The 84,777-nt window shown below is 55.3% G+C and carries 96 protein-coding genes and 4 pseudogenes; 58 read left to right on the top strand and 42 right to left on the bottom strand.

Annotated features, from left to right (window positions below):
• Positions 1–106 (top strand): annotated as a pseudogene (locus A7Q00_RS13190) (IS1595 family transposase); the annotation flags it as partial.
• A gap of 12 nt (positions 107–118) precedes the next feature.
• On the opposite strand, the gene A7Q00_RS01060 reads toward A7Q00_RS13190, so the two are convergent.
• The 3 genes from A7Q00_RS01060 to leuE form a co-directional block, all read right to left on the bottom strand.
• On the bottom strand, positions 119–781 hold the full coding sequence (locus A7Q00_RS01060) for a hypothetical protein (protein WP_064088802.1): 663 nt from the start codon (positions 779–781) through the stop codon (positions 119–121).
• A 230-nt stretch (positions 782–1,011) separates the two neighbouring features.
• Positions 1,012–1,353 (bottom strand): hypothetical protein, encoded by a 342-nt coding sequence (locus tag A7Q00_RS01055; RefSeq protein ID WP_064088801.1) that lies wholly within the window; start codon positions 1,351–1,353, stop codon positions 1,012–1,014.
• Positions 1,354–1,585: 232 nt separating this feature from the next.
• Positions 1,586–2,239 carry a leucine efflux protein LeuE gene (gene leuE, locus A7Q00_RS01050; protein ID WP_064088800.1) on the bottom strand — a complete coding sequence of 218 codons (654 nt, stop codon included), beginning with the start codon at positions 2,237–2,239 and terminating at the stop codon, positions 1,586–1,588.
• Positions 2,240–2,398: 159 nt separating this feature from the next.
• On the opposite strand from leuE, the gene yaaA reads away from it, so the two are divergent.
• From yaaA to A7Q00_RS01030, 4 genes are all read left to right on the top strand, one after another.
• Complete coding sequence (gene yaaA, locus A7Q00_RS01045; protein WP_064088799.1) at positions 2,399–3,172, top strand: peroxide stress protein YaaA; 774 nt, start codon at positions 2,399–2,401, stop codon at positions 3,170–3,172.
• A 799-nt stretch (positions 3,173–3,971) separates the two neighbouring features.
• Positions 3,972–5,507: an amino acid permease gene (locus tag A7Q00_RS01040; protein WP_082887685.1), complete on the top strand. Its 1,536-nt coding sequence runs from the start codon at positions 3,972–3,974 to the stop codon at positions 5,505–5,507.
• 209 nt (positions 5,508–5,716) lie between these two features.
• The gene (mnmE, locus tag A7Q00_RS01035; RefSeq protein WP_064088797.1) at positions 5,717–7,084 is read left to right on the top strand and encodes a tRNA uridine-5-carboxymethylaminomethyl(34) synthesis GTPase MnmE; all 1,368 of its coding nucleotides are present in this window, start codon (positions 5,717–5,719) and stop codon (positions 7,082–7,084) included.
• 436 nt (positions 7,085–7,520) lie between these two features.
• Positions 7,521–8,840: an MFS transporter gene (locus A7Q00_RS01030; protein ID WP_064088796.1), complete on the top strand. Its 1,320-nt coding sequence runs from the start codon at positions 7,521–7,523 to the stop codon at positions 8,838–8,840.
• Here the strand turns inward: A7Q00_RS01030 and A7Q00_RS13180 are convergent.
• Complete coding sequence (locus tag A7Q00_RS13180) at positions 8,827–8,964, bottom strand: hypothetical protein (RefSeq protein ID WP_156503673.1); 138 nt, start codon at positions 8,962–8,964, stop codon at positions 8,827–8,829. The genes A7Q00_RS01030 and A7Q00_RS13180 overlap by 14 nt on opposite strands.
• A gap of 26 nt (positions 8,965–8,990) precedes the next feature.
• A pseudogene (locus A7Q00_RS13960) lies at positions 8,991–9,103 on the bottom strand (IS5/IS1182 family transposase); the annotation flags it as partial.
• A 28-nt stretch (positions 9,104–9,131) separates the two neighbouring features.
• Between A7Q00_RS13960 and A7Q00_RS01025 the strand changes: the two are divergent.
• The gene (locus tag A7Q00_RS01025) at positions 9,132–9,611 is read left to right on the top strand and encodes a hypothetical protein (RefSeq protein WP_064088795.1); all 480 of its coding nucleotides are present in this window, start codon (positions 9,132–9,134) and stop codon (positions 9,609–9,611) included.
• 242 nt (positions 9,612–9,853) lie between these two features.
• Entirely contained in the window at positions 9,854–10,942 is a 1,089-nt protein-coding gene (gene bioB, locus A7Q00_RS01020) for a biotin synthase BioB (protein WP_064088794.1), read from the top strand.
• A 240-nt stretch (positions 10,943–11,182) separates the two neighbouring features.
• Here bioB and A7Q00_RS01015 read toward each other — a convergent pair whose 3' ends face one another.
• On the bottom strand, positions 11,183–11,650 hold the full coding sequence (locus A7Q00_RS01015; protein ID WP_082887684.1) for a DciA family protein: 468 nt from the start codon (positions 11,648–11,650) through the stop codon (positions 11,183–11,185).
• A gap of 312 nt (positions 11,651–11,962) precedes the next feature.
• On the opposite strand from A7Q00_RS01015, the gene secA reads away from it, so the two are divergent.
• Positions 11,963–14,707 carry a preprotein translocase subunit SecA gene (gene secA / locus A7Q00_RS01010; protein ID WP_064088793.1) on the top strand — a complete coding sequence of 915 codons (2,745 nt, stop codon included), beginning with the start codon at positions 11,963–11,965 and terminating at the stop codon, positions 14,705–14,707.
• 663 nt (positions 14,708–15,370) lie between these two features.
• On the opposite strand, the gene lysS is transcribed toward secA, so the two are convergent.
• On the bottom strand, positions 15,371–16,891 hold the full coding sequence (gene lysS / locus A7Q00_RS01005; RefSeq protein ID WP_064088792.1) for a lysine--tRNA ligase: 1,521 nt from the start codon (positions 16,889–16,891) through the stop codon (positions 15,371–15,373).
• 313 nt (positions 16,892–17,204) lie between these two features.
• Positions 17,205–18,047 carry a class II glutamine amidotransferase gene (locus tag A7Q00_RS01000; RefSeq protein ID WP_064088791.1) on the bottom strand — a complete coding sequence of 281 codons (843 nt, stop codon included), beginning with the start codon at positions 18,045–18,047 and terminating at the stop codon, positions 17,205–17,207.
• 309 nt (positions 18,048–18,356) lie between these two features.
• Between A7Q00_RS01000 and rplC the strand changes: the two genes are divergently transcribed.
• From rplC to A7Q00_RS00845, 34 genes are all read left to right on the top strand, one after another.
• Positions 18,357–19,001, top strand: coding sequence for a 50S ribosomal protein L3 (rplC, locus tag A7Q00_RS00995; RefSeq protein ID WP_064088790.1), 645 nt, complete (start codon positions 18,357–18,359; stop codon positions 18,999–19,001).
• Positions 19,001–19,621 (top strand): 50S ribosomal protein L4, encoded by a 621-nt coding sequence (gene rplD, locus A7Q00_RS00990; RefSeq protein WP_064088789.1) that lies wholly within the window; start codon positions 19,001–19,003, stop codon positions 19,619–19,621. The genes rplC and rplD overlap by 1 nt, the downstream gene beginning before the upstream one ends.
• Positions 19,618–19,932, top strand: a complete 315-nt coding sequence (rplW, locus tag A7Q00_RS00985) for a 50S ribosomal protein L23 (protein ID WP_023887662.1) — start codon at positions 19,618–19,620, stop codon at positions 19,930–19,932. The genes rplD and rplW overlap by 4 nt, the downstream gene beginning before the upstream one ends.
• A 5-nt stretch (positions 19,933–19,937) precedes the next feature.
• Positions 19,938–20,771, top strand: coding sequence for a 50S ribosomal protein L2 (rplB, locus tag A7Q00_RS00980; RefSeq protein ID WP_003823800.1), 834 nt, complete (start codon positions 19,938–19,940; stop codon positions 20,769–20,771).
• Positions 20,772–20,776: 5 nt separating this feature from the next.
• Complete coding sequence (rpsS, locus tag A7Q00_RS00975) at positions 20,777–21,052, top strand: 30S ribosomal protein S19 (protein ID WP_003823801.1); 276 nt, start codon at positions 20,777–20,779, stop codon at positions 21,050–21,052.
• 8 nt (positions 21,053–21,060) lie between these two features.
• Positions 21,061–21,390: a 50S ribosomal protein L22 gene (gene rplV / locus A7Q00_RS00970; RefSeq protein WP_064083613.1), complete on the top strand. Its 330-nt coding sequence runs from the start codon at positions 21,061–21,063 to the stop codon at positions 21,388–21,390.
• Positions 21,391–21,399: 9 nt separating this feature from the next.
• On the top strand, positions 21,400–22,095 hold the full coding sequence (rpsC, locus tag A7Q00_RS00965; RefSeq protein WP_064088788.1) for a 30S ribosomal protein S3: 696 nt from the start codon (positions 21,400–21,402) through the stop codon (positions 22,093–22,095).
• Positions 22,079–22,495, top strand: coding sequence for a 50S ribosomal protein L16 (rplP, locus tag A7Q00_RS00960; RefSeq protein WP_003823806.1), 417 nt, complete (start codon positions 22,079–22,081; stop codon positions 22,493–22,495). The genes rpsC and rplP overlap by 17 nt, the downstream gene beginning before the upstream one ends.
• On the top strand, positions 22,495–22,692 hold the full coding sequence (gene rpmC / locus A7Q00_RS00955) for a 50S ribosomal protein L29 (protein ID WP_064088804.1): 198 nt from the start codon (positions 22,495–22,497) through the stop codon (positions 22,690–22,692). Before rplP ends, rpmC begins: the two co-directional genes overlap by 1 nt.
• Positions 22,685–22,948 (top strand): 30S ribosomal protein S17, encoded by a 264-nt coding sequence (gene rpsQ / locus A7Q00_RS00950; RefSeq protein ID WP_064088787.1) that lies wholly within the window; start codon positions 22,685–22,687, stop codon positions 22,946–22,948. The genes rpmC and rpsQ overlap by 8 nt, the downstream gene beginning before the upstream one ends.
• 191 nt (positions 22,949–23,139) lie before the next feature.
• Entirely contained in the window at positions 23,140–23,508 is a 369-nt protein-coding gene (gene rplN / locus A7Q00_RS00945) for a 50S ribosomal protein L14 (RefSeq protein WP_064088786.1), read from the top strand.
• 11 nt (positions 23,509–23,519) lie between these two features.
• Positions 23,520–23,840 (top strand): 50S ribosomal protein L24, encoded by a 321-nt coding sequence (gene rplX, locus A7Q00_RS00940; protein ID WP_064088785.1) that lies wholly within the window; start codon positions 23,520–23,522, stop codon positions 23,838–23,840.
• Between the two features lie 22 nt (positions 23,841–23,862).
• A complete protein-coding gene (gene rplE, locus A7Q00_RS00935) occupies positions 23,863–24,402 on the top strand; it encodes a 50S ribosomal protein L5 (protein WP_064088784.1) in 540 nt (179 codons plus the stop codon).
• A gap of 2 nt (positions 24,403–24,404) precedes the next feature.
• Complete coding sequence (rpsN, locus tag A7Q00_RS12600; RefSeq protein WP_082887683.1) at positions 24,405–24,710, top strand: 30S ribosomal protein S14; 306 nt, start codon at positions 24,405–24,407, stop codon at positions 24,708–24,710.
• Between the two features lie 17 nt (positions 24,711–24,727).
• Positions 24,728–25,120: a 30S ribosomal protein S8 gene (rpsH, locus tag A7Q00_RS00930; protein ID WP_064088783.1), complete on the top strand. Its 393-nt coding sequence runs from the start codon at positions 24,728–24,730 to the stop codon at positions 25,118–25,120.
• 33 nt (positions 25,121–25,153) lie between these two features.
• Positions 25,154–25,687 carry a 50S ribosomal protein L6 gene (rplF, locus tag A7Q00_RS00925; protein ID WP_064088782.1) on the top strand — a complete coding sequence of 178 codons (534 nt, stop codon included), beginning with the start codon at positions 25,154–25,156 and terminating at the stop codon, positions 25,685–25,687.
• Between the two features lie 16 nt (positions 25,688–25,703).
• Complete coding sequence (rplR, locus tag A7Q00_RS00920) at positions 25,704–26,057, top strand: 50S ribosomal protein L18 (RefSeq protein WP_064088781.1); 354 nt, start codon at positions 25,704–25,706, stop codon at positions 26,055–26,057.
• A gap of 30 nt (positions 26,058–26,087) precedes the next feature.
• On the top strand, positions 26,088–26,594 hold the full coding sequence (rpsE, locus tag A7Q00_RS00915; RefSeq protein WP_064088780.1) for a 30S ribosomal protein S5: 507 nt from the start codon (positions 26,088–26,090) through the stop codon (positions 26,592–26,594).
• A gap of 2 nt (positions 26,595–26,596) precedes the next feature.
• A complete protein-coding gene (gene rpmD, locus A7Q00_RS12595) occupies positions 26,597–26,782 on the top strand; it encodes a 50S ribosomal protein L30 (protein ID WP_082887686.1) in 186 nt (61 codons plus the stop codon).
• Positions 26,783–26,784: 2 nt separating this feature from the next.
• Positions 26,785–27,225 carry a 50S ribosomal protein L15 gene (rplO, locus tag A7Q00_RS00910; protein ID WP_064088779.1) on the top strand — a complete coding sequence of 147 codons (441 nt, stop codon included), beginning with the start codon at positions 26,785–26,787 and terminating at the stop codon, positions 27,223–27,225.
• Between the two features lie 49 nt (positions 27,226–27,274).
• Positions 27,275–28,549 (top strand): preprotein translocase subunit SecY, encoded by a 1,275-nt coding sequence (gene secY, locus A7Q00_RS00905; protein ID WP_064088778.1) that lies wholly within the window; start codon positions 27,275–27,277, stop codon positions 28,547–28,549.
• A 25-nt stretch (positions 28,550–28,574) separates the two neighbouring features.
• Entirely contained in the window at positions 28,575–28,793 is a 219-nt protein-coding gene (gene infA, locus A7Q00_RS00900; protein ID WP_064088777.1) for a translation initiation factor IF-1, read from the top strand.
• A gap of 20 nt (positions 28,794–28,813) precedes the next feature.
• Positions 28,814–28,927: a 50S ribosomal protein L36 gene (gene rpmJ / locus A7Q00_RS12590; RefSeq protein ID WP_049259016.1), complete on the top strand. Its 114-nt coding sequence runs from the start codon at positions 28,814–28,816 to the stop codon at positions 28,925–28,927.
• 60 nt (positions 28,928–28,987) lie between these two features.
• Positions 28,988–29,353, top strand: coding sequence for a 30S ribosomal protein S13 (gene rpsM / locus A7Q00_RS00895; protein ID WP_064088776.1), 366 nt, complete (start codon positions 28,988–28,990; stop codon positions 29,351–29,353).
• Positions 29,354–29,366: 13 nt separating this feature from the next.
• Positions 29,367–29,762 carry a 30S ribosomal protein S11 gene (gene rpsK / locus A7Q00_RS00890; protein WP_003823823.1) on the top strand — a complete coding sequence of 132 codons (396 nt, stop codon included), beginning with the start codon at positions 29,367–29,369 and terminating at the stop codon, positions 29,760–29,762.
• Positions 29,763–29,779: 17 nt separating this feature from the next.
• Positions 29,780–30,400, top strand: coding sequence for a 30S ribosomal protein S4 (gene rpsD, locus A7Q00_RS00885; protein ID WP_064088775.1), 621 nt, complete (start codon positions 29,780–29,782; stop codon positions 30,398–30,400).
• Positions 30,401–30,429: 29 nt separating this feature from the next.
• Positions 30,430–31,407, top strand: a complete 978-nt coding sequence (locus A7Q00_RS00880) for a DNA-directed RNA polymerase subunit alpha (protein WP_064088774.1) — start codon at positions 30,430–30,432, stop codon at positions 31,405–31,407.
• A gap of 27 nt (positions 31,408–31,434) precedes the next feature.
• Positions 31,435–31,821, top strand: a complete 387-nt coding sequence (rplQ, locus tag A7Q00_RS00875; protein WP_023887670.1) for a 50S ribosomal protein L17 — start codon at positions 31,435–31,437, stop codon at positions 31,819–31,821.
• 470 nt (positions 31,822–32,291) lie between these two features.
• Complete coding sequence (locus A7Q00_RS00870; protein WP_064088773.1) at positions 32,292–33,008, top strand: AzlC family ABC transporter permease; 717 nt, start codon at positions 32,292–32,294, stop codon at positions 33,006–33,008.
• Positions 33,001–33,303 (top strand): AzlD family protein, encoded by a 303-nt coding sequence (locus A7Q00_RS00865; protein ID WP_064088772.1) that lies wholly within the window; start codon positions 33,001–33,003, stop codon positions 33,301–33,303. The genes A7Q00_RS00870 and A7Q00_RS00865 overlap by 8 nt, the downstream gene beginning before the upstream one ends.
• A 218-nt stretch (positions 33,304–33,521) precedes the next feature.
• A complete protein-coding gene (locus A7Q00_RS00860; protein ID WP_064088771.1) occupies positions 33,522–33,713 on the top strand; it encodes a zinc-finger domain-containing protein in 192 nt (63 codons plus the stop codon).
• Positions 33,714–34,043: 330 nt separating this feature from the next.
• The gene (waaF, locus tag A7Q00_RS00855; protein ID WP_064088770.1) at positions 34,044–35,099 is read left to right on the top strand and encodes a lipopolysaccharide heptosyltransferase II; all 1,056 of its coding nucleotides are present in this window, start codon (positions 34,044–34,046) and stop codon (positions 35,097–35,099) included.
• Positions 35,096–36,415 carry an FAD-binding domain-containing protein gene (locus A7Q00_RS00850; RefSeq protein ID WP_064088769.1) on the top strand — a complete coding sequence of 440 codons (1,320 nt, stop codon included), beginning with the start codon at positions 35,096–35,098 and terminating at the stop codon, positions 36,413–36,415. Before waaF ends, A7Q00_RS00850 begins: the two co-directional genes overlap by 4 nt.
• Before the next feature lie 180 nt (positions 36,416–36,595).
• Positions 36,596–37,174: a hypothetical protein gene (locus tag A7Q00_RS00845; protein WP_156503671.1), complete on the top strand. Its 579-nt coding sequence runs from the start codon at positions 36,596–36,598 to the stop codon at positions 37,172–37,174.
• A 70-nt stretch (positions 37,175–37,244) separates the two neighbouring features.
• Here the strand turns inward: A7Q00_RS00845 and A7Q00_RS00840 are convergent, their stop codons facing one another.
• The 7 genes from A7Q00_RS00840 to A7Q00_RS00810 all read right to left on the bottom strand — a co-directional run bounded on the left by A7Q00_RS00840 (position 37,245) and on the right by A7Q00_RS00810 (position 43,924).
• Positions 37,245–37,748 (bottom strand): hypothetical protein, encoded by a 504-nt coding sequence (locus A7Q00_RS00840; RefSeq protein WP_064088767.1) that lies wholly within the window; start codon positions 37,746–37,748, stop codon positions 37,245–37,247.
• 92 nt (positions 37,749–37,840) lie between these two features.
• A complete protein-coding gene (gene metG / locus A7Q00_RS00835; protein ID WP_064088803.1) occupies positions 37,841–39,937 on the bottom strand; it encodes a methionine--tRNA ligase in 2,097 nt (698 codons plus the stop codon).
• Positions 39,938–40,123: 186 nt separating this feature from the next.
• Positions 40,124–40,597, bottom strand: coding sequence for a nicotinamide-nucleotide amidase (gene pncC, locus A7Q00_RS00830; protein WP_064088766.1), 474 nt, complete (start codon positions 40,595–40,597; stop codon positions 40,124–40,126).
• 37 nt (positions 40,598–40,634) lie between these two features.
• Positions 40,635–41,120 carry a dihydroneopterin triphosphate diphosphatase gene (gene nudB / locus A7Q00_RS00825; protein WP_064088765.1) on the bottom strand — a complete coding sequence of 162 codons (486 nt, stop codon included), beginning with the start codon at positions 41,118–41,120 and terminating at the stop codon, positions 40,635–40,637.
• Positions 41,121–41,368: 248 nt separating this feature from the next.
• Positions 41,369–42,247 carry a DUF817 domain-containing protein gene (locus A7Q00_RS00820; RefSeq protein ID WP_064088764.1) on the bottom strand — a complete coding sequence of 293 codons (879 nt, stop codon included), beginning with the start codon at positions 42,245–42,247 and terminating at the stop codon, positions 41,369–41,371.
• A 58-nt stretch (positions 42,248–42,305) separates the two neighbouring features.
• A complete protein-coding gene (locus A7Q00_RS00815) occupies positions 42,306–42,995 on the bottom strand; it encodes a pseudouridine synthase (RefSeq protein WP_064088763.1) in 690 nt (229 codons plus the stop codon).
• Between the two features lie 269 nt (positions 42,996–43,264).
• Complete coding sequence (locus A7Q00_RS00810) at positions 43,265–43,924, bottom strand: YiaD family glycine zipper/OmpA-like lipoprotein (protein ID WP_064088762.1); 660 nt, start codon at positions 43,922–43,924, stop codon at positions 43,265–43,267.
• Positions 43,925–44,146: 222 nt separating this feature from the next.
• Here A7Q00_RS00810 and A7Q00_RS00805 point away from each other — a divergent pair, with 222 nt between their 5' ends.
• The 4 genes from A7Q00_RS00805 (at position 44,147) to A7Q00_RS00795 (ending at position 47,451) form a co-directional block, all read left to right on the top strand.
• A complete protein-coding gene (locus tag A7Q00_RS00805; protein ID WP_064088761.1) occupies positions 44,147–44,650 on the top strand; it encodes a hypothetical protein in 504 nt (167 codons plus the stop codon).
• Between the two features lie 92 nt (positions 44,651–44,742).
• Positions 44,743–46,164, top strand: coding sequence for a cysteine--tRNA ligase (gene cysS / locus A7Q00_RS00800; RefSeq protein WP_064088760.1), 1,422 nt, complete (start codon positions 44,743–44,745; stop codon positions 46,162–46,164).
• A gap of 131 nt (positions 46,165–46,295) precedes the next feature.
• Complete coding sequence (locus A7Q00_RS14125; RefSeq protein WP_281178997.1) at positions 46,296–46,427, top strand: hypothetical protein; 132 nt, start codon at positions 46,296–46,298, stop codon at positions 46,425–46,427.
• Positions 46,428–46,647: 220 nt separating this feature from the next.
• Positions 46,648–47,451, top strand: a complete 804-nt coding sequence (locus A7Q00_RS00795; RefSeq protein ID WP_064088759.1) for an outer membrane beta-barrel protein — start codon at positions 46,648–46,650, stop codon at positions 47,449–47,451.
• A 136-nt stretch (positions 47,452–47,587) separates the two neighbouring features.
• Here A7Q00_RS00795 and A7Q00_RS00790 read toward each other — a convergent pair whose 3' ends face one another.
• The 4 genes from A7Q00_RS00790 to A7Q00_RS00775 all read right to left on the bottom strand — a co-directional run bounded on the left by A7Q00_RS00790 (position 47,588) and on the right by A7Q00_RS00775 (position 50,847).
• Complete coding sequence (locus A7Q00_RS00790) at positions 47,588–48,283, bottom strand: LrgB family protein (protein WP_064088758.1); 696 nt, start codon at positions 48,281–48,283, stop codon at positions 47,588–47,590.
• Entirely contained in the window at positions 48,280–48,618 is a 339-nt protein-coding gene (locus A7Q00_RS00785; RefSeq protein WP_064088757.1) for a CidA/LrgA family protein, read from the bottom strand. Before A7Q00_RS00785 ends, A7Q00_RS00790 begins: the two co-directional genes overlap by 4 nt.
• 227 nt (positions 48,619–48,845) lie before the next feature.
• Positions 48,846–50,039: an NnrS family protein gene (locus A7Q00_RS00780; RefSeq protein ID WP_064088756.1), complete on the bottom strand. Its 1,194-nt coding sequence runs from the start codon at positions 50,037–50,039 to the stop codon at positions 48,846–48,848.
• A gap of 193 nt (positions 50,040–50,232) precedes the next feature.
• Positions 50,233–50,847, bottom strand: coding sequence for a Maf family protein (locus tag A7Q00_RS00775; RefSeq protein ID WP_064088755.1), 615 nt, complete (start codon positions 50,845–50,847; stop codon positions 50,233–50,235).
• Between the two features lie 222 nt (positions 50,848–51,069).
• Between A7Q00_RS00775 and dnaJ the strand changes: the two genes are divergently transcribed.
• On the top strand, positions 51,070–52,194 hold the full coding sequence (dnaJ, locus tag A7Q00_RS00770) for a molecular chaperone DnaJ (protein ID WP_064088754.1): 1,125 nt from the start codon (positions 51,070–51,072) through the stop codon (positions 52,192–52,194).
• A 278-nt stretch (positions 52,195–52,472) separates the two neighbouring features.
• On the opposite strand, the gene sstT is transcribed toward dnaJ, so the two are convergent.
• Positions 52,473–53,714, bottom strand: a complete 1,242-nt coding sequence (gene sstT, locus A7Q00_RS00765; protein WP_064088753.1) for a serine/threonine transporter SstT — start codon at positions 53,712–53,714, stop codon at positions 52,473–52,475.
• Positions 53,715–53,861: 147 nt separating this feature from the next.
• Positions 53,862–54,104 carry a hypothetical protein gene (locus A7Q00_RS00760; RefSeq protein ID WP_064088752.1) on the bottom strand — a complete coding sequence of 81 codons (243 nt, stop codon included), beginning with the start codon at positions 54,102–54,104 and terminating at the stop codon, positions 53,862–53,864.
• Between A7Q00_RS00760 and A7Q00_RS00755 the strand changes: the two genes are divergently transcribed.
• The 7 genes from A7Q00_RS00755 (at position 54,103) to A7Q00_RS00725 (ending at position 65,027) form a co-directional block, all read left to right on the top strand.
• Complete coding sequence (locus tag A7Q00_RS00755; RefSeq protein WP_064088751.1) at positions 54,103–55,944, top strand: autotransporter assembly complex protein TamA; 1,842 nt, start codon at positions 54,103–54,105, stop codon at positions 55,942–55,944. The two genes, A7Q00_RS00760 and A7Q00_RS00755, sit on opposite strands and share 2 nt — an antisense overlap.
• Positions 55,945–59,841: a translocation/assembly module TamB domain-containing protein gene (locus A7Q00_RS00750; protein ID WP_064088750.1), complete on the top strand. Its 3,897-nt coding sequence runs from the start codon at positions 55,945–55,947 to the stop codon at positions 59,839–59,841.
• Positions 59,842–59,995: 154 nt separating this feature from the next.
• Positions 59,996–61,192 (top strand): tetratricopeptide repeat protein, encoded by a 1,197-nt coding sequence (locus A7Q00_RS00745; RefSeq protein ID WP_082887681.1) that lies wholly within the window; start codon positions 59,996–59,998, stop codon positions 61,190–61,192.
• Positions 61,193–61,283: 91 nt separating this feature from the next.
• The gene (locus tag A7Q00_RS00740; RefSeq protein WP_064088749.1) at positions 61,284–62,156 is read left to right on the top strand and encodes an SEL1-like repeat protein; all 873 of its coding nucleotides are present in this window, start codon (positions 61,284–61,286) and stop codon (positions 62,154–62,156) included.
• A gap of 404 nt (positions 62,157–62,560) precedes the next feature.
• Entirely contained in the window at positions 62,561–63,850 is a 1,290-nt protein-coding gene (gene waaA, locus A7Q00_RS00735) for a lipid IV(A) 3-deoxy-D-manno-octulosonic acid transferase (protein WP_064088748.1), read from the top strand.
• Positions 63,851–63,999: 149 nt separating this feature from the next.
• On the top strand, positions 64,000–64,461 hold the full coding sequence (locus A7Q00_RS00730) for a hypothetical protein (protein WP_064088747.1): 462 nt from the start codon (positions 64,000–64,002) through the stop codon (positions 64,459–64,461).
• 104 nt (positions 64,462–64,565) lie between these two features.
• A complete protein-coding gene (locus A7Q00_RS00725; protein WP_064088746.1) occupies positions 64,566–65,027 on the top strand; it encodes a hypothetical protein in 462 nt (153 codons plus the stop codon).
• A 440-nt stretch (positions 65,028–65,467) separates the two neighbouring features.
• Here A7Q00_RS00725 and A7Q00_RS00720 read toward each other — a convergent pair whose 3' ends face one another.
• From A7Q00_RS00720 to A7Q00_RS00710, 4 genes and pseudogenes are all read right to left on the bottom strand, one after another.
• Positions 65,468–66,073, bottom strand: a complete 606-nt coding sequence (locus A7Q00_RS00720) for a nitroreductase family protein (RefSeq protein WP_064088745.1) — start codon at positions 66,071–66,073, stop codon at positions 65,468–65,470.
• 14 nt (positions 66,074–66,087) lie between these two features.
• A pseudogene (locus A7Q00_RS13175) lies at positions 66,088–66,209 on the bottom strand (IS5/IS1182 family transposase); the annotation flags it as partial.
• Positions 66,210–66,370: 161 nt separating this feature from the next.
• On the bottom strand, positions 66,371–66,898 hold the full coding sequence (locus tag A7Q00_RS00715) for a hypothetical protein (RefSeq protein ID WP_064088744.1): 528 nt from the start codon (positions 66,896–66,898) through the stop codon (positions 66,371–66,373).
• A gap of 76 nt (positions 66,899–66,974) precedes the next feature.
• On the bottom strand, positions 66,975–68,405 hold the full coding sequence (locus A7Q00_RS00710) for a sodium:proton antiporter (protein WP_064088743.1): 1,431 nt from the start codon (positions 68,403–68,405) through the stop codon (positions 66,975–66,977).
• A gap of 353 nt (positions 68,406–68,758) precedes the next feature.
• On the opposite strand from A7Q00_RS00710, the gene A7Q00_RS00705 reads away from it, so the two are divergent.
• Positions 68,759–68,986 carry an exodeoxyribonuclease VII small subunit gene (locus A7Q00_RS00705; RefSeq protein ID WP_003823446.1) on the top strand — a complete coding sequence of 76 codons (228 nt, stop codon included), beginning with the start codon at positions 68,759–68,761 and terminating at the stop codon, positions 68,984–68,986.
• Positions 68,979–69,866: a polyprenyl synthetase family protein gene (locus tag A7Q00_RS00700; protein ID WP_064088742.1), complete on the top strand. Its 888-nt coding sequence runs from the start codon at positions 68,979–68,981 to the stop codon at positions 69,864–69,866. The genes A7Q00_RS00705 and A7Q00_RS00700 overlap by 8 nt, the downstream gene beginning before the upstream one ends.
• Before the next feature lie 373 nt (positions 69,867–70,239).
• Here A7Q00_RS00700 and A7Q00_RS00695 read toward each other — a convergent pair whose 3' ends face one another.
• Complete coding sequence (locus tag A7Q00_RS00695; RefSeq protein ID WP_064088741.1) at positions 70,240–71,742, bottom strand: DASS family sodium-coupled anion symporter; 1,503 nt, start codon at positions 71,740–71,742, stop codon at positions 70,240–70,242.
• 229 nt (positions 71,743–71,971) lie between these two features.
• Positions 71,972–72,955, bottom strand: a complete 984-nt coding sequence (locus A7Q00_RS00690) for a hypothetical protein (protein WP_064088740.1) — start codon at positions 72,953–72,955, stop codon at positions 71,972–71,974.
• A 208-nt stretch (positions 72,956–73,163) separates the two neighbouring features.
• On the opposite strand from A7Q00_RS00690, the gene A7Q00_RS00685 reads away from it, so the two are divergent.
• Positions 73,164–73,415, top strand: a complete 252-nt coding sequence (locus A7Q00_RS00685) for an NGO1151 family protein (RefSeq protein ID WP_064088739.1) — start codon at positions 73,164–73,166, stop codon at positions 73,413–73,415.
• Positions 73,416–73,533: 118 nt separating this feature from the next.
• Positions 73,534–74,391, top strand: a complete 858-nt coding sequence (ygfZ, locus tag A7Q00_RS00680; RefSeq protein WP_082887679.1) for a CAF17-like 4Fe-4S cluster assembly/insertion protein YgfZ — start codon at positions 73,534–73,536, stop codon at positions 74,389–74,391.
• 118 nt (positions 74,392–74,509) lie between these two features.
• Here the strand turns inward: ygfZ and A7Q00_RS00675 are convergent, their stop codons facing one another.
• The 15 genes and pseudogenes from A7Q00_RS00675 to rplU form a co-directional block, all read right to left on the bottom strand.
• On the bottom strand, positions 74,510–75,298 hold the full coding sequence (locus tag A7Q00_RS00675) for a Slam-dependent surface lipoprotein (protein ID WP_064088737.1): 789 nt from the start codon (positions 75,296–75,298) through the stop codon (positions 74,510–74,512).
• Between the two features lie 134 nt (positions 75,299–75,432).
• Entirely contained in the window at positions 75,433–76,335 is a 903-nt protein-coding gene (truB, locus tag A7Q00_RS00670) for a tRNA pseudouridine(55) synthase TruB (protein WP_064088736.1), read from the bottom strand.
• An 86-nt stretch (positions 76,336–76,421) separates the two neighbouring features.
• Entirely contained in the window at positions 76,422–76,919 is a 498-nt protein-coding gene (locus A7Q00_RS00665; protein ID WP_064088735.1) for a peroxiredoxin family protein, read from the bottom strand.
• Positions 76,916–77,344 (bottom strand): acyl-CoA thioesterase, encoded by a 429-nt coding sequence (locus A7Q00_RS00660; RefSeq protein ID WP_064088734.1) that lies wholly within the window; start codon positions 77,342–77,344, stop codon positions 76,916–76,918. Before A7Q00_RS00660 ends, A7Q00_RS00665 begins: the two co-directional genes overlap by 4 nt.
• A gap of 45 nt (positions 77,345–77,389) precedes the next feature.
• Entirely contained in the window at positions 77,390–77,743 is a 354-nt protein-coding gene (locus tag A7Q00_RS00655; protein ID WP_064088733.1) for a hypothetical protein, read from the bottom strand.
• Positions 77,744–77,989: 246 nt separating this feature from the next.
• A pseudogene (locus tag A7Q00_RS00650) lies at positions 77,990–78,772 on the bottom strand (MlaA family lipoprotein); the annotation flags it as partial.
• Positions 78,769–79,059 carry an STAS domain-containing protein gene (locus tag A7Q00_RS00645; RefSeq protein WP_064088731.1) on the bottom strand — a complete coding sequence of 97 codons (291 nt, stop codon included), beginning with the start codon at positions 79,057–79,059 and terminating at the stop codon, positions 78,769–78,771. The gene A7Q00_RS00645 and the pseudogene A7Q00_RS00650, both read right to left, overlap by 4 nt.
• Positions 79,060–79,063: 4 nt before the next feature.
• Positions 79,064–79,654, bottom strand: a complete 591-nt coding sequence (locus A7Q00_RS00640; protein ID WP_064088730.1) for an MlaC/ttg2D family ABC transporter substrate-binding protein — start codon at positions 79,652–79,654, stop codon at positions 79,064–79,066.
• 44 nt (positions 79,655–79,698) lie between these two features.
• Positions 79,699–80,169 (bottom strand): outer membrane lipid asymmetry maintenance protein MlaD, encoded by a 471-nt coding sequence (gene mlaD, locus A7Q00_RS00635; protein WP_064088729.1) that lies wholly within the window; start codon positions 80,167–80,169, stop codon positions 79,699–79,701.
• A gap of 7 nt (positions 80,170–80,176) precedes the next feature.
• Entirely contained in the window at positions 80,177–80,953 is a 777-nt protein-coding gene (gene mlaE / locus A7Q00_RS00630; RefSeq protein WP_023887833.1) for a lipid asymmetry maintenance ABC transporter permease subunit MlaE, read from the bottom strand.
• A gap of 36 nt (positions 80,954–80,989) precedes the next feature.
• Positions 80,990–81,526 carry a DUF4303 domain-containing protein gene (locus tag A7Q00_RS00625; protein WP_064088728.1) on the bottom strand — a complete coding sequence of 179 codons (537 nt, stop codon included), beginning with the start codon at positions 81,524–81,526 and terminating at the stop codon, positions 80,990–80,992.
• Positions 81,527–81,535: 9 nt separating this feature from the next.
• Positions 81,536–82,342, bottom strand: coding sequence for an ABC transporter ATP-binding protein (locus A7Q00_RS00620; RefSeq protein WP_064088727.1), 807 nt, complete (start codon positions 82,340–82,342; stop codon positions 81,536–81,538).
• Positions 82,343–82,593: 251 nt separating this feature from the next.
• On the bottom strand, positions 82,594–83,592 hold the full coding sequence (pdxA, locus tag A7Q00_RS00615) for a 4-hydroxythreonine-4-phosphate dehydrogenase PdxA (RefSeq protein WP_064088726.1): 999 nt from the start codon (positions 83,590–83,592) through the stop codon (positions 82,594–82,596).
• Positions 83,593–83,765: 173 nt separating this feature from the next.
• On the bottom strand, positions 83,766–84,038 hold the full coding sequence (gene rpmA / locus A7Q00_RS00610; RefSeq protein WP_064088725.1) for a 50S ribosomal protein L27: 273 nt from the start codon (positions 84,036–84,038) through the stop codon (positions 83,766–83,768).
• Between the two features lie 29 nt (positions 84,039–84,067).
• Complete coding sequence (rplU, locus tag A7Q00_RS00605) at positions 84,068–84,376, bottom strand: 50S ribosomal protein L21 (protein WP_156503675.1); 309 nt, start codon at positions 84,374–84,376, stop codon at positions 84,068–84,070.
• Positions 84,377–84,777: the final 401 nt, after the last annotated feature.

Raw genomic sequence — 84,777 nt, 5'->3', positions numbered from 1 at the left:
CGACCGCAAATCTTTCCCACTGTTCTTGAAAGAATGTGAGTTTCGATTTAACTTCGGCACACCGTCTCAACAGCTTAAAATCCTGCGGGATTGGTGTGGAATTTAGGGCTAATCTACGTCAGCCCCATTTTTTTAGTGTATCGGTAATTAGAAGTTTTAAATTATTCTGATCATACATTGCTTCTATACCAGAAACTGTCGCTACATTTTCTTCAATATATTTAATTCCGGTTCTACCTGTATTTTCGTAGACAGCTTTTTCTTTTTCTGTTAGTTCTCTTTCAATTTTTATTTGATAAGTCCTATCTCTAGACATTTTTGAAATTTTTTTGCGGATAGTTTCTGGAATTCCTTTACCATCTCTTAATTGACTAATATATCGATTAATATTTTTTGCAATTTTAAGCCGTGCCTCACACCATTCATTTAAGTTATTTAAATTGAAGGTATGTAATTCTTCTCTATTGATGTAGTCTTTGATATCTTGAGTTAATTTTGATGACATGGTTTTAAAATCAACCCCAAAATATTTTTCTCCACAATCTTTTCCAATATTTGTAATATGTCCATCAGTAGATACTACAATGTAACCATTTTGATGTTGAGTGTGGCAATTTTTCAATCCACATATAACTTTTCCATGTTCTCCACTGTACTGACCTATAATTTCTTTTAATTTGGTTTCTTCTGGATTTATCTCTCTTTTAAAACCAGCCATTTCTTCTAAATCAGACCAGTTTTTTATGTAAACTAAGTTTCTATCTTTTTTTAAAGTAATCATGATAAATCCTTAAGCAAGCCTTAGCCCGCATGTAGTGTGTGTGCGGTACGCACGCACGCGTTCTCCATTTTCCCTGCAACCTCAACCCACCGCGTGCGTGCCTTGCGGCACACACTCTACCGCTTGGCTTCAAAGGTCGTTTGAATTATCTTCTTTGCCGCTTAAAGGCTACCTGAAAATCTGCGAAGCTAAAAAAGGCGCAATATTTTTCAGGTAGCCTTTCTTCGCGTTTAGCGGGAAATCAGGCGTACGGTGAAGTCGGTTTCGCCTCGTTCGTCTTCGAAGAGGCCGATGTGGTAGTGGTGGGCTTGGCCGCAGGCGCGGACGGTCCAGATTTCGCGCACCTGCATGCGGCCGTGCACTTTTTGTGCGTTGTTGATTTTGCTGTGTACGGATTCGATGTTGCGGCAGTTGAACGAGGCGGCTTCGGCGGTGTGCACGACTTTGAGCACGTCGTCGCGCAGGATGTTGTCGCTGCCGAAAGTGGCGCTTTCGCCGCTGAAGGCTTGGTTGCCGAGGCTGGAGCAGGCGGAAAGGGCGAGGGCGGCGAGGAAGGGGAGGAGTTTGCGCATGAGATTCCTTAAATTCGGCAAAGATGGGGCGCGAGGCCAAATGCCGCCAATTATACGGCAATCTGTTTTGCTTTTCAGGTAGCCTGAGCAGTTATAGTGAATTAAATTTAAACCAGTACAGCGTTGTCTCGCCTTGCCGTACTATCTGTACTGTCTGCGGCTCGCCGCCTTGTCCTGATTTTTGTTAGTCCACTATATTTCTTTCTGAAGCAGGGCTACCTGAAGCCGTAAATTAAAACTCGATTCCGGCCAGCCACAGGCTCACGGCGAAGCCGATAAAGAGCAGGCCGGTGGCGGCAGTGCAGACGGTGGTAACGCGTCGGTGGCGACGGAACAGGTTGGCGAGGCGGTGGCCGGCGAAAACGAGCAGGGTGAGGTAGCTGAAGCTGACGGTTTGCATCACCAGTGCCAGCAGCAGGAAGGAGAGGGCGGGGTGCGGATAGGCGGGATCGACGAACTGAACGAAAAACGACAGCAAAAACAGGATGGCTTTGGGGTTGGTGAGGCTGAGCAGCAGGGCGCGTTTGAAGATGTGCCCGGTGGGCGGGGTGGGCGGCAAACCGGCTGCCAAAACGGGCGGCGGGGCAAACCATTTGCGCAATGCGCCGCGCAAGAGGCCGAAGCCGATGTAGGCCAGATACAGGCCGCCGGCAAGCTTCATGGCATGAAATAGGGCGGGATAGAGCTTGAGTGCGGTGCCTGCGCCAAGCACGGTGAGCAGGATCAGCACTGAATCGCCCAGCAGCACGCCGAATACGGCGCGGTAGGCTTTGCGCGCACCTTGTTGTGCGGCTACGGAGAGGCAAAACATGCTGTTCGGGCCGGGCATGATGATGAGGATGATGGTGCCGATTAGGTAGGAGAGGGGATTGATGATGCCGAACATGGTTTTCAGGTAGCCTTTTGTAGAGGCGGCTATTTTAATGAGGCAGGCGGGGTGTAGGCTACCTGAAAACTATCGTGCCGATTTATTTCGCCGTTTGCCTGTTGCCCCGCAGGCAGCTAAACTGCCCGCCAATTTGCCCCCTTCATTAAAGAGAACGCCATGTTTTTCATCCTCTCGCCCGCTAAAAACCTAAACGAAACCGCCGCCGCGCCCACCAAGGAACACAGCCAGCCCGCGCTGCTTGAGCAGTCTGCCATCCTGATGGCGCAACTGCACGAGCTGGCACCGCAGGATTTGTCGGCGCTGATGGGCGTTTCGGACAAGATCGCCCGCCTCAACGCCGAGCGCAATGCGGCCTGGCAGCCGCCTTTCAGCCTGCAAAACGCCAAGCAGGCGGTGTATTTGTTTAACGGCGATGTGTATGAAGGCCTCGATGCCGAGAGCCTCACCCCGCCGCAAATTGATTGGCTGCAAGGTCATGCCGGCCTGCTCTCCGGTCTCTACGGCCTGTTGCGCCCCTTGGATTTAATCCAGCCCTACCGTTTGGAAATGGGCACCAAGCTGGTCAACCCGCGCGGTAAGGATTTATACGCCTTCTGGGGCGGCCTGATTACCGAATTGCTGGCCGAACGCATGGCCGAAGCGCAAACCGATGTGTTGGTGAACCTGGCGTCGCAGGAGTATTTCAAAGCCGTGCAACCTGCCAAACTCGGCGGCCGCCTGATTACCCCTGTGTTCCAAGACGAAAAAAACGGCCGCTACAAAATCATCAGTTTCTACGCCAAACGCGCCCGCGGCCTGATGCTGCGCTATGCCGCCGAACGCGCCATCACCGAGCCGGAGCAGCTGCTGGATTTTAATAGCGAGGGCTACGCCTTCTGCGCGGCGGCTTCTTCGGAAAACGAATGGGTGTTCCGGCGCGGCGAGCAGTGATGCGCGGCAGGCCGTAATGGGGAAGTGAAGGCTACCTGAAATTTGAGAATGCAGCCGGGGCGGTATAGTGAATTAACAAAAATCAGGACAAGGCGACGAGCCGCAGACAGTACAGATAGTACGGCAAGGCGAGACAACGCTGTACTGGTTTTTGTTAATTCACTATATTTTCATTTTGAGCCGGTGTTTTCAGGTAGCCTTTTGTCGAGCCCACACTAATCGGCTTTGCTGTTTTCTTCTCCTTTGCCAACCGGCAGCGGCGCATTGTTTTGCACCGCGTGCCGCCACATCAAGCAGGCTACCTGAAACCCAACCGGGCGTTTTCAGGTAGCCTGCAAGTATAGTGAATTAACAAAAACCAGTACAGCGTTGTCTCGCCTTGCCGTACTATCTGTACTGTCTGCGGCTCGTCGCCTTGTCCTGATTTTTGTTAATTCACTATATTTTGGGGAGAGCCCCTCGGGCGAATGTGGTTTTTATGTTACGTTTTTTCGCGGCGGCAACTCGGGGCTTGCTCGACGCGTGAGGCCAGGTATTAAGCGGCTTTCGGGGCAACGGGTTGGGTGCCGGTTGAGTAATGTGCCAATTAAAAAAGGCGGCTAATTTGGCTGATTTGGCCGCCAGGGGAAATTATGGGTTTTGCAGCGGGCGATCAGAGTTTATAATCCGCCCAAAATTGAGTTGCGGTGCTGGTGCGCCGCTGTGCGTAATAACGTATAGCTAAAATCATTTTTCGTTGCTGTTCAATAAATTATGGCAGAAAAGGTTTTGGCTATATGCTTTTTTGAAAGGAGCCGAAATGAGTTCTTTTGATGATAATTCCGCTGCGGCGGCGGCCGTGGCGTCCGCACCGGCTTCTTCTGGCAGCACCAAAGTGCAACGTCATCTGAAAACCCGCCATCTTTCCATGATCGCCATCGGCGGCAGCATCGGCACCGGCCTGTTTATGGCCAGCGGCAGCGCCATCCATATGGCGGGTCCGGGCGGCGCGTTGGTGGCTTATGCCGCCATCGGCCTGATGGTGTATTTCCTGATGACTTCCTTGGGCGAAATGGCTACTTATCTGCCAGTGTCCGGCTCGTTTTCCATTTATGCCGCCAAGTTTGTCGATCCCTCGCTGGGCTATGCCTTGGGCTGGAATTATTGGTTTAACTGGGTGATTACGGTGGCGGCGGATATTTCCATTGCCTCTTTGGTCATCACGTATTGGGAACCGATGCGCTTTATGCCACCCTGGGGCTGGAGCTTGCTGTTTTTCGGGCTGATTGTGCTGCTGAATTTATTGTCGGTTAAGGCATTTGGCGAATCGGAATATTGGTTTGCGCTGATTAAAGTGATTACGGTCATCGTATTCCTCGGCGTGGGCGTGCTCACTATTTTCGGCCTGCTGGGCGGTAAATACGTTGGCCTGGCCAACTTCACCGTGGGCGAAGCGCCGTTTTTGGGCGGCGGTTTTTCAGGTAGCTTCTTAACCATGTTGGGCGTGTTCCTGATCGCCGGCTTCTCTTTCCAAGGCACAGAACTCATCGGTATCACCGCCGGTGAATCGGAAAACCCGAAAGAGAGCATTCCGAAAGCGGTAAAACAGGTGTTTTGGCGCATTCTGATTTTCTACATCTTGGCCATTTTGGTAATCGGCTTGCTCGTGCCTTATACCAGCCCGGAGCTGTTGGGCGCGGAAAGTGTGGAGGAAATCGCCAAATCGCCGTTTACGCTGGTGTTTGAACGCGCCGGTTTGGCCATGGCGGCGGCGGTGATGAACGCGGTCATTCTCACTTCCATCCTCTCCGCCGGCAATTCCGGCATGTATGCTTCGGCACGCATGCTGTATGCCATGGGCAAAAGCGGCATGGCGTTTAAAGGTTTGCGCAAGGTAAACCGCTTCGGTGTGCCGATGCGGGCGGTGCTGGCTACGGCAGTGGTGGTATTGGCGTTGTTCCTCATCGAGATTTTCAACGACGGCGCGTATCAATATATCGTGGCGGCCTCCGGCCTCACCGGCTTCATCGCCTGGCTGGGCATCGCCATCAGCCACTACCGCTTCCGCCGCGCCTATATCGCCCAAGGCTTTGAGTTGAAAGATTTGGACTACCGCGCCAAATGGTTCCCCTTCGGCCCGCTGATTGCGCTGGTATTGTGCGTGTTGGTGATTTTGGGGCAGGACACGCAGCTGGTGATGCATGGCGACGTGGATTGGCAGCGGATTATGGTGACCTATATGGGCCTGCCCGTGTTCTTCGGTTTCTACCTCTACCACAAACTGCGCTACCGCACCCGGGTGATCCCGCTTGAGGAAGTGGATTTGGGCGACGAGGAAGAGGACGAAGACGAATAAGCCCCCCCTTATATAAAAGGCTACCTGAAAACCGTGTTTCAAGTTTTCAGGTAGCCTTTTGTAGTTGTGTTATAGTGGATTAACAAAAATCAGGACAAGGCGGCGAGCCGCAGACAGTACAGATAGTACGGCAAGGCGAGGCAACGCTGTACTGGTTTTTGTTAATTCACTATATATTGCTTTTTATTTTTACGGTTTCAGGTAGCCCTATGTCATCGCCATCCACTCCCACCATCGCCGCCATCGCCACTGCCGCCGGGCAGGGCGGGGTGGGCGTTATCCGGCTATCCGGCAAGCAGCTGCTGCCGCTGGCACAGCAAATCAGCGGCGACAAAACCCCGCAGCCGCGCCGTGCGCTCCACACCGATTTCGTCGATGCCGCAGGCGAAGCCATCGATAACGGCCTCCTGCTCTATTTCCCCGCCCCCGCCAGCTTCACCGGCGAAGACGTGATCGAACTGCACGGCCACGGCGGACGCGTGGTGTTGCAGATGCTGCTGCAACGCTGCTTCGAGCTGGGTGCACAACCGGCCGAGCCGGGCGAATTCACCAAACGCGCCTTCTTAAACGGCAAGCTCGATTTGGCGCAGGCCGAAAGCGTGGCCGACCTTATCGACGCCGCCAGCCAATCTGCCGCCCGCCTGGCCGTTCGCTCGCTCAAAGGCGCGTTTTCCCGGCAGATTCACGAGCTGGTGGACGAACTCATCACCCTGCGCATGTTGGTGGAGGCTACCCTGGATTTCCCTGAAGAAGACATCGATTTTCTGGCCGAAGCCAAGGTGGACGAGCGCCTCGCCGCCTTGCAGGAGCGTCTTGCCCGAGTGCTTGCCCAAGCCGGGCAGGGCGCGATTTTGCGCGAAGGCATGAACGTGGTGCTGGTGGGTGCGCCCAATGTGGGCAAATCCAGCCTGCTCAACGCCCTGGCCGGTGAGGATGTGGCGATTGTTACCGACATCGCCGGAACCACCCGCGACACCGTGCGCGAGCAGATTACGCTCGAAGGCATTCCCGTGCACATCATCGACACCGCCGGCCTGCGCGATACCGCCGACCCGGTGGAGCAAATCGGCATCGAGCGCAGCCGCCAGGCCGTGCGGCAAGCAGACGTGGCCTTGATTCTCATCGACCCGAACGAAGGGCTGAACGAGGCTACCTGTAAAATCCTCGCCCAGCTGCCGCCTAGGCTCAAACGCATTGAAATCCGCAATAAAATCGACCTCAGCGGCGAAGCAGCGGAAAGCTGCGAGCAAAGCGGCCAACCCAGCGGTGCCGACACCCTGATCAAACTTTCCGCCAAAAACGGCGCCGGGCTCGATTTGCTCAAACAGGCTCTGCTGCGGCAAATCGGCTGGCAGGGCGAAAGCGAAAGCCTGTTTCTCGCCCGCAGCCGCCACCTGCGCGCGCTGGAAGCCGCCCAAGCCGAGCTCGAACTCGCCGCCCTGTGCGGCCGCCACCAGCTCGAACTCTTCGCCGAACACCTGCGACTGGCACAAAACGCCTGCAACACCATCACCGGCGAATTCAACGCCGACGACCTCCTGGGCGTGATTTTCAGCCGCTTCTGTATCGGCAAATAGAGCGTTTGGAAGGCGGATATACTGCACATTGCGGGTTGGTTTCCCGCTTGCGGTAAGGGAAAAGGCTACCTGAATTTTCAGGTAGTCTTTCTGCGTGGCAGAACTGTTTGGGATTAGGTGTTTCACCAAAGAATGTGTTGATATTATGCTGAATTTATGTGGCATGGTGGTGAGGGGATTTCGGGAACGGGAAACTTTCCCGGTTGCCGCCGCTTTGAGGCAAATGGCTGGCATGTGCCGTTACGGCTCGTTATAATGCGAGCCATTATTATTTTTATGCAGTTAAACCGCTTAATTCATATTCTGTTTTATGCCAAGCATATAGCGATACGGCTTATTGGAAATTGAAATAAATTCAGCTATATCGTTTCGATATTTTCAAACCGTGCCGCTGTGTTTTCAGGTAGCCTTCCCACATTTCACGAGGAGAAACCCAATGGATATTTTGTCGCGCCTGCATGCGCTGCCTTTAAGCCGTTTCCACTACCGCCTGCTGGCCCTAATTGGGCTGGGTTGGCTGTTTGATGCGATGGACACGGGCATGGTGTCGTTTGTGTTGGTGACTTTGGCCAAAGAGTGGGGCTTGAGTGCGCAGCAGTCGGGCTGGGTGGTGAGCATCGGCTTTGTGGGCATGGCGCTGGGCGCGGTGTTGAGCGGCTGGGCGGCCGACCGTTTCGGGCGGCGCAATGTGTTTGCGGGCACCATGGTGCTCTACGGCGCGGCCACGGGTTTGTGCGCGTTGTCGCCGAACTTGGCCGCGCTGCTGTTTTTCCGCTTCTGGGTGGGCTTCGGCTTGGGCGGGCAGCTGCCGGTGGCGGTGTCGCTGGTGAGCGAGTATGCGCCGCCGAAGGTGCGCGGGCGCTTTATCGTGCTGCTGGAGAGTTTTTGGGGCTTGGGCTGGCTGGCGGCGGCGCTGGCTTCGTATTTTCTGATTCCGAAATTCGGTTGGCATAGCGCGTTTGCGGCGGGCTCGGTGCCGCTTTTGTATGCGTTTGCGGTGTGGAAGCGGCTGCCGGAATCGGTGCCTTATCTGATTGCGGCAGGCAGGGCGGAGGAGGCGCACGAGTTGGTGTGCCGTTTAGAGGCGGAATCGGGCGTGGCGCAGGCGGCGGAAATGATTGTGCCGACTGTGCAGAAGAAGGAGAAAATCCGCCTCGCGCAGCTGTGGCGGCCGCCGTTTGCCCGCCGCACGCTGATGCTGTGGCTGATTTGGTTCGGCATCGTGTTTTCTTATTACGGGATCTTCACTTGGCTGCCCAAGCTGTTGGCGGGGCAGGGCTATTCGGTGGTGAAAACGTTTGAATATGTGCTGGTGATGATTCTGGCGCAGTTGCCGGGCTATTTTGCGGCGGCGGTGCTGGTGGAAAAAATCGGGCGCAAGGCCACGCTGGCGGGCTTTTTGGGCGCGTGTGCGGTGTGCGCCTACTGTTTCGGCCAAAGCGGCTCTACGCTGGAAATCATGCTGTGGGGCAGTTTGATGTCGTTTTTCAACCTGGGCGCGTGGGGCGTGCTCTACACTTACACGCCGGAGCTGTATCCGGTGCGCTTCCGCGCGTTTGGCTCAGGCTGGGCGGGCGCGGTGGGGCGCATCGGCGGGATTGTGGCGCCGATGGTGGTGGCCGGTATGAGCGGCAGCGGCGGTTTCGCGCAGATTTTCGTGATGTTTGCAGCGGTGCTGGCGGCGGTGGTGCTGGTGATTGTGCTGCTGGGTGAGGAAACGAAGGGGCGTACGCTGGAGGAAATTAGCGCGGATTAGCGGCATAAAGCGCGGAAAGGGCTACCTGAAAAATTTCAGGTAGCCTTTTTAAAGATGGCTGGAGGCTACCTGAAGATTTGAAAGCGGCAGATGCAGCTTGCCAGTTTAAATAGGTAGATGCCATGCCGGATTGGGAAGGGAACTGATATGATATAGTGAATTAAATTTAAACCAGTACAGCGTTGGCTCGCCTTGCCGTAACGTGTGTACTGTCTGCGGCTCGCCGCCTTGTCCTGATTTAAATTTAATCCACTATAAAACGTGAGATGGTTTATCTGATGGCAAAGCAACATGAATAAGATGGATAAATATAATTATAAATATGATATTAGCAACAGCAACAAAGAGCGGGATTTAAAGCTGGCCAATGCTATGCAGAGAAAGCTGATGATCCCTAAGCTTGGTTTTTACGGGTTTGCCGCTATAGGAATCCTTGCTTTAATACAAAAAATATATACCGGTGAGGTTCTGACAGAGAAAGATTCTATTGGTTTATTTTTTATGTACTATATGCCTATAGTCATACCTATAACCATTATTACAACCATTATTTTTGGAATCTGCCCGCATTGCCATAAAACTCAGGGGCTAAACGGAAAGGTGGTTTCATTTACCGGTCTGTCATTTTCTGTTTCCAGAGGAGTGTCGCCATTTATTAAGTATTGCGCACGATGCGGCGCACCTCTTTCAAAGAAGGCGGTAGAAGAAGCATATAGAAAATACGAAGAAGCACAGCGGGCTGCAGAGGAAGATAGGGCAAAGCAAATATAGCGGGCTTGTTGCCTGCGCAGCATAGGTTGCAGAAATTTTCAGGTAGCCCATGTTTGTTAAGCCCAAGGCTACCTGAAACGGGATTTGGGGATTTCAGGTAGCCTGCCGTTTGGTTTTTGGCTACACTTGCCGCCTTCGGAATCAAGCTTCCGACCAGTCAGGGCAGGCCGCGGACATTGCGACCTGGCTTTGCCCGTCGGCGACATTGCGCCGCCGCAAACTTTTATTGAAGGAACACACCTATGACCACCCTCTCCCCGGTGGCTTTGCGCCGTCAAATCGAGCCTAAGCCGCATCCCACCGCGCAGTATTGGAAAAAATGCGATGTCGAAGCCCTGTTTTCGCTGCCCTTTCTCGACCTCGTATTCCGTGCCGCCGAAATTCACCGCCAGAATTTCAACCCGCGCGAAATCCAGCTTTCCACCCTGCTTTCCATCAAAACCGGCGGCTGCCCGGAAGATTGCGCCTACTGCCCGCAATCGGCGCACCACAACACCAATCTGGGCAAAGAGCAGATGATGGATGTGGGCGAAATCGTGGAAAAAGCCAAAATCGCCAAATCGCGCGGCGCCAGCCGTTTCTGCATGGGCGCGGCATGGCGCGGGCCGAAGCCGAAAGATGTGGCTGTGGTGTCCGAAATCATCAAAGCCGTGAAGGGTTTGGGCATGGAAACCTGCGGCACGTTCGGCATGCTGGAAGATGGCATGGCGGAAGACTTCAAAAAAGCCGGCCTAGACTACTACAACCACAACCTTGACACCGACCCCGAGCGTTACAACGACATTATCCACACCCGCAAACACGAAGACCGCATGGACACCCTAGGCAAGGTGCGCAACGCCGGCCTGAAAATCTGCTGCGGCGGCATTGTGGGCATGAACGAAACCCGCGCCGAGCGCGCCGGGTTGATTGCCAGCCTCGCCAACCTCGACCCGCAGCCGGAAAGTGTGCCGATTAACCAGCTGGTGAAAGTGGAAGGCACGCCGCTGGCCGATGCCGAAGATTTGGATTGGACGGAGTTCGTCCGCACCATCGCCGTGGCGCGGATTACCATGCCGAAGAGTTTCGTGCGCCTTTCCGCCGGGCGCAGCAATATGCCCGAATCCATGCAGGCGATGTGTTTTATGGCGGGCGCGAACTCGATTTTCTACGGCGACAAGCTCTTAACCACGGAAAACCCCGACGAAGACGGCGACCGCCTGCTGATGGCCAAGCTGGATTTGGTGCCGCTGGATTATCATGCCGAATCGGATGAGACGGCAGACGGGCTACCTGAAAACCGCCACGCAGCCGGCGGTTGCGGCGGCGGGCATTGCGGCTGTGCGCATTGAGTTTCAGATTTCAGGTAGCCTTTTCAGGTAGCCTGAAAACTATAGTGGATTAACAAAAATCAGGACAAGGCGGCGAGCCGCAGACAGTACACACGTTACAGCAAGGCGAGCCAACGCCGTACTGGTTTTTGTTAATCCACTATAAAAAAACAGCATGATGTTGCGTCATGCTGTTTTTATATATGTAGAGAGGCTACCTGAAAGATATTGGTTGCCGTTGTCTGCCAACTGATGGCAGCCTTATTCGCTTTCCTCTGCATGCCTTGCCAAATGCCGCAGTGCCGCTGCCAGCTCCGGGTGGTGTGCCAAATCATCCGCAGCGGCCAAGCACTGTTCGGCGGCGGTGCGGCTCAGTTTGGCTTGTTTTTCTTTCGGCCGCTCCTGTTCCGGCGTGCTGATTTTCACCTGTACTTCGCGCACCTCCGGGCACACCGTCCGCCAGGCTGGCAGCAGCCCCGCCGCGAGCATCCGCAGCCGTGCCGCCGCCATATTGTTGCTTGCATACCAAACCAAAACCCCTTCGCGCACCCGCACCGCCCGACAATGTTGTTGCAACTTGGCCGGCAGCCGTGCTTCCAGTGTTTGGGCAGTGTGCCGCCAGCTTTCGGCCTGCATAATCAGGTCGTGCAGCTGCGATTCGCCACGGCTGAGGTTGTCGCGGCTGTGCAGGCTGTGGCGGCCGGGGTTGAGGCGGTTGAGGTCGGACATGAAAGGCTACCTGAAAAGTGGGGTTGGGCAATGGCAAAGCAGGCGGGATACACCTGACAACCTCGTCAAGAGGCTACCTGAAAACAGGCAAACTGCCGCTGGCAGCAAAAAAGCCTGCCCGATGCGCTTGAAATCCTGCCCGGTCGGGCCATATTCCCAAGCGCGAACGGGTTTGATTATGCTAAAATTACCCGTTATTTTACTATCGCAGTGGATGAGATTTGAACCGAAATCAGCTGGCGGGCAGTGCCGCCGCAGTTTGAATCGAGCACACGGGGCAACAGCAATACCGCATAAGGGATTAAATATTTTATGATTACTTCACTGACCAAGAAAGTGTTCGGCAGCCGCAACGACAGGCTTCTGAAACAATACCGCAAATCCGTGGTACGCATCAACGGCATGGAAAAAGACATCCAGCAGCTTGACGATGCGGCGCTGCAAGCCAAAACCGCAGAATTCAAACAACGGCTCGCCAAGGGCGAAACCTTGGACGACATTTTGGAAGAAGCGTTTGCCGTGTGCCGCGAAGCCTCCCGTCGCACGCTGGGCATGCGCCATTTTGATGTGCAGCTCATCGGCGGCATGGTGTTGCACCAGGGCAAAATCGCCGAAATGCGCACCGGCGAGGGCAAAACCCTGGTGGCCACGCTGGCCGTGTATCTGAATGCGCTCGCCGGTAAAGGCGTGCACGTGGTAACGGTGAACGACTACCTCGCCGCCCGCGATGCCGAAATCATGCGCCCGCTCTACAACTTCCTCGGCATGAAAGTGGGCGTGATTGTGGCCAATATGGATCAGGCCGCCAAGCACGAAGCCTACAACGCCGACATCACCTACGGCACGAATAACGAATTCGGCTTCGACTACCTGCGCGACAATATGGTGCTCCAGCTGAGCGACAAAGTGCAGCGCGAGCTGAACTTCGCCGTGGTGGACGAAGTGGACTCCATCCTCATCGATGAAGCCCGTACCCCGCTCATCATTTCCGGCCAGGCTGATGACAACACCGATTTGTATTTGGTGATGAATAAAGTGCCCGCCCAGCTGGTGCGCCAGAAAGAAGAAGAGGGCGAAGGCGATTATTGGGTGGATGAGAAAAACCGTACCGTATTGCTCAGCGAAGCCGGCCATGAACATGCCGAGCAAATTCTCACCAAAATGGGCTTGCTGCAGGAAGGCGATTCGCTCTACTCCACCGCCAACATCGCCCTGATGCACCACCTGATGGCCGCTTTGCGCGCCCACAGCCTGTTTAATTTGGACGAACACTATGTGGTGCAAGACGGCGAAATCGTGATTGTGGACGAATTCACCGGCCGCCTGATGACCGGCCGCCGTTGGTCGGAGGGCCTGCATCAGGCCGTGGAAGCCAAAGAAGGCGTGGAAATCCGTCAAGAAAACCAAACCTTGGCCTCCATTACCTTCCAAAACTACTTCCGCCTCTACAGCAAACTCTCCGGCATGACCGGCACCGCCGATACCGAAGCCTACGAGTTCCAAAGCATCTACGGCTTGGAAACTGTGATCATCCCCACCAACCGGCCGATGATCCGCAAAGACTTCAACGACCAGGTATTCCGCACCGCCGAAGAAAAATTCGAAGCTGTGGTGGCCGATATTAAAGAGCGCCATGCCAAAGGACAGCCCATCCTGGTAGGCACCACCAGCATCGAAAACTCTGAGCTAGTGTCTAATATGCTCTCCCGCGCCGGTTTGGCACACAACGTGTTGAACGCCAAAGAGCACGCCCGCGAAGCCGACATCGTGGCGCAGGCCGGCAAAACCGGCATGATTACCGTGGCCACCAATATGGCCGGCCGCGGTACCGACATCGTGCTCGGCGGCAACGTGAAACACCTCAGCCACATCATCCGCAACGATCCCGATTTGAGCGAAGAAGAAAAAGCCGCCCGCATCAAAGAGCTGGAAGACGGCTGGCAGGAAGAGCACGATCGCGTAATCGCAGCCGGCGGCCTGCACATCGTCGGCACCGAGCGCCACGAAAGCCGCCGTATCGACAACCAGCTGCGCGGCCGTTCCGGCCGTCAGGGCGACGTGGGCTCCAGCCGCTTCTACCTCTCGTTTGAAGACCCGCTGCTGCGCCTCTTCGCGCTCGACCGCCACGCTGCCTTGCTCGAAAAGCTGGCACCGGAACGCGGCGTGCCGATTGAACACGGCCTGCTCACCCGTCAGATTGAAAGCGCCCAGCGCAAAGTGGAAGGCCGCAACTTCGACATGCGTAAACAAGTGCTGGAATACGACGACGTGGCCAACGACCAGCGTAAGGTTATCTACAGCCGCCGCAACGAAGTGCTGGAAACCGAAGACAACTCCGCCATGATGACCGAGATGCGGCAAGAGGCAATCGAGAATTTGGTTGATCTGTATATGCCCGCCGACAGCATCGAAGAGCAGTGGGATTTGGTGGCGTTGGAGAAACAGCTGTTTGCCGACTTCCATATTCATGCCCCGGTTACCGAGTGGTTCAAGCAAGACCCCACCCTCGATAACCAAGACGTGAAAGAGCGGGTTTGGAAGCTGGCGCAAGACGACTATGCCGCCAAAACCGAAATGGTTGGTGCCGAATTGATGCGCCAGTTCGAGCGCAACATCTTCCTGCAGGTGATGGACAGCCAGTGGCGCGAACATCTTTCCGCCATGGACTACCTGCGCCAAGGCATCCACCTGCGCGGCTACGCCCAGAAGAATCCGAAGCAGGAATACAAAATGGAATCTTTCGAGATGTTCCAAAACCTGTGGCAGAACATCCGCAATGAAACCGCCAAGCTCCTGTCGCAAGTGCGCTTCGAGCTGAACGAGCCGGTGGCCGAGGAAAGCGCGCCCATGCAGGTCGCATATCAAGAAAACCATGCCGCTGCGCCGGACATTACCTACCTGGCGGCCAATGGCAATGCCGCCGATGCCGCCGACTTTGCCGAAGACGACTTCAGCCCCGAAGCCCTTACTGCCCGCGGCCAAATGGTGCACCGCAACGACCCCTGCCCCTGCGGCAGCGGCCTGCGCTACAAACAATGCCATGGCAAATTGAGCTAAACAGCCCCGTTTAAACTGGGTATCAAAGGCTACCTGAAAACCGGATGCAGGGTTTCAGGTAGCCTTTTTGTTTGGTATGGCAGGGATTTCTGGCGGATTAAAAAGTGCAGGGCAAGGCGGGCGGGTCGGATGTGTAAGCAGTACGGCCAGACAAGCCAATGCAGGAGCACGGTTTTGTTATCATTTCCTATGTTTTTTTGAGGAAGATGTTTTCAGGTAGCCTTCTTGGTTGAACAGGCTACCTGAAAACTATCTGGCGTTATGGATTGGCATTGCCTGTTACTGAGCGGTTTCAGGTAGCCTGTGATGGATGTGTCGGCAGGTGGCGAACTTTATCCGGATTCTTAAAGAATACAGTGTTCCCTAGATTTGTTGTATTGCCTTTGTTTCGGCGGCTTGCCACCCGATTTCGTTTCTTTGCAGGCGTGATGAAACAGTTTGCTGCTGTGCCATGCTGGGGCTGCCAGAAAAGAGCTATAGTGAATTAAAAAAAGCCAGTACAGCATTATCTCTCCTTGCCGTAACGTGTGTACTGTCTGCGGCTCGTCGCCTTGTCCTGATTTTTGTTAATCCACTATATTTTTTCAGGTAGCCTCCACCAGCGCAGCGGCCAACAAAAAGGCTACCTGAAATTTCAGGTAGCCTTTGATTAAGCCTGAAGGATTAGTTCTGGCCTTCTTCCGGACGCATATGCGGGAACAGGATAACGTCGCGGATGCTCGGGGCGTTGGTCAGCAACATTACCAAGCGATCGATACCGATACCGCAACCGCCGGTGGGCGGCAGGCCGTATTCCATGGCGCGGATGTAGTCGGCGTCGTAGTTCATGGCTTCGTCGTCGCCGGCTTCTTTCTGAGCCACTTGCGATTTGAAGCGTGCGGCCTGGTCTTCCGGGTCGTTCAACTCTGAGTAGCCGTTGGCCAGCTCGCGGCCTACTGCAAACAGCTCGAAACGTTCGGTGAGCTTCGGATTGGTATCGGAAGCGCGAGCCAAGGGAGACACTTCAACCGGATAGTCGATGATGAAGGTGGGGTTCCACAGTTTGCCTTCGGCACAGCCTTCAAACAAGGCCAGCTGCAGGCTGCCCACGCCTGGGGCGGCAGGCAGGTCTTCGCCGTGTTTCACCACTTCTTTTTTCAGCCATTCTTCGTCGTTCAGCTGCTCGTCGGTGTAGTGCGGATTGTATTTTTTGATCGCGTCCACGATGGTGAGGCGGTCAAAGCGTTTTTCCAAATCCACTTCTTTACCGTTGTAAGGAACGTGCAGACTGCCGCAAACGGCGTTGGCGCAAGCGCGGATCACGCCTTCGGTCATGTCCATCATGCGGTGGTAGTCGGAGAATGCCTCGTAGAACTCCATCATGGTGAACTCGGGGTTGTGGCGGGCAGACACGCCTTCGTTACGGAAGTTGCGGTTGATTTCAAACACGCGCTCGAAGCCGCCTACCACCAAACGTTTCAGATAAAGCTCGGGAGCAATTCGCATATACAGCGGGATGTCCAGCGCGTTGTGGTGGGTAACGAACGGACGGGCTGCTGCGCCACCGGCAATCGGGTGCATCATCGGGGTTTCCACTTCAAGATACTGCTCGCCAGTCATGAAGTTGCGGATGGTTTGGATGATGCGGCCGCGTTTTTTGAAGATTTCGCGCGATTCGGCGTTTACGATCAAATCGGCATAACGCTGGCGGTAGCGGGTTTCCTGGTCTTTCAGGCCGTGCACTTTATCAGGCAGCGGGCGCAGGGCTTTGGCCAACAGGCGGATTTGGCTTACACGTACGGTCAGCTCGCCGTGGTTGGTTTTAAACAGCACGCCTTCTGCGCCGAGGATATCGCCCAAGTCCCAGTGCTTGAACTCTTCGTGAATCTTCTCACCAACACCCTGGTCGTTTACGTAGAGCTGGATTTGGCCGGAAACGTCTTGCAGGGTGGCGAAGCTGGCCTTACCCATGTCGCGTTGCAGCATCATGCGGCCTGCTACCTTGACGGTTACGTTCTTTTCTTCCAACTCTTCCTTAGACAGTTCGCCGTATTGGCTGTGCAGGTCACCGGCAAAAGCATTGCGGCGGAAATCGTTCGGGAACGCTACACCGTGCTTGCGGATTTCAGCCAATTTTTCACGACGAACTGCCATGACCTGATTTTCGTCTAATTGGGGGGTGTCGGTATGTTGAGAGTCACTCATGATATTCATCCATATATTAATGAGAGGCGGCGGTCTCGGGCAGGCAGCCTGCCTCGGTGTTGAAAAACTTCATTTATGAAGATGCCGCTGCATCAATCGCCCTTGCCGCAGGTTTGACGCAAATCAATGTTTGTACATTTATTTACGCGGGTTTTGCGGCTTTATGCAGAAGCATGGCTGTAAAGTATAGGAAAGGCGAGGTGTATGTCAAGCGGTTAAATTAAAAATTTTTCAAGTGTTAATGCTCGGGGTGTGGCGATAATGAAAACAATCCGGCTGCAGGGCGGCCGGATTGTTGCAATGCGGAGAGGGTTTATGCGGCTACGCCGACGGCGCGGGCGATGGCCAAGCCTTCCTGCTGGCTGAGGTAGCGCGGGTTGTCTGGGCAGTCGCGCAGGATGATGTCGCCGTCTCGGAAGGCCACCAGTTCGTTCACGGCTAATTGCGTCCAGGTTTCGTTGGCAGTAAGGGGTTGTGTGGCAATAACGGCCACACGGTCGTTTGGTGTGGTAACGGCGGCAAAATCCACGGCCACGTCGTTGTCGATGAGGTGTGCCTCACCGAAGGGGGCTTGGCGGATGATGTAGTGTAGCAGGGTGCTGGCGTGGGCAAACAGGATGTCTCCGTTGGAGAGCATGAAGTTGAATAATCCGTGGTGGCGGATTTGTGCCGTGAGTGTGGCCACTTCGGCAAACAGTTTGCCTACAGGCGGCTTATGCTCGAATCGGTTGCGCAGTTGTTCCAGCATGAAGCAGAAGGCGCGTTCGGAATCGGTGCTGCCCACGGGGCGGTAGTATTTGCCTTCTTCGGGCTGGAAGCCGCCAAGGTGGCCGTTGTGGGCGAACAGCCAGTATTCACCCCACATTTCTCGGATGAAAGGGTGGGTGTTGGCCAGGCCGACGCCGCCCTGTGTGGCTTTGCGGATGTGGGCGATAACATTGGTGGATTTGATTTGGTAGGTTTTTACCAAATCGGCCACCGGCGAGCTGGCGCTGGGTTTGTCGTCGTGAAACATGCGCACGCCTTTGTTTTCGAAGAAGCCGATGCCGAAGCCGTCGGCGTGCCGGTCGGTTAGCCCGCCGCGCAGTCGAAAGCCTTCGAAAGAGAAAACGATGTCGGTGGGTGTGTTGCAATTCATGCCCAAAAGCTGGCACATGATGAGTTCCTCAAGATTGGTTTTAGTAAAACGGGTAGGTGTTGTACCGCTATGATTATTTTAACGACCTTGAGGCTACCTGAAAACCTGTCTGTTGGCATACCAATATAACGCGTGGCTATATGCTTGCGTTTGGATGGCATGCATTTTCAGGTAGCCTGATTCTGCAGCACTTACGGCAAAGTTTCTGCTTGAAAGTTTTAGTGAAAATATAGTATAGTGCTCGTCTTGGCATTCTTAGCCAAGTTTTTTGTTTTGTCCAAAAGGTCGGCCAATCGTAGCTGACCCCTTGTTATATAAGGAAAAATCATGACTTTAGGTCTGGTTGGGCGCAAAGTGGGCATGACCCGCGTGTTTACTGAGCAAGGTGTTTCCGTGCCGGTAACTGTGTTGGAAATGTCTCCTAATCGCGTCACTCAGGTAAAATCCAAAGATACCGACGGCTATTCAGCCGTTCAGGTTACCTTTGGTCAGAAGAAAGCCAATCGTGTAAACAAAGCGGAAGCCGGTCACTTTGCGAAAGCAGGTGTTGAGGCTGGTCGTGGTTTGCATGAGTTTGCTTTAGCTGAAGAGAAACTGGCTGAATTGAAAGTGGGCGACGAAGTAACTGTTGCTATTTTTGAAGCCGGCCAGTTTGTGGATGTAACCGGCACCTCTAAAGGTAAGGGCTTTGCCGGTACCATCAAGCGTCATAACTTTGGTTCACAGCGTGCTTCTCACGGTAACTCCCGTTCTCACCGTGTTCCTGGTTCTATCGGTATGAACCAAGATCCGGGCCGTGTGTTCCCGGGCAAACGTATGGCTGGTCAGTATGGTAATACCACTGCGACCGTGCAACGTTTGGAAGTGGTTCGTGTGGATGCAGAACGCAATCTGCTGTTGGTTAAGGGCGCTGTTCCTGGTGCTGCCAATGGTGATGTGGTTGTGCGCCCTAGCGTGAAAGTAGGTGCATAATGGAATTAAAAGTAATTGATGCTAAAGGCCAAGTTTCAGGTAGCCTTGCTGCTTCCGATGCGCTGTTTGCTCGTGAGTACAATGAGGCGTTGGTTCACCAGTTGGTTACTGCCTTTTTGGCAAATGCCCGTTCTGGTAACCGTGCACAGCTGACTCGTGCTGAAGTGAAACACTCCACTAAAAAGCCGTGGCGCCAGAAAGGTACTGGTCGTGCTCGTGCTGGTATGTCTTCTTCTCCGTTGTGGAGAGGGGGTGGTCGCATATTCCCAAATAAGCCTGATGAAAACTTTACTCAGAAGGTTAATCGTAAGATGTACCGTGCCGGTATGGCGACTATTTTGTCCCAGTTGGTGCGTGATGAGCGCTTGTTTGTGATTGAAGATCTGTCTGTTGCTACTCCTAAAACCAAAGCGTTTGCTGAACAAGTGAAAAATTTGGGTATGGAGCAGGTTCTGTTCGTTACCAAACAGTTGGATGAAAACGTATACTTGTCTTCACGCAATTTGCCGAATGTGCTGGTCTTGGAAGCTCAGCAGATTGATCCGTACAGCTTGCTTCGCTACAAAAAAGTAGTGGTAACTAAGGAAGCAGTTGCACAACTTGAGGAGCAATGGGTATGAATCAACAACGTTTGATGAAAGTAATTTTGGCTCCTGTTGTTTCTGAAAAGAGCAATTTGTTGGCTGAGAAACGCAACCAGATGACTTTTAAAGTGTTGCCTGATGCAACTAAGGCGGAAGTTAAAGCTGCTGTTGAATTGTTGTTTGGTGTTCAGGTAGCCTCTGTGACTACAGTTGCAATCAAAGGCAAAGTAAAGCGTTTTGGTCGCACTTTGGGTCGTCGCAGTAATGTGAAGAAAGCTTATGTCAGCTTGGCTGCCGGACAGGAGCTGGATTTGGAATCTGTTGCAGCAGCTGCAGATAAGGAATAAATATTATGGCTATTGTAAAAATGAAGCCGACTTCTGCAGGCCGTCGCGGCATGGTTCGCGTGGTTGCAGAAGGTCTGCATAAGGGTGCTCCTTATGCGCCGCTGGTGGAGAAGAAAAACTCTATCGCCGGTCGCAACCATAACGGTCATATCACTACTCGTCATAAAGGTGGTGGGCATAAACATCACTACCGCGTAGTAGATTTTAAACGCGATAAGGATAATATTCCTGCGAAAGTTGAGCGTATTGAGTACGACCCGAATCGTACCGCTTTCATTGCGCTGCTTTGCTACGCTGATGGTGAGCGCCGTTATATTATTGCTCCTCGCGGTATTCAGGCGGGTGCCGTGTTGGTTTCTGGCGCAGAAGCCGCAATCAAAGTTGGTAATGCTTTGCCGATTCGTAATATTCCGGTTGGTACCACCATCCACTGTATCGAGATGAAACCTGGCAAGGGTGCTCAGATTGCTCGTTCGGCAGGTGCCTCAGCAGTTTTGCTGGCTAAAGAAGGTGTTTACGCTCAAGTTCGTCTGCGTTCAGGTGAGGTGCGTAAGATCCATATCGATTGTCGTGCCACTGTTGGTGAAGTTGGCAATGAAGAGCAAAGTCTGAAGAAAATTGGTAAAGCTGGTGCTAATCGCTGGCGCGGTATTCGTCCGACTGTCCGTGGTGTGGTAATGAACCCTGTGGATCACCCGCATGGTGGTGGTGAGGGTCGTACCGGTGAGGCTCGTGAGCCTGTCAGCCCATGGGGTACTCCGGCTAAGGGTTACCGAACTCGTAATAATAAGCGTACGGACAATATGATTGTTCGTCGCCGCTATTCAAATAAAGGTTAATTAATATGGCTCGTTCATTGAAAAAAGGTCCATATGTCGATCTGCACCTGCTGAAAAAAGTTGATGCTGCTCGCGCCGGTAATGATAAGCGTCCTATTAAAACATGGTCTCGCCGCTCAACAATTCTCCCTGATTTTATTGGGTTGACTATTGCGGTACATAATGGCCGCACTCACGTGCCTGTGTTTATTAGCGATAATATGGTTGGCCATAAGTTAGGTGAGTTTGCGCTTACTCGTACTTTTAAAGGACACTTGGCTGATAAAAAGGCTCAGAAATAAGGTGAATCATGAGAGTATCTGCACAACATAAGAATGCCCGTATTTCTGCTCAAAAAGCCCGGTTGGTTGCTGATTTAATTCGAGGCAAAGAGGTAGAGCAAGCTCTTAATATTTTGGCATTTAGCACAAAAAAAGGTGCTGAGTTGATTAAAAAAGTATTAGAGTCTGCTATTGCTAATGCTGAGCATAACGAAGGCGCTGACATTGATGAGCTTAAAGTTGTAACGATTTTTGTAGACAAGGGGCCGAGCTTGAAACGATTCCGTGCCCGGGCCAAAGGTCGTGGCAACCGTATTGAAAAACAAACGTGTCATATTAATGTGACAGTAGGAAACTAAGGAAAAGCTATGGGACAAAAAATTCATCCAACTGGCTTTCGCCTAGCTGTAAATAAAGACTGGTCATCTAAGTGGTTTGCTAAGAGCACAGAATTTGCTGCTGTATTGAAGCAGGATATCGATGTGCGCGATTATTTGCGTAAGCGCTTGGCCAATGCTTCAGTGGGTCGCGTAGTGATTGAGCGCCCGGCTAAATCTGCTCGTATCACCATTCATACTGCACGTCCTGGTGTTGTGATTGGTAAAAAGGGCGAAGATATTGAGGTATTGAAGCAGGATTTGCAACAATTGCTTGGCGTTCCTGTTCATGTGAACATCGAAGAAATTCGTAAGCCTGAATTAGATGCGCAGGTTATTGCTGATGGTATCGCTCAGCAGTTGGAAAAACGTGTACAGTTCCGTCGCGCAATGAAGCGTGCTATGCAAAATGCTATGCGTGCTGGAGCTAAAGGTATCAAAATTATGACTTCAGGGCGTCTGAATGGCGCAGATATCGCTCGTAGCGAGTGGTATCGTGAAGGTCGTGTGCCGTTACATACTTTGCGAGCAGCTGTTGAATATGCTACTAGTGAGGCGCATACCACCTATGGTGTTATAGGACTGAAAGTATGGGTTTACAAGGGCGAGACTGGACAGCTGTTGGAAAATACCAGCACTGAGAATAAGCGTAGAAAAGGAGGTGGCCGTCATGCTACAGCCGGTTAGAATGAAATATCGCAAGCAGCATAAAGGTCGCAATACTGGTGTCGCTACTAATGGATACGATGTCAGCTTTGGTAATTTTGGTTTGAAGGCAATTGGCCGTGGTAGATTAACTGCTCGGCAGATTGAGGCAGCTCGACGTGCAATGACTCGTCATATTAAGCGTGGTGGGCGTATTTGGATTCGTGTGTTCCCAGATAAACCTATTACTGAAAAACCAATCCAAGTGCGTATGGGTGGCGGTAAAGGCTCTGTAGAGTATTATGTAGCTGAGATCAAGCCTGGCAAAGTGCTCTATGAAATGGATGGGGTATCAGAATCCTTGGCTAGAGAGGCGTTTGCTTTGGCAGCTGCAAAATTGCCTATACGTACAACATTTGTGTCCCGGCAGGTAGGTAAATGATGAAAATGATTGATTTAAAAGACAAATCATTGGAGCAGCTGGAAGCTGATCTGATTGGCTTGTTAAAGACGCAATTTAGTTTGCGTATGCAACATGCTACTGGCCAGCTAAGCAAGAATAGTGAGCTGAAGCGCGTTCGCCGTGATATTGCTCGCGTAAAAACCAAGTTAGCTGAGAAAGGGGTTGGCAATGAGTGATGCCAAAATTGTTCGAACTTTGCAAGGTAGGGTAATCAGCGATAAGATGGATAAAACAGTAACCGTCTTGATTGAGCGTAGAGTAAAACATCCCTTGTATGGTAAGATTATCCAGCGATCCACCAAAATTCATGCTCATGATGAGCGAAATGAGTGTAGAGTGGGTGATGTGGTGGTAATTGCTGAGGGTCGCCCTTTGTCCAAGACAAAGTCATGGGTTGTTCAAAGCCTGCTTGAGAGGTCTCAAGAAATTTAGTTGTAATTTTGGTATTTTTGTAGGCGAGGTCTTGCAGTGGAAAAGAAAAGGCTGTAAACTCCTCGCCTTTCTAGCTTCTAGTTTCCTAGGAGTTTCTCCCTGTCGGGGCCAAAACTGATCTATTTGATAGATGCTGGCCGTCTATTTGCGATTGATGATAGGTTAAGTTGGTTTTAAAAAAAGGTAATGACATGATTCAGATGCAGACTATTTTGGATGTGGCTGATAACTCTGGTGCTCGTCGCGTTATGTGTATTAAGGTGCTTGGTGGTTCTAAGCGCCGTTATGCAAGCGTTGGTGATGTTATTAAGGTATCGGTTAAAGATGCGGCTCCACGTGGCCGGGTAAAAAAGGGTGATGTATATAATGCTGTTGTTGTTCGTACAGCTAAAGGTATTCGCCGTCCAGATGGTGCGCTAATTAAATTTGATAACAACGCTGCTGTGTTGTTGAATGCTAAGCTTGAGCCTATGGGTACGCGTATTTTTGGGCCGGTAACGCGTGAGTTGCGTACTGAGCGATTTATGAAAATTGTTTCGTTGGCTCCTGAAGTGATCTGAGAGATAAGATTATGAGTAAAATTGTTAAGGGCGATCATGTTGTTGTTATCTCAGGTAGAGATAAGGGCAAGCAGGGACAAGTTATCAGTTTGTTAGGTGATAAGGTGGTTGTTGAGGGTGTAAATCTTGTTAAAAGGCATCAAAAGCCTAACCCTATGCGTAATGTTGAAGGGGGTGTAGTTGTTAAGAATATGCCCATTCACATTTCAAACGTCGCTATTTATAACAAAGAGACGCAGAAAGCGGATCGAGTTGGCATTAAGTTGATCGATGATAATGGCAAGGTTAGACGTGTGAGAGTGTTTAAGTCTAACGGTGCTGAGTTGGCTTAAGTTGAGCTAAGGAAATTTAGGTATGGCACGGTTGAGAGAGTTTTATATTGAGACGGTTGTTCCTGCGTTAATGTCGCAGTTCGGGTATAAGTCCATCATGGAGGTTCCTCGTATTGAGAAAATAACATTAAATATGGGGGTTGGTGAAGCAGTTGCCGATAAGAAGGTGATGGAACACGCTGTTAGTGATTTGGAGAAAATTGCTGGGCAGAAGCCTGTTGTTACTTTAGCTAGAAAATCAATTGCTGGGTTTAAGATTCGTGATGACTATCCAGTTGGTTGTAAAGTTACTCTCCGCAAGGAGAGGATGTTTGAGTTTTTGGATAGATTGATTTCTGTAGCTTTACCGCGTGTTAGGGACTTTCGAGGGGTTAATGGTAAATCTTTTGATGGTCAAGGTAATTATAATATGGGTATTCGTGAGCAGATTATTTTTCCTGAGATTGAGTACGATAAGATTGATACACTTCGTGGGTTAAATATTACTATTACGACTACTGCAAAAACGGATGAAGAGGCAAGAGCATTGCTTTCGCTTTTTAAATTTCCATTTAAGGGATAATCATGGCAAAAAAAGCTCTTATTAATCGAGAAGCCAAACGCGTTGCGCTTGCGAAAAAGTATGCTGCGAAGAGGGCTGCAATTTTTGCAGTAATTAATGATGCTGGAGTAGGTGATCAAGAGCGCTTTGAGGCTCGTTTAAAACTTCAAGCTATTCCTCGGAATGCGTCACCTGTTCGCCAAAGAAGACGCTGTGCTTTGACGGGTCGACCACGTGGAACCTTTCGTAAGTTTGGCTTGGGACGTACTAAGATTCGTGAAATTGCGATGCGTGGTGAGATTCCTGGTGTTATTAAGGCAAGCTGGTAAATTTAAGGATAATAGTAATGAGTATGCATGATCCTATTTCTGATATGCTGACTCGCATTCGTAATGCGCAGTGTGCAAATAAAGCTTCCGTTGCTATGCCTTCTTCTAAGGTGAAATGTGCAATTGCTAAAGTTCTGCAGGAGGAAGGGTATATTGATGGCTTTTCGGTGTCTTCTGGTGTGAAGCCTGTTTTGGAAATTCGGTTGAAATATTACCTAGGAAACCCGGTAATTGAGCAAATAAAGCGAGTTTCTCGTCCTGGCTTAAGAGTATATAAGGGTGCAGATTCAATCCCGCGAGTTATGAATGGATTGGGTATTGCTATCGTTAGTACATCCAAGGGCGTAATGACCGGGCATAAGGCTCTTGCTGCAGGTGTAGGTGGTGAGTTGTTGTGCATTGTAGCTTAACTTTAGGTGGACAATTAAGGAGCTTTGTTTAAAATGTCTCGTATAGCAAAAAATCCAGTACATATCCCTGCTGGTCTTGAAGTTGAGCTTGGGGCTGGTGAACTGGTAATAAAGAATAAAAATGACACGTTGAGTGTTGCTGTACCAAGTAGCATTTCAGTTCAGTTTGCTGATGGGCAGTTGGCATTTTCTGCTGTTGCTAATACTAAAGAAGCAGATGCAATGTCAGGAACTATTCGGGCGATTGCAGCTAACATGGTTAAAGGGCTGGCCGAAGGCTTTGAGAGAAGGTTGCAGTTGGTTGGTGTTGGGTATCGTGCGCAGGCTCAGGGCTCTGTCTTAAATCTCTCTTTGGGTTTCTCGCATCCTGTTGTTTATGATATGCCGGAAGGTGTTTCCGTTCAAACACCGTCTCCTACGGAAATAGTACTGAAGGGTGCTAATAAGCAAATTGTAGGGCAGGTGGCAGCTGAAATTCGTGGTTTTCGACCACCTGAGCCTTATAAAGGCAAGGGTGTACGCTATTTGGATGAAGTAGTGGTTTTGAAAGAAGCAAAGAAAAAATAGCTAAGGAATTGCATTCATGGATAAGTATATTAGAAGAGCTCGTCGTGCACATAAGGCACGTGCACGCATAAAGCAGCTTGGAGAGATTAGGCTGTGTGTATTTCGAAGCAATAATCATATTTACGCACAGATAATTGATGCGAGTGGAAGTACTGTTTTGTCTCAGGCTTCCACGCTAGAGGCAGAGGTAAGAAAAAGCTTAGGCTCATGCAGTAATGTTCAAGCAGCGTCTTTAGTAGGTAAAAGAATCGCGGAAAAAGCTAAAGCATTGGGTATTGAAAGAGTTGCTTTTGATAGATCTGGTTTTCAGTATCATGGGCGTGTCAAAGCATTGGCAGAGGCTGCTCGTGAAAATGGCTTGAATTTTTAGAAAAATAGTTACAGAGTTGAGGATCGGATAATGGCAAAGCAAGATGTTGAAGAACGCAATGACGGCTTGATTGAAAAAATGGTTGCCGTTAATCGTGTCACCAAGGTAGTTAAGGGTGGTCGAATTATGGCGTTTTCAGCGCTGACAGTGGTTGGCGATGGCGATGGCCGTATTGGGATGGGTAAAGGTAAATCTAAAGAAGTACCCGTTGCGGTTCAGAAAGCTATGGATCAGGCTAGACGTTCAATGATTAAAGTGTCATTGAATAATGGAACTATTCACCATGAGGTGGTTGGTAAACATGGTGCCACAAAGGTGTTTATGCAACCTGCAAAAGAAGGTAGTGGTGTAAAGGCTGGTGGCCCAATGCGATTAATTTTTGAAGCAATGGGTGTTCATAATATTTCTGCAAAAGTACATGGTTCTACTAATCCATATAATATCGTTCGAGCTACTTTAGATGGCCTGGCAAAATTATATACTCCAAGTGAGGTAGCAGCTAAGCGCGGTATATCTGTGGAAGAGTTAGGGGTTTAATGATGGGTACGCAAAAGACAATTACTGTAACGCTTACTAAGAGCCTGATTGGTACGGTTGAATCTCATCGACAGTGTGTTCGGGGTTTGGGTTTGCGTCATCGGCATCATTCAGTCGAAGTGCTGGATACTCCTGAAAATCGTGGAATGATTAATAAAGTAAGTTATCTCTTGAAGGTTGGGGGCTGATTATGTTTTTGAATACAATTCAACCATCTGTAGGCTCTTTCCATGTTAAGCGTCGTGTTGGGCGTGGTATTGGTAGTGGTCTTGGTAAGACATGTGGTCGTGGACATAAGGGGCAAAAAAGCCGTGCTGGTGGATTCCATAAGGTTGGTTTTGAAGGTGGGCAGATGCCTCTTCAGCGCCGCCTTCCCAAGAGAGGTTTTAAGCCAATCTCTTCTTTGAAGACTGCTGTTATTACCCTTTCTGACTTGAATAAAGTAAGTGGTAAAGAGGTTGATATCCTGACATTAAAGCAAAATGGTTTATTAAACTCTGGGGTGAACTCAGTTAAGGTGGTTGCCACTGGGTCTATTGCTAAAGCGCTTACTGTCCATAGCGACATTAAGGTTACAAAAGGTGCTCAGGCAGCTATTGCGGCTGTTGGTGGAGTTGTAGAATTGTCTTGATATTTCTTGAAAATATCAAGCGGTAGCTGTAATTAGGAATTTAGCAAGAATGAATGATTTAAGAAGACGCCTATTGTTTTTGCTTGGGGCTCTTATCGTCTTTAGGGTAGGGGCTCATATTCCTGTGCCTGGAGTCAATGCCGCAGCACTCGCTAACAGTTTTAAGGAAGGTAACGCTGGTATTTTGGGAATGCTTAATCTCTTTTCGGGAGGTTCTTTAGAGAGGTTTAGTATTTTTGCCATAGGAATTATGCCATATATTTCAGCATCTATTATTATCCAGCTAGTTGCTGAGGTGCTTCCATCATTAAAGGCCTTAAAAAAGGAAGGTGAAGCGGGACGTCGAACTTTGACCAAATATACTCGTTGGGGAACTTTGCTTGTTGCAGTCGTACAGGCATTTGCAGCAGCAGCAGTTGTTTACCAACGACCAGATCTTGTAGTGATTGGACGGACGGAGTTCTATATTTCTGCAATTATATGTCTGGTGACTGGTACTATGTTCTTGATGTGGCTTGGGGAGCAGATGACTGAACGTGGTATTGGTAATGGTGTTTCATTGCTAATTACAGCAGGAATTGTGGCTGCTCTCCCTAGCGCGGTTAGTAACTTGTTAAATCTGGCAATTACCGGTGATAGTCGTCGCTATGGGGCAATTCTTTTTGTATTGTTTGGTGGATTGTGCTTGATTTATCTCGTTGTTTATATTGAGAGTGCTCAGCGTAAGATTCCCATTCATTATGCACGTCGACAAATCGGAAACCGAATTGTGCAAGGGCAGAAAACCCATTTACCATTTAAAATAAACATGGCGGGTGTGATTCCTCCAATTTTTGCATCTAGCGTGATTTTGTTTCCGTCTCAAATAATTGGATGGTTGGATAAAAGAGTGGATGGTAATGTGCTTGTTGACTTTATCTCTGCTAATCTTTCCCCAGGAAAATCTTTATATTTGGTTGTGTTTGCGGCAGCTATAATTTTCTTCTGCTATTTTTATACTGCGCTAGTATTTAGCCCAAGAGAAATGGCTGAGAATTTAAAGAAGAGTGGGGCTTTTGTTCCAGGCATCCGACCAGGTGAGCAAACTTCAAATTATTTGGAAAAAGTAGTTATGCGCCTTACCTTCTTTGGTGCGTTGTATATAACTATTATTTGCTTGATTCCAGAGTTTGTTACAGGAGTGCTAGGTATCCCATTTCATTTGGGTGGGACATCTCTTCTTATCTTAGTTGTTGTTACTATGGACTTTGGTACTCAAGTTGCTTCCTACCGTATGAACCAACAGTATGAGCATTTAATGAGGAAAAATTCAGTTAAAAAGTAACTGTGCTCTGTAAGCAAAAGAGATTATGGCTAAAGAAGATACTATACAAATGCAGGGTGAGGTGTTGGAAACTTTGCCTAATGCAACTTTTAAGATTAAACTGGAAAATGGCTATGAAGTATTAGGGCATATTTCTGGAAAGATGCGGATGCACTATATCCGGATTTCACCTGGTGATAAGGTTACTGTAGAAATGACACCTTATGACTTATCCCGTGCTCGTATCGTTTTTCGAGCTCGTTAAATTATGAAAAAGGAAAATAAATGCGTGTTCAACCATCGGTAAAGAAAATTTGTCGCAATTGTAAAGTTATTCGTCGCAATCGTGTTGTGAGGGTGATCTGTACAGATCCACGTCATAAACAGCGACAAGGCTAATTGGTTTTAAAATAAAATATGCTATATTTCTATAGCTTTTCGTCTTAAAGGAAACGAAGAATGGCTCGTGTTGCAGGAGTGAATATTCCTAATAATGCCCATGTTGTAATTGGTTTGCAGGCGATTTACGGTATTGGTGCAAGTCGTGCAAAATTGATTTGTAGTAATGCAGCTATTGCCCCTGATACTAAGGTAAAGGATTTAACAGAAGGACAGTTGGATGCTTTACGTGAGCAGGTTGCGCAATATGAAGTGGAAGGTGATTTGCGCCGTGAAATTACTATGAGTATCAAGCGGTTAATCGATATGGGTTGCTATCGTGGTTTTCGTCACCGTCGTGGCTTGCCATGTCGCGGGCAGCGTACTAGGACTAATGCACGCACCAGAAAAGGTCCTCGTAAAGCAATTGCAGGCAAAAAAGGTTAGGAGATTAAGTTAAATGGCTAAAGCAACTACAGCTGCGCGTACGCGTAAAAAAGTACGGAAAGTAGTAAATGATGGTATTGTGCATATTCATGCTTCTTTTAATAATACTATCATTACGATCACTGATCGACAGGGTAATGTTCTGTCGTGGGCTACGTCTGGTGGTGCGGGATTTAAAGGATCTCGTAAAAGTACTCCCTTTGCCGCTCAGGTAGCTGCAGAAGCTGCCGGTAAGGCTGCGCAGGAGTATGGTGTGAAGAATTTGGAAGTTCGCATTAAAGGGCCAGGGCCCGGCCGAGAGTCTTCTGTTCGCTCTCTAAATGCTATTGGCTTTAAGATTGTAAGTATTACTGATGTTACTCCATTGCCTCATAATGGATGTCGTCCACCTAAAAAACGTCGTATTTAATCTGGAGTAATCAACTTATGGCACGTTATATTGGCCCTAAATGCAAATTAGCTCGTCGAGAGGGTAGCGATCTTTTTTTGAAAAGTGCGCGCCGTTCTATTGAATCAAAATGTAAACTCGAAAATGCTCCTGGTCAGCACGGTGCGAGAAGAGGTCGTTTGTCTGATTATGGTATTCAACTGCGCGAAAAACAAAAAATCCGCAGATTATATGGTGTGTTAGAGAGACAATTCCGCCGTTATTTTGCAGAAGCTTCGCGCCGTAAAGGTGCTACTGGTGAGCTATTGTTACAACTGCTTGAATCACGGTTGGATAACGTAGTATATCGTATGGGTTTTGGTTCTACTCGTGCCGAAGCTCGTCAGTTGGTGTCTCATAAGGCAATTTTGGTAAATGGTGAGGTAGTTAATATCCCATCTTTCCAAGTAAAGGCCGGAGATACTGTTTCTGTTAGAGAAAAAGCTAAGAAGCAGGTCCGCATTCAGGAATCATTGCAGTTAGCTACTCAAATTGGCTTGCCAAGTTGGGTTTCTGTAGATGTCGAGAAACAAGAAGGTGTATTTAGGAATATGCCTGATCGTGTTGACTTGTATAGTGATATTAACGAACAGTTAGTGGTTGAGTTCTACTCAAAATAATTTCATTGGCTCAAAAAAGGGGCAGTTAAATGCAAAACAGCACCTATGAATTTCTGAAGCCGCGACAGATTGATGTGGATGCTTTGTCTGCAACGCGTGCAAAAGTTTTTATGGAGCCATTTGAGCGGGGTTTTGGTTATACATTAGGTAACGCATTGCGTCGTATATTGCTGTCATCAATGAATGGCTTCGCACCTACAGAGGTGGTAATTAATGGCGCATTGCATGAATATTCTACTTTAGATGGTGTTCAGGAAGATGTTGTAGACATCTTGCTGAACATTAAAGGTGTGGTATTCAAGCTCCAGGGTCGTGATTCGGTTCAGGTTAGCCTAAATAAGTCAGGTAGCGGTGTGGTAACGGCTGCTGATTTGGAATTACCACATGACGTGGAAGTCATTAATCCAGAACATGTTATTTGCCGCTTGTCTGATAATGGCAAAATTGAACTAACAATTACTGTGGAAAAAGGCCGTGGCTATCAAACTGTTAGCAGCAGGAATGATGACCACAAACAAATTGGCGCTATTCACTTGGATGCCAATTTTTCTCCGGTTCATCGCGTTAGCTTTGAGGTTCAGGCTGCGCGCGTGGAGCAGCGAACGGACTTAGATTGCTTGGTTTTAGATATTGAGACCAATGGTGCAATTGATCCGGAAGAAGCAGTTCGTCGGGCAGCTCGGATACTGATTGATCAGATGTCAGTATTTGCTGACTTGGAAGGCACGCCGGTTGAGGAGTCGAAAGAAGAAGCTCCGCCTATCGACCCGATTCTGCTACGGCCAGTAGATGATTTGGAATTGACTGTTCGCTCAGCGAATTGCTTGAAAGCTGAAGACATCTACTATATTGGTGATTTGATTCAGCGGACCGAAACTGAATTGCTGAAGACTCCGAATCTGGGCAGAAAATCTTTGAACGAGATTAAAGAAGTACTGGCTTCAAAAGGCTTGACCTTGGGCTCAAAACTGGATGTGTGGCCACCTGTTGGTTTGGATAAGCCTTAATATTTAATTGAAAAGGATAATAAGATTATGCGTCATGGTAATGCCAACCGCAAATTAAACCGTACAAGCAGCCATCGTGCAGCAATGTTACGTAATATGGCTAACTCGCTTTTAACTCATGAAACTATCGTGACTACTTTGCCTAAGGCTAAAGAGTTGAGACGAGTAGTAGAGCCTTTGATTACTTTGGGTAAGAAGCCTTCTTTGGCTAATCGCCGTACTGCTTTTAATCGCACTCGCGACAGAGATGTTGTGGTGAAACTGTTCGATGAGTTGGGTACCCGTTTCGCCAATCGCAATGGTGGTTATGTACGTATTTTGAAATATGGTTTCCGTAAGGGTGATAATGCGCCGTTGGCACTGGTTCAATTGACCGACTTGGCCGCAGAAGACTCAAATACTGAAGCAGCATAACGGCATAATTAAATTAAAAGCTGGATTCTATGTGCTATTACATAGGATTCAGCTTTTAATTTATAGGAAGTTGATCCCTGGGGTTGACTTATAGGTAATCAATCGAAATTTTGCTACGGTGCTGTTAGTGCTTTGTTACCACCTTGTATTGAGATCCAAGTTAGCTGGGTGTGACTAGAGTAATTATTTTCATTTTTAGGAAGTCATTATATTGCTTACACTTTGTCTATGGCTGGCGATTTTTTTTTGCTTAAAGACTTTTTAAACCGGTTTTCAGGCGAAAGCATGAAAGTGCAAACAAGCTGTTGATTTCCATATGCTGGTTAGGCTAATCACATAGCAAAGCCAATATTCTTCTTTATATGTTATTTTGTATCGCCGTATTGCAGAGGGTCGTACTAGTGTTAACAGGATGCCAGTTCTCATGGCGCTTATCTAATGCCACCTAATCTAATCAAGTTATTATCGTCATGCATCATTCCACCACTTTTGCCGAATTCCGGCGCGGTATTATCGAAGCCGTCCCCATCCTGATAGGCGTGATGCCGTTCGGGCTGATTTTGGGCACCCGGGCGGCGCAGCAGGGGATGGGCTGGCTGGAGGTGGTGCTGATGATGGGGCTGAACTTTGCGGGCGGTTCGGAATTTGCCGCAGTCAGCCTGTGGCGGAGCCCGCTGCCCGTTTTGCTGATTATCGGCACTACTTTTCTCATCAACAGCCGGCATATTCTGATGGGCGTGGCATTTATCCCGTTTATCCGGCATTTGCCGTTGAAGAAGCTGTTGCCGGTATTGTTCTTTATGACCGATGAAAGTTGGGCGATGAGCCTGGCCGATGCCGGGAAGCGGCAGCAGGCCGGGATGCCTGCGTTCAGCCTGCCGTACTATTTCGGCACGGCCGCCGCGCTGTACCTGCTGTGGATAAGTTGCGGCTTTATCGGCGCAAGGTTCGGCTATCTGCTGGGAAACGTGGAAAACTTGGGTTTCGGCATGGCCTTCCCGGCCGTGTTCCTGGTGCTGATGCGGGGGATGTGGCGCACTTGGCGCGCCGCCCTGCCGTGGCTGGCCAGCCTGATCAGCGCCGCCGCTGTCTACCTTTTATCGCCGCACAACGGCTGGTATGTGCTGGCCGGTACGTTTGTCGGCTTGGCGTGGGCGTTTTTCGACCAAGGGGCGCAGCATGATTAGCCGCGCCTCCCTGCTGGCCATTTTGGGTATGCTGGCCGTAACCTATTTCACCCGGCTGATCGGTTTTTTCGCTTTCCGCAACCGCGTGTTGTCGGCAAGGGCCAAACGCGTGATGACTGCTGCGCCCGGTTGCGTGCTGATTTCGGTCATCGCGCCCCATTTCGTGTCCGACAAGCCGCACGAACTGGCGGCGCTGGCCATCACGCTTGCAGCAGCCAGCCGCCTGCCGATGCTGCCCACCGTGCTGATTGCCGTAGCCAGCAGCGGTTTGCTGGGCTGGCTGATGGCAGGATGAGGCTACCTGAAAATTTCTGCTAAGCCCTCCGTCTGATTGCCACCCTATTTTCAGGTAGCCTTTCCCGCTTGGTTCGGCCTGCCGCCGCTACACCTCCCATCCGAGCATCGGTATAATTGCAGTTCTCGCAAAACTGGCCGGCCTGGCCGTTTTTCGTAAAACAACACGGCAAGGCAGCGCCGCAGTCAAGCCCGCACCCCGCCCGATAAGGAAACATCATGCCCTACCAAGCCCAACCCCCCATCGTCATCACCCCCGCCGACCTGCCCCTGCATTGCAGCGGCCCCACGCACGAAGCCTGGAACGGCCATCCGCGCGTATTTCTGCCGATTACCTCCAACGGTAGCGTCGAATGCCCGTATTGCAGCCGGATTTACCGACTCGACGGCGAAGCGGACGGACATCATTGATTCACCGCCTTGGTTTGCACGCATACGGCACGCGCAGCCATCCCGCCGGCTGACGTACAAAAACAATGAATAGGGCGGGCGTCCGCCGCTTCAAAACATACGGGTGGCAGATCGAAGCTCGTCCTGCCATGCGCCGGTTTTCCCGCGTATCGGCTATAGGGCTACCTGAAACTCCAAACCCCGTTGCGCCCTGCTGCAAAAGCCGGGTATATAGTGAAGGCGGCGGGCCGCAAGGCGTGCAGGCAGTACGTCAAGGCTAGTCAACGCCACAGCATTGCGATTTATTCACTATACATACGGAAAGCGGCAGCCCGCCCCTTCTTCCCCTCTATGTCCAAAAACATCCTCATCATCTCCCCTTCGTGGATCGGCGACTGCGTGATGACGCAGCCGCTCTACCGCCGCCTGCACGAACTGCACCCCGGCTGCCGGATCGACGTATTCGCGCCCAAGTGGTCGATGGCCGTGTTCGAGCGCATGCCCGAAATCAACCGGATTTTGGAAAACCCCTTCGCCCACGGCGCATTGCAACTGCGCGAGCGCTGGCGGCTGGGCAAAGAGCTGGCGCGGCGCGGCTACGACCAAGTAATCGTGTTGCCCGGCTCGTTTAAATCCGCGCTGATTGCCCGCGCCGGCGGCATCGCGCAGCGCACCGGCTATGTGGGCGAGAGCCGCTACCCGCTGCTCAACGACATCCGCAAGCTGGATAAGGCCGCGCTGCCGCTGATGGTTGATCGTTACACAGCCTTGGCCTACCCGAAGGGCGTGCCGTTCGAGCCGCGCCCCGGCGATTTTCCCCGCCTCGCCGTTTCCGCCGCCGCCAGCGCCGCCGCCATGCAGGCGCACGGTTTGGACAACGCCCGGCCGATTGCCGCCTTCTGCCCCGGTGCAGAATACGGCCCGGCCAAACGCTGGCCGCCGCGCCATTTTGCCGCGCTGGCCAAACACTATGCCGCCGAAGGCCGTCAGATTTGGCTGTTCGGCTCGGCCAAAGACCACGAAACCGCCGAAGAAGTGCAGCGGCTTTCAGGTAGCCTCTGCACCAATTTGTGCGGGCGCACCAGCTTATCCGAAGCCATCGATTTGCTCGCCCTGGCGCAAATCGTGGTGTGCAACGACAGCGGCCTGATGCACCTGGCTGCCGCGCTAGACCGCCCGCTGGCCGCCGTGTACGGCTCGTCCAGCCCCGAACACACCCCGCCCCTGAGCCCGCACGCGCAGATGGTGAGCCTGCACCTCGAGTGCAGCCCCTGCTTCAAGCGCGAATGCCCGCTCGGCCACACCGACTGCCTCAACAAGCTCGAGCCGGAATTGGTGCACCAAGCCGGCTGCCGTGCCGTCTGCTCCGGCTTCCCCGAACAAACGCCGGAAACCCCCGCAAAATGAGCGTGCCCACCACCTTAGTCTGGTTCCGCCACGACCTGCGCACCGACGATCAGCCCGCCCTGCAAGCGGCTGCCTGCAGCGGCCGCCCGCTGCTCGGCCTGTATGTGTGGCCGAACGAAGGCACGCTCACAGCGCGGCGGCGCTATTTTATTTGGCAGAGCCTGCGCGATTTGCAGGCACGGCTGGCCAAATGTGGTATTCCGTTGCATGTGCGCGAAGGCAATCCCGTGCAGGCGGTGGCAGAAATGGCAGCGTATTGCCATGCGGCTGAGGTGGTGTGTGCCGCCAACGGGGCGGGGCAGGGTGCATTACGCGCCGTGCTGGAAAAGCAGGGCTGCCGGCTGAGCAGCGTGGCCGACGGTCTGTTGCAGCCGCCCTTCCAATTTATCCGTGCGCCGTATTTCAATGAACCGGCCTTTGCCGCGTTTCAGGTAGCCTGGCAGGCTGCGTGTGTTGAACAATATGCCGCTTGGCAAGCACCGGCTTGGCCGCCGACGGATTTGGCTGCGCAGCAACAAAGGCTACCTGAAAATCTGAAAACGGCTGCGCTGCCTGTTGTCCCTCGAGCCGTGCTCACCATTCCCGGCGGCGAAACCGCCGCTCGGCAGCAGCTGGCCGAATTTTTGCCGAGCCTGCCGTATTACGCCGTGCTACGAGACCTGCCCGCCCAACACGGCAGCTCGCAACTCTCGCCACATCTGGTGCTCGGCACGCTCTCTATCCGCCAAGTTTGGGCAGCGGCAGGCAGCGCGCCCGATGCTGCTGCCTGGCACGAAGCTTTGGCTCGGCGCGAATTTTGGCGGCATTATTTCCGCCAATATCCCGATGTGTTGCAGCACGGCCTGCCCGAACACCGCGCCGCAGCCGGACAGACCAACGAAATGCTGATGGCCGCTTGGCAGCAAGGCATAACCGGCTACCCGCTGGCCGATGCCGCCATGCGCCTCTTGCGCGACACCGGCTGGCTGCCACACAGCCTGCGCTGTTTCTGCGCTGCCTTTTTCTGCCGCGTGCTGGGCGGCCGCTGGCAGGATGGTGCCGGCTGGTTTGCACGCCAGTTGCTGGATTTTGAGCCCGCCGCCAATAGCGGCAACTGGCAGCTGGCCGCCGGCCTGGGCGGCAAACAGGCCGAACGGCAGCCCTTCAACCCCGTGGTGTGGTCGCAAAAACTCGATCCCGACGGCCAATTCATCCGCCGCCATCTGCCGCAGTTGGCACACCTCGACAGCCGCCGTATTCACGCCCCGTGGCTGGCCGCGGCGGAAGTGAACACCAACGGCTACCCCTCGCCGGTAGTGGATTATCGGGCGCGCTAGGGCAGGGCGATATTAAAGGCTACCTGAAAAACGGGTAACGTCGTTACCGCTTTCAGGTAGCCTCTGGCTTTGGCGTTATAGTGAATTAACAAAAATCAGGACAAGGCGAGACAACGCTGTACTGGTTTAAATTTAATTCACTATATAATGCCGCCTTTTCACAACCAACGATTGCTTGCCATGTACCGATTGATGAGTGATGCCGCCAACCTGGTGCGGCTGCGATTGCGCCCTGCCGAAGAATATACCTATCCGCTGTTGGATTGCTTGGGCGCATTGGTGATGGTAGCCGCGGTGAACACTGCGGTGCGCTCGTCTGTTTTAAACGGGCAATATGGCATGATAGCGTTTGTATTGAGCCTAAATTTGGTGAAATGGCCGGTGTTTGCCGGCGTGATGACCCGGCTGATGGGTGCGCTCGGCGGCCGTCGGCAATCTTTGTGGGGCTACACGCTGCTTACTGAAGTGCTCTCTTTGCCTGCTTTGTTGCTTCTGTACGTACCCAGTTTGGCACTGTTGCTGCAAGTTTGGGTGGCCTGGGCGTTTGCCGTGGGCGTGATGGGCTATGCCCGCCTCTGCGGCGTGCGGCTGTGGCAGGTGTTGCTGGGCTATATTGCCAGTTCCTGCGCCCTGATGGTAACGGCTATGGTGATGATGCTGTTGTTTGCCGCGGCCGGCATCATCAACCTAACGCAGCTGGAGCAGGATATGCAGCAGCGCTGGCAGCAACAGATGACTGCACCGCAGCAGCAAAAATAAATCGGCGCTGGAGCATAGAGAAAGGCTACCTGAAAATTTCAGGTAGCCTTTTGCTTGGGGCGGATGCTGCTTAGCGGTCTTCTATCCGGCGGATGGCGGCATCCACTCTAGCACGGCGTTCGGCTTCCTCGGCGCGTGTTTGGCGCAACAACTCTACGGCGGAGATGCCGCGTTTGGGCGCCTCGGCGGCAGCGTATTCGGCCATTTTGCTGTCGGCAAAGGCTTCCACTTGGCGGCGCAAGCGGTTGCGTTCGTCGCGCGTGTCGGCACAGAGCTTGTTTGGATCGGCATTTAGACGGTAGTTCTTCTGCGGGGATTGGAGTAATTGACGGCGACAAAGTTCCGCTTTGGGATGGTTAAAGAGTAGTGTTAAGGATAAATCGTTGAAATATATAGATACTTCTGGATTTTCCCGGTAGCAGTATGCGGCAGTGGCTAAGGTATCTGTATCTTTGACAAGCTGCTCGCATTCGTTGGCTAGCGAGGCATGGCCGGCATTTGGTTGGGGATGAACGCAGGCAGACACGGCGAGGGCGGCCAGCAGCAGCGGGAGGGTGAAGGTTTTGTTTGTCATGCTCATTCCTTTGGTGAGCTTGCTTGAGAATGAAGTAGTGGGCAGCGTATCAGAAAAAGGCTACCTGAAATTTCAGGTAGCCTTTTTAGCATTTAGCCCACTTTGTCGCCCGGCTGTGCGCCCGCATCGACATCCAAGAGCTTCAGTTTTCCGTCTGCCGTGGCGGCAGAGAGAATCATTCCTTCGGATACGCCGAATTTGGCCATTTTGCGCGGGGCGAAGTTGGCGACGGCGATGACCATGCGGCCGTTCAACTCGGCGGGGTTGGGATAAGACGCAGCGATGCCGGAGAAGATGATGCGTTTTTCAAAACCGAAATCGAGGTCGAATTTCAGGAGTTTGGTGCTGCCTTCGACGGCTTCGCAGTTCAATACTTTGGCGACGCGCATGTCGATTTTCATGAAGTCGTCGAAGCTGGCCTGTTCGGCGACTTTCATGAAGTCGTCGAAGCTGGCCTGTTCGGCGACTTTTTCGTATTTGCTGTCTTCAACAGGCGCGGCTGCGGCGGCAATGCTTTGTTTGTTGGCTTCGATTAAATCGTCCACTTGTTTTTGCTCCACTCGTTGCATTAAATGTTCGTATTTGTTGATGGCGTGTTCGCCTAGGGTTTCGCGCGTGTTCGCCCAGGTGATCGCGTCCAGATTGAGGAAACGCGCGGCGTTGGCGGCGGTTTGCGGCAACACGGGGGCGAGGTAGGCGGTCAGCATGGTGAAGGCGTTGATGAGTTCGCTGCATACTTCGTGCAGGCGTTCGTCTTGACCTTCTTGTTTGGCGAGTTCCCAAGGTTTGTTGGCATCGACGTATTCGTTCACGGCATCCGCCAATGCCATGATGTCGCGCAGGGCGCGGGCGTATTCGCGGTTTTCGTATTGCTCGGCTATGTTGTCGCTTTCGGCAGCGAGTTTTTGCAATAACAGGCTACCTGAAACGTCTTTCAGACGGCCTTCAAAACGTTTGGCCAGAAAGCCCGACGCGCGGGCGGCGATGTTGACGTATTTGCCGACGAGGTCGCTGTTTACGCGGCTGATAAAGTCTTGCAGGTTCAAATCGATGTCTTCGATTTTGCTGTTGAGCTTGGCGGCGATGTAGTAGCGCATCCACTCGGGGTTCAGGCCTTGTTCCAGATAGGATTTGGCGGTGATGAAGGTGCCGCGCGATTTGGACATTTTTTGTCCGTCGACGGTCAGGAAGCCGTGTGCGTACACGCCGGTCGGGGTGCGGTGGCCGGAGAAATGCAGCATGGCGGGCCAGAACAGGGCGTGGAAATAGAGGATGTCTTTGCCGATGAAGTGGTACATCTCGGTTTGGCTGTCGGCTTTGAAATATTCGTCGAAATCGACGCCGATGCGGTCGCACAGGTTTTTAAACGACGCCATGTAGCCGACGGGCGCGTCCAGCCAGACGTAGAAGTATTTGCCCGGCGCGTCGGGGATTTCGAAACCGAAATACGGCGCGTCGCGGGAGATGTCCCAGTCGGACAGGGTGGTTTCTTCGCCTTCGCCCAGCCATTCTTTCATTTTGTTGAGGGCTTCGGCTTGCAGATGGGGCTTGCCGTCGTGCGGGTTGTTGCCGGAAGTCCATGCTTTGAGGAAGTCGGCACATTCACCCAGTTTGAAGAAGAAGTGTTCGGATTCGCGCAATTCGGGTTTGGCACCGGAAACGGCGGAATACGGGTTAATCAGTTCGGTCGGGGAATAGGTCGTGCCGCAGACTTCGCAGTTGTCGCCGTATTGGTCTTGGGCGTGGCATTTGGGGCATTCGCCTTTGACGAAACGGTCGGGCAGGAACATTTGTTTTTCGGGGTCGAAAAGCTGCTCGATGACGCGGCTTTCAATTTTGCCGTTGGCTTTCAGCGCGCGGTAAATGTCTTGGGAAAACTGTTTGTTTTCAGGGGAATGGGTGCTGTAGTAATTGCTGTAGCCGATGTGGAAACCGGTAAAGTCGGCGAGGTGCTCTTCGCGCACTTTGGCAATCATGTCTTCGGGCGCGATGCCTTGTTTTTGCGCGGCCAGCATCACGGGCGTGCCGTGGGTGTCGTCGGCGCAGCAGTAGTGGCACTCGTGGCCGCGCAGTTTTTGAAAGCGCACCCAAACGTCGGTTTGGATGTGTTCGACCATGTGGCCGAGGTGGATGCTGCCGTTGGCATAGGGCAGCGCGGAGGTAACGAGGATTTTGCGTGGTTTGGTCATAATTTGCGGTTTGTTGGAAAGATGGAAATGGGCGGTATTATGCCACAAAGGACCTGCCCTTAGCAGACGAAAAGGCTACCTGAAAGGGTTTCAGGTAGCCTTTAGAAGGGGAATGGGCTAGCTGGAATTGGGTTTTGCGGAAACCTGCAAGCCAGCTTCGGCAGCCTTTCAAAATTTAATCTAACCCTATCGCTCCAAATACTTTTTCATCAGCATCAGGGCAAAGCGCACGGCTTGGGTGCGCACGGCTTCGCGGTCGCCTTCGAAGTGCTGCTCTTTCGCCCAGATGCGCTGTTTGGTGGCGAGGCTGAACCAAACCGTGCCTACGGGTTTGTCTTCGCTGCCGCCGTCGGGGCCGGCGATGCCGGAGATGCTGATGGCGTAGTCGGCCTTGGTGGCGATGAGTGCGCCCAGCGCCATTTCGCGCACGGTTTCCTCGCTCACCGCGCCGTAGTGGCTGAGGGTGGTGGGGTTTACGTTGAGGAGCTGCTGTTTGGCGTGGTTGCTGTAGGTGACGAAGCCGGTTTCAAACCAGGCGGAACTGCCGGGCAGGCGGGTGAGCGCGGCGGCGAGCAGGCCGCCGGTGCAGGATTCGGCGCAGGTGATGGTTTCGCCGCGTTGGGCGAGTTGTTGGGTAACTTCTTGCAGCAGGGTATCCATAACAGGGCTCGTTTGGGTTGACGACTGCCATCATCTATCAAAGCGGTGGGGCAGTCAATTTTTCAGGTAGTCTGCCCTCGGTTTCGGCGGCCAGACGCAACAATGCTTCGCGGTTGGAAGGGGAAAAGGCGAGACGGGCGGCTTCGGCCAGCGGCAGCCAGCGGTAGGCGCGGTGTTCGCGATCGGAAAGGCGTACGGGGCTGGCGGCGGGGATGCGGGCAGAGAAGACGTGTTCGGTGTTGCGGGTAACGCCGGGGGCGTAGCGGTGGCGCCAGTGTTCGTAGATTTCGTATTCGTTTTGCGTGTGCCAGTCTTTGAGCTCTTCCGGCGCGAGCAGGATGCCGGTTTCTTCGGCCACTTCGCGCAGGGCGGTGGCAAACGGGGTTTCGCCTTCTTCCAGGCTGCCGGTTACGGATTGCCAGAAGCCGGGCGGGGACACGCGCTCGAGCATCAGGGCGCGGCCTTGCCCGTCGTGCAGCAGCACGAGCACGGATTCGGGGCGTTTGTAGGCGGGGCGGTTCATGGGCGGGCTTTCTTTGCGAAGGGGGTTTAAAAGGAATGTGCGGTAGCGTTGGTTCGTCTTGCCGCCCGGCTCTATCTTTATTTTCACCCCACGCTATGTTCGGCGGGCGGCGCTTGGCGGCGATTATAGTGAATTAAAATAAGAATGCTACAGCGTTGGCTCGCCTTGCCGTATTGCTCATACTGTCTGCGGCTCGCCGCCTTGTACCATTCTTATTTTAACCCACTATATAAGGCAAACGGCGCGGCTTAGCGCGATACGGAAACCGTTTCCTTGATGTGTTTCAAGTGCGTAACGATGGTAAACGTCATGATAACCAGCAGCGACCATGCGCCGAACTTGCCCCAGTGCACCATCGACCATGTACCGATTTGGTTGGGATAACGCCACACGCCCAGCAGCGTGCCGAGGTTTTCCGCCAGCCAGATGAAGAAGCCGATAAACACAAACGACAGCAGCATAGGCATCCTGTGCGGCGTGTCGTAGGGCGTGAACACCACATAGCTGCGCGCATACAGCCCCAGCACGAATGAAGCGATATACCAGCGCAAATCCATAATGGCGTGGTGGGTGAAGAAGTTCAGATAAATCAACGCCGCCGCCAGCGTGGTCAGCCAATAGGGCGGCATTCTGTACACCCGCAGCCTGAACAGCCGCCACGCTTGGATGATGTAGCTTGCTACCGCCGCATACATAAATCCCGTAAACAGCGGCACACCCAGCACTTTGGTATAGGCAAAATCGGGATATGCCCACGAAGCGCGCACGGTTGAGCCTGCAGGCAGCAGCGCGGCTTGGATTTCCGGCGAGGTTTTAAACACTTCCAGCACGAAACCCACGGCGTGAAAGAGCGACACGGATTTGAGTTCGTCCCATGTTTCCAGCTTTGCCCAAACCATAAAAATTTGCACTGCCAACGCAAACACCAACAGCACATCGTAACGCGGCAGCCCCAGCACGCCGGTTTTCGGTACGGCAAACATGGCGGCGAAAAACAGGGCGGCAAACAGGCAGGCGCGGGCTTCTTTCAGCCCGAAAAACCAGAATTCCACGGCAAAACGGCAAAAGCCGCGCAATTCGGGGCGGTACGGGCGGCAGCAGAGGAAGTTGTCCAGTTTGGAAAGCATGGCAGAGGAGCTGACTGGGCGGTTTGGATTTTCAGGTAGCCTCAAATGCGCAAGCCGTTCAATTCTCGGGCTGGATAAAGCGCCACTGCCCCGGCAGCAAATCCTCACATTCCCAATCGCCGAAGCGCAGGCGGTGCAGGGCTTCCACGCGGTTGCCGGCGGCGGCCACCATGCGTTTGACCTGGTGGTATTTGCCCTGGGTGAGGGTGAGCAGCAGGCTGTGCGGATTTTCCAATTCGGCTGCGGCGGCGGCTACGGTTTCGTTGTCGTCGTGCAGCAGCACGCCTTGGCGCAAGGCGGCGCACAGCGCTTCGTCGGCCGGGTGTTTAAGCGTAGCGCGGTAGAGTTTGGCCACGTGGTGTTTGGGCGAGGTTTGTCGGTGGTTGAACGCGCCGTCGTTGGTGATGAGCAGCACGCCGGTGGTGTCGGCATCGAGCCGGCCGACGGCTTGCGGCCCGGTGGCACGGATGTGGTCGGGCAGCAGGGAAAACACGCTGGGGTAGTCGCGCGGTTTGTGTGAGGTTTCATAACCGGCGGGTTTGTGCAGCAGGATGTAGTAGTGCGGCAGGGGGATGGCGGCAATTTCTTCGCTGTCGATGGCGAGGCGCTGCACTTGGGCGGGCTCGATTTCGGCATCGGGCTGTTCGGCGGTTTCGCCGTTGATTTCAATGCGGCCTTGTTCGATGAGCTGGCGGCATTGCTTGCGGCTGCCGATGCCTTGGGCTTGCAGGTATTTGGTCAGTTGCATGGCGGGCGGATAATGGGATGGAGGCGGGGATTATAGCAGGCAGCTTGGGGCTACCTGAAAACCGAGTGCGTGGCTTGCTTCGCGCACAGATCACCCGTGTGGCTGATGTTATATGCAAAAGGCTACCTGAAAACGGTCAGCTGTGTTTCAGGTAGCCTTGATGCGGACGGATAATGAATAATGTGGCCATGTTGGGAAGTCTATCCACCGTTTAAAGAAAAGCACGCCGATTGGCTTCCGGCGTGCTTTCGTCCGTCTGATTTATGCGCTTACTGCTGGCCTGCCTGGGTGGTGGGGTTGATCAGGATTTCCACGCGGCGGTTTTGCGCGCGGCCGCTTTCGGTGGAGTTGTCGGCCACCGGCGAGCGTGAGCCGTAGCCCACGGTGCTGATGCGGCTGGCAGCCACGCCGCGGCCGGTGAGATAACCGGCCACGGAGCGGGCGCGGTTTTCAGACAAGGGGTTGTTGATGCGGTCGTTGCCGGTGTTGTCGGTGTGGCCGGCCACGGTGATGGTGGTTTCCGGATACTGCGTCAACACATTGGCCACGGTGTTGAGCGAATTGACTGCGTCCGGGCTCAGGCTGGCGCTGTTGGTGGCGAAGGTGACGCCGCTGGGCATGGTCAGCTTGATTTGGTCGCCTTTGCGTTCCACTTCCACCGGCGTGTTGGCCAGCTCTTGGCGCAAACGGCGCTCTTGAAGGTCCATATAGCCGCCTACGCCGGCGCCCACCACGCCGCAACCCAATGCCGCATTGCGCGCGCCTTTGCTGCCGTGCGTGATGGCGCCGATGGCGCCGCAGGCCGCCGCGCCGCCGAGGCCGAACAGCGCGGTTTTGGAAATAGTCTGCTGACCGGTAACCGGGTCGGTGATACAGCCGCCGAGGGCAAAGGTGGCGGCCAGGGTTAGAACGGTGATGCGTTTCATCATAATTGATTTCCTTTCTTTTGGATTTAAATAGAAACAATAGGTTGATGCAAAATACACAGCTTACGGCAGCCACTATAGCCCAAACAAAAGCCCCTGCCGCAATATTTACCGTTTCCAAAACTTTCCAAATATTTGTTTACAATCCGCCGCCTTCGTTGGCTGCAACAAGGCTTTCGGCTACAATGCCTCTTCCTCTATATTTAGACATCAGAGACAGCCAACATGAAATATCTTCTGTCCGCCGTTTTGCTTACCGTTGGTACGGCCGCCTTCGCCATTAACTTGCCCGACGGCCTTTATATTCACAGCGGTAACAGCCATATGTCGTACCGTCCCGTCAATCCAACCAATACGGCCGATGCCATTCCGCGCCCGAATTCGCCTGGCCACCTGATCAATTCCAAAGTGTGCATCCGCAACGGGCAAGCCTGGCTGGATGCGCAAATCCGCAAGCATACTGTAGGGCGTTATCCCGCCGGCCGTTTTGAAGAGCGCCCAACCGACACAGGCCGTGTGTTTACCCTGCTCAACCCTGCCGAAGCCAAGAGCGGTTTGCAGTCTTACACCTTCAGCATGGCGGAGGAAACCGACCAACAAGGCCGCCCCCGCCTGTATTTCGCCTTTCATTACCACTACACCGAAGACGACACCGCCTACGAAAGCCATAGCAACGGTTGGTATACCTACCAAGGCAAAGACTGCCCGGCCGATGCCAAGGAAGAGTGATTTTTTGGCAAGCTTGGCTGAAGCGGCATTTGTAATCCGGCTCATCCGCATTTTCAGGTAGCCTTCCACCTAACCAAACTCGAACCCAAAACATGTTATCCCTCTACAACACCCTCACCCGCCAAAAAGAGCCCTTCGCCCCCATCGATCCGAAAAACGTGCGCATGTACGTTTGCGGCATGACCGTGTACGACTACTGCCATCTCGGCCACGCCCGCGTGATGGTGGTATTCGACATGATTGCCCGCTGGCTGCGCGAGTGCGGCTATCCGCTCACTTATGTGCGCAACATCACCGACATCGACGACAAAATCATCGCCCGCGCGGCGGAAAATGGCGAAACTATCGGCGAGCTTACCGCCCGCTTTATCGCCGCCATGCACGAAGACGCCGACGCGCTGGGCGTGTTGCGCCCCGACCTCGAGCCCAAGGCCACCGAAAACATCGCCGAAATGATTGCGATGATTGAAAACCTGATTGCACGCGGCAAAGCCTATCCGGCCGCCAACGGCGACGTGTATTACGCCGTGCGCGAATTTGCCGCCTACGGTCAGCTCTCGGGCAAATCGCTGGATGACTTGCGCGCGGGCGAGCGCGTGGAAGTCGATAGCTTCAAACGCGACCCGCTGGATTTTGTGTTGTGGAAAGCCGCCAAAGCGGGCGAACCGGCGTGGGAAAGCCCGTGGGGGCAAGGCCGCCCGGGTTGGCACATCGAATGCTCGGCGATGAGCGAAAAACTGTTCGGCGACACATTTGATATTCACGGCGGCGGCGCGGATTTGCAGTTCCCGCACCATGAAAACGAAATCGCCCAAAGCGTCGGCGCCAGCGGCCATGCCTGCGGCCACGACCATGCAGTAACGCACCACGGCAAACCCGTTTCCAGCCATGTGAAATACTGGCTGCACAACGGCTTTATCCGAGTGGACGGCGAGAAAATGTCCAAATCGCTGGGCAACTTCTTCACCATCCGCGACGTGTTGAAACAATACGACCCAGAAGTCGTGCGCTTTTTCATCCTGCGCGCCCACTACCGCAGCCCGCTGAATTATTCTGATGCGCACCTCAACGACGCCAAAAACGCGCTCACCCGCCTGTACAACACCCTGGCCAACGTGCCGCCCGCCGCTTTTCAGGCTGCCTACGATGCCAACGGCTACACCCGCCGTTTTTACGACGCGATGAACGATGACTTCGGCACCGCCGAAGCAATGGCGGTCTTGTTCGAGCTGGCCGGCGAAGCCAACAAAACCCAGTCTGCCGAGCTTTCAGGCTGCCTGAAAGCGCTGGCCGCCACCATCGGCCTGCTGCAGCGCGACCCCACCGGGTTCCTGCACGGCGGCGCCCCCGTCGGCGGCCTGTCCAACGAAGAAATCGAAGAGCTGATCGCCCGGCGCCGCCAAGCCCGCGCCGACAAAAACTGGGCGGAATCCGACCGCATCCGCGACCTGCTCGCCACCGAAAACATCACCCTGCGCGACGGCGCGGACGGCACCAGCTGGACACGCGGCTGATGAGTTTGATGTAAGCAAACAAAGGCTGCCTGAAAAATTTCAGGTAGCCTTTCTTACAGGAAAGATTGCGTGGTGTGTAGGGTGCGTGCACAGGCACGCACGCCGTTGCCCGTTGTTCCCAAACCGCGTGCGTGCGTTCCGCACACACCCTACAAATGGGCAGGCTACCTGAAATCTATTTTTCAGGTAGCCTTTTGCGGCAGACGGAACGGGCTGCGCCAGTTTTGGCTGCCTTTGTTAATAAAGGCAAAACCTGCCGCTAGAATTGTAAGCCTAGGCTCGGATGATTGATAATAAGTTCGGCTGAGGCGGCAAACCGCCGCAGGCAGGTTTGCCGCCTCAGCCCCCGCTGTGCAGCCCCCGCTGTGCAGCCCCCGCTGTGCAGCCCCCGCTGTGCAGCCCCCGCTGTGCAGCCCCCGCTGTGCAGCCCTTTTTTCGGGCTTTTGCAGCATCGTTCAATCCCCATTCCAAGGAGACCGACTTATGCAGAAAACCCTACTCGCCCTTGCCATCCTTTCCTTCGCCGCCGCCGCATCCGCCGCGCCCGATTCCCAAGAAACCCCGCTGCATCCGATTAAGGACGGGCGCTATACCGTTACCACCGGCTACGAACATAGCAATATAGAAAGCGGCAGCAAAATCAATAGTGATGGCTTTATCCTGCGCGGCCGCGCCGACATCCCGCTGGCGCAGCAGCACGCCATCCGTGCCGAATTGGGCTATGCCCGCCGCAGTTTTGATGCAAAAGCAAGCGGCGTAACCGTGGTGGACGGCGGCAAGATCGATGAAATCAACCTATATGCGGGCTACCTGTATTCCCCGTCCGGCTTCAAGCAGGGCGGCCTGCGTGTGGGCGGCGGGCTGAGTTACAGTTATACGGCTGGCAACGCCCGCGCACACCGCACCGTGCACGCCCCGAATATTATGGACAATAATTCAAGCACTCTGTATCTGAAAGCGCAGGTAGAATACGAGCAGGATTTGGGCGGCGGCTGGAGCATCACCCCTTGGGGCGAAGCGCAGGTCAGCCTGCGTGATAGAGTTGAAACCAAATGGTCGCAGGTTTATCCCCATGTACCGGATGAAACGCACAAACGCAGCAGCTACGGCATTAGTTTGGGCGTGGACGCGCAGAAACAATTCACCCCGAATCTGGCACTGACCTTCGGCCCCTACTACCACTACGACCATTCCAAAACCTCTGCCTACGACCATGCCGGCGTCCATTTCAATTCGTCCACCAGCCACGCGCACAGCTTCGGCATCCGCGCCGGCCTGCGCTTTTAAACCGCCGCGCTTGTCTGCAACGCAAAGGCTACCTGAAATTTCAGGTAGCCTTTCTTCAGGTAGCCTTTAGCGGGTATCGGATTCAAGAATCCAAGCTACGGCTTTTCGGGTAGCCTTTCCCATTCATGCGGCACGTTCAAACGCCCAACAGCGGCACGATAATCGGGGCGAGGAAGGAGGTGAGGATGCCGTTGAAAATCAGGCCGAGGGTGGCGTAGGCGGCGAAGTGGCCGCTGATTTCCAGGCTGGCGGCAATGCCGATGGCGTGCGAGGCCGTGCCCTGTGCGATGGAGTGTGAGATGGGGTTGCGGATGTGGCTGTGGTGCAGAATCCAAAAGCCGATAAACTGGCCGGTGAGCCCGGCAATCAGCACGGCGGCCACCGAAACGGCGGGGATGCCGTCCAGAACATGGGTGATTTCCAGCGCAATCGGCATGGTAACCGATTTGGCGGCGAGTGACTGGCTCACGTCGTGGCTGGCGCCCAGCCAGTGGGCAAACAGCACGCCGCTCACAATCCCCACCACGCTGCCCACCAGCTGCGAGGCGGCAATCGGCAGCCATTGGCTGCGGATGCGCGGCCACTGCTGATACATGGGGATGGCCAGGCACACGATGGCCGGTTGCAGCCAAAAGCCGACCATGCGGCCGGTTTGCATGAAATCGTCGTAGCGGATGCCGAAGAGTTTCAGGTAGCCGATGACCAAAACCGTGCTCACCATCAGCGGGTTGGCCAGCGGGCTGCCGCTGCGCAGGCGCAAAAACAGGCTGAAGCGGTAAACGGCGAGCATCATCAAAATCAGCACAACGGGATGGGTGGCGATTTCCCTCATTTGTGCCTCCTTAAAATTTCGTGCGTTTTCGCACTGGAGAGCAGCACCAGCACGCTGCTGGCCACGGTGGCGGCGGCAATCGACCAGAAATCGTGCGCCACGATGGAAAAATAGTCCATCAGTGCCACGCAGGCGGGAATCATCAGCAGCATCATGTGTTGCATGAGGAATTCAGTCATCGGCTTAAACCAGGCCTCCTTCACCCAGCCGGCTTTGAGCAGGCCGAACAAAATCAGCAGCCCCACAATGCTGGCGGGCAGTTTGAGGTGGGTAAGGTGCAAAAACACTTCGCCTGCGGCCAGGCAGGCGAAAACAATAATAAGTGCGCGTAACATGGTTACCGGCCTAAGATAGGTTGGAAAAAAAGAATTATAGCACCGGCGCAGTAAGGGGGAGTATGGCAAAGGGCTGCCTGCGATTTTTTCAGGTAGCCCTTTGCTTTGGTGCGATGTGTTTTGGCGATGCTGGATGGAAGCTGCGTTTGCGCTGTTTTCAGGTAGCCGCCATGAGCCAGCCAAAGGCTACCTGAAAAATGCCGACGCGGTTTCAGGTGGCCTGCCACTCAGCCTTCTTTGCCGTCCACCCGCGGCGCGGCCAGCCAGGGCAGGTAGCGCCAAGTGTAGAGCAGCAGCGAAGCGGCAAACAGCAGGCCGGAGAGCCACAGGCCGGGCTGGTAGGCAGCGGGGAGCAGATACATCAACACCGCCGTGGCAGCACGCGCCAGCGCGGCGGCCACCATCAGCCAAAACGCCAGCGGCATGGCGGCAGGCGCGGGATAGAGCGGCCGGCCGGTGTGCCCCAGCGCGGTGCGCACCATCATGCCCACCGTCATCAGCCCGATGCCGCCAACGGCCACCAAATGCACACCCAGGCTCTGCCAGCGCGGCAGCCAATAACCCGCGCCCATCACGGCCAGCCCCGCGCCGGTGAGCAGGAATCCCGCAAACAGAATCCACAGCATCGGCTCTTTGGCCACTTCCGGCCGCCACCAGCGCACGGTTTGCACGATATCCAGCAGCCCTGCCGCTATGCTGAGCACGGCTGCGGCGGCCATGGCCGCATCGGCTGCCGAGGGCGGCAGCACCGCCTGCAAGCCGTAGAGCAGGGCCATGGCCAGCGGCACCACCAAGGAAGCCGTCATCACCAAAGGATGGCTGCCCACCTGCTCGCAGCCGAGCCGTTTGGCGGTGAAGAACGGAATCACGCGCATCCCCACCAGCCCGATAAAGCCGGCCACCACGGAAAGCCCGGCAAACAGCCCGCCGGCGAGCGCGGAAAAATTGTGCCGCGCCAGCTGCCAATGAAACAGCGCCTGCAGCAGGCCGAACACAAACAGCGCGGCCACCGCCAAATAATTGCGCTTGTTGCGGCTGCGCACCACGGCCGCGCCCATGTGCCAGGCCGCAAACCAATAGAACGCCACGCTTGCAATGCCTGCCGCCAAAGTGAGCGGCGCGGCAAAGGCAAACGCGCGCGCCAACAGCCACAGCAGGGCGAGCACCATCAGCGGCGCGCCCCAAGTGCGCGGCTGTTTCGTCCAGGTGGCTACCGCCGTGAGCAGGAAGGCCACCACCACCGCGCCGGCATAGCCCCAAATCATTTCGTGGGCATGCCAGAAATAATTGGGCAGCGCGGCCGTGCCTTGATAGCCGAAGCTCCACAGCAGGATGGAAAACGCGCCGTAGAGGGCGGCCAGCGGATAGAAGGGGCGGAAGGCCATGCCCCAAACGGGATGGTTTTTGGAAAGCAGGTTCATGATGTGTCGATAATTGGTTTGATGAAGGTTAACGGGGAAGGCTACCTGAAAAACGGCAGGCTTTCAGGTAGCCCTTAAATCATGCGGCAATACGGTTTCAGGTGTAGTGGATGAACAAAAATCAGGACAAGGCGGCGAGCCGCAGACAGTACAGATAGTACGGCAAGGCGAGCCAACGCGGTACTGGTTTTTGTTAATTCACTATAGCCTCGGCAAACGGCGGCACGGGCGAACCCAGTTGGCGCAGCAGCTGCACGGTTTCAAACACGGGCAGCCCCATCACGCCGCTGAAGCTGCCGGAAAGGTGCGCCACAAACACGCCGCCGATGCCTTGGATGCCGTATGCGCCGGCTTTATCCAGCGGTTCGCCGCTGGCGATATAGGCCGCGATTTCCTGCGCGCTCAGTTCTTTAAACCGCACATCGCTGCGCTGTGCCGCCTCCAGCGTTTGCTCGCCGAGCGACACGCACACCGCCGTCCACACTTGGTGTTCGCGCCCGGAAAGGCTTTCCAGCAGCTCGCGGGCGTGCGCCGCATCGCGCGGTTTGCCCAAAATGGCATTGTCCAGCGCCACCACCGTGTCGGCGCTCAACAGCGGCTGTGCCAAGGCCAGGCCGCGTTGCGCCGCCAGCCGGCGCGCTGCCGCGTTTTTCTGCCGCGCCATCCGCGCCACATAATCCGCCACCGCTTCGCCCGGCCGCGCCGTTTCATCGGTTTCCGCCACCAGCAGCACGGGCTGGAAACCTAATGAAGCCAAAATTTCGTGGCGGCGCGGGCTGGCCGAGGCCAGATAGATGGTGTTGGGCATGGCGTTTCTTTAACATAGCTGCGGAAACCGCTAAGGCTACCTGAAAATCGCGTTTTCCGCGATAGCTAAAACGGGTGAGTTTATGCGGGCGTGGCGGTGTGGCGGACTCCCGCATTGCGCCGCCCGCAGCCGGAAGCAAAGTTAATCTGCTTGAGAGCTTGTTTTTCCCGTTCCCGCCCTAATCTTGCGCGGCGAACTGTTTATTTACCCAATTTAGCAAAAATGAGCGATCAAGACTACTATCAAACCCTCGGCGTCTCCCGCGATGCCTCCGATGAAGAAATCAAAAGGGCCTACCGCAAGCTGGCGATGAAATACCATCCCGACCGCAACCCCGACAATAAGGAAGCGGAAGAGAAATTCAAAACCATCCAAAAGGCCTACGAAATCCTTTCCGACCGCGAAAAACGCAGCCGCTACGACCAATTCGGCCAGGCCGGCGTAGACGGCAATGCCGGCGGCTTCGGTGGTTTCGGCGGCGCGGGCGGCTTTGATTTCGGCGATATTTTCAGCCAGATGTTCGGCGGTGGCGGTGGGGCGCGCCAGCAGAACTTCCAAGGCGAAGATTTGCGCTACGATATTGAAATCACGCTGGAAGAAGCCGCGGCGGGCAGCAAGAAACGCATCACCATCCCCTCGCACGAAGAGTGCGACATCTGCCACGGCTCCGGCGCCAAACCCGGCACCTCCGCCACCACCTGTTCCACCTGCCACGGCTCCGGCGTGGTACACGTGCGCCAGGCCATTTTCCAGTTGCAGCAAACCTGCCCCACCTGCGGCGGCTCCGGCCGCGAAATCAAAGAGCCGTGCGTTAAATGCCATGGCGCAGGCCGCGTGAAGAGCCGCAAAACGCTGGACGTGAACATTCCCGCCGGCATCGAAAACGAGCAGCCCATCCGCCTTGCCGGCGAGGGCGAGCCCGGCTCGCACGGCGCGCCCGCGGGCGATTTGTATGTGGTGGTGCACATCCGCCGCCACGAAATCTTCGAGCGCAACGGCTTGGATCTGCACTGCGAATTGCCGGTGAGCTTCACCGTTGCCGCGCTGGGCGGCGAAGTGGAAGTGCCCACGCTCAACGGCCGCGTGAAGCTGAATATCCCGAAAGAAACCCAAACCGGCCGCCGCATGCGCGTGAAAGGCAAGGGCATGAAATCGCTGCGTTCTTCCTCGATGGGCGATTTGTATTGCCACATCGTGGTGGAAACCCCGGTCAACCTTACCGATCGCCAGCGCGAATTGCTGGAAGAATTTGAAAAAATCTCCACCGGCCTCGACCGCGCCCAAACCCCGCGCCAGAAATCGTTTATGGACAAACTGCGCGATTTGAAAAACGATCTGTTCGACTAAGGCGGCAGCCCGCTGCACAAAAGGCTACCTGAAACCCGTTAGGGCTTTTTCAGGTAGCCTTTGCTTTAAGTTGCAAACCAATCTGGCTTGCGCTGCAGAGTTGGTTTGCCTGGCCGTGCCGGTTGTATTATCTGCGGCCTGCTGTCTTGTTGAAGGATGAGGTGGTGCTGTAAATAATGGCGCAACGTCGCCTTGCCGTTCCCCATAGCAAAAGGCTACCTGAAAGCTTTGCCGCTTGGCATTTTCAGGTAGCCTTTTTTAGCCCGCAAGATGAGGCGTCAGCGTTTGTGCGCCTGATCCACGGCGGCGGTGAAGAGCACGTCGGTGGAGGAGTTGAGGGCGGTTTCGGCGGAGTCTTGGATGACGCCGATGATGAAGCCCACGCCCACCACCTGCATGGCGATGTCGTTGGGGATGTTGAACAGGCTGCAGGCCATGGGAATCAGCAGCAGCGAGCCACCGGCCACGCCGGATGCACCGCAGGCGCCGATGGCGGCGATCACGCTCAGCAGCAGTGCCGTCCAGAAATCCACGGCGATGCCCAAGGTGTGCACCGCGGCCATGGTGAGCACGGTGATGGTAATGGCCGCACCGGCCATATTGATGGTGGCGCCCAGCGGGATGGATACGGAATAAGTGTCTTCATGCAGGCCGAGTTTTTTCGCCAAAGCCATGTTTACTGGGATGTTGGCGGCGGAAGAGCGGGTGAAGAAGGCGGTTACGCCGCTTTCGCGCAGGCAGGTGAACACCAGCGGGAAGGGGTTGCGGCGGGTTTGGGTGAACACGATGATGGGGTTCACCACCAGCGCCACAAACAGCATCGCGCCCAGTAATACGGCCAAGAGGTGCAGATAGAAGCCCAGTTTGTCGAAGCCTTCTTTCACGATGGTAAGCAGCACCAGCCCGAAAATGCCCAAGGGGGCGAAGCGGATAACGCCGCGCACCACTTTGGAAATGGCTTCGGCCACGTCGTTGATCAGGGTGCGGGTGTGCTCGCTGGCTTGGCGGAACGCCGTGCCGAGCACCAATGCCCAGGCGAGAATGCCGATGTAGTTGGCATCGGCCAGCGCCTGAATCGGGTTGGACACCAGGTTCATCAGCAGATGGCGCATCACTTCGCCGATGCCGGTGGGCGCTTCGTTGCTGGCTGCTTCCACGCCGCTGAGCAAGAGCTGCGAGGGGAACAGGAAGCTTGCGCCAACGGCCACCACGGCGGCGGCAAACGTGCCCACCAAATACAGCACCAAAATCGGGCGGATATTGGTGGGGTTGCCGCTGCGGTGCTGCGAGATGGCGGCGGTAACCAAGGCGAACACCAAAATCGGCGCCACCGCTTTGAGCGCGCCCACAAACAGGCTGCCCAAAATCGCGCCGATTTCCACCACCGCGCCGGCAGCGGCGGTGTTGCGCACCAGTACGCCCACCAAAATGCCGAGCACGAGGCCGATGGCAATCTGCGTTACCAGCCCTAAGCTGGTGAAAAAGCCGAACGGGCTTTTCCTTTGAGTGTTGTTTTGCATAGGAAATCCTAGGTTGTGTGGTTGTGTGTGGCCGAAGCGCTTTGCATGCCGGTGTGCCAACCTGCTTCGGCCGTGGTTCGGGGCGGAAAAAACTTCAGTCTAACAGAAACGAACGTATCGGCACAAATATTTACTGACGGCATATCCTCACACAAACTGCCTGCGGCGGGCGGGCAGGTTTTTCAGGTAGCCTTGGTGCGGATAGAGGCTACCTGAAACACACAACAACAGGCCGTTGGGTAATCGGCCTCCAACCATCCCTTGCAGGCAGCCTTGGCAGGCTGGGTTTCTTTTGCCTGCCTTTACTATAAAAGATAAGGCAAAAATGCTAATATGCCGCCGTTTGCCGCCACACACCGGCTTGATGTTTACCGATTGCAGATTGCCCATGAAAACCCCTCTGTTCCCCCTTGCCGTGATTGCCGCCCTGCTGCTGAGCCTGCCCGCCCGTGCCGACGGCAAGGCCGGGGAGGCGGCAGCTGATTCGGTGCAGAAAAGCAAAGAAAAAGAATCGATTGAGCAGCCCACCACGGCCAATCCGGACAAACTGCCTTTCCCCATTTCCATTGATGCGCCTGCCGATTTGGCCGCACTTTTGCGCGAGCATCTTTCCATCATCAATCGCCAAACCGAGCCGGATGCCGACGTCGACCAAGAACAAATGCAGTTTTTGGCCGAAGAAGCGCCGGACGAAATCAAACAAATTGTGCGCTCGCAAGGCTATTTCCGCGCCGATATTCAGGTAGCCCCGCACGGCCGCGGCTGGCGCATCACGGTGAAGCCCGGGCCGCGCACGCAGGTGAGCAATGTGGAAGTGTCGATTGTGGGCAAAGTGCTGGAAGATACCGATTTGGCCGCCTACTACAAACGCGCCATGGCCAACTGGGCCTTGCCGGTGGGCCAGCCGTTTGTGAACAGCGAGTGGAGCGGCAGCAAAGACGCGGTGCTCTCCGCCGTGCGCCGCTACAAATACCCGCTGGCCTCGCTCACCGAAAGCCGCGCCACCATTAACCCGCAAACCAGCCAAGCCGTGCTCTCCGTGAGCGTGGACAGCAAACAGCCGGTGTATTTCGGCGATATTCAAGTGAGCGGCAACGAGCGTTATCCCGCCTCGGTGATTACCGGCATGGCGCAGTTTAAGCCCGGCGAACCCTACGATTTCGACAAAATCCTCGATTACCAACAGGCGTTGGAACAAGACAGTCACTACAGCCGCGCGCAGGTGGAAGCCGATTTCTCCAAAATGGTGGACGACCGCGTGCCCCTGCTGGTGTCGGTGAGCGAAGTGCCGCGCCAGAAATTCGATATCGGCCTGCGCTACGATTCCAAAGACGGCCCCGGCATCCGCCTAGGTTATGAACACTACAACGTATTCAACCGGGGCTATGTGTTTGCCGGCGCCACCGACGTGAACCGCTATGAGAAAACCGCCAGCGTCGGCCTGAGCCAGCCGCGCAACAGCAACGGCTGGTATTGGACAGGCAACATCGCTTACGACAGCTCCACCACGCAGAAACTGGATAAAAACACCCTCCAATCCGGCATCTGGCGCGTGCGCGACCGCGACGGCATCGAAGCACGTTTCGGGCTGGAATACATCACCGAATCACGCCGCGTTGTGGGCGGGCCCGACTTCGGCCGCAGCAATGTGCTGATGCTCACCGCAGCCTGGCGCCGCCAAAACATCGAAACCCTGCTGCGCCCGGCCAACGGCTATTATTTGGAAGGCAAGGTAGGCGCCACCCTCGGCTCGCTCGGTTCTTCCGCCGCCGTGCAGCGCGTGCACGGCCGCGCAGGCTACTATTTCACGCCCGAAGAACACAAAAACATCGGCACGTTTATCGTGCGCGGCGAGTTGGGCTACACCCATTCCAACCAAGATTCGGAAGTGCCCTCCGTATTGCTGTTCCGCAGCGGCGGCGCCAACAGCGTGCGCGGCTACGAGCAAGATAGCATCGGCCGCAAAGGCCCGAACCATTCCGTGCTGCCCGACCGCGCCTTGGCCGTGGCCAGCTTCGAATATCAAAAACCGATCGGCAAAAACTTCGCGCTGGCGCTGTTTCACGACATGGGCTCGGTGAGCCGCAACTTCACCAATATGAACTGGCATCACGGCAGTGGCGTCGGCCTGCGCTGGTTTAGCCCGATTGCCCCCTTCTCCTTCGATTTGGCCTACGGCCACCAAGACCGCAAACTGCGCTGGCACATCAGCCTGGGAACCCGATTCTAAATGACCGACACCGCCCTCCCCGTTGATTCCGACACCCTGCCGCCCGAGGCCGAAAACGAAGCCGCTGCCGGCAACACCCCGCCGAAAAAGCCACGCCGCCGCTGGCTGCGCCGCCTGCTTTCCGCCTTTTTGCTGCTGCTCACGCTTCTGGTGGCCGCCGTGGTGTGGCTGGTGGGCACCGAATCCGGCCTGCGCTTCGGCATCACCAAAATCCCCGCCTGGTTCGGCGTGAACATCAGCGTGAAGGAATTGAACGGCAACCTGTGGCGCGGCTTTCAAGGCAGCGGCATTCAGGTAGCCACCGAGGGAACCGATTTAGACATCAGCAGCGTGGCGCTGCAATGGCAGCCTAATGAATTGTGGCAGCGTCAGCTGCACGTCAACCGCTTGGCCGCCGGCGACATCCGCATCATCAGCAAGCCCACCCCGCCCAAAGAAGACCGCCCGCCGATGAGGCTACCTGAAAGCGTGGATTTGCCCTTGGGCGTACAAATCGAGAAAATCGAAGTCGGCCGCATCCTGCTGGGCAAAAGCAACAACCCGGTGGTGGAATCCGGCGCGGTCAGCTACCGGTTCGACCACCAAAACCACAAGCTCAACATCGTTTCCCTGCGCTTGCCCTGGCACAATTTCAGCGGCAGCGCCACGCTCAATACCGCCACCCCCTTCAAGCTCGACGGCCAAATCGTGGGCAGCGGCGAATTAGACGGCAAACAGGCCGACAGCGCCGTGGCCGTAAACGGCAGCCTGCAAAGCCCCGAGCTGCTCGTCCAGTTGGACAACGGCGATTCCCACTTTGCCGTAAACGGCAAACTGCGCCCCTTCGAGCCGCTGCTCAACCGCAAAATCGTCAACCTCAATATCGACGGCCGCCAAATCAACCCCGAATGGTTCGATCCCTCCTTGCCCGCCGCCGATTTGGTGTTCAACCTCGCGCTCAACCCCGCCGAAGAAGCCGACACCCTCGCCGGCCTGCTCGAAGTGCGCAACCAAGCCCCCGCGCCCATCAACGGCAACGGCATCCCCGTAGCCGGCATCAACGGCAAACTCAAAGTGGACACCGGCGGCAAACTGCATCTGGACAATGTCGATACCGAGCTGGCCGCCGGCGGCCGCATCACATTCAACGGCAACATCGACAGCGCCAACCAAAACATGGCCGTGGATGCCGCCGTGCAGCAATTCAAACTGCAAGACATCCTCAAACAAAAGCTCGACCTCAGCCTGAACGGCGACATCAAACTTTCAGGTAGCCTCGGCAGCCCGCAGGCCGATTGGCAGCTTAAAGCCGGGCAAACCGCCACCAGCGGCACCTTCCAGCTGCTCACCGACAAAACCAACCGCCAGCGCAGCATCCGCCTGCAACAAGTGAAAATCACCCCCGCCAACGGCGGCGAAATGCACGGCGAAGCCCTGCTCGAGCTCTTCCAAGGCCGCAAAATCACCGCCCGCGTCGACAGCACCCGCTTCAACCCCGCCGCCGTGCTGGCCGATTTGCCGCAAGGCAGCGTGAACGGCAGCGTGAAGCTCGACGGCAGCCTGGCCGACCAGCCCAACCTGCACCTCCTGCTCGATTGGCAAAACAGCCAGCTCTCCGGCGCTCCCCTCGCCGGCAAGGCCGACCTGCGCTATCAAAACGACCACCTGCCCAAAGCCGACCTCCACCTCCTGCTCGGGAACAACCGCATCCACGCCGACGGCAGCTTTGGTAAGGCAGGCGACCGCCTCAATCTCGACATCGACGCGCCCAACCTCAATCTCTTCGGCTTCGGCCTCACCGGCTACCTGAAAGCCCAAGGTTTCCTCTCCGGCGATCCCGCCAAGCTCACCGCCGACCTGCACGGCCACGCCGACAGCCTTGCCGTGCAAAACGCCGTGCGCATCGACCGCCTCGATTTCGACCTCAAAGGCTCTCCCGATCTCAACCAGCCGCTCAACATCAAGCTCGACGGCCGGAAAATCCACATCGGTAGCACCCAAATCGACAACATCAACCTCAACGCCAACGGCAGCGGCAAAAGCCACAGCATCACCGGCAACAGCAGCCTCAGCCTCAGCGGCAAGCCCTTCCGCCTCAATCTGGCCGCCAACGGCGGGCTGAACAACGAACAGCAATGGAACGGCCGCATCGGCCAGCTCGACATCGGCGGCGCCTTCAACCTCAAGCTGCTCAACCCCATCCAAATTGAAGCCGGCGCCAAGCGCGTGCGCCTCGACAACGCCCGCTGGGCCGCCATGGGCGGCAGCCTCAACCTGCACAATTTCGTGTGGGAAAAACAAAGCGGCATCAGCAGCAAAGGCAACGCTGCCAACCTGCACCTGCAAGAGCTGGACAACCTGATCGGCCTGGGCAAAGACGACAAATCCGTCAAGCTGCAGCTCGTGGTGGCCGGCGATTGGGACTTGCGCTACAGCCGCGATGCCACAGGCTACCTGAAACTCACCCAGCAATCCGGCGACGTGGTTATCCCCTACCGCCAGCAGGCGCTGGGCTTGAGCAACCTCGTGCTCGACACCCGCTTCCACAGCGGCCGCATCGACAACCGCCTCACCGGCAAAACCCGCTACGGCACGCTCGACGCCGCCGTGGCCGTGAGCCAGCAGTTTGGCAACGCCATCAGCCAAGCCCCGATCAACGGCTACCTGAAACTCGACATCCCCGAGCTCGACGCCATCCGCAACCTCCTGCCCGGCGGCATGAGCGCCAAAGGCGCGCTCGCCATCGACACCACCGTGTCCGGCAGCGTGGGCGAACCCCGCCTCAACGGCACCGCCACCGGCAAAAACCTCTACTACCGCGACCGCAACACCGGCGTGATTCTGGATAACGGCAGCCTCAGCTCCCGCTTCCAAGGCCGCGACTGGGTGATCGACTCGCTCAAATTCACCCGCAAAGACGGCAGCGTCGAACTCAAAGGCCGCGTCAACCTCACCGGCACCACCCCCGACGTAGACGTCAACGCCCAATTCGCCCGCTACCCCATCCTCGACAACCCCAACCGCAAGCTCACCCTCAGCGGCAACAGCCGCTTGCTCTACAACCCCGGGCGCGGCATGGCGCTCAACGGCGGGCTCAAAGTAGACAGCGGCCACTTCGGCTTCCAAAAATCCAGCATGCCCGGGCTGGATGACGACGTAGTGGTGCTCGGCGAAGAAAAACCCGCCGAAACCACCGCCGCCACCCCCATCGAGATGAACCTCACCCTCGATTTGAACGACAACTTCCGCTTCAGCGGCCAAGGGCTGGACGTCTTGCTCGGCGGCAAGCTCACCCTCAGCGCCAAACCCAAAGAGAACGTGCGCGCCGTGGGCACCGTAAACATCGTGCGCGGCCAATATAAGGCCTACGGCCAAGACCTCGTCATCAACAAAGGCCATATCTCCTTCGTCGGCCCCATCGCCTCGCCCAACCTCAACCTGCGCGCCACCCGCAAATACTCCCCTGTAGGCGCCGGCGTGGAAGTGCTCGGCAGCCTCGACAACCCGCGCGTGAGCCTCGTATCCAACGAGCCGATGAGCGACAAAGACAAACTCTCCTGGCTCATCCTCGGCCGCGCCAGCAGCGGCAACGAAAGCGACGAAGCCACCGTGGCCGCCGCCGCAGGCGCCTTCCTGGCCGGCAACATCAACGACAAAATCGGCCTCCTCGACGACTTCGGCATGACCACCCGCCGCACCCGCAACACCCAAACCGGCGAGCTCAACCCCGCCGAACAAGTCATCACCTTCGGCAAGCGCATCACCAACGAGCTCTATCTGGGCTACGAATACAGCGTAACCAGCGCCAACCAGGCCGTGAAGCTGATCTGGCAGATCAATAGCGCCCTGCAGGTCATCAGCCGCGTCGGCACCGATTCCGTGAGCGGCGAAGTGCGCTACACCGTCCGCTTCGATTAAACCGCCGTCCGGCCAAGCCGCCGCAGGATTTCGGCTTGGATAAAGTTTCAGGTAGCCTTCGCCGATGCGCGGAAGGCTACCTGAAAACCCAACCTTTCTCTCGTAAGAGAATGAGATAAATCGCAGATTTGCCCCATTAGTTATCGGAAAAGATATGAACTGCCGTATCAGACTCCTTCTCGCCGCCAGCCTGCTGGCCGCATCATTAACCACAGCCGCCGCACCGACGGCCGAGCAGCGGCAGCAACTCGATCAGGCCTTTTCCGCCTATCAGCAACAAGACTACCGCCGCGCCCATGAATTATTTTTGCCGTTGGCACAGCAAGGCGATGCTACCGCTCAGCAAAACCTCGGCCTCTTGTATGCGAAGGGGGAAGGCGTGCCGCAAGACTATGCCCGCGCCCGTTATTGGTTTGAACAAGCGGCTGCCCAAAATGATACTGCTGCGCAATACAATCTCGGCGTCCTTTACAACCGTGGGCTGGGTGTAACTAGGGATTATGTCCGTGCCCGCCATTGGTATGAAAAGGCTGCTGCTCAAGGTTATGCCGATGCGCAACACAACCTTGGCTCCCTATATTACAACGGGCATGGCGTGCCGCAAGACTATGTTCGTGCCCGCCACTGGTTTGAAAAAGCGGCTACCCAAGGTAAGGCTGTGGCACAATACAATCTTGGTGTATTTTATAGACAAGGGTTAGGTGTAACCCAAGATTATGCCCGTGCCCGCCATTGGTATGAAAAAGCGGCTGCTCAAGGCTATGCTGCCGCACAACAGAGCCTCGGTCTGTTGTATGACCAAGGTCATGGTGTGCAGCAAGACTATACCCACGCCCGCTACTGGTATGAAAAAGCTGCTGCGCAAGGATTGGCTGCCGCGCAACACAATCTTGGTGTCCTTTACAACCGTGGGCTGGGTGTAACTCGGGATTATGCCCGTGCCCGCTATTGGTTTGAAAAAGCCGCTGCCCAAGGAATGGCTGATGCCCAATATAATCTTGGTTTTTTATATTACAAAGGCCATGGTGTGCCGCAAGACTATGTCCGTGCCCGCCATTGGTTTGAAAAAGCTGCTGCTCAAGGCATGATTGCTGCGCAAAACAATCTTGGTATTCTTTACAACCGAGGACTGGGGGTAACTCAGGATTACGTCCGTGCCCGCCACTGGTATGAAAAAGCCGCGGCTCAAGGCTATGCTGTTGCCCAAACCAACCTTGGCGTCTTGTATGCAAAGGGTCATGGCGTGCCGCAAGACTATGCCCGTGCCCGCTACTGGTTTGAGAAAGCTGCCACTCAAGGGGACGGCCCCGCCCAATCTGCATTGCGCCTGCTGCAACGGGAAGGGCACTAGCCTGCCTCATCAGGCTACCTGAAAACCCAACCTTTCTCTCGTAAGAGAATGAGATAAATCGCAGATTTGTCCATTATTTATCGGAAAAAATATGAACCGCCGTATCAGACTCCTTCTCGCCGCCAGCCTGTTGGCCGCATCATTAACCACAGCCGCCGCACCGACGGCCGAGCAGCGGCAGCAACTCAATCAGGCCATCTCCGCCTATCAGCAACAAGACTACCGCCGCGCCCATGAATTATTTTTGCCGTTGGCACAACAAGGCTATGCCACCGCCCAGCACAACCTTGGCGTGATGTATGAAAAAGGGCAGGGCGTGCCGCAAGACTATGCCCGCGCCCGTCATTGGTTTGAACAAGCCGCTGTGCAAGGCGTGTCCGCCTCGCAATACAACCTCGGGATTTTTTATCGAAACGGATATGGTGTTGGCCGGGATTTCTCCCGTGCCTGCCATTGGTATGGGAAAGCCGCTGCCCAGGGTTATGCTGTTGCACAATATAACTTTGGCATTTGCTATGAAAAAGGGCAGGGGATGCCGCAAAACTATGCATATGCCCGAGATTGGTATGAAAAAGCTGCTGCCCAAGGTTTTCCCGATGCCCAATTCAATCTTGGAGTTTTGTATTTGAACGGGCACGGTGTGCCGCAAGACTATGCCCGTGCCTGCTATTGGTTTGAAAAAGCCGCAGCACAAGGGATGGCAGTAGCGCAATTCAATCTGGGTGCCTTTTACGAAAAAGGGCTGGGGGTTCCTCGGGATGACGCCATTGCCCGCCGCTGGTATGAAAAAGCCGCTGCCCAAGGCTATGCTGCCGCACAACATAACCTCGGCATGCTGTATTACCAAGGTCATGGCGTGCCGCAAGACTATGCCCGTGCCCGCTACTGGCTTGAGAAAGCTGCCGCCCAAGGGGACGGTTCCGCCCAATCTGCATTGCGCCTGCTGCAACAGGAAGGACACTAGCCTGCCCTGACAGGCTACCTGAAAACATCGGCAAGCCTGCGCAGCTTGGGTTAGCCGCAGGCGTAGCAGCCCAAGCCGTCTCCGGCAGACGATGGGTTGGGGTTTGCCGCCTAATCCAAGATAGGGCTTTTATAGTGAATTAACAAAAATCAGGACAAGGCGACGAGCCGCAGACAGTACAGATAGTACGGCAAGGCGAGGCAACGCTGTACTGGTTTTTGTTAATTCACTATAACTGTGTTGAAGCTACGCTTTCAGGTAGCCCCAATCCGCATGCAGGCTACCTGAAACCGTTTCCCGCAGCCTGGGCATTCGTGTCCGGCATCCGCGTCCCACTTCACCCAATCTGATTTTTCAGGTAGCCTCTCCCCACCCAAAGGCTACCTGAAACGCTTTATCCAATCATGCTCCCCGCCCTCTACCGCCTGCTCACCCGCCTCCTCGGCCGCCCGCTGGCCCGCCATCTGCTCGCCAAGCGCAGCCGCCGCTCCCCCGCCTATCTGCTGCATCAAGGCGAGCGTTTCGGCGAGCCGCCGGATAATCCTGTGCAGCACGCCATTTGGGTGCACGCCGTGTCTGTGGGCGAAACCCGCGCCGCCGTGCCGCTGGTGCAGGCTTTGCGCCGCCGTTTTCCCGATGCCCCGCTGCTGCTCACGCAAATGACGCCCACCGGCCGCGCCACCGCCGAGAGCCTGTTTCCCGATGCCCAATGTCGCTACCTGCCCTACGACCACCCGGCTTGGACAGCCGCCTTCCTCGCCCAGCACAAGCCGCGTTTCGGCATCATCATGGAAACCGAAATCTGGCCGAACCTGCTGGATGCTTGCCGCTCGGCCGACCTGCCCGTGTTCCTGGCCAACGCCCGCCTCTCCGAACAATCCGCGCAGGGCTACCGCCGCTGGCCGTCCTTATTCGCCCCCGCCCTGCAATCCTTCCGCCGCGTGCTTGCCCAAACCGAAGCCGATGCCGAACGCCTGCGCAGCATCGGCGCGGAAAACGTGCTGGTGTGCGGCAACACCAAATACGACATCGCCCCGCCCGCAGCCATGCACGGGTTGGCCGCAGCGTTTAAGCAGCGCATCGGCAGCCGCCTCGTTGTGGTGTGTGCCAGCACGCGGTTTCATCAAAACCAAGACGAAGCGCTGCTGCTGCTGCAAGAGTGGCGGCAGTATTGCGGCGATGCGCTTTTGGTGATCGTGCCGCGCCATCCCGAGCGCTTCGATGCTGTGGCCGAAGGCGCGGCGGCACTCGGCCTGCGTGTGCAGCGGCGCAGCGACGAAGCCCCCGTGCGCCCCGACACGCAAGTGTGGCTGGGCGACAGCATGGGCGAGCTGTTCGCCTACTATCTGGCCGCCGATATGGCCTTTGTGGGCGGCAGCCTGGTGGACACAGGCTGCCAAAACATCATCGAACCCATCGCCTGCGGCAAGCCTGCCCTGTTTGGCTATTCCACCTACAACTTCGCCGCCGCCTGCGCGGGCGCATTGGCCGCCGGCGCCGCGCTTCAGGTAGCCACCCCCGCCGAATGGTATGCCGCCATACAACACTGGCTGGCCAACCCCGCCGAACGCGAACGCTTCTCCGCCCAAGCCGCCGGCTTTATCCAAGCCCACCAAGGCGCGAGCGGGCGGATTGCCGAAGCCGTGTGCGCGGCTTTGGGAAATCGTGCAGAAGAAGCCGCAGGGGCTACCTGAAAAAGCGGCAGGCCGGATTCTCGAACCCGGCTTGCCAGCATGGCCGCCGCCGCATAAAGCATAGGTTTGGGCTACCTGAAAGCCTAACCCCGGCCTGCATCGGCTGTGTTTTCAGGTAGCCCGCAACGTGATACAGAAAGGTTGATGAGATGAAACAACACAAACCGCAAACAGCAGACCCCGCCAAACCGCCTTATCCGTGGCGGGTGCCGATTATTTACGCCTTATTTGGCGGGCCGTTGGGGGCGTGGTTGTTGGCGGTTTACTTATGGTTGCAAAACGGCCGGCTTTCTCAAACCAGTTTTTCTGTAATCATCGGTGATATGTGGGAGATAACGTCGTTGGGATATGTTTTCGGCGGCATTCCCATGCTGCTTACCGGCTTGCTGTCGATGCGGCTACACTTGCGCCGTACGGTAAAAGGTATCGCTTGCATGGTGGCGATTGGGGCGGTGGTTTTGTTGTTATGGCTGGTGCTAATCCACTGGAATGTCAGTAAGCTATATCAGCGGCCGGAAGTAGCATTGATGAGGCTGGCGGTAGTTATGGTCTGCGGCGCGGCCAGTTCACTGGTTTTGTCGGTGTTCCTGCCCAAACCGCAGCCGCAATAAATCGGACATCCATATTCGGATCGCAGGCTACCTGAAGCCTAACCCCGGCCTGCATCGGCTGCATTTTCAGGTAGCCCGCAACGTGATACGGAAAGGGTAATGAAATGAAACAACACAAACCGCAAGCGGCAGACTCTGCCAAACCGCCTTACCCGTGGCGGGTACCGATTATTTACGCCCTATTCGGCGGGCCGTTGGGGATGTGGCTGCTGGCTTGTTACTACTTATGGCTGCAAAGCGACTGGCTTTCCCAAGCCGGTTTGGCTGAGGTGTTTGGCGCAATATGGGGGTTGGTGCTGTGGGGCTATGTGTTCGGCGGCATCCCCGCGCTGCTGAGCGGCCTGCTGGCTATGCGGTTGCGCCTGCACCGCACGACAAAAGGCGTGGCCTGCGCGGTGGTGGCGGGCGCGGTGCTGTCATTGTTATGGTTTGTGGTAATAAGCTGGGATGTCAGCACGTTGTATAGCCACCCGGAAACATTGTTGATGGAAATGCTGGTTATCATGAGCTGCGGCGCGGCCAGCTCGCTGGTTTTGTCGGTATTTCTGCCCAAACTGCAGCCGTAATAAATCGGTCGTCCTATGGTGAATTAACAAAAACCAGTACAGCGTTGCCTCGCCTTGCCGTACTATCTGTACTGTCTGCGGCTCGCCGCCTTGTCCTGATTTTTGTTAATTCACTATATATTCGGATAGCAGGCTACCTGAAAGCATGAGCCGCAATGAAATGAAGATTTTCAGGTAGCCTTTCCCTTGTTTCCCCGTTCACAAAAAAGCTTCCTAGGCCGCTCTGCCGCCGTCTTCCCGCCGCACTATGGCCAACCAACCGAATTTGCCGCGACGGCATTGTTTTGCCTTGCTGTGCTTCCGGGCGCTTTCGGCTTGCTGCTTCGTTGAAAGTTCGGTTGGTTGGCCATAAGCCGGACAAAAAGCTGCCTGAAAACGAATCCGCAGAAACTTGCGGCATCCGTTTTCAGGCGGCTTTTTGCGTTTAAAGGCGCGGCTGTTTACAGGCCGTGTACTTTAAAGCGGCCTTCAACCGGGGCGAACTGCTTGTCTGCGGCGGGTGCGGCGATACCGCCGAATACGAGCTGGGCGCGCAGGGTCCAGCTGGCGGGGATTTGCCATTGTTCGGCCACGGCTTGGTCGATGACGGGGTTGTAGTGTTGCAGGTTGGCGCCGATGCCGGCGGCGGCGAAGGTGGTCCACACGGCGTATTGGTGCATGGCGTCGGCGTGTTCGGCCCACACGGGGAAGTTGGCGGCGTAGGCGGGGAATTGCTCTTGCAGGCCGCGTACGACGGATTGGTCTTCAAAGAAAAGCACAGTGCCGGCTGCGGCGGCGAAGCCGGCCAGTTTTTGGGCGGTGGGCTCGAATTTGTCGGCAGGCACGATTTGGCGCAGGGCGGCTTCGGTGAGCTGCCAGAGTTTTTCGTGTTCGGCGCCGAACAGCACCACGATGCGGGTAGATTGGGAGTTGAAAGAGGAGGGGGTGTGCAGCACGGCGTGTTCTACGATGGCGGCCACTTCTTCGGCGGGCAGGGGCAGGTTTTTGTTGAGGGCGTACACGGAACGGCGGGTGCGGGCGGCTTCTTGTAGGATTTGATGGGTCATGATTTTTCCTTTCGGGTGTGCTGGATAATGTATAGTGAATTAAATTTAAACCAGTACAGCGTTGTCTCGCCTTGCCGTACTATCTGTACTGTCTGCGGCTCGACGCCTTGTCCTGATTTAAATTTAATTCACTATAATGTGCGGCAGTATAAGGGTTTTGCGGCGCGGGGTGGTAGCGCTTTGCGGCAAGATGGTGTTTCTTGCCGGGAAAAGATGGAGGGTGATTTTGCGGGAGATGATTTTCAGGTAGCCTGTATGGAAGGGGCTACCTGAAAATGGGGCTGGGTTTGCATGGTTTTAATCGCTGTGGTTTTGATCATCTTTGGCGATGGTGGTTTTTTGATTTGTTTGCTCTTGGGTACGCAGTTTCCATGCTGTATAGCGGATGGAGCGGATGACTACCCAGCCCCAGATAACGAATAGTGGGGGTGCCCAGTTGTATCTTATCCAGTCGGAAAAAGGGGTTCTTGGGGTTTGGTAGATAGCCATTATGCCCAAACATGAGGCAATTAAGGAAAAGATGTCTTTGATGCCATAAGGCATATATTTGGTTTTGGTGCATTCTTCCGGGAATAACGTTGCCGAAAAAAAATATTTGATTAACAGATAGAGTGATAAAACAAATGCAATGGGAGGGCCAATCATAAACACCCAAAATATCATGATACGCATGAGGTCGTCAGGATCTACAGCAAAGGCAAGGGGTGCAATCCAGATAAGCAGGAAATTAGCGGCGGCAGCAGCAAAAGAGATGAGGGTTGTGGCAACGATTGCTAGGCCATACCCAAAAGACTGAAGGGCAGAATAAGAACCGGATTGCTTCATTTTTCGCTCCACAAAATTTAAAGGCTACCTGAAAACCAAACCAAGGTTTTCAGGTAGCCTTCATCTTACTGTGCCCTTAGAAAATCTGCCACACGAAGAAAATCAAGGTGTGCAGGATAAACAGCGGCACGAGGATGCCGAACGACCAGGCCATGTAGCCGAAGAAGCCGGGCATGGGCACTTTGCGCTGTTCGGCGATGGCTTTCACCATGAAGTTGGGGGCGTTGCCGATGTAGCTGAGCGCGCCCATGAACACGGAGCCCATGGATACGGCCAGCAGGGTGTGGAACAGGTGGCCGTTCATCAGGGTGTGCGCATCGCCGCCGGCCATGTTGAAGAACACGAGGTAGGTGGGGGCGTTGTCCAAAAAGGCGGAGAGCATGCCGGTCATCCAGAAATACATGGCGTTGATCGGGTTGCCGGAAGCGTCGTGCACCAGGGAAATCAGCGGGGCAAACGCGCCGTGTTCGCCGGCTTGCAGCATGGCCAATACGGGGGCGATGGTGATGAAGATGCCGAGGAAGAGTTTGCCCACTTCGGCAATCGGGCCCCAGTTGAATTCGTTTCCGGCGCGCACCTGTTTGGGGGTGATGACGAGGGAAGTAACGGCCAGCGCCACCAAAATCAGGTCGCGGGCGAGGTTTGGCAGGGCATAGTGCGTGCCGAGGATTTCAAAGCCGGGGTGTGCGGGCTGCCAAATGCCGGACATCATCACGGCTGACACCACGCCGCCCAGGAGCAGGAAGTTCCATTTGCCCATGAGCTTGATTTTTTCGGGCGGGCTGTCGGGGCTCGGGTCGCGCGGCAGGATTTCGTCGGCTTGGGCGAAGTATTTGCTGTCGAGGATGTAGAACACGGTGAGCAGCACGGCGGCGCTAATCAGCACGGGCGGCAGCATGTGTTGTACCGTCCACAGGAAATCCACGCCTTTGAGGAAGCCGAGGAAGAGTGGCGGATCGCCCAGCGGGGTGAGGCCGCCGCCGATATTGGCTACGAGGAAGATGAAGAAAATCACCACATGCACGCGGTGCTTGCGGTTGTCGTTGGCTTTGAGGATGGGGCGGATCATCAGCATGGCGGCGCCGGTGGTGCCCATCACGGAGGCCAGGAGCGTACCGATGGCGAGCAGCGCGGTGTTCATGCGCGGGCTGCCGTGCAGATTGCCCCACACGAGGATGCCGCCGGAGATGGTGTAGAGCGCCCATAGCAGCAAAATGAAGGGGATGTATTCGGCCACCAGGGCGTGTACCAGCACATGCAGGCTGGTGGAGAAGCCGTACACGAGGGTAAAGGGGATGAGGAAGGCCAGTGTCCAGCCGGCGGTGATTTTGCCGAAGTGGTGGTGCCAAATATGGGCGAAAAACAGCGGGCCGGTGGCGATGGAGAGCAGAATCAGCACGAAGGGAATGCCCCAGGGCAGGCTCAGCTCGGCGCCGTTGAGCCCACCGGCCAGCGCGGGAAGCGGCAGGGCGAGCAGCGGCAGGAGGAGGGCGGTTCGGATACGCATCGGGTTTCCTTATTGGCAGGTGGTCACAAATAAAATATTTCAGCCGGACGGGTTATTCCGGCTGCTTTGCCGTGCCGATTGTAAATGAAAGCGGGCGGTGTGTCAGTATGTGTTATCCGATGATGCGGCAGGCTACCTGAAAACGGCGGGGCGTTTGGTTGCGCCGGCAGGGGAGGCACATCGGTGGCCAATGTCCTGTCGGCCGCTTTTCGGGTTTAGGGGCTACCTGAAAAATACGCTTGGGCGGGGGCAAACAGATTTTCAGGTAGCCCGCCGCACAACGGGGCTACCTGAAACCTGTCCGCCCGCTGTGCTACAATCCCGCCCTTGAATCGAACTGCCGCAAACCCGCCATGACCAAGAAAAAACCGAAAACCTTTGAAGAAGCCGTGAGCCGGCTGGAAGCCATCAACCAAGCCATGCAGGCCAGCGATATGCCGCTGGAAGACGCGCTGGCCGCCTATCAGGAAGGCAGCGAACTGGTGCGTTTCTGTCAAGCGCGGCTGGCCGAAGTGGAGCAGAAGCTGCAAGTGCTGGATTCCGGCGTGGAACGCGAGCTGGTGTTGGAACAAGATGAATAAATCCGATAATTGGCAACAACGCGCCCGCGCCCAAGCCGAACTCGTGCTGGAGCGTGTGCTGCCCGCAGAAAACAGCCTGCCGCAGCGGCTGCACCAAGCCATGCGCTATGCCGTGCTCGGCGGCGGCAAACGGCTGCGCCCGCTGCTGGTGCTGGCTGCCGCCGAATTGGGGCAATCTGAAGCCGCCGCTACCGAAGCCGCCCTGGCCGCCGTGGAGCTGGTGCACGTTTATTCCCTGGTGCACGACGACATGCCCGCCATGGACAACGACAGCCTGCGCCGCGGCAAACCCACCTGCCACGTCCAATACGACGAAGCCACCGCCCTCTTGGTGGGCGATGCGCTGCAAACCCTCGCTTTCGACGTGCTCAGCCGCCCCAACGGCCTGCCCGCGCCGCGGCAGCTGCAAATGGTGCACACTCTCGCCCGCGCTTCCGGCAGCCTCGGCATGGCCGGCGGGCAGGCCATCGATTTGCAATCCGTGGGGCAGCGCATCGGCCAGGCCGAATTGGAAACCATGCACCGCCTGAAAACCGGCGCCCTGATCCGCGCCGCCGTGGCTCTGGGTGCGCTAAGCTGCCCCGATTTGGACGATGCCGCCCTGGCGCGGCTCGACGACTACGCCGCCAAACTCGGCCTTGCCTTCCAAGTGATCGACGATGTGCTCGATTGCGAGGCTGACACCGCCACCTTGGGCAAAACCGCCGGTAAAGACCAAGAAGCCGACAAACCCACCTATGTCAAACTCATGGGGCTGAACGCCGCCCGCGACTATGCCGAACGGCTCGTGGCCGAAGCGCAGCAGGCCTTGTCCGGCTTCGACGCCCGCGCCGACCGCCTGCGCCAACTGGCCGCCTTCGTTACCGAACGGCGAAACTAAGGGGTTGCCGGCCGAAAAAGAGAAAGGCTACCTGAAAACCTGCTGACAGGATTTCAGGTAGCCTTTAATCTGGCGTCAAACCGTGGGGCGGATACTGATATCCGACAAAAACGTTATGCTGAGAATATCGGGTTCGAGAATCCGACCCGGCTTCTGCAATTTGGGGCTACCTGAAAAATCGGTGTGACCTTTTTTGTTTTCAGGTAGCCTGAAACAGCACGGGCTAACTGCCTGCCGATTGCTCAAGCCCCGACGTATCGATCTACGCTGTGCGTTGTTGATCGACTATAAAAAAGGCTACCTGAAACCTTGCTTCGCTCGTTTTCAGGTAGCCTTCCGTTATGCTTCAACGTTACCGGCGCAACGCTTCGGGTTACCAGTAACCCATCACTTTCCACCAAACGCCGCCGATAACCACGAAGACGGCGAGGTTGACCACGCTCATGATGAAGCCTGCTTTCCACCATTCGCCCAGGGTGGTGTAGCCGGAGCCGAAAATCACGGGGGAGGTGCCGGTGGCGTAGTGGGTGAGGGTCATCATGATGCTGGAAGAGGAGGCCAGCAGCAGGGCGTAGAGCATGGGGGGCGCACCCAAGGCCAGGCCGGCGGCATAGAAGGCGCTGAGCATGGCGGTGATGTGGGCGGTGGTGCTGGCGAAGATGTAGTGGGCATACATATAGGCCAGAAGCAGCAGGGTTACCGCGCCAACCCAGCCCATGCCCATGCCGCCGATGCCGCTTTCCAAGAGTTTGGAGAGCCAGGCAATCAGGCCGAGTTTGTTGAGGAAGGTGGCCATCATCACCAGGGCGGAGAACCAGGTAACGGTGTCCCATGCGCCTTTTTCAGTCAGGACATCCTGCCAGGTGAGTACGCCGCTGAGCAGCAGTAGGGAGAGTCCGAGGAAGGCGGTGGTGGTGGGGTTGACGGCGTAGGCTTTGCCGAAAATCATGGCCGGAATGCCTGCCCACAGCAGCAGCAGGATGGCAAAAATCGCCAGCATGATTTTCTCGCCGCGGTTCATCGGCCCCAACTCTTGCAGCTTGTCTTTGGCAAACTGGGAAGCGTTCGGGGTTTCTTTGATTTCGGGCGGGAAGAAGAAATACAGCACCAGCGGCATCAGGAACATGGCTGCTAGGCCGGGCACAAGCATGGCAATGGCCCAAGTGCCCCAGCTCAGGTGGATATCGGAGTTGGTGGCTTTGGCAATCAGATCCACGATCAGCGGGTTGGGCGCGGTGGCGGTGATGAACATGGCGGAGGTAATCGGATTGCTGTGGTAGTTTACCAAGGCCAGGTATTTGCCGATGCGGCTTTGCGTGCCTTTTTCCGGGTCGGAATCGAAGCTGCCCGCAATGGATTTCATAATCGGGTGGATGATGCCGCCGCCGCGCGCAGTATTGCTGGGCGTTACCGGGGCGAGAATCAGCTCGGAAATGGCTAGGCTGTAGCCGATGCCCAGCGTTTTCTTGCCGAACAAGGAGATAAAGTAGTAGCCGATACGCGAGCCCAAACCGGTTTTCAAGATGCCGCGCGAAATCATGATGGAAATACCGATGAGCCAAATCAGCGGGTCGCCGAAGGAGCTCAGCGCGTCTTTAATGGCCACGGTGGCCGGGTTTTTGATCGGGTTGCCTTCGGGATCAAGCTCGGGCACGGTTACCTTGGTAATGGCCACCAGCATAATGGCGAGAATCGACAGTGCGCCGATGGGCATGGCTTTGCCGATGATGGCGGCAATCACGCCCACAAACAGCGCCAACAGATGCCAGGCATTGGGGGTAACGCCCTGCGGCACGGGGATGACAAACCAAATCAACAGCGTGAGCACAACGGCCACCGCCATCGGTATGGGTTTAAACCCGAGTTTGTTGTCCATTTCCTACTCCTTAATTCAAGTTGATGAAAGTACTGCAACCAATGAATTGTCTAGCGCATTTTAGCAGTTTTTTACGCGAACAGAAGGAATTTACTTTTCTAGAATTTATCGGAAATACAATGGATTGTTGAAATGAAACGAATGCGCTGGCCTCGAGGCGGCGCAAAATGGCAAAGGCTACCTGAAAATCGGCGGGGATTTTCAGGTAGCCTTGATTCGGGGTTGGCTGTTATAGCTGTTCTTTTTTTACGGCAGCCAGGGCGCGGGCGAGGTTGTAGGCCAGTACGTCGTCCACTAGGCGGGGCACTTCGTCTAAGAAGGCCTGCTGCATATTCTGCACCATCAGCGCGGTTTGCCGCTGAAGCGCGGTTTTCACCATGCCGGATACGGCATCGGCCAGATGCGGGCGCAGTTTTTCGGCCAGGCGTTCGAGCAGGACTTGCTCGCTCAGGCAGAGGATTTTGTGTTGCAGATTGCCGGGCAGGGCATAGGCATTGAGCAGCACCACTTTCTCGGCAGCGGCGGCCAGCGCGGCGGTGCCGGGCTCGGCTTGGGCATCGTATTCGGGCTGTGCGGCCGCCTCGGCGGCAGCTTCGATTTGTTCGGCCACGTCTTGATCGGGCGTTACCGTGGGCTGTGCGCCGCCCAGCCACACGGTGGCCTGCTCGACCACTGGCTCGTCGCGGCCGACGCGCAGGGAGTTTTGGGCGGCCAGCCAGTCTTCTTGAAACAGGATTTGCGGATTATTCAGCTCGGCTTCGGAGCTGGCGGTTTGCAGGTTGTGCTGTTGCTGCCAATGTTGGAGATAGGCTTGATAGGCTTGTTTTTGTTCGTCCAGGCTCAGGCGGCGGTGGCGGCTGCCGCTGAGCGCGCTGGGGCGCGTGCCGGTGCTGGCGGGTTGTGGGGCAGGTTCTGCCACGGGCGCGGGTGCGGGCGTGTGAAGCGGTGCGGTGCGGGGTTCGGCAATAGGCGCGGCGGCCGGGGCAGGCGTTGGGTTGGGCTCGGCCACCAAGGTATCGTATAGGAGGGCAGCCGAAGGGTGGCGGTTGGATTGGGCGGCAGGCGGTTGTTGTGCCTGTTTGGCCAGATGGCGGCGTTTTTGTTGCAGGCGTTCCAGGCCTTTTTCCCAATCTTCGGTGTCTGATGCGGTGGATTGCGGGGAGGAGGTGTCGTCGTTGAGGGTGAAAACCAGATTATCTTGCGCTTGGGTCATGGTGGTTTTTCCGAGGAGGGGTTTGCTTGGTATTGGCTGTTTCAGGTAGCCTTTGATTGCTCGCCGTGAGGCTACCTGAAAACGTAACGGATGATATTATTTCATATAAATATGCTTCTGTGGGTGGCGGCTGTCCAAGCGCCGGGCTTGAGCTTATAATCCGCCCCGTTGCCCGGCAGCGTGGCCTGGGGCGGAAAGGAAGAAGGTTATGGAAGAAATTAATCAGAGAATCAGCTATTTGGAAGAGAGTTGCGAGGCTTTGCGCGTGCAAAACCTGGTGTTGGGTAGCGCGCTGAAAAGCCTGCTGCGCAGCCTGCCGCCGGAGATGGCGCAAGATGTGTTGGAGGCAGTGCGCGCGGGGTTTGACGATGAATTAGCGCGGCTGGAATATGCCGACAGCGCACAAAGCGAGCTGTTCCACGATGCAACTTATGCCTTTTTTGGCGAGAAGAATTACTGACTAAATCAGATGCCACGAATCAGAGTTTAATCACGATAAGGCGGCTGGCCGCAGATAGTACAGTCGGGCCAATGCAGTATCGGTTTAAATTTCGTTTGCTAAAACACAGGAGAAAATCATGCACACACTTTGCAAACTGCCCTTTTTCGGCGTGGCGGAAGCGAGCGGCGCGGATGCCGCCGAATTTCTGCACAGCCAGCTTTCCAACCACATTTTGGATTTGCAGCCGGGCGAGGCTTGTTTCGCCACCTACAATTCGCCGCGCGGTCGGGTGTTGGCCAATATGCTGGTGTTGCGCCGTGCCGACCGTTTCTTGCTGGTGATGGCGGCGGATTTGCTGGAAGCCACGATAAAGCGGCTGCGGATGTTTGTGCTGCGCAGCAAAACGGTGTTCCACACCGACAGTGCCTGGCAGGTGTACGGCCAAAGCGGCGCGGATACGGGCGCGGATGCCGCCGCGCTCAAATTTGCCGCCGAGGAAGGCGATAACGGGCTGATTACGCTGGTTTTGGCCGGTGGTAACCGCATGGTGCTCAGCCCGGCGCCACTGCCCGATGCCGACTGCCCTGCCGCTGCCGAAGCCTGGCAGGCCGCCGAAATTCTGCAGGGGCGGCCGTGGATTTCACAGCCCACCGCAGAAAGTTGTGTGGCGCAAATGTTGAATCAGCACCTGCTCGGCGGCGTGCATTTCAAAAAAGGCTGCTATCCGGGGCAGGAAATCATCGCCCGTGCGCAATATCGCGGCCAAGTGCGGCGCGGCATGGCGGTGTGCTGCAGCGCCCAGCCTGTAGCCGTGGGCAGCAAGGTGGAAGCCGATGGCGAGGAAGTGGGCATTGTGATCAACAGCGCGGCGCATGATGAGGCTTTCGTGTTGCTGGCGGTTATCAAACACGGCGCGGCAGGCAAGGCCTTGCAGGCCGGCGGGCAGGCTTTGCAAACGCTGAAGTTGTTGTTTGAAACGGAAGCGGATGAATGAGATAGCCGCCTGCCGGATTAAAGCGTAATAAGAAACAGGCTACCTGAAAAAGTTTCAGGTAGCCTGTTGTATTGCTGCTTGGCTGAATTCCACAGCAAAAGCAGTTCAGCCAGATTGATTAAGGCGCGATTTTCCGTGTGCCGAAAGCGCCGGTGTACTCACCTGGTTTGTAGTAGGTGCCGCCCATTTCATCGGCATGGCCGCCATAGAAGTGGCCGCTGAATTTCGCGCCAGAGTTGGCCGTGCCGCTAAAGCTGTTACCGGAAATGATGCCGTTATCCAACACAACGGCTGTGTTGTTGGGAGTAAGCGTGCCGCTGATGGTGCGGTTGCCGAAATTAACATTGAAGTTGGCCGCGCCGCTTTCAATCTGGGCATTGGTTTGGTTAGACACTGGGGCGTGAACGGCATAACCGGAGTAGGTAAATGTGCCGCTGGTAGGCATGTCGTTGGCTGAGGTTACGATGCCTTGTGAGAACATGTAGCCCTGAGCACCCGTTCCTTCGCGGACATAGCCATAGCTGGATTGCGTCATAATTTGGCCTACATGCGCGGTGTTTCCTGCTTGTAGATCAAGCAGGCCGAGGGCAGACACACCAGGAGGGATAATGAACAGTTCTTGGCCATCTACCTTCAGAGTGCCAAAGTATTGCTGGGTAAAGGACAGAGCCTGCTCACTGATGCGCTGATAGCCGTTGGACGACAGGGTAATGGCTTTGCCGGTACGCTGATTAGCGGGAGGGGGTGGAGGATTGCCGCCGCCCGGGTTGGGGTCGTCGGGATTAATCGGACTGTTGGGGTTGGGGCTGTTGCGGCCGTTGTCGATCGGGCTGCCGCCGCCACTGCTGCCGCAGGCGGCTAAGCCAAGGGCGGTGATGGCGATGGCCAGTAGGGTTTGTGCTTTCATTATTATTCCTTGTGTTGAGAAGGTTCTCGGCCTGCTGACCGGGTATCGCGTGCAGCGATGGTTGGCTGGCATGGCTTGGAGAACGTGAGATAACAAAGGGCGCGATTCTAGCATAAATATGGGGTTGGCCCAATTCAGTCGGCTTGCGTGCTCATTAGGCGCAGGGCTTTCAGGTAGCCTTGCCGGCTGGTGATGAGGCCGATGAATTCGCCGTTGGCGGCGTAGATGCGTAGGGGGGTGTTTTCGGGCAGCTCCGGCGGGGCAACAGGGGTTTGGCCGAAGCGCAGGGCGCGGATGGTTTGTTCGCTGGCGGTGTACTGCGGCAGATGTTGCACCAATGCATCACAGGGCAGCAGTAGGGCGTCGCGCTGCGCTTCGCTGAGCGCGGCAAGGCTTTCGATGCTGTGGCTGTGTTCGATTTGGAAGCCGGCGGTGGCGGTACGGCGCAGGGCGGTGAGGTGGGCCAGGGTGTGGGCACTTTTGGCAATGTCTTCGGCGAGGGTGCGGATGTAGGTGCCTTTGCTGCATTGCACGCTGATTTGGGCTTCGGGGAATTGGAAGCGGAGGATTTGGATGTCGTGGATATGGATGTTGCGGGGCTGGCGTTGGATATCGATGCCTTGGCGGGCGTATTGGTAGAGGGGTTTGCCTTGGTGCTTGAGGGCGGAATACATGGGGGGCAGCTGCTGCTGTGCGCCGAGGTGCTGCTGGCAGGCTAACTGAAAGTCGGGTTGGCTGATTTCGGTGTGGCTGGTGGCGGTGATGCTGCCTTCGGCATCGCCGGTGTCGGTGGCTTGACCGAGTCGGAGGGTGGCGATGTAGGCTTTGTCGGCATCGAGCAGATATTGGGCGAATTTGGTGGCTTGGCCGAAGCAGACGGGAAGCAGGCCGGTGGCCAGCGGATCGAGCACGCCGGTGTGGCCGGCTTTTTCGGCACGGTAGAGGCGGCGGGCTTGCTGGAGGGCGCTGTTGCTGGAGAGGCCGGTGGCTTTGTCGAGCAGGAGGACGCCGTCGAGGGGGCGTTTTTGGGGTTTCATGGTGTGGATTATTGATTGATTATTTGGTGGTTTATTTTTCAGGTAGCCTTTCTGCGGGGGAAGGCTACCTGAAAATATTGTGCTGTCTATTCAGCGAGCAGTTGGTCGGCTAGGCGGTACACTTCGGCGAAGTCGGGCTCGCCCACATAGGTTTTGACGATGCGGCCGTTTTTGTCCACCAGAAAGGAGGTGGGGGCGGCGATGACTTGGTAGGCCTGCTGGGTATGGCCTTGTGCGTCGTGGAGCACGGTGAAGGGCAGGCGGTGGGTTTGGGCGTAGGTTTGCACCACGGGCAGGGGGTCTCTGGGCACGGGGATGGATATGGCAATGATTTGGAAGTTTTTGCCTTGGTAATCTTGGTGCATCCGGATGAGTTTGGGCATTTCGGTTGCGCAGGCTGGGCAGGAGGGAAACCAGAAGTTGATGAGGGTAACTTTGCCTTGCAGGGTGATGTGGTTCACGGTTTGGCCTTGCAGGTTTGGCAGGGCGAAGTCGGGTGCGATTTGACGTTTGGGAGATAAGAGGATGTAGCCGGCGGCGGCGAGCACGGCCAGCAGGAGGAGGGTGCCGATGTGTTTTTTCATGGGGCGGGTTCTGCGGGGTTGGATGGGATATGGGCGGCAATGGCTTGCTGCAGTTCTGTGGGGAAGCGGATGGCGCGGCCGGTGGTTTGGTCGATGAGCATGAAGCTGACGCGGGCTTCGGCGAGGATGCGCGGGCTGCCGGTTTTGCGGATGGTTTGGCTGATCACGGCTTGGCGTGCACCGGTTTGGGCAAAGGCGGTTTCGATATCGAGCCGATCGCCGAGGAGGGCGGCGCGGCGGTAGTGGATGTCGATGTGGACGATGGCCATGCCGTAGCGGCTGTTGCGGAAGAATTCGGCCAGCCCGTTGTGGTCGAAATAGTCCCAGCGGGCTTCTTCGAGGAATTCGAGATAGCGGGCGTTGTTGACGTGGCGGTATACGTCGAGGTGGTAGCCGCGTACGGTGAGGTAGGTGTGGTGTGGCATGGCGGGGATGGAAATGGCCGGCGTGCGGGCTGCCGGCCGTTGGTTTTACAGGGGTTGGAAGGGTTCGCGCTCTACTTCGCGGGCGGACAAATCGCAGACGATGGGGGAGAGCTGGATGTCGAACCATTCGGCGAAGATGTCGGGGTGCAAATCGGGCCATTGGCTTTCGTCTTCGCACCAGTCGGCCAGCTCGGCGGCGAAAATGGTGTCGATTTGGGGTTTGATTTCCGCCCACACTTCTTCGCCGTCATCGCAGGGGTTGGTGAGGTAGGCGTTGGCGTTGTTTTGCAGGTCTTCGAGGGCGAGGTCGCCGAGTTCGGCGCCGGGCAGGGCGGTGAGCCAGTTCCAAAACGGCTGTAGCGGCACCAGCCGGAATACGCTGCGGTTGATTTCGTACATGATGCGCTCCTTTGATGAGGCGGTGGGGGAAGGGTTTCAGGTAGCCTTTGCTGCTTGCGGAAAGGCTACCTGAAAATCGGAAGGGCGGCAATTTTAGCGGCTGAGGATTTCTTCGTGGATGGTATTGGGGGCGGGGCGGCTGTTGTTTTCTTGGTCTGCCGGGGCGGCTGGTTCGGTATTGGCCGGAGCAGGAGCTTCAGCGGGGGCGGTGCTGTTTGCCTCAGGTTCGGCAGGCGGCGGGGCGGCGGTGGCCGGTTCGGCGGCAGGTTGCCCGGTGGCGGCTGAGGTTGCGGATTCGCTGCCGGTGTTGCCGCCGCCTTCTTCAAAGCTGGGCACGTAGTCGTCTTCGCTGCCGGGCAGGGTGGTGCCGGTTTGTTTGGCGCGGGCGGACATGTAGGCATCGCGGATGAAGGCGTAGCGGTCGAGTGCGACTTGGTTGACGCCGTCGGTGAGTTCGAGCAGGTTGGCGCGGGTGTCGAGGGCTTTCACGCCGGTGGCGGCCCAGTAACCGGCGCCGTTACCGAGGGCGAATTTTTCGGGGGAGTAAACGCTGACGATGGTGTTGCCCAAGGCATCGCGCACGGTGCTGGGGCCGAGCAGGGGGTAGACGAAGTAGTTGCTGTTTTTCCAGCCCCAGCTGGCGAAGGTGTCGCCGAGGGTGTTTTTGTTGTTGGGCATTTGGGCGGCTCCGGCGATGTCGATAAGGCCGCCGAAGCCGAAGGTGGTGTTGATGCCCACGCGCACAAGGTCGGTGCTGGCTTTGGAAATGTTGAGCCGCAACAGGTTGCTGCCCACGCTCACGATGTCGCGCAGGTTGTTGAAAAAGTTGCCGATGCCGCTGCGCACGGGTTTGGGGGTAACGGTGCGGTAGCCGCGTGCGGCGGGGGCGAGGAAATAGCGGTCGATGCGGTCGTTTACGCCGAACATGAAGCGGTTGTAGCCTTCATAGGGGTCGTAGGCGACGCTTTCGGCCAGGGCATTGCCGGAGAGGCCGATGGTGAGCAGGGTGAGGGTGAGCAGTTTTTTCATGATGTTATCCAGCCGCCTACTTCATACAATTCGGCCAAGGCAGCCACGCCGGCGGGCAGGCCGCGGAACACCCAGGCGGCTTCGGGGCGGCTGCGTTTGGCGGCGGCCATGAGGGAAATGCAGACGGAATCGGCTTGGCTTACGCCGGAGAAATCGATTGCGGGGGCAGGGCTGTTTTTCAGGTAGCCCAATTGTTGGCAATAGGCGCGAAACAGCGGGGCGGTTACCGTGGAAACGGTTACTTCCCCACTGAGGTACACGGTTTCATCGCGGCATTCGCTGTGCATGGGTTCAGCTGCCGTTTTTGCTGCGCAGCTCTTGAATCAGGCCGTCGATGCCTTTTTGCGCGATGGTGTTGTTGAATTGGCTGCGGTATACGGTTACCAAGCTGGCACCTTCTACGGCCACGTTATACACGCGGTATTTGCCGCCGCTTTGGTACATGGTGTAATCCATGGTTACCGGTTTGCCGCCGGCGGGAGTGATGTCGGCGGTGACGATAACGCTGTTGCCGCGCTGAACGGCATTTTCGCGGATAACCACGTTGGCGTTGCGGTATTGCAGCATGGTGCCGGCATAGGTGCGGATGAGCAGGGTTTTAAACTGCTCGGTGAGCGCGGCTTTCTGCGCCGGGGTGGCGTTGCGCCAGTTGGCGCCTACGGCCAGTTCGGTCATGCGGGTGAAGTCGAAATAGGGGATGGCGTAGTTTTCGGCCTGACGGCGAACTTGCACATCGTTGTTGTTTTTGGCGTTTTTCAAGATGTTCAGCACTTGGGTGCTGTTCTGCTTGAGCTGTGCCACGGCCTGCTGCGGCGTGGCGAAGGCCAGGCCGATGCTCATGATGCCGATGCTCAGGGCGGCGGTGAATGCGGATTTTTTCATTGGTGTTTCCTTTCCGGTTGAAAAATGAAAATGTTGCGGTGTGTTTATTGCGTTGTGCCGTTTTTTTCTACGGTGTTGGTCATGAATTTGCCAATCAACTGCTCCAGCACGAGGGCGGAGCTGGTGATTTCGATGGTATCACCGTTTTTCAGTTCGGTTTCCTCCGCGCCCTGCTGCAGGCCGATGTATTGTTCGCCCAACAGGCCGGAAGTGAGGATTTCGGCGGAAACGTCGGTGCTGAAGCGGTATTGGCTGTCGATATCCAGGCTGACTTTGGCACGGTAGGTTTTCGGGTCGAGCTGGATGGAGGATACCCTGCCCACCACCACGCCGGAAGCCTTCACCGGGGCTTTTACCTTCAAGCCGCCGATGTCGGTAAAGCTGGCGGAAACGGTGTAGGACGAATGGCGGGAAACCGTTTGCCCGCCAGCCACGCGCAGCGATAAAAATACCACAGCGGCAATGCCCAAGGCCACAAAAACGCCGACCCAAAGTTCTAAAGTGCTTCTTTTCATAATCCGGTTATCCGATAAACATGATGGCGGTTAAAACAAAATCCAAGGCCAAAACGGTGAGCGCGCTGCTCACCACGGTGCGGGTGCTGGCCCGCAGGATGCCTTCCGGCGTGCTGCGGCAGTGGAAGCCCTGATACACGGCAATCAGCGAAATGGCCACGCCGAACACCACCGATTTAATCAGCCCGTTCACCACATCGTAGCCCACATCGATATTCGCCTGCATCTGCGACCAGAAAATGCCGCCATCCAAGCCCAGATAGCGCACGCCGATAAGATAGGCGCCGTAAATGCCGGCTACATTGCAGATGGAAGCCAGCAGCGGCATGGAAATCACGCCTGCCCAAAAGCGCGGCACCACCACGCGGGCAACGGGATCGACCGCCATCACCTTCATCGCCTCCAGCTGCTCGGTGGTTTTCATTAGGCCGATTTCGCTGGTCATCGCACCGCCGGCGCTGCTGGCAAACAGAATGCCGGCCAGCACCGGCCCCAGTTCGCGCAACAGCGATGCGGCCACCATATAGCCCAAAATATCGGCCGATTTGAATTTGGCCAGCTGCGTGTAGCCCTGCAAACCCAATACCATGCCCACAAACAGCCCGGATACGGCAATGATGATGATGGAGAGCACACCGGTGAAATACATTTGGCGGATGCCCAGCCGCAGGCGCGGCAGCAGTGTGCCGGAGCGCGCCAGCACGGCAAACAGGAATAGGGTGGTTTTGCCCAGTTCCTGCAGGAAATCCAGCGTTTTCGCGCCTAGGGTTCGGAAAAAATTCATATTGGTTTTGCCGTGGTGCGGTTTCAGGTAGCCTGATTATACGGAAACGGCGTGTTGCAAGGCTTCTTCTATGCTTTCTTCGTGATCAACGGCATAAGCCAGGAAACCGGCAGTTTTCGGAATTTGCGCAAATACGTCGCTGCCAGCAAATTCGCGTACCGTTTCGCGGCACATGGTGCGGAATTCACCAATCAGGGCAAACCATTCGTCAATGTTGCCGCCGTCTATTTGTCCGTGGATATGATCGATTTCGTCTTCTTCTATAAAGGTAAAGGTGTCGAAACATTGATACTGCCAGTTGCCGGTATTGTAGCGGTATTCTCGGATGTCTTCTTCCGAACTGTAGTATTCGGGAAATTCGGCCCGGCTGCGGCTTAGGCCTTCTTGGAAGAATTCTTCGCTGTTCAGGCACAGACTGACTTGTCCGTATTCGGTATTGCAGTCGTAGGTGAAAGCATAAAAAGTTTCGCTGGGGTGTTCGGCTAGGAAGGCGGCAGTTTTTTCGCAGGTAAATTGCAGTAGCTGCCGTTGGATTTTGGTTTTTTCTTCCGCATTCCATTTATTCCAGATCATGTTCGCTCCTTAATGATTGTGTTGCAGTAGGGTTTGCCGTATATCGCGTTCGGCTGGATAGCGGAAGGCGACCGGGCCGTTGGGCAGGCCGTTGATGAATTGGGTAATCCACGGCGAATCGAGGCTGCGCATTTCTTCCGGGCTACCTGAAAACAGGATTTCGCCGTGGGCAAGGAAAATCACTTGGTCGGCAATCTGCAGCGAGTGCGGCACGTCGTGTGTAACCATCATGCTGGTGGAGCGCAGGGCGCGGTTGATTTTGCTGATCAAGTCGGCAATCACGCCCAGCGAAATCGGGTCGAGGCCGGTGAATGGCTCGTCATACAGCATCAGCGCGGGGTCGAGGGCGATGGTACGCGCCAAGGCAACGCGGCGGGACATGCCGCCGGATAACTCGTCCGGCATCAGGTTTTCCGTGCCGTGCAGGCCGACGGCATTGAGCTTCAGGCGCACCAAATCGCGGATGATTTCTTCGGGTAGATCGGTTTGCTCGCGCAGCGGGAAAGCCACGTTCTCGTATACGGATAAATCGGTAAACAGTGCGCCGAATTGGAACAGTACGCCCATATTGCGCCGGTGTTGGTGCAGTTCTTTGGCGTTGAATGCGGCGAGGTCGCGGCCGTTAATCAGTACGCGGCCGGCAGTAGGCGCGATTTGGCCGGTAATCAGGCGCAGCAGGGTGGTTTTGCCACTGCCGGAACCGCCCATCACGGCGGCAAACGTGCCTTGGGCTACCTGAAAACTAACGTTGTTCAGGATAGGGCGTTCGCCGTAGGCAAAGGCGACGTTTTGCATTTCGATAAAGGGTGTGGCCATGGGCGGCAGTGGTTGGGTTTACATACAAGGTTGTCGATTATAGGGAAAAAGCACACTGTGCTCAATGATTTTGCTGGGGGTGTAGTTGAGTGCCGATTGGAAGTGTTGTAGATTTTTTCAGGTAGCCTTTATGTTTCAAAAAGTAATTTTGCATCATTGAGATAGACTGGAGTGAAGGCTACCTGAAAATTTTAAGGCTGCTGCACGAAGGGACGGATTTTCAGGTAGCCTTTGTGCCTGATAGTGTGCGGCTATGATGGCGTGCGGTGGTGTTGCCAGTGTTCGGCCATATCGAGGGCGGTTTGGATAGCAGTGAGCAGGCTGCCGTGGTCGGCGCGGCCGGTACCGGCTAGGTCGAGGGCGGTGCCGTGATCGACTGAGGTACGGATGAAGGGCAGGCCGAGGGTAATGTTCACGCCTTGGCCAAAGGAGGCGTATTTGAGTACGGGCAGGCCTTGGTCGTGATACATGGCGAGCACGGCGTCGGCATCTTTGAGCAGGAAGGGTTGAAACAGGGTGTCGGCGGGATAGGGGCCGCGTACGTCGAGGCCTTGCTCTCGCAGGGATTGTAATTCGGGTTCAATGATTTGAATCTCTTCCCAGCCGAGATGACCTTGTTCGCCGGCATGGGGGTTGAGCCCGGCCACGAGGATGGTGGGTTTGGCGATGCCGAATTTGGTTTGCAGGTCGGTGTGCAAAATGTGCAACACGGAGTGCAACAGCGGGCGGGTGATGGCGGCGGGGATGTCTTTGAGGGGGAGGTGGGTGGTGGCGAGGGCAACGCGCAGGCCGTTGCCGGCCAGCATCATGACGACTTGTTCAGTGTGGCTGATGGCAGCGAGGTATTCGGTGTGGCCGCTGAAAGGGATGCCGGCATCGTTGATGATGCCTTTGTGCAACGGGGCGGTCACCATGCCGGCAAATTCGCCTTGGCAGATGCCGCTATAGGCGCGGTCGAGCAGGGAGAGTACGTAGTGGGCATTGGCGGAGTTGAGTTGGCCGGGGTGGCAGGGGGCGGCGAGGGGGATGTGTAAAACTTCTAGTGTACCAGGGGTGGGCGGATGGTTGGGATAGTAGTCGGCAAGGGGGACGTTGTAGCCGAGTTGCCGGGCACGTTCGGCGAGGAGTTGTTTGTCGGCTAAGACAACACAGCGGCAGGGCAAAGTCTGCTGAGCTAAAGTAAGGCAGATATCGGGGCCTATGCCGGCAGGTTCGCCGGAGGTGATGGCTAGGATAGGGATGGCGGGCATGGTGAGGCTACCTGAAAAATAAAGATGGTAGGATTATAGCAGTTGGTGGCTAGCAGATTTTTAATGGCGGATAATGCTTGTGTGCTAAATGAGGTGTTAGCCAGGATAATTTGATTGAGCAAAATAAAAGGATGCTACCTGAAGTAGCATCCTGAGATTTGGCTGGCCGTTAATTATTCGTCGGCGCCAGTGTAGGGGCGTACGTTAACGGTTTTACGGTTGTGTATGCCTTTTACGGTAAATTCTACGTAGCCGTCCACTTTGGCAAACAGGGTATGGTCTTTACCCATGCCTACGTTGTTGCCTGCATGGAACTTGGTGCCGCGCTGGCGAACGATGATGGAACCGGCAGGAATCAGCTCGTTGCCGTAGGCTTTCACGCCCAGGCGTTTGGCTTCTGAATCGCGGCCGTTGCGGGTGCTGCCGCCTGCTTTTTTACTTGCCATGTTTGATACTCCTGAATTAGGTTAAAAACTTAGGCGATGGCCACGATTTCAATTTGGGTGAAATTTTGGCGGTGGCCTTGGCGTTTTTGATAGTGTTTACGGCGGCGCATTTTAAAAATGCGGATTTTTTCGCCGCGGCCATGAGCCACTACCTTGGCTGTTACTTTTGCGCCTTCAATAAAAGGTGCGCCTACTCTTACAGACTCGCCGTCAGCAATCATCAAAACTTCAGTCAGTTCGATTTGGCTGTCGAGTTCGGCAGGTATCTGTTCTACTTTCAATTTTTCGCCAACAGCAACTTTGTATTGTTTGCCGCCGGTTTTTATGACCGCGTACATACTCAACTCCATGTGGGGTTATAAGGATTAATTTATCTGGTGTTCGATAACGCCTAGAACACAAGAACTGCGCATTCTATTGCATCTGTGGTTATCTTGTCAAAAGGTTATTTTCCGTTTGTAGTCTGATGACTGTGTTGTTGTCGGTAAAGAGTGGGTCAAAATATATTTGACAAAATTTTTTTGGAGGCGTATAGTTCGCATCTTCGCTGTTCCTTACAGCACAATTTACTTTTCGCTTGCTATTTGCAGTTGTGGTTGTGTTTATGTGTTAGTTCGGTTCAGCAGCTCTTTAACAATCAGATTACCGATAAGTGTGGGTGTTTTACACCTGCACTGTTGAGAAGAAGACAAGACGATGTTTGACATTGTTCTGTCGGTTTCTTTGAAGCAGACCAGAA

The sequence above is a fragment of the Eikenella halliae genome (assembly GCF_001648475.1).
In the GTDB taxonomy this organism is placed as follows: Bacteria; Pseudomonadota; Gammaproteobacteria; order Burkholderiales; family Neisseriaceae; genus Eikenella; species Eikenella halliae.
The sequence above is the reverse complement of the archived record's forward strand: the minus strand, read 5'-3'. Positions and strand labels throughout refer to the sequence as shown.

What these genes read in the sequence shown, in the direction of transcription:
- waaA (WP_064088748.1), top strand. Translation starts at nt 62,561, where the DNA reads ATGCTCCCCGCCCTCTACCGCCTGCTCACCCGCCTCCTCGGCCGCCCG.
- yaaA (WP_064088799.1), top strand. Translation starts at nt 2,399, where the DNA reads ATGTTTTTCATCCTCTCGCCCGCTAAAAACCTAAACGAAACCGCCGCC.
- rplV (WP_064083613.1), top strand. Translation starts at nt 21,061, where the DNA reads ATGAGAGTATCTGCACAACATAAGAATGCCCGTATTTCTGCTCAAAAA.
- rplQ (WP_023887670.1), top strand. Translation starts at nt 31,435, where the DNA reads ATGCGTCATGGTAATGCCAACCGCAAATTAAACCGTACAAGCAGCCAT.
- leuE (WP_064088800.1), bottom strand. Translation starts at nt 2,239, where the DNA reads ATGTTCGGCATCATCAATCCCCTCTCCTACCTAATCGGCACCATCATC.
- rpsE (WP_064088780.1), top strand. Translation starts at nt 26,088, where the DNA reads ATGGCAAAGCAAGATGTTGAAGAACGCAATGACGGCTTGATTGAAAAA.
- rplU (WP_156503675.1), bottom strand. Translation starts at nt 84,376, where the DNA reads ATGTACGCGGTCATAAAAACCGGCGGCAAACAATACAAAGTTGCTGTT.
- A7Q00_RS00755 (WP_064088751.1), top strand. Translation starts at nt 54,103, where the DNA reads ATGAAAACCCCTCTGTTCCCCCTTGCCGTGATTGCCGCCCTGCTGCTG.
- A7Q00_RS00865 (WP_064088772.1), top strand. Translation starts at nt 33,001, where the DNA reads ATGATTAGCCGCGCCTCCCTGCTGGCCATTTTGGGTATGCTGGCCGTA.
- pdxA (WP_064088726.1), bottom strand. Translation starts at nt 83,592, where the DNA reads ATGCCCGCCATCCCTATCCTAGCCATCACCTCCGGCGAACCTGCCGGC.
- rplE (WP_064088784.1), top strand. Translation starts at nt 23,863, where the DNA reads ATGGCACGGTTGAGAGAGTTTTATATTGAGACGGTTGTTCCTGCGTTA.
- rplF (WP_064088782.1), top strand. Translation starts at nt 25,154, where the DNA reads ATGTCTCGTATAGCAAAAAATCCAGTACATATCCCTGCTGGTCTTGAA.
- rplB (WP_003823800.1), top strand. Translation starts at nt 19,938, where the DNA reads ATGGCTATTGTAAAAATGAAGCCGACTTCTGCAGGCCGTCGCGGCATG.
- A7Q00_RS00710 (WP_064088743.1), bottom strand. Translation starts at nt 68,405, where the DNA reads ATGCGTATCCGAACCGCCCTCCTCCTGCCGCTGCTCGCCCTGCCGCTT.
- A7Q00_RS01015 (WP_082887684.1), bottom strand. Translation starts at nt 11,650, where the DNA reads ATGTCCGACCTCAACCGCCTCAACCCCGGCCGCCACAGCCTGCACAGC.
- sstT (WP_064088753.1), bottom strand. Translation starts at nt 53,714, where the DNA reads ATGCAAAACAACACTCAAAGGAAAAGCCCGTTCGGCTTTTTCACCAGC.
- rpmJ (WP_049259016.1), top strand. Translation starts at nt 28,814, where the DNA reads ATGCGTGTTCAACCATCGGTAAAGAAAATTTGTCGCAATTGTAAAGTT.
- A7Q00_RS00690 (WP_064088740.1), bottom strand. Translation starts at nt 72,955, where the DNA reads ATGACCCAAGCGCAAGATAATCTGGTTTTCACCCTCAACGACGACACC.
- A7Q00_RS00700 (WP_064088742.1), top strand. Translation starts at nt 68,979, where the DNA reads ATGAATAAATCCGATAATTGGCAACAACGCGCCCGCGCCCAAGCCGAA.
- A7Q00_RS00805 (WP_064088761.1), top strand. Translation starts at nt 44,147, where the DNA reads ATGAAATATCTTCTGTCCGCCGTTTTGCTTACCGTTGGTACGGCCGCC.
- A7Q00_RS00840 (WP_064088767.1), bottom strand. Translation starts at nt 37,748, where the DNA reads ATGACAAACAAAACCTTCACCCTCCCGCTGCTGCTGGCCGCCCTCGCC.
- A7Q00_RS00785 (WP_064088757.1), bottom strand. Translation starts at nt 48,618, where the DNA reads ATGTTACGCGCACTTATTATTGTTTTCGCCTGCCTGGCCGCAGGCGAA.
- A7Q00_RS01055 (WP_064088801.1), bottom strand. Translation starts at nt 1,353, where the DNA reads ATGCGCAAACTCCTCCCCTTCCTCGCCGCCCTCGCCCTTTCCGCCTGC.
- A7Q00_RS00815 (WP_064088763.1), bottom strand. Translation starts at nt 42,995, where the DNA reads ATGCAACTGACCAAATACCTGCAAGCCCAAGGCATCGGCAGCCGCAAG.
- A7Q00_RS00845 (WP_156503671.1), top strand. Translation starts at nt 36,596, where the DNA reads ATGTACCGATTGATGAGTGATGCCGCCAACCTGGTGCGGCTGCGATTG.
- mnmE (WP_064088797.1), top strand. Translation starts at nt 5,717, where the DNA reads ATGTCATCGCCATCCACTCCCACCATCGCCGCCATCGCCACTGCCGCC.
- rplO (WP_064088779.1), top strand. Translation starts at nt 26,785, where the DNA reads ATGTTTTTGAATACAATTCAACCATCTGTAGGCTCTTTCCATGTTAAG.
- rpsS (WP_003823801.1), top strand. Translation starts at nt 20,777, where the DNA reads ATGGCTCGTTCATTGAAAAAAGGTCCATATGTCGATCTGCACCTGCTG.
- rpsD (WP_064088775.1), top strand. Translation starts at nt 29,780, where the DNA reads ATGGCACGTTATATTGGCCCTAAATGCAAATTAGCTCGTCGAGAGGGT.
- A7Q00_RS01000 (WP_064088791.1), bottom strand. Translation starts at nt 18,047, where the DNA reads ATGTGCCAGCTTTTGGGCATGAATTGCAACACACCCACCGACATCGTT.
- infA (WP_064088777.1), top strand. Translation starts at nt 28,575, where the DNA reads ATGGCTAAAGAAGATACTATACAAATGCAGGGTGAGGTGTTGGAAACT.
- secA (WP_064088793.1), top strand. Translation starts at nt 11,963, where the DNA reads ATGATTACTTCACTGACCAAGAAAGTGTTCGGCAGCCGCAACGACAGG.
- mlaD (WP_064088729.1), bottom strand. Translation starts at nt 80,169, where the DNA reads ATGAAAAGAAGCACTTTAGAACTTTGGGTCGGCGTTTTTGTGGCCTTG.
- A7Q00_RS00730 (WP_064088747.1), top strand. Translation starts at nt 64,000, where the DNA reads ATGAAACAACACAAACCGCAAACAGCAGACCCCGCCAAACCGCCTTAT.
- rplC (WP_064088790.1), top strand. Translation starts at nt 18,357, where the DNA reads ATGACTTTAGGTCTGGTTGGGCGCAAAGTGGGCATGACCCGCGTGTTT.
- rplX (WP_064088785.1), top strand. Translation starts at nt 23,520, where the DNA reads ATGAGTAAAATTGTTAAGGGCGATCATGTTGTTGTTATCTCAGGTAGA.
- rpmC (WP_064088804.1), top strand. Translation starts at nt 22,495, where the DNA reads ATGAAAATGATTGATTTAAAAGACAAATCATTGGAGCAGCTGGAAGCT.
- waaF (WP_064088770.1), top strand. Translation starts at nt 34,044, where the DNA reads ATGTCCAAAAACATCCTCATCATCTCCCCTTCGTGGATCGGCGACTGC.
- A7Q00_RS00655 (WP_064088733.1), bottom strand. Translation starts at nt 77,743, where the DNA reads ATGTACGAAATCAACCGCAGCGTATTCCGGCTGGTGCCGCTACAGCCG.
- rpsH (WP_064088783.1), top strand. Translation starts at nt 24,728, where the DNA reads ATGAGTATGCATGATCCTATTTCTGATATGCTGACTCGCATTCGTAAT.
- metG (WP_064088803.1), bottom strand. Translation starts at nt 39,937, where the DNA reads ATGACCAAACCACGCAAAATCCTCGTTACCTCCGCGCTGCCCTATGCC.
- A7Q00_RS00870 (WP_064088773.1), top strand. Translation starts at nt 32,292, where the DNA reads ATGCATCATTCCACCACTTTTGCCGAATTCCGGCGCGGTATTATCGAA.
- rplP (WP_003823806.1), top strand. Translation starts at nt 22,079, where the DNA reads ATGCTACAGCCGGTTAGAATGAAATATCGCAAGCAGCATAAAGGTCGC.
- bioB (WP_064088794.1), top strand. Translation starts at nt 9,854, where the DNA reads ATGACCACCCTCTCCCCGGTGGCTTTGCGCCGTCAAATCGAGCCTAAG.
- lysS (WP_064088792.1), bottom strand. Translation starts at nt 16,891, where the DNA reads ATGAGTGACTCTCAACATACCGACACCCCCCAATTAGACGAAAATCAG.
- secY (WP_064088778.1), top strand. Translation starts at nt 27,275, where the DNA reads ATGAATGATTTAAGAAGACGCCTATTGTTTTTGCTTGGGGCTCTTATC.
- mlaE (WP_023887833.1), bottom strand. Translation starts at nt 80,953, where the DNA reads ATGAATTTTTTCCGAACCCTAGGCGCGAAAACGCTGGATTTCCTGCAG.
- A7Q00_RS00720 (WP_064088745.1), bottom strand. Translation starts at nt 66,073, where the DNA reads ATGACCCATCAAATCCTACAAGAAGCCGCCCGCACCCGCCGTTCCGTG.
- A7Q00_RS13180 (WP_156503673.1), bottom strand. Translation starts at nt 8,964, where the DNA reads ATGGCATCTACCTATTTAAACTGGCAAGCTGCATCTGCCGCTTTCAAA.
- A7Q00_RS01040 (WP_082887685.1), top strand. Translation starts at nt 3,972, where the DNA reads ATGAGTTCTTTTGATGATAATTCCGCTGCGGCGGCGGCCGTGGCGTCC.
- A7Q00_RS00625 (WP_064088728.1), bottom strand. Translation starts at nt 81,526, where the DNA reads ATGATCTGGAATAAATGGAATGCGGAAGAAAAAACCAAAATCCAACGG.
- A7Q00_RS00740 (WP_064088749.1), top strand. Translation starts at nt 61,284, where the DNA reads ATGAACCGCCGTATCAGACTCCTTCTCGCCGCCAGCCTGTTGGCCGCA.
- A7Q00_RS00880 (WP_064088774.1), top strand. Translation starts at nt 30,430, where the DNA reads ATGCAAAACAGCACCTATGAATTTCTGAAGCCGCGACAGATTGATGTG.
- pncC (WP_064088766.1), bottom strand. Translation starts at nt 40,597, where the DNA reads ATGGATACCCTGCTGCAAGAAGTTACCCAACAACTCGCCCAACGCGGC.
- rplR (WP_064088781.1), top strand. Translation starts at nt 25,704, where the DNA reads ATGGATAAGTATATTAGAAGAGCTCGTCGTGCACATAAGGCACGTGCA.
- A7Q00_RS00775 (WP_064088755.1), bottom strand. Translation starts at nt 50,847, where the DNA reads ATGCCCAACACCATCTATCTGGCCTCGGCCAGCCCGCGCCGCCACGAA.
- A7Q00_RS00660 (WP_064088734.1), bottom strand. Translation starts at nt 77,344, where the DNA reads ATGCCACACCACACCTACCTCACCGTACGCGGCTACCACCTCGACGTA.
- A7Q00_RS00675 (WP_064088737.1), bottom strand. Translation starts at nt 75,298, where the DNA reads ATGAAAGCACAAACCCTACTGGCCATCGCCATCACCGCCCTTGGCTTA.
- A7Q00_RS00860 (WP_064088771.1), top strand. Translation starts at nt 33,522, where the DNA reads ATGCCCTACCAAGCCCAACCCCCCATCGTCATCACCCCCGCCGACCTG.
- rpsQ (WP_064088787.1), top strand. Translation starts at nt 22,685, where the DNA reads ATGAGTGATGCCAAAATTGTTCGAACTTTGCAAGGTAGGGTAATCAGC.
- ygfZ (WP_082887679.1), top strand. Translation starts at nt 73,534, where the DNA reads ATGCACACACTTTGCAAACTGCCCTTTTTCGGCGTGGCGGAAGCGAGC.
- rpmA (WP_064088725.1), bottom strand. Translation starts at nt 84,038, where the DNA reads ATGGCAAGTAAAAAAGCAGGCGGCAGCACCCGCAACGGCCGCGATTCA.
- A7Q00_RS00820 (WP_064088764.1), bottom strand. Translation starts at nt 42,247, where the DNA reads ATGCTTTCCAAACTGGACAACTTCCTCTGCTGCCGCCCGTACCGCCCC.
- A7Q00_RS00665 (WP_064088735.1), bottom strand. Translation starts at nt 76,919, where the DNA reads ATGAAAAAACACATCGGCACCCTCCTCCTGCTGGCCGTGCTCGCCGCC.
- rpmD (WP_082887686.1), top strand. Translation starts at nt 26,597, where the DNA reads ATGGGTACGCAAAAGACAATTACTGTAACGCTTACTAAGAGCCTGATT.
- A7Q00_RS00795 (WP_064088759.1), top strand. Translation starts at nt 46,648, where the DNA reads ATGCAGAAAACCCTACTCGCCCTTGCCATCCTTTCCTTCGCCGCCGCC.
- rplD (WP_064088789.1), top strand. Translation starts at nt 19,001, where the DNA reads ATGGAATTAAAAGTAATTGATGCTAAAGGCCAAGTTTCAGGTAGCCTT.
- nudB (WP_064088765.1), bottom strand. Translation starts at nt 41,120, where the DNA reads ATGAACCGCCCCGCCTACAAACGCCCCGAATCCGTGCTCGTGCTGCTG.
- dnaJ (WP_064088754.1), top strand. Translation starts at nt 51,070, where the DNA reads ATGAGCGATCAAGACTACTATCAAACCCTCGGCGTCTCCCGCGATGCC.
- rpsM (WP_064088776.1), top strand. Translation starts at nt 28,988, where the DNA reads ATGGCTCGTGTTGCAGGAGTGAATATTCCTAATAATGCCCATGTTGTA.
- cysS (WP_064088760.1), top strand. Translation starts at nt 44,743, where the DNA reads ATGTTATCCCTCTACAACACCCTCACCCGCCAAAAAGAGCCCTTCGCC.
- A7Q00_RS00745 (WP_082887681.1), top strand. Translation starts at nt 59,996, where the DNA reads ATGAACTGCCGTATCAGACTCCTTCTCGCCGCCAGCCTGCTGGCCGCA.
- rplW (WP_023887662.1), top strand. Translation starts at nt 19,618, where the DNA reads ATGAATCAACAACGTTTGATGAAAGTAATTTTGGCTCCTGTTGTTTCT.
- A7Q00_RS00715 (WP_064088744.1), bottom strand. Translation starts at nt 66,898, where the DNA reads ATGAAGCAATCCGGTTCTTATTCTGCCCTTCAGTCTTTTGGGTATGGC.
- A7Q00_RS00725 (WP_064088746.1), top strand. Translation starts at nt 64,566, where the DNA reads ATGAAACAACACAAACCGCAAGCGGCAGACTCTGCCAAACCGCCTTAC.
- A7Q00_RS00810 (WP_064088762.1), bottom strand. Translation starts at nt 43,924, where the DNA reads ATGATGAAACGCATCACCGTTCTAACCCTGGCCGCCACCTTTGCCCTC.
- A7Q00_RS00790 (WP_064088758.1), bottom strand. Translation starts at nt 48,283, where the DNA reads ATGAGGGAAATCGCCACCCATCCCGTTGTGCTGATTTTGATGATGCTC.
- A7Q00_RS00750 (WP_064088750.1), top strand. Translation starts at nt 55,945, where the DNA reads ATGACCGACACCGCCCTCCCCGTTGATTCCGACACCCTGCCGCCCGAG.
- A7Q00_RS00780 (WP_064088756.1), bottom strand. Translation starts at nt 50,039, where the DNA reads ATGAACCTGCTTTCCAAAAACCATCCCGTTTGGGGCATGGCCTTCCGC.
- truB (WP_064088736.1), bottom strand. Translation starts at nt 76,335, where the DNA reads ATGAAACCCCAAAAACGCCCCCTCGACGGCGTCCTCCTGCTCGACAAA.
- rplN (WP_064088786.1), top strand. Translation starts at nt 23,140, where the DNA reads ATGATTCAGATGCAGACTATTTTGGATGTGGCTGATAACTCTGGTGCT.
- A7Q00_RS00850 (WP_064088769.1), top strand. Translation starts at nt 35,096, where the DNA reads ATGAGCGTGCCCACCACCTTAGTCTGGTTCCGCCACGACCTGCGCACC.
- A7Q00_RS01025 (WP_064088795.1), top strand. Translation starts at nt 9,132, where the DNA reads ATGAATAAGATGGATAAATATAATTATAAATATGATATTAGCAACAGC.
- A7Q00_RS00760 (WP_064088752.1), bottom strand. Translation starts at nt 54,104, where the DNA reads ATGGGCAATCTGCAATCGGTAAACATCAAGCCGGTGTGTGGCGGCAAA.
- A7Q00_RS00705 (WP_003823446.1), top strand. Translation starts at nt 68,759, where the DNA reads ATGACCAAGAAAAAACCGAAAACCTTTGAAGAAGCCGTGAGCCGGCTG.
- A7Q00_RS01030 (WP_064088796.1), top strand. Translation starts at nt 7,521, where the DNA reads ATGGATATTTTGTCGCGCCTGCATGCGCTGCCTTTAAGCCGTTTCCAC.
- A7Q00_RS00620 (WP_064088727.1), bottom strand. Translation starts at nt 82,342, where the DNA reads ATGGCCACACCCTTTATCGAAATGCAAAACGTCGCCTTTGCCTACGGC.
- rpsC (WP_064088788.1), top strand. Translation starts at nt 21,400, where the DNA reads ATGGGACAAAAAATTCATCCAACTGGCTTTCGCCTAGCTGTAAATAAA.
- A7Q00_RS00685 (WP_064088739.1), top strand. Translation starts at nt 73,164, where the DNA reads ATGGAAGAAATTAATCAGAGAATCAGCTATTTGGAAGAGAGTTGCGAG.
- A7Q00_RS00695 (WP_064088741.1), bottom strand. Translation starts at nt 71,742, where the DNA reads ATGGACAACAAACTCGGGTTTAAACCCATACCGATGGCGGTGGCCGTT.
- A7Q00_RS00645 (WP_064088731.1), bottom strand. Translation starts at nt 79,059, where the DNA reads ATGCACAGCGAATGCCGCGATGAAACCGTGTACCTCAGTGGGGAAGTA.
- A7Q00_RS00640 (WP_064088730.1), bottom strand. Translation starts at nt 79,654, where the DNA reads ATGAAAAAATCCGCATTCACCGCCGCCCTGAGCATCGGCATCATGAGC.
- A7Q00_RS01060 (WP_064088802.1), bottom strand. Translation starts at nt 781, where the DNA reads ATGATTACTTTAAAAAAAGATAGAAACTTAGTTTACATAAAAAACTGG.
- rpsN (WP_082887683.1), top strand. Translation starts at nt 24,405, where the DNA reads ATGGCAAAAAAAGCTCTTATTAATCGAGAAGCCAAACGCGTTGCGCTT.
- rpsK (WP_003823823.1), top strand. Translation starts at nt 29,367, where the DNA reads ATGGCTAAAGCAACTACAGCTGCGCGTACGCGTAAAAAAGTACGGAAA.